General features: G+C 63.0%; 106 protein-coding genes, 4 tRNA genes, 3 pseudogenes and 1 riboswitch (2 of these 114 cut by a window edge). Of the genes and pseudogenes, 58 read left to right on the top strand and 55 right to left on the bottom strand.

Annotation, left to right across the window (positions count from 1 at the left end):
* From FE851_RS14140 to FE851_RS14120, 5 genes are all read right to left on the bottom strand, one after another.
* A protein-coding gene (locus FE851_RS14140) for a murein hydrolase activator EnvC family protein (RefSeq protein WP_145204431.1) crosses the window boundary here: on the bottom strand, nt 1-467 show its 5' end (the start). It extends 751 nt beyond the left edge of the window; the window shows 467 of its 1,218 coding nt (coding positions 1-467); it begins with the start codon at nt 465-467; the stop codon falls past the left edge of the window.
* A gap of 22 nt (nt 468-489) precedes the next feature.
* On the bottom strand, nt 490-912 hold the full coding sequence (locus FE851_RS14135; protein ID WP_145203361.1) for a 23S rRNA (pseudouridine(1915)-N(3))-methyltransferase RlmH: 423 nt from the start codon (nt 910-912) through the stop codon (nt 490-492).
* Between the two features lie 117 nt (nt 913-1,029).
* On the bottom strand, nt 1,030-1,419 hold the full coding sequence (rsfS, locus tag FE851_RS14130) for a ribosome silencing factor (protein ID WP_017183718.1): 390 nt from the start codon (nt 1,417-1,419) through the stop codon (nt 1,030-1,032).
* Nucleotides 1,420-1,431: 12 nt separating this feature from the next.
* Nucleotides 1,432-2,061 (bottom strand): nicotinate-nucleotide adenylyltransferase, encoded by a 630-nt coding sequence (locus FE851_RS14125; RefSeq protein ID WP_145203358.1) that lies wholly within the window; start codon nt 2,059-2,061, stop codon nt 1,432-1,434.
* A 51-nt stretch (nt 2,062-2,112) separates the two neighbouring features.
* The gene (locus FE851_RS14120) at nt 2,113-3,078 is read right to left on the bottom strand and encodes a PQQ-dependent catabolism-associated beta-propeller protein (RefSeq protein ID WP_145203355.1); all 966 of its coding nucleotides are present in this window, start codon (nt 3,076-3,078) and stop codon (nt 2,113-2,115) included.
* Nucleotides 3,079-3,217: 139 nt separating this feature from the next.
* Between FE851_RS14120 and pedF the strand changes: the two genes are divergently transcribed.
* From pedF to FE851_RS14100, 4 genes are all read left to right on the top strand, one after another.
* Entirely contained in the window at nt 3,218-3,643 is a 426-nt protein-coding gene (pedF, locus tag FE851_RS14115; protein WP_026002500.1) for a cytochrome c-550 PedF, read from the top strand.
* 4 nt (nt 3,644-3,647) lie between these two features.
* Complete coding sequence (locus tag FE851_RS14110) at nt 3,648-4,502, top strand: substrate-binding periplasmic protein (RefSeq protein WP_145203352.1); 855 nt, start codon at nt 3,648-3,650, stop codon at nt 4,500-4,502.
* A gap of 113 nt (nt 4,503-4,615) precedes the next feature.
* Nucleotides 4,616-6,361: a methanol/ethanol family PQQ-dependent dehydrogenase gene (locus tag FE851_RS14105; RefSeq protein ID WP_019053187.1), complete on the top strand. Its 1,746-nt coding sequence runs from the start codon at nt 4,616-4,618 to the stop codon at nt 6,359-6,361.
* A 13-nt stretch (nt 6,362-6,374) separates the two neighbouring features.
* Nucleotides 6,375-7,157, top strand: a complete 783-nt coding sequence (locus FE851_RS14100) for a response regulator (RefSeq protein WP_017183712.1) — start codon at nt 6,375-6,377, stop codon at nt 7,155-7,157.
* An 18-nt stretch (nt 7,158-7,175) separates the two neighbouring features.
* Here the strand turns inward: FE851_RS14100 and FE851_RS14095 are convergent, their stop codons facing one another.
* From FE851_RS14095 to FE851_RS14070, 6 genes are all read right to left on the bottom strand, one after another.
* Nucleotides 7,176-9,395 carry a NahK/ErcS family hybrid sensor histidine kinase/response regulator gene (locus FE851_RS14095; RefSeq protein ID WP_145203349.1) on the bottom strand — a complete coding sequence of 740 codons (2,220 nt, stop codon included), beginning with the start codon at nt 9,393-9,395 and terminating at the stop codon, nt 7,176-7,178.
* Nucleotides 9,392-10,534 (bottom strand): FIST N-terminal domain-containing protein, encoded by a 1,143-nt coding sequence (locus tag FE851_RS14090; RefSeq protein ID WP_107124995.1) that lies wholly within the window; start codon nt 10,532-10,534, stop codon nt 9,392-9,394. Before FE851_RS14090 ends, FE851_RS14095 begins: the two co-directional genes overlap by 4 nt.
* Before the next feature lie 66 nt (nt 10,535-10,600).
* The gene (locus FE851_RS14085) at nt 10,601-11,005 is read right to left on the bottom strand and encodes a DUF779 domain-containing protein (RefSeq protein ID WP_019053191.1); all 405 of its coding nucleotides are present in this window, start codon (nt 11,003-11,005) and stop codon (nt 10,601-10,603) included.
* Nucleotides 11,006-11,107: 102 nt separating this feature from the next.
* Nucleotides 11,108-12,628, bottom strand: a complete 1,521-nt coding sequence (gene adh, locus FE851_RS14080; RefSeq protein ID WP_017183708.1) for an aldehyde dehydrogenase — start codon at nt 12,626-12,628, stop codon at nt 11,108-11,110.
* A 75-nt stretch (nt 12,629-12,703) separates the two neighbouring features.
* Nucleotides 12,704-13,147, bottom strand: coding sequence for a pseudoazurin (locus tag FE851_RS14075; RefSeq protein ID WP_145203346.1), 444 nt, complete (start codon nt 13,145-13,147; stop codon nt 12,704-12,706).
* Nucleotides 13,148-13,237: 90 nt separating this feature from the next.
* Nucleotides 13,238-13,780 (bottom strand): rhodanese-like domain-containing protein, encoded by a 543-nt coding sequence (locus FE851_RS14070; RefSeq protein WP_145203343.1) that lies wholly within the window; start codon nt 13,778-13,780, stop codon nt 13,238-13,240.
* Between the two features lie 82 nt (nt 13,781-13,862).
* Between FE851_RS14070 and FE851_RS14065 the strand changes: the two genes are divergently transcribed.
* Both FE851_RS14065 and FE851_RS14060 read left to right on the top strand, forming a co-directional pair.
* The gene (locus FE851_RS14065) at nt 13,863-14,660 is read left to right on the top strand and encodes a quinoprotein dehydrogenase-associated SoxYZ-like carrier (protein WP_145203340.1); all 798 of its coding nucleotides are present in this window, start codon (nt 13,863-13,865) and stop codon (nt 14,658-14,660) included.
* The gene (locus FE851_RS14060) at nt 14,657-15,607 is read left to right on the top strand and encodes a quinoprotein relay system zinc metallohydrolase 1 (protein ID WP_145203337.1); all 951 of its coding nucleotides are present in this window, start codon (nt 14,657-14,659) and stop codon (nt 15,605-15,607) included. The genes FE851_RS14065 and FE851_RS14060 overlap by 4 nt, the downstream gene beginning before the upstream one ends.
* Before the next feature lie 10 nt (nt 15,608-15,617).
* Here the strand turns inward: FE851_RS14060 and FE851_RS14050 are convergent, their stop codons facing one another.
* The 4 genes from FE851_RS14050 to paoA all read right to left on the bottom strand — a co-directional run bounded on the left by FE851_RS14050 (nt 15,618) and on the right by paoA (nt 21,923).
* A complete protein-coding gene (locus FE851_RS14050; protein WP_261370940.1) occupies nt 15,618-18,050 on the bottom strand; it encodes a TonB-dependent receptor in 2,433 nt (810 codons plus the stop codon).
* Nucleotides 18,051-18,130: 80 nt separating this feature from the next.
* Nucleotides 18,131-20,338: an aldehyde oxidoreductase molybdenum-binding subunit PaoC gene (gene paoC / locus FE851_RS14045; protein ID WP_145203335.1), complete on the bottom strand. Its 2,208-nt coding sequence runs from the start codon at nt 20,336-20,338 to the stop codon at nt 18,131-18,133.
* A complete protein-coding gene (locus FE851_RS14040; RefSeq protein ID WP_145203333.1) occupies nt 20,335-21,291 on the bottom strand; it encodes an FAD binding domain-containing protein in 957 nt (318 codons plus the stop codon). Before FE851_RS14040 ends, paoC begins: the two co-directional genes overlap by 4 nt.
* On the bottom strand, nt 21,288-21,923 hold the full coding sequence (gene paoA, locus FE851_RS14035; protein WP_145203330.1) for an aldehyde dehydrogenase iron-sulfur subunit PaoA: 636 nt from the start codon (nt 21,921-21,923) through the stop codon (nt 21,288-21,290). Before paoA ends, FE851_RS14040 begins: the two co-directional genes overlap by 4 nt.
* 71 nt (nt 21,924-21,994) lie before the next feature.
* Here paoA and FE851_RS26175 point away from each other — a divergent pair, with 71 nt between their 5' ends.
* Both FE851_RS26175 and FE851_RS14030 read left to right on the top strand, forming a co-directional pair.
* A complete protein-coding gene (locus tag FE851_RS26175; protein WP_186378819.1) occupies nt 21,995-22,243 on the top strand; it encodes a hypothetical protein in 249 nt (82 codons plus the stop codon).
* A gap of 45 nt (nt 22,244-22,288) precedes the next feature.
* A tRNA-Gly gene (locus FE851_RS14030) sits at nt 22,289-22,363 on the top strand.
* 439 nt (nt 22,364-22,802) lie between these two features.
* On the opposite strand, the gene FE851_RS14025 is transcribed toward FE851_RS14030, so the two are convergent.
* The 8 genes from FE851_RS14025 to FE851_RS13990 form a co-directional block, all read right to left on the bottom strand.
* Nucleotides 22,803-24,050 carry an aromatic ring-hydroxylating oxygenase subunit alpha gene (locus FE851_RS14025; protein WP_145203327.1) on the bottom strand — a complete coding sequence of 416 codons (1,248 nt, stop codon included), beginning with the start codon at nt 24,048-24,050 and terminating at the stop codon, nt 22,803-22,805.
* Nucleotides 24,051-24,311: 261 nt separating this feature from the next.
* Nucleotides 24,312-24,740 carry a dihydroneopterin aldolase gene (gene folB / locus FE851_RS14020; RefSeq protein ID WP_019054020.1) on the bottom strand — a complete coding sequence of 143 codons (429 nt, stop codon included), beginning with the start codon at nt 24,738-24,740 and terminating at the stop codon, nt 24,312-24,314.
* 96 nt (nt 24,741-24,836) lie between these two features.
* Nucleotides 24,837-27,320: an FAD-dependent oxidoreductase gene (locus tag FE851_RS14015; protein WP_145203324.1), complete on the bottom strand. Its 2,484-nt coding sequence runs from the start codon at nt 27,318-27,320 to the stop codon at nt 24,837-24,839.
* A gap of 25 nt (nt 27,321-27,345) precedes the next feature.
* Nucleotides 27,346-27,537, bottom strand: a complete 192-nt coding sequence (locus FE851_RS14010) for an FAD-binding oxidoreductase (RefSeq protein WP_145203321.1) — start codon at nt 27,535-27,537, stop codon at nt 27,346-27,348.
* A 62-nt stretch (nt 27,538-27,599) separates the two neighbouring features.
* Nucleotides 27,600-28,478, bottom strand: coding sequence for a bifunctional methylenetetrahydrofolate dehydrogenase/methenyltetrahydrofolate cyclohydrolase FolD (folD, locus tag FE851_RS14005; protein ID WP_145203318.1), 879 nt, complete (start codon nt 28,476-28,478; stop codon nt 27,600-27,602).
* A gap of 50 nt (nt 28,479-28,528) precedes the next feature.
* Complete coding sequence (purU, locus tag FE851_RS14000) at nt 28,529-29,386, bottom strand: formyltetrahydrofolate deformylase (protein ID WP_130751720.1); 858 nt, start codon at nt 29,384-29,386, stop codon at nt 28,529-28,531.
* Nucleotides 29,387-29,420: 34 nt separating this feature from the next.
* Nucleotides 29,421-30,353: an electron transfer flavoprotein subunit alpha/FixB family protein gene (locus FE851_RS13995; protein ID WP_145203315.1), complete on the bottom strand. Its 933-nt coding sequence runs from the start codon at nt 30,351-30,353 to the stop codon at nt 29,421-29,423.
* 20 nt (nt 30,354-30,373) lie between these two features.
* On the bottom strand, nt 30,374-31,123 hold the full coding sequence (locus FE851_RS13990) for an electron transfer flavoprotein subunit beta/FixA family protein (protein ID WP_145203312.1): 750 nt from the start codon (nt 31,121-31,123) through the stop codon (nt 30,374-30,376).
* Between the two features lie 238 nt (nt 31,124-31,361).
* Here FE851_RS13990 and FE851_RS13985 point away from each other — a divergent pair, with 238 nt between their 5' ends.
* Nucleotides 31,362-32,513 (top strand): GlxA family transcriptional regulator, encoded by a 1,152-nt coding sequence (locus FE851_RS13985; protein WP_145203310.1) that lies wholly within the window; start codon nt 31,362-31,364, stop codon nt 32,511-32,513.
* Between the two features lie 94 nt (nt 32,514-32,607).
* Here the strand turns inward: FE851_RS13985 and FE851_RS13980 are convergent, their stop codons facing one another.
* From FE851_RS13980 to FE851_RS13945, 8 genes are all read right to left on the bottom strand, one after another.
* Nucleotides 32,608-34,599 carry a BCCT family transporter gene (locus FE851_RS13980; protein ID WP_145203307.1) on the bottom strand — a complete coding sequence of 664 codons (1,992 nt, stop codon included), beginning with the start codon at nt 34,597-34,599 and terminating at the stop codon, nt 32,608-32,610.
* A gap of 143 nt (nt 34,600-34,742) precedes the next feature.
* The gene (fdhA, locus tag FE851_RS13975; protein WP_026149432.1) at nt 34,743-35,930 is read right to left on the bottom strand and encodes a formaldehyde dehydrogenase, glutathione-independent; all 1,188 of its coding nucleotides are present in this window, start codon (nt 35,928-35,930) and stop codon (nt 34,743-34,745) included.
* 186 nt (nt 35,931-36,116) lie between these two features.
* Nucleotides 36,117-37,502 carry an L-serine ammonia-lyase gene (locus FE851_RS13970; RefSeq protein ID WP_145203304.1) on the bottom strand — a complete coding sequence of 462 codons (1,386 nt, stop codon included), beginning with the start codon at nt 37,500-37,502 and terminating at the stop codon, nt 36,117-36,119.
* 48 nt (nt 37,503-37,550) lie between these two features.
* Entirely contained in the window at nt 37,551-38,819 is a 1,269-nt protein-coding gene (gene glyA / locus FE851_RS13965; protein ID WP_026149433.1) for a serine hydroxymethyltransferase, read from the bottom strand.
* Nucleotides 38,820-38,952: 133 nt separating this feature from the next.
* Nucleotides 38,953-39,519: a sarcosine oxidase subunit gamma gene (locus FE851_RS13960; protein WP_261370939.1), complete on the bottom strand. Its 567-nt coding sequence runs from the start codon at nt 39,517-39,519 to the stop codon at nt 38,953-38,955.
* A gap of 9 nt (nt 39,520-39,528) precedes the next feature.
* Nucleotides 39,529-42,522, bottom strand: coding sequence for a sarcosine oxidase subunit alpha (locus FE851_RS13955; protein ID WP_145203301.1), 2,994 nt, complete (start codon nt 42,520-42,522; stop codon nt 39,529-39,531).
* Nucleotides 42,519-42,818: a sarcosine oxidase subunit delta gene (locus tag FE851_RS13950; protein ID WP_107126090.1), complete on the bottom strand. Its 300-nt coding sequence runs from the start codon at nt 42,816-42,818 to the stop codon at nt 42,519-42,521. The genes FE851_RS13955 and FE851_RS13950 overlap by 4 nt, the downstream gene beginning before the upstream one ends.
* A 16-nt stretch (nt 42,819-42,834) precedes the next feature.
* Nucleotides 42,835-44,088, bottom strand: coding sequence for a sarcosine oxidase subunit beta family protein (locus FE851_RS13945; protein ID WP_145203298.1), 1,254 nt, complete (start codon nt 44,086-44,088; stop codon nt 42,835-42,837).
* Between the two features lie 513 nt (nt 44,089-44,601).
* Here FE851_RS13945 and FE851_RS13940 point away from each other — a divergent pair.
* The 10 genes and pseudogenes from FE851_RS13940 (at nt 44,602) to FE851_RS13910 (ending at nt 52,959) form a co-directional block, all read left to right on the top strand.
* Nucleotides 44,602-47,184, top strand: a complete 2,583-nt coding sequence (locus FE851_RS13940; RefSeq protein ID WP_145203295.1) for a TonB-dependent receptor — start codon at nt 44,602-44,604, stop codon at nt 47,182-47,184.
* Nucleotides 47,185-47,259: 75 nt separating this feature from the next.
* Entirely contained in the window at nt 47,260-47,445 is a 186-nt protein-coding gene (locus FE851_RS13935) for a hypothetical protein (RefSeq protein ID WP_145203292.1), read from the top strand.
* 19 nt (nt 47,446-47,464) lie between these two features.
* Nucleotides 47,465-47,665 (top strand): annotated as a pseudogene (locus FE851_RS27175) (hypothetical protein); the annotation flags it as partial.
* A gap of 150 nt (nt 47,666-47,815) precedes the next feature.
* Nucleotides 47,816-49,357 (top strand): tetratricopeptide repeat-containing sulfotransferase family protein, encoded by a 1,542-nt coding sequence (locus tag FE851_RS13930; protein WP_315850612.1) that lies wholly within the window; start codon nt 47,816-47,818, stop codon nt 49,355-49,357.
* A gap of 39 nt (nt 49,358-49,396) precedes the next feature.
* Nucleotides 49,397-49,675, top strand: coding sequence for a hypothetical protein (locus FE851_RS26790; RefSeq protein WP_261370938.1), 279 nt, complete (start codon nt 49,397-49,399; stop codon nt 49,673-49,675).
* The gene (locus FE851_RS26785) at nt 49,642-49,956 is read left to right on the top strand and encodes a YbaK/EbsC family protein (protein ID WP_315850616.1); all 315 of its coding nucleotides are present in this window, start codon (nt 49,642-49,644) and stop codon (nt 49,954-49,956) included. Before FE851_RS26790 ends, FE851_RS26785 begins: the two co-directional genes overlap by 34 nt.
* 420 nt (nt 49,957-50,376) lie before the next feature.
* On the top strand, nt 50,377-51,162 hold the full coding sequence (locus FE851_RS13920; RefSeq protein WP_145203289.1) for a sulfite exporter TauE/SafE family protein: 786 nt from the start codon (nt 50,377-50,379) through the stop codon (nt 51,160-51,162).
* A 6-nt stretch (nt 51,163-51,168) separates the two neighbouring features.
* Nucleotides 51,169-51,537: a hypothetical protein gene (locus FE851_RS26780; RefSeq protein ID WP_261370937.1), complete on the top strand. Its 369-nt coding sequence runs from the start codon at nt 51,169-51,171 to the stop codon at nt 51,535-51,537.
* Between the two features lie 28 nt (nt 51,538-51,565).
* Nucleotides 51,566-52,300, top strand: a complete 735-nt coding sequence (locus FE851_RS26775) for a glycosyltransferase (protein ID WP_409994504.1) — start codon at nt 51,566-51,568, stop codon at nt 52,298-52,300.
* A gap of 176 nt (nt 52,301-52,476) precedes the next feature.
* Complete coding sequence (locus FE851_RS13910; protein WP_261370935.1) at nt 52,477-52,959, top strand: PilZ domain-containing protein; 483 nt, start codon at nt 52,477-52,479, stop codon at nt 52,957-52,959.
* A 114-nt stretch (nt 52,960-53,073) separates the two neighbouring features.
* Here FE851_RS13910 and FE851_RS13905 read toward each other — a convergent pair.
* Nucleotides 53,074-53,150, bottom strand: a tRNA-Pro gene (locus tag FE851_RS13905).
* Nucleotides 53,151-53,353: 203 nt separating this feature from the next.
* On the opposite strand from FE851_RS13905, the gene yajC reads away from it, so the two are divergent.
* The 4 genes from yajC (at nt 53,354) to FE851_RS13885 (ending at nt 56,795) form a co-directional block, all read left to right on the top strand.
* Nucleotides 53,354-53,689 (top strand): preprotein translocase subunit YajC, encoded by a 336-nt coding sequence (gene yajC, locus FE851_RS13900; protein WP_017181750.1) that lies wholly within the window; start codon nt 53,354-53,356, stop codon nt 53,687-53,689.
* Nucleotides 53,690-53,696: 7 nt separating this feature from the next.
* The gene (gene secD / locus FE851_RS13895; protein WP_145203286.1) at nt 53,697-55,295 is read left to right on the top strand and encodes a protein translocase subunit SecD; all 1,599 of its coding nucleotides are present in this window, start codon (nt 53,697-53,699) and stop codon (nt 55,293-55,295) included.
* Nucleotides 55,296-55,413: 118 nt separating this feature from the next.
* On the top strand, nt 55,414-56,397 hold the full coding sequence (secF, locus tag FE851_RS13890; RefSeq protein WP_145203283.1) for a protein translocase subunit SecF: 984 nt from the start codon (nt 55,414-55,416) through the stop codon (nt 56,395-56,397).
* Nucleotides 56,398-56,453: 56 nt separating this feature from the next.
* Nucleotides 56,454-56,795, top strand: coding sequence for an Mth938-like domain-containing protein (locus FE851_RS13885; protein WP_081490874.1), 342 nt, complete (start codon nt 56,454-56,456; stop codon nt 56,793-56,795).
* A 9-nt stretch (nt 56,796-56,804) separates the two neighbouring features.
* Here FE851_RS13885 and FE851_RS13880 read toward each other — a convergent pair whose 3' ends face one another.
* Nucleotides 56,805-57,221: a DUF1801 domain-containing protein gene (locus FE851_RS13880; protein ID WP_145203279.1), complete on the bottom strand. Its 417-nt coding sequence runs from the start codon at nt 57,219-57,221 to the stop codon at nt 56,805-56,807.
* A gap of 33 nt (nt 57,222-57,254) precedes the next feature.
* Nucleotides 57,255-57,449: riboswitch (yybP-ykoY riboswitch) on the top strand.
* A 14-nt stretch (nt 57,450-57,463) separates the two neighbouring features.
* On the opposite strand from FE851_RS13880, the gene FE851_RS13875 reads away from it, so the two are divergent.
* The 6 genes from FE851_RS13875 (at nt 57,464) to gltB (ending at nt 66,735) form a co-directional block, all read left to right on the top strand.
* Nucleotides 57,464-58,042, top strand: a complete 579-nt coding sequence (locus FE851_RS13875) for a TMEM165/GDT1 family protein (protein ID WP_145203276.1) — start codon at nt 57,464-57,466, stop codon at nt 58,040-58,042.
* A gap of 76 nt (nt 58,043-58,118) precedes the next feature.
* Complete coding sequence (locus FE851_RS13870) at nt 58,119-59,045, top strand: complex I NDUFA9 subunit family protein (protein ID WP_145203273.1); 927 nt, start codon at nt 58,119-58,121, stop codon at nt 59,043-59,045.
* Between the two features lie 126 nt (nt 59,046-59,171).
* The gene (locus tag FE851_RS13865) at nt 59,172-59,981 is read left to right on the top strand and encodes an undecaprenyl-diphosphate phosphatase (protein ID WP_017181743.1); all 810 of its coding nucleotides are present in this window, start codon (nt 59,172-59,174) and stop codon (nt 59,979-59,981) included.
* 165 nt (nt 59,982-60,146) lie between these two features.
* The gene (locus tag FE851_RS13860; RefSeq protein WP_145203270.1) at nt 60,147-61,595 is read left to right on the top strand and encodes an NAD(P)-dependent oxidoreductase; all 1,449 of its coding nucleotides are present in this window, start codon (nt 60,147-60,149) and stop codon (nt 61,593-61,595) included.
* A gap of 47 nt (nt 61,596-61,642) precedes the next feature.
* On the top strand, nt 61,643-62,206 hold the full coding sequence (locus tag FE851_RS13855; protein WP_145203267.1) for a DUF2059 domain-containing protein: 564 nt from the start codon (nt 61,643-61,645) through the stop codon (nt 62,204-62,206).
* On the top strand, nt 62,203-66,735 hold the full coding sequence (gene gltB / locus FE851_RS13850) for a glutamate synthase large subunit (RefSeq protein WP_145203264.1): 4,533 nt from the start codon (nt 62,203-62,205) through the stop codon (nt 66,733-66,735). Before FE851_RS13855 ends, gltB begins: the two co-directional genes overlap by 4 nt.
* A gap of 5 nt (nt 66,736-66,740) precedes the next feature.
* On the opposite strand, the gene FE851_RS13845 is transcribed toward gltB, so the two are convergent.
* The gene (locus tag FE851_RS13845) at nt 66,741-67,235 is read right to left on the bottom strand and encodes a hypothetical protein (protein ID WP_261370934.1); all 495 of its coding nucleotides are present in this window, start codon (nt 67,233-67,235) and stop codon (nt 66,741-66,743) included.
* Nucleotides 67,236-67,404: 169 nt separating this feature from the next.
* Between FE851_RS13845 and FE851_RS13840 the strand changes: the two genes are divergently transcribed.
* The 4 genes from FE851_RS13840 to FE851_RS13825 all read left to right on the top strand — a co-directional run bounded on the left by FE851_RS13840 (nt 67,405) and on the right by FE851_RS13825 (nt 68,879).
* Nucleotides 67,405-67,491: transfer RNA gene (locus tag FE851_RS13840), tRNA-Leu, on the top strand.
* A 164-nt stretch (nt 67,492-67,655) separates the two neighbouring features.
* Complete coding sequence (locus FE851_RS13835; protein WP_019051836.1) at nt 67,656-67,895, top strand: hypothetical protein; 240 nt, start codon at nt 67,656-67,658, stop codon at nt 67,893-67,895.
* Nucleotides 67,896-67,992: 97 nt separating this feature from the next.
* Nucleotides 67,993-68,532 (top strand): glycoside hydrolase family 108 protein, encoded by a 540-nt coding sequence (locus FE851_RS13830; protein WP_145203260.1) that lies wholly within the window; start codon nt 67,993-67,995, stop codon nt 68,530-68,532.
* A gap of 56 nt (nt 68,533-68,588) precedes the next feature.
* Nucleotides 68,589-68,879 carry a 3TM-type holin gene (locus tag FE851_RS13825; RefSeq protein ID WP_409994503.1) on the top strand — a complete coding sequence of 97 codons (291 nt, stop codon included), beginning with the start codon at nt 68,589-68,591 and terminating at the stop codon, nt 68,877-68,879.
* A gap of 6 nt (nt 68,880-68,885) precedes the next feature.
* Here FE851_RS13825 and arsB read toward each other — a convergent pair whose 3' ends face one another.
* The 4 genes from arsB to FE851_RS13805 all read right to left on the bottom strand — a co-directional run bounded on the left by arsB (nt 68,886) and on the right by FE851_RS13805 (nt 71,701).
* Nucleotides 68,886-69,917, bottom strand: coding sequence for an ACR3 family arsenite efflux transporter (arsB, locus tag FE851_RS13820; RefSeq protein ID WP_145203258.1), 1,032 nt, complete (start codon nt 69,915-69,917; stop codon nt 68,886-68,888).
* Nucleotides 69,917-70,327, bottom strand: a complete 411-nt coding sequence (arsC, locus tag FE851_RS13815; protein ID WP_145203255.1) for an arsenate reductase (glutaredoxin) — start codon at nt 70,325-70,327, stop codon at nt 69,917-69,919. The genes arsB and arsC overlap by 1 nt, the downstream gene beginning before the upstream one ends.
* Nucleotides 70,328-70,343: 16 nt before the next feature.
* Nucleotides 70,344-70,676, bottom strand: a complete 333-nt coding sequence (locus tag FE851_RS13810) for an ArsR/SmtB family transcription factor (RefSeq protein ID WP_145203251.1) — start codon at nt 70,674-70,676, stop codon at nt 70,344-70,346.
* A 470-nt stretch (nt 70,677-71,146) separates the two neighbouring features.
* A complete protein-coding gene (locus FE851_RS13805) occupies nt 71,147-71,701 on the bottom strand; it encodes a hypothetical protein (protein WP_145203247.1) in 555 nt (184 codons plus the stop codon).
* A gap of 297 nt (nt 71,702-71,998) precedes the next feature.
* On the opposite strand from FE851_RS13805, the gene rpsM reads away from it, so the two are divergent.
* The 11 genes from rpsM (at nt 71,999) to rmuC (ending at nt 83,817) form a co-directional block, all read left to right on the top strand.
* Complete coding sequence (rpsM, locus tag FE851_RS13800) at nt 71,999-72,367, top strand: 30S ribosomal protein S13 (protein WP_019051841.1); 369 nt, start codon at nt 71,999-72,001, stop codon at nt 72,365-72,367.
* Between the two features lie 73 nt (nt 72,368-72,440).
* Entirely contained in the window at nt 72,441-72,830 is a 390-nt protein-coding gene (gene rpsK / locus FE851_RS13795) for a 30S ribosomal protein S11 (RefSeq protein ID WP_004208752.1), read from the top strand.
* Nucleotides 72,831-72,949: 119 nt separating this feature from the next.
* The gene (locus FE851_RS13790) at nt 72,950-74,014 is read left to right on the top strand and encodes a DNA-directed RNA polymerase subunit alpha (protein ID WP_006967377.1); all 1,065 of its coding nucleotides are present in this window, start codon (nt 72,950-72,952) and stop codon (nt 74,012-74,014) included.
* 169 nt (nt 74,015-74,183) lie between these two features.
* Complete coding sequence (gene rplQ / locus FE851_RS13785; RefSeq protein ID WP_026002152.1) at nt 74,184-74,609, top strand: 50S ribosomal protein L17; 426 nt, start codon at nt 74,184-74,186, stop codon at nt 74,607-74,609.
* Between the two features lie 100 nt (nt 74,610-74,709).
* Nucleotides 74,710-76,881 (top strand): prolyl oligopeptidase family serine peptidase, encoded by a 2,172-nt coding sequence (locus FE851_RS13780; protein ID WP_145203243.1) that lies wholly within the window; start codon nt 74,710-74,712, stop codon nt 76,879-76,881.
* Between the two features lie 61 nt (nt 76,882-76,942).
* Complete coding sequence (locus FE851_RS13775; protein ID WP_130751744.1) at nt 76,943-77,521, top strand: hypothetical protein; 579 nt, start codon at nt 76,943-76,945, stop codon at nt 77,519-77,521.
* 9 nt (nt 77,522-77,530) lie between these two features.
* A complete protein-coding gene (locus FE851_RS13770; RefSeq protein WP_145203214.1) occupies nt 77,531-78,184 on the top strand; it encodes a YoaK family protein in 654 nt (217 codons plus the stop codon).
* A gap of 27 nt (nt 78,185-78,211) precedes the next feature.
* Nucleotides 78,212-79,444: a TCR/Tet family MFS transporter gene (locus FE851_RS13765; protein WP_145203211.1), complete on the top strand. Its 1,233-nt coding sequence runs from the start codon at nt 78,212-78,214 to the stop codon at nt 79,442-79,444.
* A gap of 80 nt (nt 79,445-79,524) precedes the next feature.
* Nucleotides 79,525-81,084, top strand: a complete 1,560-nt coding sequence (gene guaA, locus FE851_RS13760) for a glutamine-hydrolyzing GMP synthase (protein WP_017181724.1) — start codon at nt 79,525-79,527, stop codon at nt 81,082-81,084.
* A 55-nt stretch (nt 81,085-81,139) separates the two neighbouring features.
* Entirely contained in the window at nt 81,140-82,333 is a 1,194-nt protein-coding gene (locus tag FE851_RS13755) for an aminotransferase (RefSeq protein WP_145203208.1), read from the top strand.
* A 29-nt stretch (nt 82,334-82,362) separates the two neighbouring features.
* Entirely contained in the window at nt 82,363-83,817 is a 1,455-nt protein-coding gene (gene rmuC / locus FE851_RS13750) for a DNA recombination protein RmuC (RefSeq protein WP_145203205.1), read from the top strand.
* An 87-nt stretch (nt 83,818-83,904) separates the two neighbouring features.
* Here rmuC and FE851_RS13745 read toward each other — a convergent pair whose 3' ends face one another.
* From FE851_RS13745 to FE851_RS13725, 5 genes are all read right to left on the bottom strand, one after another.
* Nucleotides 83,905-84,417, bottom strand: coding sequence for a sterol desaturase family protein (locus FE851_RS13745; protein WP_186378818.1), 513 nt, complete (start codon nt 84,415-84,417; stop codon nt 83,905-83,907).
* A gap of 44 nt (nt 84,418-84,461) precedes the next feature.
* Nucleotides 84,462-85,742 carry a mechanosensitive ion channel family protein gene (locus FE851_RS13740; protein ID WP_095686965.1) on the bottom strand — a complete coding sequence of 427 codons (1,281 nt, stop codon included), beginning with the start codon at nt 85,740-85,742 and terminating at the stop codon, nt 84,462-84,464.
* A gap of 4 nt (nt 85,743-85,746) precedes the next feature.
* Complete coding sequence (gene metC, locus FE851_RS13735; RefSeq protein ID WP_145203200.1) at nt 85,747-86,979, bottom strand: cystathionine beta-lyase; 1,233 nt, start codon at nt 86,977-86,979, stop codon at nt 85,747-85,749.
* A complete protein-coding gene (locus tag FE851_RS13730) occupies nt 86,976-87,821 on the bottom strand; it encodes a sulfurtransferase (RefSeq protein WP_145203196.1) in 846 nt (281 codons plus the stop codon). Before FE851_RS13730 ends, metC begins: the two co-directional genes overlap by 4 nt.
* A gap of 74 nt (nt 87,822-87,895) precedes the next feature.
* On the bottom strand, nt 87,896-89,140 hold the full coding sequence (locus tag FE851_RS13725; protein ID WP_145203193.1) for a hypothetical protein: 1,245 nt from the start codon (nt 89,138-89,140) through the stop codon (nt 87,896-87,898).
* Between the two features lie 89 nt (nt 89,141-89,229).
* On the opposite strand from FE851_RS13725, the gene queF reads away from it, so the two are divergent.
* On the top strand, nt 89,230-89,691 hold the full coding sequence (gene queF, locus FE851_RS13720; RefSeq protein WP_145203190.1) for a preQ(1) synthase: 462 nt from the start codon (nt 89,230-89,232) through the stop codon (nt 89,689-89,691).
* A gap of 251 nt (nt 89,692-89,942) precedes the next feature.
* The gene (locus FE851_RS13715; protein ID WP_145203188.1) at nt 89,943-92,606 is read left to right on the top strand and encodes a M1 family metallopeptidase; all 2,664 of its coding nucleotides are present in this window, start codon (nt 89,943-89,945) and stop codon (nt 92,604-92,606) included.
* An 88-nt stretch (nt 92,607-92,694) separates the two neighbouring features.
* Here the strand turns inward: FE851_RS13715 and FE851_RS13710 are convergent, their stop codons facing one another.
* From FE851_RS13710 to hspQ, 6 genes are all read right to left on the bottom strand, one after another.
* Entirely contained in the window at nt 92,695-93,759 is a 1,065-nt protein-coding gene (locus FE851_RS13710; protein ID WP_145203186.1) for a phytase, read from the bottom strand.
* Entirely contained in the window at nt 93,759-96,542 is a 2,784-nt protein-coding gene (locus tag FE851_RS13705; RefSeq protein ID WP_145203183.1) for a TonB-dependent receptor, read from the bottom strand. Before FE851_RS13705 ends, FE851_RS13710 begins: the two co-directional genes overlap by 1 nt.
* Nucleotides 96,543-96,741: 199 nt before the next feature.
* Nucleotides 96,742-96,924: a DUF3606 domain-containing protein gene (locus tag FE851_RS13700; protein WP_017181681.1), complete on the bottom strand. Its 183-nt coding sequence runs from the start codon at nt 96,922-96,924 to the stop codon at nt 96,742-96,744.
* 96 nt (nt 96,925-97,020) lie between these two features.
* On the bottom strand, nt 97,021-98,982 hold the full coding sequence (locus FE851_RS13695) for an OPT family oligopeptide transporter (RefSeq protein WP_231377672.1): 1,962 nt from the start codon (nt 98,980-98,982) through the stop codon (nt 97,021-97,023).
* 94 nt (nt 98,983-99,076) lie between these two features.
* Nucleotides 99,077-99,826 carry a GDSL-type esterase/lipase family protein gene (locus FE851_RS13690; protein ID WP_145203180.1) on the bottom strand — a complete coding sequence of 250 codons (750 nt, stop codon included), beginning with the start codon at nt 99,824-99,826 and terminating at the stop codon, nt 99,077-99,079.
* Nucleotides 99,783-100,154, bottom strand: a complete 372-nt coding sequence (hspQ, locus tag FE851_RS13685) for a heat shock protein HspQ (protein ID WP_019051949.1) — start codon at nt 100,152-100,154, stop codon at nt 99,783-99,785. The genes FE851_RS13690 and hspQ overlap by 44 nt, the downstream gene beginning before the upstream one ends.
* 148 nt (nt 100,155-100,302) lie before the next feature.
* On the opposite strand from hspQ, the gene FE851_RS13680 reads away from it, so the two are divergent.
* The 5 genes from FE851_RS13680 to FE851_RS13665 all read left to right on the top strand — a co-directional run bounded on the left by FE851_RS13680 (nt 100,303) and on the right by FE851_RS13665 (nt 102,598).
* Nucleotides 100,303-100,392 (top strand) — tRNA-Ser (locus FE851_RS13680).
* A gap of 58 nt (nt 100,393-100,450) precedes the next feature.
* On the top strand, nt 100,451-101,104 hold the full coding sequence (locus FE851_RS13675; protein ID WP_145203177.1) for a glutathione S-transferase: 654 nt from the start codon (nt 100,451-100,453) through the stop codon (nt 101,102-101,104).
* Between the two features lie 189 nt (nt 101,105-101,293).
* Nucleotides 101,294-101,554, top strand: coding sequence for a hypothetical protein (locus FE851_RS13670; protein ID WP_017181675.1), 261 nt, complete (start codon nt 101,294-101,296; stop codon nt 101,552-101,554).
* 213 nt (nt 101,555-101,767) lie between these two features.
* The gene (locus FE851_RS26170) at nt 101,768-101,938 is read left to right on the top strand and encodes a hypothetical protein (RefSeq protein ID WP_186378817.1); all 171 of its coding nucleotides are present in this window, start codon (nt 101,768-101,770) and stop codon (nt 101,936-101,938) included.
* Between the two features lie 66 nt (nt 101,939-102,004).
* Nucleotides 102,005-102,598, top strand: a complete 594-nt coding sequence (locus tag FE851_RS13665) for a nitroreductase family protein (RefSeq protein WP_145203174.1) — start codon at nt 102,005-102,007, stop codon at nt 102,596-102,598.
* Between the two features lie 10 nt (nt 102,599-102,608).
* On the opposite strand, the pseudogene FE851_RS13660 reads toward FE851_RS13665, so the two are convergent.
* Nucleotides 102,609-103,568: pseudogene (locus FE851_RS13660) on the bottom strand (NAD(P)/FAD-dependent oxidoreductase); the annotation flags it as partial.
* Nucleotides 103,569-103,598: 30 nt separating this feature from the next.
* The gene (gene folE / locus FE851_RS13655) at nt 103,599-104,216 is read right to left on the bottom strand and encodes a GTP cyclohydrolase I FolE (RefSeq protein WP_145203170.1); all 618 of its coding nucleotides are present in this window, start codon (nt 104,214-104,216) and stop codon (nt 103,599-103,601) included.
* A gap of 121 nt (nt 104,217-104,337) precedes the next feature.
* On the opposite strand from folE, the gene FE851_RS13650 reads away from it, so the two are divergent.
* From FE851_RS13650 to FE851_RS13635, 4 genes are read left to right on the top strand one after another with little or no spacing between them, the layout of a single operon-like run.
* Nucleotides 104,338-104,925 carry a PAS domain-containing protein gene (locus FE851_RS13650; protein ID WP_026149477.1) on the top strand — a complete coding sequence of 196 codons (588 nt, stop codon included), beginning with the start codon at nt 104,338-104,340 and terminating at the stop codon, nt 104,923-104,925.
* A 12-nt stretch (nt 104,926-104,937) separates the two neighbouring features.
* The gene (locus FE851_RS13645; RefSeq protein WP_107123426.1) at nt 104,938-105,606 is read left to right on the top strand and encodes a DUF969 domain-containing protein; all 669 of its coding nucleotides are present in this window, start codon (nt 104,938-104,940) and stop codon (nt 105,604-105,606) included.
* Nucleotides 105,603-106,538 carry a DUF979 domain-containing protein gene (locus FE851_RS13640; protein WP_019051959.1) on the top strand — a complete coding sequence of 312 codons (936 nt, stop codon included), beginning with the start codon at nt 105,603-105,605 and terminating at the stop codon, nt 106,536-106,538. The genes FE851_RS13645 and FE851_RS13640 overlap by 4 nt, the downstream gene beginning before the upstream one ends.
* Nucleotides 106,535-107,548 (top strand): DUF2891 domain-containing protein, encoded by a 1,014-nt coding sequence (locus FE851_RS13635; RefSeq protein ID WP_145203167.1) that lies wholly within the window; start codon nt 106,535-106,537, stop codon nt 107,546-107,548. Before FE851_RS13640 ends, FE851_RS13635 begins: the two co-directional genes overlap by 4 nt.
* A gap of 7 nt (nt 107,549-107,555) precedes the next feature.
* Here the strand turns inward: FE851_RS13635 and dapD are convergent, their stop codons facing one another.
* The 4 genes from dapD to FE851_RS13615 form a co-directional block, all read right to left on the bottom strand.
* On the bottom strand, nt 107,556-108,392 hold the full coding sequence (gene dapD, locus FE851_RS13630) for a 2,3,4,5-tetrahydropyridine-2,6-dicarboxylate N-succinyltransferase (RefSeq protein ID WP_019051961.1): 837 nt from the start codon (nt 108,390-108,392) through the stop codon (nt 107,556-107,558).
* Nucleotides 108,389-109,060 (bottom strand): pyrimidine 5'-nucleotidase, encoded by a 672-nt coding sequence (locus tag FE851_RS13625; RefSeq protein ID WP_019051962.1) that lies wholly within the window; start codon nt 109,058-109,060, stop codon nt 108,389-108,391. The genes dapD and FE851_RS13625 overlap by 4 nt, the downstream gene beginning before the upstream one ends.
* 208 nt (nt 109,061-109,268) lie before the next feature.
* The gene (locus FE851_RS13620) at nt 109,269-110,144 is read right to left on the bottom strand and encodes an LOG family protein (RefSeq protein WP_017181664.1); all 876 of its coding nucleotides are present in this window, start codon (nt 110,142-110,144) and stop codon (nt 109,269-109,271) included.
* Nucleotides 110,145-110,217: 73 nt separating this feature from the next.
* Nucleotides 110,218-110,883 carry an extensin family protein gene (locus FE851_RS13615; RefSeq protein WP_019051963.1) on the bottom strand — a complete coding sequence of 222 codons (666 nt, stop codon included), beginning with the start codon at nt 110,881-110,883 and terminating at the stop codon, nt 110,218-110,220.
* Nucleotides 110,884-111,074: 191 nt separating this feature from the next.
* Between FE851_RS13615 and FE851_RS13610 the strand changes: the two genes are divergently transcribed.
* The 3 genes and pseudogenes from FE851_RS13610 to FE851_RS27170 all read left to right on the top strand — a co-directional run.
* Nucleotides 111,075-112,238, top strand: coding sequence for a phosphoserine transaminase (locus FE851_RS13610; protein ID WP_145203164.1), 1,164 nt, complete (start codon nt 111,075-111,077; stop codon nt 112,236-112,238).
* A 139-nt stretch (nt 112,239-112,377) separates the two neighbouring features.
* A complete protein-coding gene (gene serA / locus FE851_RS13605) occupies nt 112,378-113,958 on the top strand; it encodes a phosphoglycerate dehydrogenase (protein ID WP_017181661.1) in 1,581 nt (526 codons plus the stop codon).
* A 55-nt stretch (nt 113,959-114,013) separates the two neighbouring features.
* Nucleotides 114,014-114,211: pseudogene (locus FE851_RS27170) on the top strand (endonuclease domain-containing protein); it runs 185 nt beyond the window's last position.

Here is a 114,211-nt window from a genome sequence, read left to right as displayed (position 1 = left end):
ATCTGCCCCAGAACCGCGCGCATATGCACGGCGTCGGTGATCGAGCCGGGCTGGACCAGCGCCAGCGCCAGCGGGCGGCGCGCCATCATCTGGAGCGCGGCGGTCAGGCGCACGACCGGTTCCTGCTTGGCCGCCAGCCGGGCCGCCTGCGCGCGCTGCATCCGCGCGACGATGGCGATGCGCGCCTGTGCGCCCGCTATGTCGGCTTCGGCCTGCTGGATGCGCGCGGCGATCGCGGCGGCGCGGCGGCGCGCCTGCTCGGCCTCATCGCGCGCTGCGCTCGCCTGCTGGTCGAGCCGGGCGGACCGATCGCGCGCCTCGTCCGACTGGCGGCGCGCGGCCTTCAGCGCGGCCTGTTCCTGTTGCAATGTGGTGCCGGCGGTGCCGGGCAGGATGATGGCGTCGTCATCGGCGGCGGGCAGGCGCGATGCGGCCAGGACGCCAAGGCCCGCCATCATCACGATCATGATCCCGCCCCGTGTCACCCGCCTATCCTTCGCGATGATAGGGGTGGTTGGCAAGGATGGAGCAGGCCCGCCACAATTGTTCGGCCAGCATCGCGCGGGCCATCATGTGCGGCCAGGTCATATTGCCAAAGGCGATCAGCAGGTCCGCATTCGCCCGTTCGGTGTCGTCAAACCCGTCCGCCGCGCCGATCAGGAAGCGGCATTCGCGCGTTCCCGCGTCGCGCCAGCCTTCGATCCGCCGGGCAAAGTCCATGGAGGATAGCTGTTTGCCCTTTTCGTCCAGCATCACCGTGACGGTGCCGGGCGCCTGCGGGGGCAGCTTGCCGCCCCGATCGGGCATTTCGGTGATCTTGTGCGGCATGGTCAGCCGCTTGACATAGCGGTCGACCAGTTCGGCTTCGGGCGACCGCCCGATCTTCCCGCGCGCGATGATATGGAGGAGCATTCAGCCTTAATCCGTTCACCCTGAGCGAAGTCGAAGGGTTCGGCTGAGCCGCAGGCGAAACCACTTCGCTACGCTCAGTGGAAGGCTTCGACTTCGCTCAGCCCGAACGGCGTCGGGTTACGCCGTCCCCGCCACTGGCGCGTCGACGAAGCCCCACATCCGTTCCAGATTGTAGAAGCTGCGCACTTCGGGCCGGAACAGGTGGACGATCACGTCGCCCGCGTCGATCAGCACCCAGTCGGCGACCGGCAGCCCTTCGATGCGGCACGAACGGCCCGTGCCTTTCTTGACCCGCTCGGCCAGATGCTCGGCGATCGCCGCGACCTGGCGCGACGAACGACCGCTCGCAATCACCATATAATCGGCGATGCTGCTCTTGCCTTCGAGGGGGATGGAGATGGTTTCCTGGGCCTGGTCGTCGTCGAGCGACTGCATGACGAGGGCGTGCAGGGCGGCCACGCTATCGGCCGCTGCGGCCGTATCGTTGGCAATAAGGGGTCTGGTCAAAAAAGCTCCATTCTAGACGATCAGCCGACGCGTGAGCGGGTCCCGCACACGTGCATGTTCATATTCGCGATGCCAGAGGGGGTTCGCCTGCCGAAACAGGGTCGCCGATCTTGGATCAGGGCGAAAGCGCAATAGCACGAGCGCCGGCGGTCTCCAATTCGTCCAGCCTGCTTTCTGGCAAGCGGGCAGGACGAAGCGCCGCAGCCAGTTCATGGCCACAGAGCCACGAGCAGCACCATCATAGCCCGGACGGGCGATCACGGCAATGGGCATTTGACGCGCTATGCCGCGCCAGTCCCTCCACTGGCTGAACTGCGCCAGATTATCGGCCCCCATCAGCCAGATGAACCGGTTGCGCGGGTAGCGGCGGGTCAGCGCGCGCAGCGTGTCTGCCGTGTAGCGCGTGCCCAGTTGCGTCTCGATCGCGGTGGCGCGAATCGGGGCGCGCCGCGCGACCTTGCGCGCATGGGCCAGCCGGGCGGGCAGGGGCGCCATGCCTGCGCGGGGCTTCAGCGGATTGCCCGGCGACACCAGCCACCATATGTCGTCCAGTCCCAGCGCCGTTGCCGCGAACAGCGAAATCGCGCGATGCCCGCCATGGGCCGGGTTGAAGGAGCCGCCGAGCAGGCCGATGCGTGTCATAGCCCCGCCATGCCATCTGGCGCGGGTCGCTGCAATCGCGCTGCTGCCCGGTCAGGGTGCGGCGACGATCCCCCAGGGCGCGCTCCCGACGGCGATCGTCGCGCTCACCTGCGCCTTGGCCAGATCGATCACCGATACCGAATCGGACAGGCCATTGGCTGTATAGGCTTGGGTGCCATCGGCGCTGACCGCGACATGCCAGACCCGCTTGCCCACGGGCACATAGGCGCGGACTTTGCGGGTCGGGACATCGACCAGCGCGACATGATCGGCCCGGCCCAGCGCGACGATGGCGGTCTTGCCATCGGGGGTGAAACGGATGCCGCACGGCAGGATGCGATGCGCCGGGACGCCCGGTATCTCGAACCGCAGCGTCTCGCGCACCGCACGGCTTGTCGTGTCGATGATCTGGACAGTGCCGCCAATTTCGGCCGCGACCCATAATTGCGCGCCGTCGGCGGTGAATTCGACATGGCGCGGGCGCTGGTCGGTCGAGGTTTCGGCGACCATCTGGCGCGTGCCAAGGTCGATCCAGTTGACGACATTATCCTCTTCGGACGTCACCGCCACCCACTGGCCGTCCGGGCTTTGCGCCACCCCTTCCGGCTCGCCGCCGACATCGACCTGAAAGGCGACGGAGCGGCTGGCCAGGTCTATCGCCGTCAGCGCGGCATTATCCTCATTGGCGACGAACAGCGTCCTGCCGTCGCGGGAGAGGGCAAATTGCTCCGGGTCTTGCCCAGATGGCAATTCCGCGACCAGCTTGCCGGTTGCACGGTCGATCACCTGCACCGCATGGTCGGTGCTGGCGCACAGATAGAGGTAGCGGCCATCCTTCGACAGGGTGATGCCGCGCGGGCGGCCGCCCACGGCCCAGGTCGCAGTCACCTGCCCCGACGCGGTATCGACCACGGACACGCTGTCCCCGCGCTCGTTGGAGACATAGAGGGTTTCCCCCTGCGCGGCGGCGGGGAGCGCCAGCCAGACGGCCCCGACGGCAATGCCGATGCGCTTCATATCCTGATCCTCTCACCGCTTTGGCCGCCATCCTATCGGCTGGTAACGATCGACGGGATTGTACCAATGGCCAATGGGCCGCGCGCCTGCCTTAGCCGATATTCCGCTCAACGAGAATCCGCGTGAGAGGATGACGCATATGAAACTGGGACGGATCGCGCTGCTGGGCGCCATTGCCACGCTGGGCATGACCGGGGCGAGCGCGCTGCTGGCGCATGGCGACGTCACGCCGCAAGCAGTCGACACGAGCGCGCTGCCGGAGATTGGCGAAGCCTGGCTCGAAAAAAACCCCTATAGCGGCAACGCCAAGGCGATCGAGATCGGCCAGTCGGCTTATGGCCAAAATTGCGCGCGCTGCCACGGGCTGGATGCGGAATCCGGCGGTATCGCGCCGGACCTGCGTTATCTGGAGGAAGGCGAATCCGGCGATCAATGGTTCGCCGAACGCTTCCGCCACGGCTCCAGCCATGACGGCAAGGTCTATATGCCGCCCTTTGGCGACGTATTGGGGCAAAAGGCCGGCTGGGCCATCCGCGCCTGGCTTGAAACCAAACATGAGGGATAGGGCGATGCTCACCCGTCGCGCCTTGATTGGCGGGGCGGGTGTGGCGTTCGCGCTGGCTGCGGGCCGCGGCGGCGCGGCCCCGTTGGCGAAGGTCAAGGCGCTCGGTACGTTGCGCGTGATCGTCTATCAGGACAACCGGCCCTGGTCGTGGGAGGAGGGCGGCAAGATCGTCGGTCTGGACGCTGACCTGGCGCAGGCGATCGCGGGCAGGCTGGGCGTGCGCGCCGATGTGGCCCAACTGGTCGCGGACGAAAGCGCCGATGACGATCTGCGCAACGGCGTGTGGAAGGGCGGTTTGCTGGGCTTCATGCCCGGCGACCTGATGCTGCATGTCCCCTTCGACCGGACCTTCGCGGCGCGCAATGATCAGGTTGCGATCATCGCGCCCTATTATCGCGAGAGTTTCGCGCTGGCCGGTTCCGGTGGCGCGGTCGCGCTGGAAGGGATGCCGACCGAGTGGCGCGGCCGCAAGCTCGCCGCTGAACTCGACTCCATCCCCGACTTCTATCTGACAGGCTCTTTTGGCGGCGTTTTGGCCAAGGATGTCGTCCATTATCCGACCGGATCGGCGGCGGTGGCGGCGGTATTGGCCGGGCAGGCGGACGCCGTGCTGGCGAGCCGGGCGCAGATCGAACACGGACTGCACGGTGCGGGCGCTGGCCGCGTCACGCTGCGCAAGGGGCCGCTGCCCGCTTTCACCTCGCCTGGTTGGGACATCGGCATGGCGGTCAAGGAAAATAGCCGCACGCTGGGCGACGCGGTGGAGGAGATCGTTACCGCCATGGCGGCAAGCGGCGAGATGAAGGCGTTGTTCGCGCGCTACGGGGTCAACTGGACTGCGGCCAACGCCGCAGGCTGAGCGCGGACCGCCAATATCCCGACCCAAGGTCTAATTGTCGCTGATCGGGAGCGGCATAGTCTGCACAGAAATCGTGGGCGCCCAATGCGCCCGATTACACAGGGAGGATGGTTATGAAAGGACCGATCATGCGGGCGCTGTCGGGCGTCGCTGCGATGGCAATGGCGATGGGGGCCGCGCCGCTGGTGGCGCAAAGCGGGCCGACCGATGCCGATCTGATGAACGACGCCAAATCGACGGGCGACGTGCTGACATATGGCATGGGACCGCAGGCGCATCGCTTCAGTGCGCTCAACGCGATCAACAGCGGCAATGTGTCGAAAATGGTGCCTGTCTTCTCCGCCTCGCTGGGTGGTGAAAAGCAGCGCGGCCAGGAAGCGCAGCCGATCGTCTACGACGGCACCATCTATGTGACCGGCAGCTATTCGCGCCTGTTCGCCTTTGACGCGCGCACTGGCGAGGAAAAATGGCAATATGACGCCCGCCTGCCCGACGGCATCATGCCCTGCTGCGACGTGGTGAACCGCGGCGCGGCGATCTATGGCGACAAGATCATCTTCGCCACGCTCGACGCGCGCCTCGTGGCGCTCAACCGCCTGACCGGCAAGGTGATCTGGAACAAGCAGATCGCCGACTATAAGGAAGGCTATAGCGCCACCGCCGCGCCGCTGATCGTCAACGGCATGGTCATCACCGGCAATTCGGGTGGCGAATTCGGCGTGGTCGGCGCGGTCGATGCGCGCGACGTCAACACTGGCGAGCTGATCTGGCACCGCCCGGTGATTGAAGGCCATATGGGCACGCTCAATGGCAAGGATAATGGCATCACTGGCAAGCTGAACGCCAGCTGGCAGGGCGACCAGTGGAAAACCGGTGGCGGCGCGACCTGGCTGGGTGGCACCTATGATCCTGAAACCAACCTGCTCTTCTTCGGCACCGGCAACCCTGCGCCGTGGAACAGCCATCTGCGTCCCGGCGACAATCTCTACACCGCGTCCACCATTGCGATCGACCCGGCCACCGGCGTCATCAAATGGCATTTCCAGACCACGCCGCACGACGGCTGGGATTTCGACGGCGTCAACGAATTCATTCCCTTCGACGCCACCATCAACGGCAAGCCGATGAAGCTTGGCGCGAAGGCGGACCGCAACGGCTATTTCTTCGTGCTCGACCGCACCAACGGCAAGTTTGTCAGCGCCAGCAAGTTTGTGATGCAGACGACCTGGGCCGATGGCTTCAACAAGAATGGCAAGCCGAATTACATCGTGGAAGGCCGTCCGCCGGCACCGGGCGATGCAAAGGGCAAGCCGGTATTCGCTTCGCCGTCTTTCCTGGGCGGCAAGAACTGGATGCCGATGGCCTACAGCCATGACACCGGCCTTTTCTATATCCCGTCCAACGACTGGGGCATGGACATCTGGAACGAGCCCATCGCCTACAAGAAGGGGGCCGCTTATCTGGGCGCGGGCTTCACCATCAAGCCGATTGCCGAAGATCATATCGGCGTGCTGCGGGCCATGGACCCCAAGACCGGCAAGATCGTGTGGGAATATAAGAACAAGGCGCCGTTGTGGGGCGGGGTGCTGACGACCGGGGGCAATCTGGTGTTCACCGGCACGCCCGAAGGCTATCTGAAGGCCTTCGATGCCAAGACTGGCCAGGAATTGTGGAAATTCCAGACCGGGTCCGGCGTGGTCGGTTCGCCTGTCACCTGGGAACAGGATGGCGAACAATATGTGGCCGTCATGTCCGGCTGGGGCGGCGCTGTGCCTCTGTGGGGCGGCGAAGTCGCCAAATCGTTCAAGGACATCAATCAGGGCGGCGCGCTCTGGGTGTTCAAACTGCCAAAGTCATAAGGGAGAGAGTGTCATGATCGTCATGGGACGTGGCAGCTATGCAATGCAGGCTCCGGTACTGCCGCCTTGCGCTTTGCGGCTTGCCACATCCCATGACTTGGTCGATCATTCGGGCCAGGGGCAGGATATGGGCCAATATATGGGCGGCGAAGCGATCATGGAACGCGTGCTGATCGTCGATGACCATCCGCTGGTGCGCGACGGTTTGCGCAGCGTCATCGCGATCAGCTTCGACAATATCGAGATTTTCGAGGCGGCGACCCTGGACGAGGCGATCGCCACGCTGGAAAAGCAGGATAATTTCGATCTCATCCTGCTCGATCTCCACATTCCCGACGTGCGGCGGCTTGATGGCCTCAAGCTGCTGCGCGATCGCTTCCCGATCCTGCCGGTGGTGATGGTGTCGGGGGCGTTCGACCGCGCGATCGTGCAGGAGGCGCTGGCCGCCGGCGCGGCCGGGTTCATCCCCAAATCGCTCAAGCGCAGCGCCATTGTCGACGCCTTGCACCGGGTCGTGTCGGGTGAAATCTACCTGCCCGAAACCATGGGGGAAGGGGCAGCGCCGTCCGCCGACGAAGATGACATCACCCGTCGCATCGACAGCCTGACGCCGCAGCAGAAGACGGTCCTTGGCCATCTGGTCAACGGTCGCCTCAACAAGCAGATCGCCCACGACCTCAATGTGTCGATGACGACGATCAAGGCGCATGTATCGGCGATCCTGCAAAAGCTGGGCGTGCTCAGCCGCACCCAGGCAGTGATCAAGGCAAACCGGGTACATTTCCGCGCCGACTGACCCGGCACGACCTTCCATCTATTTCAGCATCGTCCGCAACAGCGCGCGCAACTGTGCAGGCTTGACCGGCTTGCTCAGCAGCGGGATGCCGCAGGCGTCCAGGCGGACCTTCAGATCCTTGCCGCGATCGGCCGAAATCATCACCGCAGGCACCGGCCCGCCGAAATGAGCGCGCAGCCGGTCGATCACATGGTCGCCCGTCTCGCCGTCATTCAGATGATAGTCGATCAGGATGATGTCAGGCTTGGCGTCATCTGTGAACAGGGCGGTCGCATCGGCAAAGCCGCCCGCCGTCCGCACACTGCATCCCCAGCCGCCGAGCAGGGTCGACATGCCGGTCTGGATAGCCCGTTCATTGTCGATGACCAGCACGTTAAGACCCCGCATCGTGCGATCGCGCCCGGATATGTTCGGCTCGCTGTCGGGATCGGTCACCGGCTCACCCGCCGGCAGGCAAATCGCAAAGGTCGATCCACGACCAGGCGTCGATTCGAGCGTGATCGGATGGCCCAGCATGTCGCTCGCCCGCTTGACGATGGCCAGGCCCAGCCCCTTGCCGCTGGTGCGGGTGTCCAGCCGGCGAAACTCCTCGAACACCAATGCCTGCTTGTCGAGCGGAATGCCGGGGCCGCTGTCGGTCACGCTGATGCGGACGCCGTCCGGCCCGCTTTTGCAATCCACCCGTACCGATCCCTGCTGGGTATAGCGCAGCGCGTTGGACAGGAAATTCTGCAGGATGCGTCGCAACAGCCGAATGTCGGATTGCACCCATGCCGGTTCGCTGGCGATCACCAGTTCCAGTCCGCCAGCGCGGGCCATAGGGGCAAATTCGACGCGCAGCGTGTCGAGCAGCCGGTCGAGCCGGAAATCGCCAACCTCCGGCTGGATCGCGCCTGCGTCCAGACGGCTGATTTCCAGCAGTGCCTCCAGCAGATCCTCGACCGAATCCAGCGCCGTCGACGTCTGGTTGACCAGCGCGCGGGTCGGCAGCGCCAGTCGCCGGTCGCCCAGCGCGGCGACAAACAGCCGCGCGGCGTTCAATGGCTGGAGCAGGTCGTGGCTGGCGGCGGCCAGAAAGCTGGTCTTGGACAGGTTGGCCTTTTCCGCCGCTGTCTTGGCGTCGCGCAACTGCGCCTCGATCGCGCGGCGTTCGGCGATCTCTGTCTCCAGTTCGGCGGTCCGCTCGGCCACCCGGCGTTCCAGCGTCTCGGCCGTTTCCTGCAAGCCCGCCTGCGCCCGCAACATCGCGGTTACGTCGGTAAAGCCGATTCCCTGCCCACCCCGTTCCAGCGCAGTGCTGCGAAGCTCGAAACTGCGCGTCCCGGCATGGACCAGCGCGTGGCGCGGATCTCCGCCGGGCTGGTCGCCCCGCCAGTCCAGGCACCCTTCATCCGCCATGCCCAGATGCTCGCGGCACCAGGCGACCAGCGCGCCATGGCTGCCGCTTTCCTGCGCCCAGCCGCCGGGCAGGTCGAGCAGATGCTGGAGCGCGTCGTTCCACGCCGCCACGCGCCCCTGCGCGTCGAACAGGCAGACGCCTTCGGACAGATTGTCGAGCGTGGATTGCAGGATCAGGTTACGCTCGGCCAGTTCCAGCGCCCGGTTGCGGGCGTCCTGCGCCTTCACCTCGGTAATGTCGGTATAAATGCCGACAATACCGCCTTCGCTCGTGCGCAACTCGTTGATCTGGACCCAGCGGCCATCCGACAGCGCCTGCACATGCCCGCCGTCCGCAATGCTGTGGCGCGCCAGCCGGTCCGATACCCAGCGGTCGGGCGCGACCAGCGATCCGAGCGCGTGATGATGCGCGGCGGCGAGCCGGACAATCTCGTCGAAAGACTGGCCTTGGCGAATCTGGTCGGCAATTTCGGGCCAGAAACTCAGATAGGCCTCGTTGAACAGGACCAGCCTGTCCTCTGCATCGAACAGGACAAAGCCCTCATTGATCGAATCGATCGCGTCGCGCAGCCGGGTCTGGGCCTCCTCGGCGGTCGCATGGGCCTGGGCCAGCTCCGCATTGGCGGTGGCCAGACGGCCCAGCGCATCCTCCAGTTCGCCCGTCCGCTCCCGCACCATGGCTTCCAGCGTGATCGCGGTCTCGAACATCGAAAAGGCATTGCCGACCATATCGCTCGACCGTTCGACCCGGTCGATCAGCGCGGCATTGATCTTGCGCAGCTTGCGATTGTCTTCCCGCAACCTGTCCAGTTCAGTGTCGGTTTCCGCCCGCTGGCTCATTTTCCGATCGCAAGTCCGCTAAAGGTCTGGTTGACGTGCAGCGCATGATATTGTTCGCCATAGGTATTGAAGCCGATGACGCGGTGACGGCCATAGAGTTCGGATACGGCCCGGCTGATCTGCCGCTGTTCGGCGTCGATCCGGTTCAGCACGCAATCGAACGCTATGATCCGGTCGACCGTGCCGACATGGGCGGCAATGTCGGTGAACATCGCCTCCATCCCCGCGATCCGGTCCACCGGCTCACCCACGGTCAGCACGATGCCTTCGTCGATCGCGCAGTAGAAGGTCAGGCTGCCGTCCGGGTTGGCGCTCTGGATCGAGCGGACATGATAGTCCCCGCCCGCCCGCACCATCGGCGGATGGGCGGCGTAGAAGGCCAGGCCCAGCGCTTCCCCGGCATGGCCCGCCAGCCGCAGATATTCCTGCGCAGCAGGCTCGGCATTGATTTCGGTGACGATCCGGTCCTGCGGCACAGCGCCCGTCACCACCATTTTGGCCGCCCCAGGGCGGTAATGCTGCCCCTTGAACACATGGATCGGCCGGGGGGTGGACAGGATGGCGATCACGGCGGCGCGATGGTGGAAACGGCCGCCGTGGAAGATCGCTGTTTCGCGGAAATCGAGCCCGTCGCCTGACGATCCGCCGATTAGCGGTACGTCGCCCAGCGCATCCTGGATCGTCATCGTCAGCAGTTCCTCGCGATGGGACAGGCCATCGACCAGAAACAGCGCGACATGATTGACCCGGTCACCCAGATGGCGGCTGTCCCGCTCCGCCACCGCTGCGAGCGATCGAATGGCTTCCCGCGCTGCGACAGGATCGAAGGCATCAATATCGTCGAAACAATGGGACACCATATGAAAGCTGGCGGCCGGAAAGCCGATGACGCTCAGACTATCCTCGTCATAGCCCTGCTCGGTCAGTTCGCCCGAACTGGTACAGCCGATCGCGACCCGTTGTTCGCCATGGCGGTTCACCGCACGGGCCAGCGCGTCGCGATCGAAACGGTGCGAACAAAATAGCAGCATGCCGGCCAATGGTGAGTCACCCATGGCATGGGCGACTTGCGCCATCGCATCAGCCGGATCAGGCATGTGGCTCGACGCAAAGACAATATCCGCCGCCTCCACACTCATTTCGCTCTCTCCCATCGCATTCCCCTTTTTCTTAGGGGTTATGCACTGTGCTGCGCATTTGTCACGTCAGGCGATGGCGTTGCCTCTTGGCGGATCGCCGGCCGCTTCCAGCAGGGCGTTTTCGTCGTCGGTAAAAATGCGCGACCGGACGATGAAGCGCATCCCTTCCGGGCTTTCCAGCGACATGCCCGCGCCGCGCCCTGGCACAATGTCGATCGTCACCTGGGTATGGCGCCAATATTCGAACTGGGCCGCGCCGATCCATACCGGCACATCGCCCCCGACATGCCCCAGCAGCACGTCCTGCGCGCCCACCTTGAATTCGCCGCGCGGAAAGCACATTGGCGCGGACCCGTCGCAACAGCCGCCCGACTGGTGAAACATCAGCGGCCCATGCCTGTCGGTCAGCTGCGCGATCAGCGCCAGCGCTGCATCTGTCGCCAATATGCGGGGAGGAAGCGGGTTCGTCACAGCCAGGCTTTCCTTTACAAAAAGGGGCGGACGTCCGTTAGGGACGCCCGCCTGGGACGAAGGCGCTTACAGGGGAAAGGCAAGCGCCTTCGTTGCGACCCTTTAGAAGAAGCCCAGCGCCTTGGGGCTGTAGCTGACCAGCAAATTCTTCGTCTGCTGATAATGGTCCAGCATCATCTTGTGGTTTTCGCGACCGATGCCCGACTGTTTGAAGCCACCAAAGGCGGCATGGGCCGGATAGGCATGATAGCAGTTGGTCCACACCCGACCGGCCTGGATGCCGCGGCCCATGCGATAGGCGCGGCTTCCATCGCGCGTCCACACGCCCGCGCCCAGACCATAGAGCGTGTCGTTGGCGATGGCGAGCGCTTCGGCCTCATCCTTGAAGGTGGTGACGGCCAGAACCGGACCGAAAATCTCCTCCTGGAATATCCGCATCCTGTTATGCCCCTTCAACACCGTCGGGGTGACATAATAGCCTTCGCTCAGTTCGCCATCCAGCTGCGCACGCGCGCCGCCGGTCAGCAGTTCCGCGCCTTCGGCCAGACCAATCTCGATATAGGAGAGGATCTTTTCCAGCTGGTCGTTTGACGCCTGCGCGCCGATCATCGTCGCCGGGTCGAGCGGGCTACCCTGCTTGATCGCCTTCACGCGCGCAATCGCGCGTTCGATGAACTTTTCGTAGATCGATTCCTGGATCAGCGCCCGGCTGGGGCAGGTGCACACTTCGCCCTGATTGAGGGCGAACATCGCAAAGCCTTCCAGGCACTTGTCGAAATAATCGTCGTCTGCATCCATCACGTCAGCAAAGAAGATGTTGGGCGACTTGCCGCCCAGTTCCAGCGTGACGGGAATCAGGTTTTCCGACGCATATTGCATGATCAGGCGGCCGGTCGTCGTTTCGCCGGTGAAGGCGATCTTGCTGATCCGCTTGTTGCTGGCCAGCGGCTTGCCCGCTTCGACGCCAAAGCCGTTGACGACGTTCAGCACGCCAGGCGGCAGCAGGTCGCCGATAATGTCCAGCAGCACCAGAACCGACATCGGCGTCTGTTCGGCGGGCTTCAGCACGATGCAATTGCCTGCCGCCAGCGCCGGGGCCAGCTTCCACACCGCCATCAGGATCGGGAAGTTCCAGGGAATGATCTGGCCGACCACGCCCAGCGGCTCGTGGAAATGGTAGGCGATGGTGTCATGATCGATCTCGCTGATCGACCCTTCCTGGGCGCGAACGCAGCCTGCAAAGTAGCGGAAATGGTCGATGGCCAGCGGAATGTCGGCATGGGTCGTTTCGCGGATCGGCTTGCCATTGTCGATCGTCTCGGCCATCGCGATCAGGTCCAGATTGGCTTCCATCCGGTCGGCAATCTTGAGCAGGATGTTCGAGCGTTCCGTCGTGGAGGTCTTGCCCCAGGCATCCTTCGCCTTGTGCGCCGCGTCGAGCGCCAGCTCGATATCCTCGGCCGTACCGCGCGCGATGGTCCCGACGACCTGGCCCGTCACGGGGGAAATATTTTCGAAATAGCCGCCCTTGACCGGGGCGACCCACTGGCCGTCGATATAATTGTCATACTGGTTGCGGATCAGCGTCTTGCCGGTGAACCGCTCCATCGCCTGCTGCAGCATCGTCCTACTCCTGTCCTGTCGAAATTGGCTGAAAACATGGCGCGGCGACCTGTGCCGGGCCATTGCACCTTGGGTCTATTTCACTTTTGCGAGCGCCACCGTCATGCGCTTGGCGGCAAAGGGGGGCAGCTTGACCGCCTTGGCCGCTGTCAGGTCGGCGGCGGACACCTTGCCCACCTGGACCAGCGCGACCATGCCCATCGAATAATGGGGCATGCATTTAATGCCGTAGAGGCCAGGCTTGGCGACGGTCAGCACCATCTCCTTGTTCATCGCGCCCTTCACCGGGGTTACGCCCGCGGGCAGCATGTTCGCCATCGTTTCGGCATTGTGGCTGGCATCGGTCGGCTTGAAATGGATGGTATCGCCCAGCGCAGCCTTCACGAAGGATGGTTCAAACACCATCGCCCCGTCCGCGCCCTGATTTTTCATATGGACCACAATATCCTTTGCCGCAGCGGGCAGCGGCGAAAGGAGCAGGGCAGCGGCAAGGCCAGCTGACAGGCGCAGATGGATCACATCACTCTCCAAAGATGCACGCGGCTAATGGCCGCCAGATTGCGCCAAGAGTGCGTCCGGAGCGCGCCTGCGCACAATGGGCCTTTGGTCCTATGTGGCCGTGCCGCCTTCGGGTTGGACTGGCGTGAGCGGCAGGCCAAGGTCGCGCCAGCCATCCGTCCCCTCCGCCAGCCACCAGACATTGGCAAAGCCCATCGATCGCAACCTTTTGGCAGCGTTCCAGCCCATCCAGCAGTCGGAGCGGCAGAACAGAATCAGCATCCTGCCGCGCGCGCGCGCCGTCAACCGGACAACGCCTGTGGCAAAAGCCCCGGCAATGGCGGGATCGGGCTGGCCACGCCCGGCATCGGGAAACCAGTGCGCGCCAGGGATGGAGTCATGCGATGACGCCAGCCGCCAGCGCCCGTCCGGTTCACGATGACCACCTTCGGCCGGCAGGACATCGATGAAGATGGCATCCCTGTCCGGCACAAGCTGCGCCGCTGCTGCGAGCGCGATTCGGCCGACGCCGGCGGGCGGCTGGCGCACTGGCGCGCGATAATGCGCGATGCGATAGCCCTCCGTGTCGAACAATGGCTCCTGCGCCAGCGCGGGCAACGCAACCAGCATCGCCGCCATGATGAAGCGCCGCATGATCCTCTCCCCGGCTTATGACCCAAGGGCCAATGGTAGCGCGTCGCGCCCTCTATTAGACCCTGTCATAAGGGAGAAGGATATGCGCAGGGCAAAGAGCCTATGGGTCGCGATCATGCTGACGCTGGCGCCGGCCGGTGTCGGGGCCACTCCGCCTGCCGATCCGCTCGGCTCACCGATGTGGATAGCCCATGCGCGCACCCTGTTCGGTGATGATCCAGTGCGGTTCGACCCCCGAGTCCATGTGTCCTTCCCGATGATCGCGGAAAACCAGCGCGCCTTTCCGGTGGTCATTGATGCGCGCGGAATAGCGGGGGTCAGGCGCATGATCCTGCTCGCGGACCTTAATCCCATTCCGGTCGCGATCGACTATCGCCCCCTGCATGCCGCGCCCTATGTCGCGACTCGGATCAAGCTGGATCAGCGCACTCCGGTACGCGGTGCGGTGCAACTGGACAGCGGGCAATGGCTGGTGTCGGGCGGCTGGGTCGATGCCGCAGGCGGCGGATGTTCCGCGCCACCCGTCAGCCGGGTCAAGGGCGACTGGGCTGACCATCTGGGCGAGATACGTGGCGAAGTCTGGCCCATCGCGCAGGGCTATAATCGGGTGCGGCTGAGCTTCCGGCATCCGATGGACACCGGCCTTGTCGAAAATATCGCCACTTATCATCTGGAGGCGCTGGCTGTGACCGACGGGGAGGGGCGTGTGCTGGGCGACATGGATATATGGGCATCGGTGGCGGAAGACCCGGCGATCACGCTGATGGTGGACGGCGGCCCGGATGCGGCGCTGCGGGTCGCGGCGCGTGACACCAACGGGCGCGACTACCGGGCCAACCTCATTTTGGCGCGTCAGTCGCCGATGCCGGGCGGACGATGAAGCTGTCGCGACGCGCCATGCTGGGCGGGATAGCGGGTCTGGCGACGATGCCCGCTCGTGCGGCCGACTATAGCATTACGGCGGTGCCGGTCGGCGATGGCATCTGGATGGTGCGCGGCGCGGACGAGCCGATCGAAGAGCATAATGGCGGGGCGATCGCCAATATCGCCATCATCGCAACGCCCGCCGGGACGGTGCTATGGGAATGCGGCCCTTCGCTTCGCTATGGCCGCGCCCTGCGCCAGGTGGCCGAGCAATTGACGGGCCAGCGCATAATACGGGTCTATGTCAGCCATCTCCATCCCGATCATGGCTTGGGGCTGGCCGCCTTCGATTCTGCCATCGTCGCCGCGCTGCCGGGCACGATCGCGGCGTTGGCGGCGCAGGGGCAGGGCTATGCCGATGGCATGTACAGGCTGCTGGGCGACTGGATGCGCGGCACGGACCTGATCCTGCCGGGCCGGACCATCATGGCGGCGCAGGAGGATTTTGGCGGGCGGGTGCTGCGCCTGCTTGCGCTTTCCGGCCATAGCAGTGCGGATCTGGCGCTGCTGGACGAAAGAAGCGGCCTGCTGTTGGCGGGTGATCTGGTTTTTCATGATCGCGCGCCCAGCACCCCGACCGCCGATCTTGCGGCCTGGCGCGCCAGTCTGGACCAGCTGAAGGCCTTGCCCCATGGCGGCGTCCTGCCTGGCCATGGGCCGCTCGACCCGACCGGGACGGCGGCCATTGCCCAGACGCGCGACTGGATCGACTGGCTGGAAGGCGCACTGACGCAGGCGGTGCGCGATGGTCTCGACATGGTGGAGGCGGGCGACCTGCCTATCCCCGCCCGCTTTGCCCGGATGGCCGCCGCCCGCTACGAAGTGCAGCGCAGCGTGTCGCATCTCTATCCTGGCATCGAAGCGGCATTGCTGCCGCGTATCGACGTCAAAAGCGCGCCCTGATCCCTGTCTCTTATACACATCTCTGCCTATCCCCGCCCGCTTTGCCCGGATGGCCGCCGCCCGCTACGAAGTGCCGCGCAGCGTGTCGCATCTCTATCCTGGCATCGAAGCGGCAGTGCTGCCGCGTATCGACGTCAAAGCGCGCCCTGATCCCCCCCTGCCAGCGGCGCGGTGCGCCCGGTCCATAGGCACGGGGATTGGATGCGCCCGGCACCTCCTCCAGTTCGATCTCATCGACTTCGCTGAACGTGCCAAAGGTCGCGTAGCGCCTGCCCAGCGCGTTGCGCACCTCGCCAAACAGGCTGACGCCGCGCACCACATCCACGCTCGCGCGCAGATTGACGATGGCGTAGCCGCCCAGCCTGGGCGTATCATTCCCTTCGTCGCCGACCAGATATTGGCCCGATCGCGCGATCACATCGCCGCCGATGCTCCAGCCCTGTCCGGCATAGTCCAGGTTCAGCGTCGCGCTATGCCGGGCTATACCGGGCAGGCGGTCGCCGCGCTCGACTGCGATCAGGCCGTCCTCGTCCGCTGTCGGATTGGCCGGGCTGGATAGGCTGAGCGGCGCGCGATAAGTGGCGTCGGTAAAGGCATAGCTGAGGCCCGCTTGCAGCCCGCCCCGATGCGCGCGGATCGTCGCTTCCACCCCCTGCCGCCTGGTACTGCCGATATTGCGGAAATAGGCCCGGCCGCGGATTTCCGACGCGACATATTGAATGTCGTTGCGATTGTCTGTCCGCCAGGCCGACAACAGCCAATCAACCGCAAAGCCGCCAAGCTGCGCCTTGCCCTTCGCACCCGCTTCCCAGCTTTTGGCGACCACCTGCTTCAACGGCGGATCGGCGATGAAGAAATTGGTCAGGCTGCATGGCGCATTTTCATCGGCGCAGGACAGTTCGGCCGGAGTCGGCACGCGGTTGCTTTCCGCATAGCCCGCCCGCAGCGCCAAAGCGTCGGACAACTCATAGTCGAACTCGATGCCGGGATTCAGCCGGGAAAAATGATGCCGGCCATTGAGCGCGGTGCCGATCTGGTCCTGCAACACCACCCGCGCCCAATTATATCGCAGTGCGATTTCGGCTGACAGGCGCGGGGTGATGGGTAACCGATCCTGGGCGAATACCCCCCAATAATCGGTATGGGCGACCAATCCCACGGGCGCGATGGCGCCGTCTGGCTGGATGATGATCGGTCCCAGCCCTTCGACGCTTCGCTCGTCGGTCATCGCGCCGAGTTCGGTCGATGTGTCGAACCGGGTGCGGCTTGTGTCGTAACTCAGCCCCAGCGCCAGATGATTGTCCCCCGCGCCCAACGCCCGCTGGTCGATCAGTTGCACCAGCGCCCCCATCGCCCGCGTCGCGGTGCGCCCGCGATTGAGGACGCCATAGCCTTCACCCCCCAGGCTATCGGCGATCGGATCGCCATTGGCGTCTGTCAGGACCGCCTGTTCCTCCTCATCTTCGGTATCCCCCACCGTTTCCAGGCACAGCAGGCCAGCCTCATCCTCTTCCTCGCAACCCTCGATATCGGCAGCGTCGCCATTGACGCTGCGCAGCGTCAGTTTTTGCGCGTAGAGCGTCCCTTCGATCCGGGTCGTATCCGATAGCGCGACCCAGGGATGCAGGCTGACCCGGCCATAGCGGCTGGCGCTATTGTCGGGCCAGGTGAATACCGCGCGCCGATCGACCGCGAGCAGTTCGACCGGCGAAACGCCATTGCCGGTCAGGTCGGTGTCCGCCCCGACCAGCTTGATGTGCAGGCCACCACCAGGCGCGTCGAAGCCCAGGTCGAGATAGCCATTATATAATGTCGAGGGCGAAAAGGCGCGCCAGCCATCGTCCCGTGTGTATTGAAACGCCGCGAAGGCGCTGAAATCGCCCCGTGCCCCGCCCGCCGCGATGCTCGCTTCGGTCATGCCGAACCGGCCCTGTGAAACGCTGGCCTCCAGTCCGGGATCGCTCAGCCCGGTCTTGGTGTCGATCAGCAACGCCCCGCCCAGAGCGTTGAGGCCATAAACCGCGCTTTTGTCGAGCAGGCTAATCCGCGCAATGGCGGCTTCGGGCAACAGGTCGAACTGCATGGTGTCGCCGAACGGCTGGTTGAAGCGCGCGCCGTCCAGATAGGTGGCGATCCCCTGCGCCTGTCCCTGAAGCGGCGAAGCGACAAAGCCGCGATAGACCAGATTGGGCTGCCACGGGTTGTTTTGCGCGTCCTGCAAGGTGACACCGGCGAAGTTACGGACCAGCGCGCCCAGCAGATCGGGACTGCCGCCTTTGGCGATGTCGGCGGCGGACAGCGACAGGCCGTCGTCGCTGTCGATGCCGCCGCCCGGCGCCGTCACGATGATGGGCTGGCGACCGGCATCTGCCTCATCCGCCCGCGCGATGCCGCCGCACAGCGCCATCGCACTGGTTGCCAACAGCGCCGTCACACCCCTCATGCCATCCTCCATTATGTCTATGGGAGGAAGGCTAGGGGGACAGGGGACGGCGCTCCATTAGACCTTGGGTCGGTCCATCGTCAGGTCATCTGCGCTTTCAACAGCTTGTCGATGGTCAGCGGATAGTCGCGCAGCCGCAGGCCAGTGGCGTTGTAGACTGCATTGGCAACCGCAGCGCCCGCGCCGCAAATGCCCAACTCGCCCACGCCCTTGGCTTTCATCGGTGAACTTTTGTCGTCCAGTTCGTCGATGAACAGCACATCTTGTTCGGGTATGTCGGCATGGACCGGCACGGCATATTCGGCCATGTCATGATTGATGAACAGGCCAAAGCGGGTGTCGACCTCCAACGCCTCCATCAATGCCGCACCGGCGCCCATGGTCATCGCGCCGATCACCTGGCTGCGCGCGGATTTGGGATTGAGAATGCGTCCGGCCGCAAATGCCCCGCCCATGCGGCGGATGCGCACTTCGGCGGTGTCGATGTCCACCCCGACTTCGCAGAAATGCGCGCCGAACGTCGCCTGGGCATAGCGTTTGTCCAGATCGCCAAATTCGATACTGTCCTGCGCCCATAGACCCTCGCGACCGGCGAGCGCAGCCAGCGTTTGCGACTGATTGCCCAATTTCACCAGACCATCTTCAAACTGCGCCTGGTCGGCCGGATAGCCCGCCTTTTCCGCAAGCTTTGCCCGCAGCGCCATGGCGGCGGCATAGACGCCGGCTGTAGAACTGTTCGCTCCCCATTGACCGCCAGACCCGGCGGATGCGGGGAAGCGGCTGTCGCCCAGCCGCACGATGACGTCATCCAGCGATACGCCCAGCATTTCCGCCGCGGTCTGGCCGATGATGGTATAGCTGCCGGTGCCGATGTCCGTCATGTCGGTTTCGACTATGACCTTGCCGGTGCCATCCACGCCGATCCGCGCGCCCGATTTGCCGACCATATTGTTACGGAATGCGGCGGCCACCCCCATGCCGACCAGCCAGCGACCATCGCGCACCTTGCCAGGTGTGGGATTGCGCTTGCTCCATCCAAACCGGACAGCCCCGGCGCGCAAACATTCGACCAGCTTGCGGCTGGAAAAGGGGCGTTGCGGCCCCGCTTCGGGATCATATTGCACATCGTTGCGGATGCGCAGTTCGACCGGATCGACGCCGCATGCTTCCGCCAGTTCGTCCATCGCGATTTCCAGCGCCAGCAGACCGACGGCTTCGCCGGGGGCGCGCATCGCATTGCCTTCGGGCAGGTCGAGCGTGGCGAGGCGATGCGCGGTCAGGCGGTTCGCGCCACCATAGAGCAGCCGCGTCTGCATCGCCGCCGTCTCCGGGCCGCCGCCGGGCAGGTCGCCCGACCATACTTCATGGCCGATGGCATCGATCACGCCATTCCTGTCGGCACCTATGCGGATGCGCTGGACCGTCGCGGGACGATGGGTGGTATTGTTGGGTATCTGGTTGCGGGCGATCATGACCTTGACCGGACGTCCGACTTCCCTCGCCCCCAATGCCGCAAGCAATGCGTCGGCGCGCAGGAACAGCTTGGCGCCAAAACCTCCGCCAATATAGGGCGAAACGAGACGGACATTGTCTTTGGGAATGCCCAGCGTCTTGGCGACTTCCCCCACGCTCCAGGCAATCATCTGATTTGCCGTCCACAGCGTCAGCTTGTCGCCGTTCCACGCGGCGGTGGTAGCGTGCGGTTCCATCATGGCATGGCTGTGGTCTGGGGTAGTGTAGCGCTCGTCGATCCTGACCGCTGCCTTGGCAAAGGCTCCGTCAAAATCGCCAACGGCAGTGTCGGCGGCCCCGCCGAAGCCGCTGTCTGGTGGTTTGACGGCATTGTCCAGTTCGGTGTTCAGATCGAACTTGCCATCCTGCGGCGTATAATCGATCCGCACCAGCTTGGCGGCTGCGCGCGCATTTTCAAATGTGTCGGCGATCACCAGCGCCACCGCCTGATCATAATGCATGATCGCCGGGCCGCCCAGCAGCGGAGCGGTATTATAATTTCCCTTGCCCAGCTTACCGGCATTGGCGTGGGTCACTATCCCCAGCACGCCGGGCGCTGCTTCAGCCGCGCGCAGGTCCATGGCCGCGATCCTTCCCTTGGCGATCGCGGACCCGACGATCCAGCCATAGACGGCGTTGGGTGCAGCATCATGCCGTTCATAGGCATAGGGCGCACTGCCGGTAACCTTGGCAGGGCCGTCGATACGGTCCTGCGCGACGCCGACGACGCGGCCCTTGTCGATGGGATTGGTGGTGGCGGGCGTATCGAATTTCACGACCGGGCCTCCTTCTGCCGATAGAGCGACGCCAGCGTCCGTTCGACCAGCGTTTTCTTGAATGCATTGTGATGGGTCGTGCGCGCGCCGCTCAGTGTCGCTTCCGCCACCGCCTTCGCCCCGGATGAGGCGGCAGCGTCTGCCGCTGGCGTTCGCCATGGTTTTGCGCCGATGCCGCCAAAGGCGAAGCGGCCTCCGCCGTCCTTGCCGAACACGGCGGCGACCGACACCAGCGCAAAGGCGTAGGACGCCCGGTCGCGCACCTTGCGATAGACATGGGTGCCGCCGATTGGCTTGGGCAAGGTCACCGATGTGATGATCTCGCCATTCTTGAGCGCGGATTCTATATGGGGTGTGTCACCGGGCAGCGTGTGGAAATCGGCGATGGGTATGGCGCGCGCCACGCCGTCCGCCCCGACCGTCTCTACCTGCGCGTCGAGCAACCGCATCGCCACTGCCATGTCGCTGGGATGCTGGGCGATACAGGCGTCGCTTACCCCCAATATGGCGAGGCTACGGCTGATCCCGCCAATCGCGCCGCAACCGCTGCCGGGCTTGCGCTTGTTGCAAGGCATGTTGGTGTCGTAAAAATAAGGGCATCGGGTGCGCTGAAGCAGGTTGCCTGCCGTTGTCGCCTTGTTGCGCAATTGTCCCGAAGCGCCCGCCAGCAGCGCGCGGCTCAGCACGCCATAGTCGCGGCGCACCGTCTTGTCGGCCGCCAAGTCGGTATTGCGGACCAGCGCGCCGATGCGCAATCCACCCTCTGGCGTCGGTTCGATCCGGTCGAGGCCCAGATGATTGACGTCGATCAGGTGAGTCGGCGTTTCGATCTGGAGCTTCATCAGGTCGAGCAGATTGGTGCCGCCGGCAATGAAGCGCGCACCCTGCATCGCAGCTGCGGTCTTGGCGGCATCCGCAACGCTGGTCGCGCGGCTATAGGTAAAAGGCTTCATGCCTTCTTCTCCCCGGCCACTTCATTCATGGCGGCTATGATGTTGGGATAGGCGGCGCAGCGGCAGATATTGCCGCTCATCCTTTCGCGCAATTCTCGGTCGGATAGCGCAACCTGATCCAGATCATCGGTCACATGGCTCGGGACTCCTGCCGCGATCTCTTCCAGCACCGCGACAGCCGAGCATATCTGTCCCGGTGTGCAATAGCCGCATTGATAACCGTCATGCGTGATGAAGGCGCGCTGCATCGGATGGAGCTTGTCGGGAGTTCCCAACCCCTCGATCGTCGTCACCGTGTCGCCATCATGCATGACCGCCAGCGTCAGGCAGCTGTTGATACGCCTGCCTTCGACGATGACGGTGCACGCACCGCACTGCCCCTGATCGCAACCCTTCTTCGTCCCGGTCAGATGCAGATGCTCACGCAGCGCGTCGAGCAGGGTGGTGCGCGGATCGAGTTGCAGATGCACCTCGCGCCCGTTCACGGTCAATTCCACGGGGATCATCCCGGTTTCTCCCTTGGCTGTGGGTCGTGCAGTGGCCGCACCGGCAGACGCCAGCGTGGGGGCCGCTGCGGCAACCGCCGCACTCCCCTGCAACAGGGAACGGCGCGTGAGATGATCGGATGGCATCGCGGGTGCTTCCTCTTGCTTGGTCTGTCATACGAAGGGACGCGACAAATGATCCGCCGCTGGACATAAATATGGAGTTTGATCCCCAGATTAACAGAATGACCACCCAGGCAAAGTTGCGAAATGCCACCCATGTTGATTTTTCGGACAGAGCGAATCAATCATGGGCAGCAATCGGCGGCCCTGGCATTGCCGCGCATGCCTTTCGCGTCGGGCGACACGGGCGCAAAGCCCTGCAAAGTCGCCCACTTTGCCAGTCGGAGCAGGAATTTCACGATCTTGGCAATTCTCCCCTTGCCCATCCCGAAAAGCGCTGCTAGTTGCCCGCCTCACCCGACGGGGACAGCGTCTCCATCAAGCGTCGAGCGGGCGTAGCTCAGGGGTAGAGCACAACCTTGCCAAGGTTGGGGTCGAGGGTTCGAATCCCTTCGCCCGCTCCAGAAATCATCGAAAAATCAATGATTTCTGGAGCGACTGCGCTGAGTGTTCCTTTACTTCTACTTGCTAACCTGTCTGAATAGCCAGGCGCGGCATGTTGCCCGTCTGTTTTTCAGCGACGGGGTCTGACGCAGCTCCGGCATCGGTATCTGGCGCGCAAAGACGCTTATCGGTCAATTTGACGCTCGGGCGCTTTCGAAGAGCGCAGGGCGATTATGGGTAAGAACGCGCGACAGCGTTTCTCGGCTGGCCGCGCATTCCCTATACCCGATGGGGCAAAACCCGCCGTCGCGGCACACCTGCCACAACGACGGGGATGCTTCAGGGAGACCGCCGCTACGAGCGTTACGGGAACCTTTCCACCGCAAAGGCTTCACGGCGAAACCGACGCCACGCTGCAGTTCTTCCCTCGGCGGGCTGAAACCGTCCGGTCCGCGCCGGTTATGCGACTTGCTTGAGGTGGTTCGGCGCAGAACCCTTCAGGCGCGGTTCGATGAAGCTGGCATACCAGTCGACAAACTGTACCACGCCGCCTTCATGCAGGGCCGAATAGGGGCCGGGCTCATAGGCGGGCGAACGGATGCCGAAGGCATTTTCCTCTACGATGCGGCGGTCCTGATCGTTGGTTTGCTTCCAGACATGGGTCAGTTCGTCCAGATCATAGTCCACGCCTTCCACCGCGTCCTTGTGAACCAGCCATTTGGTCGTGACCGCGGTTTCATTGGGCCCGATCGGAATGACGCGGAACGTCACCGCATGGTCGATCAACACATGATTCCAGGTCGACGGATAGTTGAACAGCATCAGCGCACCGATTTTTTCCGCCGTTACGGCATCGGACAGGGGGCGCTGTACCGCCCGCTTGCCCGACATGGTGTAGCTTTCCGCGTCGCGCAGCAGCGGAGCGCGGATCGCGCGGAACTGGCCACTGTCATGGATCTGGAACTGCGCGGGCAGGCCTGCGGCTTCGCACCGCGCCCAATGCCCCGCCATTTCAGGATCTTCGCCGCCCCCGCTGACGCCAGTCACATTGGGGGATTCCGAATAGGTCTTGCACAATTCTGGATGGCTGCCAGCGCAATGATAGCATTCGCGATTATTTTCCCAGACCAGCTTCCAATTGCCTTTCTCGATGATCGTCGATTCATGGGCAACCTTTGCTTCCGACAAATTGTGCGGGGTGAAATAGGGTGACATGAGATCGCGGAAGGGCTTGAAGTCGGCCGGCTCTGCCGCCAGGCAGATAAAGATATAACCGGCAACGCTTTCGCAGGCGACAGGCTTCAACGCATGGTCTGAAGGGTCGAAATCATCGCCCATCTGGCGGGCGAAGGCCAGTTTGCCGTCCAGATTGTAGGTCCACTGATGATAGGGGCAAACCAGCTTTGGCGCCGTCCCCTTGGGCTGGTTGCAGACCCGGCTGCCGCGATGGCGGCAACTGTTATGGAACGCGCGAATCCCGCCATCCTTGTCGCGCAGGACGACGATCGGATAGGCGCCGACCTGGAGTGTGAAATAGCTGCCCGTTTTGGGAAGTTCACAATCATGCCCCGCAAACAACCAGTCGCGATACCAGATGAGCTCCATGTCCAGGTCGAAAAACTGCTGATCGACATAGAAGCGCTGGGGAAGCGAGTATTGGGGCTTGCGGCCCTGGATAAGGCTGAGCATCTCGTCACGCGCGGTCATATCGCTTCCTTCCCCACTATTTCAGATCCTGCCGATTGGTGATGACATTTTCTCACACAGTACGGCAATGTTGCTTACATTCTCTGGGTTGATGGTGCTCAACCCCGATCGGAACGGCCGTTTATCCCGGCCTGTACTGATCCCCCTGACAGATTCAGGCTATCGCGCCACATCGTCCATTCCATAGGATGGATGCGACATTTTTCTACCGATCCGCGACATGGCCAGCGGCCGGTATCGAAGCGCAAATAGCCCATCCTGTCATGCGAACGGCCAACGCACTTCGACCTCCACATAATCGAGGACGCCACGGATGGGCGCATTGGGTTTCCTGATCGTCACCTGCGCCGCCTCGACCTGCGTGAAGCGGTGGCACAGCGCCTTGGCCATGTCGAGCGCCAGCGCCTCGATCAGGAAGCGGCGCTGGCCTGAGACGATCTGTTCGATAGCGGCGAACACGGCCCCATAATCTATCGTGCCGCGAATATCGTCATTTTCCAGGCTCTGGAGCGCGTTGACGTGCAACTCCACATCGACATGGAATCTTTGTCCCAGCGCCTTTTCCTCGTCGAACACGCCATGATTGGCGTAAAAGGCGCAGTTCTTCAGACGTATGACGTACAGGGTTTCAGATGCTCGAAGCCGGGGCGGATCATTCGCCTTCAGACATTGGGTCAATTCTAGCATCATGTCGTCCTTCGAAACCCTGCGCCGATGGCGCGGAGAAATGGCTGGCGCGGCCTTTGGCAACGTCGTGCCGCGCCATGCAGTGTCGAACCGACCGCGTCAGCTTTTCGGCTTCTTATTCTCCGGATCGTAGAGCGGCTTGTACCCGATTGAAGCGACCTCCACCGGATAGATTTCGCCGAAATATTCGACCTGAAGCTGGCGACCTTCCTGACAGTAAGACCATGGCAGATAGGCCAATGCGATATTCTTGCCGATTGTCGGGCCGTAGGCGATCGACGTCGTGTAGGAACGGCGGCCCAGTTCGTCGATCAGGGTCTCGCCTGTCTGCGGATCAAGTACCGGCAATATCCCGACCGGATAGCGTGCCACGCCCTTGTCATCGACATTGTCGGTCATGATGAGCGTGCAAAGCTTGGCAGGCTGATGTGCGCGTGCGCGATGTTCCAGATGCTTCGCTTTGCCCCGGAAGTCGGCTTCCTTGCATTTGGGGCGATTCAGGTCTGCCTCCAGCAGATTGTAATGGGTCAGCAGGTCCGCATTCTGGAGGCGCAGGCTCTTTTCCAGGCGGCGCGAATTGGCATAGGTTTCGACACCCACGGCAATGACCCCGGTCGACCGCAGTGCATCCCACACCGCCAGGCCATCCTCATAGGCCATGTGCAGCTCCCAGCCTTGTTCCCCGACATAGGAAATGCGGAAGGCGGCTACATCCTTGCCCGCGATGCTGATCGGCTTGATGGAGGCGAACGGGAAATTTTCCGGCAAGAGGCCATCGGGATCAGCGACCACCTTCTGCAGATTTTCGCGGGCATTGGGGCCCCAGATGCCGATGGTGATATATTTTTCCGTCACATCGGTGATCGTGACGTCAAAACCCTTATCCTGCGCGACCCGGCGCATATAATTGATGTCGCGCGGCCCGGCATCCGCGCCGTTGATCAGGCGGCCGCGGTCCGCCATGCGGATCACGGTAAAGTCGGCGCGCACATTGCCTTCGTCGTCCAGGAAGTGGGTGTAGATGCCCTTGCCAATATTATTGTCGCCGCCGATCTTCGCCGCGCAAAGCCATTCCAGCAGCGCGACATGGTCCGGCCCTTCAATGTCGGTGATATGGAAGTGCGACAGGTTGATGATGCCGCAATTTTCGCTGAGTTCCAGATGCTCGGCATTGGAAACCCGCCAGAAATGGCGATTGTCCCATTCATTTTCACGTTCGGGAATGCGATCGCCATATTTGTCGAGCAGATGTTCGTTGGCGGCATAGCCGTGCGCGCGTTCCCAGCCGCCCAGTTCCATGAAATAGCCGCCCAGTTCCTTCTCGCGTTCGTAGAAGGGCGAACGGCGGATATTGCGGCCACCTTCGAACGGCTCGCGCGGGTGGACGGGCGGGTTGTAGATTTTGGCGGCCGTTTCCAGGCAGCGCGCCCGGATGAAGGATTCTTCCAGTTGATAGGGGTTGAAGCGGGAATAATCGATGCTGGCATGGTCGATGGCGGTGCGACCGTCGGTGATCCAGTCGGCCACCAGCTTGCCCATGCCCGGCCCATCCTTGACCCAGATACCGACCGCATACCACAGGCCACGGATTTTCTGGCTTTCGCCGATCGATGGGCCGCCATCCGTCGTGGTCTGGAGCAGGCCGTTGAAGCTGTGGCTCTCATTATAGCCCAACTCGCCAAGGATAGGCGTCAGTTCGATCGCCCGTTCCAGCGGTTCCAGCACTTCCTCCATCTCCAGATCGCGCTGTGAAGGCGACAGGCGGGCGAACTCCTTTTCGAGCAGGTCGCGCGGATGGACGAGGCGCGGCGCCTTCTCCTCATAATAGCCCCATTCGATCTGGCCGCCCTCGGCCGTCCTGGGATCGCCAGTGTCGCGCATATAGGCTGAATTGCCCTGATCGCGCAGCAGGGGCCAGCCGATGTCCTTGCCGGTACCTTCGAATTCCTTGTACGGGCCGAAAAAAGTCAAAGGATGGTCAACCGGATAGACCGGCAGATCCTCGCCCGCCATTTCCGCGACCAGGCGACCCCAAAGGCCGGTGCAGACGACGACATGATCGGCGCGGATTTCGCCTCGCGTGGTCTTGACGCCCCTGATGCGCCCATCCTCGACGATCAGCGAGAGAGCCGATGTATTGGCAAAGATGTTGAGTTTGCCTGCGTCCACCGCCTGATCGACCAGCTTGCCGGCGACCGTCTGCGAACGGGGGATGACGAGGCCCGCATCAGGGTCCCACAGGCCGCCCTGGATCAGATCCTCCTCGATAAGGGGGAATTTTTCCTTGATCTCGGCTGGGCTGATCAGCCGCGCGCGGGTGCCAAAGGCCTTGCCTGAAGCCACCTTGCGCTTGATTTCGTCCATGCGCTGCTGGTCGCCGACGCGCGCGACCTCGATGCCGCCGATGCGGGCATAATGACCCATTTTTTCAAAGAAATCGACCGAATAGAGAGTGGTCCAGGTCGTCAGATAATCATGGCTGGTGGCGTAGCAGAAGTCCGAAGCGTGCGCCGTCGAACCGATGTCGGTGGGGATGCCGGACTTGTCGATGCCGACAATGTCATCCCAGCCGCGTTCGACCAGATGATGGGCTGTCTCTTATACACATCTAGATGTGTATAAGAGACAGGCAGAAGTCCGAAGCGGGCGCCGTCGAACCGATGTCGGGGGGGATGCCGGACTTGTCGCTGCCGACAATGTCATCCGAGCCGCGTTCGACCAGATGATGGGCGACCGATGCGCCCACGATACCGCCGATGCCGACGATGAGGATACGGGCCTTCTCAGGAAATGCAGACATTTTCATTCCTCTTCGTCAGGGATGGGGGGCAATGATGGATGGACGCGAATAATCGGAGCCGGTCATAGCGCCGGGTCCGCCAGCCTGTTGCGCCGATAGGCGGCCAGAAGCGTATTGTGCATCAGGGTCATGATGGTCATCGGGCCGACCCCGCCCGGCACTGGTGTAATGGCGCCCGCCGTCTTGGCGGCACTGGCGAATTCGACATCGCCGACCAGTTTCTGCTGCCCGTCGCGAATGACGCGACTGGTGCCGACGTCGATGACTGTCGCGCCCGGCTTGATCCAGTCGCCCTTGATCATGTCCGCCTGTCCCACGGCGGCGACGACGATGTCGGCCTGCGCGACCTTGGCTGCGAGGTTGGCGGTGCGGGAATGGGCAATCGTCACGGTGCAATTGCGTGCGAGCAGCAACTGCGCCATCGGCTTTCCCACCAGAATGGAACGGCCCACGACGATGGCGTCGAGGCCGGAAAGCGAACCGAGTACGGATTCCAGCAGCATCAGGCATCCCAGCGGGGTGCACGACACAAGGCCGGGCAGGCCGGAAGCGAGCAGGCCCGCGCTGACCGGATGCAGGCCGTCGACATCCTTGGCCGGGTCGATCGCCGACACCAGTTCAAGCGAATCAAGATGGCCGGGCAGGGGAAGCTGGATCAGAATGCCGTCGACGCTGTCATCGGCGTTGAGCCGTGCAACCAGCGCCAGCAATTCTTCCTGCGACACACCCTCGTCGAGTATATGCTCGAAGCTTTCCATGCCCAGTTTGCGAGCCATCCGGCCCTTGCTGCGGACATAGATTTCGCTGGCGGGGTCGGTGCCAACCAGAACGACGGCCAGACCCGGACGCCGACCCGTCTGTTCTGCAAAATGCGGGATGGATTGGGAAATCTTCGCGCCCAATCCTTCCGCGAATGCCTTTCCGTCAATGATCTTCGTCATCGATTATGTTCCCTGCTGATCAACGCTCTTGCTCGGCCCGGCGAGCATCTTCAGGGGGTGAAGACCACCGTGCGGTGGCTGTTGAGCATCACGCGCCCCTCCAGATGATATTTGACCGCCCGCGCCAGCACCCGCGATTCGATGTCGCGACCCGTGGCGACGAAATCCTCGCTGGTCAGGCTGTGGCTGACGCGCTGGGTTTCCTGTTCGATGATCGGGCCTTCATCCAGGTCCGGCGTCACATAATGTGCCGTCGCACCGATCAGCTTGACGCCACGCTCATGCGCCTGATGATAGGGCTTGGCGCCCTTGAAGCTGGGCAGGAAGCTGTGGTGGATGTTGATAATCTTGCCGAACAGCTTGCTGGACAGTTCGTTGGACAGAACCTGCATGTAGCGGGCCAGCACCACTAGTTCAGCGCCGGTTTCGGATACCAGGTTAAGCAGCTTCTCTTCCTGCTCCGCCTTGTTCTCCTTGGTCACCGGCCAGTGATAATAGGCTATGCCTTCGATTTCTGCTGCCGCCCGCGATGCTTCATGATTGGACACGATCGCAACGACCTCAGCATTGAGCCAGTTTACCTTTATCTGATAAAGCAGGTGATGCATCGCATGGTCGAATTTGGATACCATGATGATGATCTTGGGACGCTGATCGACATCCGTTACCTTAAGGTCGAGCTTGAAACGGTCGATCGAAGGCTCCAGCGCGCGCGCAACGGCTTCGCGTGTCACTTCCGCCGGCACGGTGATGGCGATGCGCAGAAAGAAATGATCTGCCTGTCGGTCCCAGAACTGATTGGATTCCAGGATGTTCGCGCCCAACGAAGCGATAATGGTGGTGACATTGGCAACGATGCCAGGCTGGTCGTCGCAGCTCAGCTGAATGATATAGGCTTTTTCACTCATGATTATTCCTTTTCGGAAAGGGTGTGGGGCCGCATCACAGCTGGCGCTCGAACTGGGGAACGAGGTCGAAAATGTCGCCGACGATGCCATAGTCGGCGACCTGAAAAATCGGCGCTTCTTCATCCTTGTTGATCGCGACGATCACCTTGGCGTCCTTCATGCCGGCCAGATGCTGGATCGCGCCGGAAATGCCGCAGGCGATATAGAGGTCGGGCGCGACGATCTTGCCGGTCTGCCCCACCTGCCAGTCATTGGACGCATAGCCTGCGTCGACGGCGGCACGCGATGCGCCGACCGCCGCGCCCAGCCTGTCGGCCAGGGGCAGGATGATTTCAGCAAATTTCTCCTCGGACCCCAGCGCACGTCCGCCGGAAACGACGATCCGCGCCGACCCCAGTTCAGGCCGTTCGCTGCGCGCGAAGCGGTTTTCGACGAACCGCGAAAGGCCCGCGTTTTCGACGCTCTCCACAATCTCGATCGGCGCGGGGGTGTCCTGCGTTCCTGTCGGCGGGAAGCTGGCGGTGCGTACGGTGATGACCGTCCTGGCATCGGTCGCCTGCACGGTCTGGATCGCGTTGCCGGCGTAGATCGGTCGCTTGAACGTGTCGGCAGCAACGACTTCCACGACTTCGGAGACTTGCATCACGTCCAGAAGCGCCGCGACGCGCGGCAGCACATTCTTGCCCGTGGTGGTCGCCGGAGCGATCACAACGTCATATTCCGCGCCCAGCGATACGAGCAGCGCGGCGGTGGGTTCTGCCAGCCGATGTTCCAGGGCGTCGCATTCCGCGAGCAGCACCCGGCGCACACCGTCAAGGCGGGCCGCTTCTTGCGCGACCGCCTCGGCGTCCTTGCCGGCCACCACTATGTCGATGTCCCCGCCGATCCGGGCCGCCGCCGTCAGCGCGCGTGCCGTCTGTTCGGACAGGCTGATATTGTCATGTTCGGCGAAAAGAAGAATGGTCATGGAGGTTGCTCCAACCCGGATTAAAGGACGCAGGCTTCGTTCTTGAGCTTTTCGACAAGCTCAGGGATGCTGCCGACTTTGATGCCGGGCGCGCGCGCGGCAGGTTCCTCGGTCCTGAGGATTTTCAGCCTCGCATCGACATTGACGCCGTAATCGGCGGGGGTCTTTTCCTCGATCGGCTTCTTCTTCGCCTTCATGATGTTGGGAAGGGAGGCATAGCGTGGATCGTTGAGGCGCAGATCGACGGTGACGATGGTCGGCAGGCTGACGTCAATCACCTGAAGGCCGCCATCGACTTCACGGGTCACCTGCGCATGGTCGCCGTTCAGCGCCACCTGCGAAGCGAAGGTTGCCTGGGACCAGCCAAGCAGCGCCGAAAGCATCTGTCCTGTTTGATTGGCATCATCGTCGATCGCCTGCTTGCCGAGCAATACCAGGCGGGGCGCTTCGGCCACGACCACCCCTTTCAGCAATTTTGCGACATCGAGTGGCTCTACCGGCCCATCACTCTTGATGAGGATGGCGCGATCGGCCCCCATGGCGAGCGCCGTGCGCAATACGTCCTGCGCCTGAGCGGAGCCGACGGTCACCGCAATGATTTCATCTACCGCGCCCGGCTCTTTCAGGCGCACGGCTTCCTCGACAGCGATCTCGTCGAAGGGGTTCATGGACATTTTTACATTGGACAGGTCGACGCCGGAGCCGTCGGTTCTGACGCGAATCTTGACGTTGTGATCAACCACACGCTTGACGGGTACCACCACTTTCATTCGGCAATCCTCTCCAACATCCATATGGATCAAGGCGTTGCGACCTCCCATTCGGTTGATCCGGGACCGGGAAGCCGCTCCCGTGACAGAGCGGCCGGACAGTCTGCGGATCGCTCAGGAATGCCGTCAGTAAGGAGTAGTTTTGCGACGCAAGTCTGGTGGGGAAAAGAACATTTGCGTCAGTTTCTTGCTATCTCTACGACATGTCAGATAAAGTTCATAAAAAGGGAGGCCGGCGATGATTCTGTCGTCGAGAGAAGCGGAAACCCGTTCTCCGGCAGCGCTGAACGCCGCGATGCGGCGTCAGGCGAACGGCACGCGCCTGTCTGTGGGCTTCATCCTGACGCGGCGCTTCACCCTGTGCGCATTTGCGAATTTTATCGATGTCCTGCGACTGGCTGCTGACGAAGGGGACCGCAGCAGGCAGATATTGTGCGACTGGAAGATATTGTCGAACACGATGGAGGCGGTGTCCTCCAGTTCTGGTGTCACCGTTCAACCCAATGAGCGATTGGGCGATCCCGCCAAGTTCGACTATATCGTGGTCGTCGGCGGCCTGGTGGATGAGATAGGCAATGTCGGCAGCGACTATCTGGAATATCTGAGGAAGGCTGCGGCCGCGGGGATACCTTTGGTGGGTATTTGCACCGGCGCCTTCATCCTGCACGAGGCAGGTGTCCTCAAGGGCTATAAATGCTGCGTCAGCTGGTTCCATCACCGCGATTTTCTGGAACAGTTCGATGGTCTTGAACCGGTTGCCGATCAGATATTCATCGTCGACAGGGACAGGCTGACCTGTTCGGGCGGGGCCAGTTCCGCGCATCTCGCGGCCTATCTTGTCGAAAAGCATATCGGCCGTGCGCAGGCCAGCAAAAGCCTGCACATCATGATCATCGACGATGCGCTTAATGCTGAAAAGCCCCAGCCGGGCATTCCCCTCCAGTTCAAGCCACAGGATCCGATCGTTCGCCGCGCCCTGCTGATTACGCAGCAGAATATCGATGCGCCGCTGTCTGTGGCGGAAATCGCCCGCAGGATGGGCAAGAGCAAAAGACAGCTGGAACGCCGGTTCCAGACAAGTCTGGGCATGTCTCCCCAAGTCGCCTTCATGGACGTGCGGCTGTCGATCGCCCGCCATTTCCTTGAAAAAACGGATAAATCCATCACCATGATTGCGGTGGAATGCGGCTTTTGCGACTCGTCGCATATGAGCCGGATGTTCCGTCGCAGGTTCGGCCACTCTCCGTTCGAGAGCCGGGTGTCATCGCCGGGCCGGGCTGGCACGATGCCGCTGGAATTGGACTGTGCTGCGGTAGAGGATATGGGCGAAGCGTTTATTCCGGACACCGACTGGATCACGATCGGCAAAGATCACTCCGCCATGATCTGACTGTGCATGGCGGCGGCCAAGCGCTGCGACCGGGCTTCCCTAACCTGGCTTAGCTGTGTCGAAGGCAGGGAGCGACCCCCCTGCCTCCGATCGATCAGGCGGTGGCGATGCCGCCATGTGCGGGCGCCTTGGCCAGCAGACTGGCATCGGGCGAGCAGGACACCGCCAGATAGCGTTCGAACTGGGCCAATATGTCCGCAATGACCTGTTCCTGCGACATGCCCATAATGTCATATCCCCGGCTTCCGTCCGAAAAGAAGGTCCGCGCCTCATGGCGTTCGCTGATGTTCGCCGCCTCAATGGGTGAGAATATCGGCAGCTTGTGAGACCCCGGCCGGACCCCATACAGGAAGCCGCGGCAGTCGGGCGTGGCCGAATTCAGGCAAATTGCGCCATCCTCCCTGGAAACGAAGGCGGTGCGACCGCTACGGGTGAGCTCCGCTGCCACCGCTTCCAGCGCAGGAAGCACGGTTTTGCCGATGAAGTCGGCCACATCCGCCTGTTTGGGTGTATGGAGCGCCAGCGCGAGCCGGGCCTGCCAAGTGGGTTCGGGCGCGAAAGAGGGGGCGCCGCGCGACCGGCCGTTGCCGACTTCATATTGCGCGACATCCGCCTTCATGCCCTTGAACAGACCAAAGATCAGGACGAGCATCACGAGCGCAAAGGGCAGGGCGGCAATGATGGTCGCCGCCTTCAGCGCGGCCAGGCCGCCCGCGATCAGCAGAATGATCGTGACCAATGCTTCCAGCACGCACCAGAACAGCCGCTGCAAGGTCGTGGTCTGCGTCTTGCCGCCCGATCCGATGATGTCCATCACCAGCGAGCCGGAGCTTTGGGACGAGATGAAGAAGATGCCCACCATGAACACGGCCAGCGCGGACGTCGCCGTGGCCCAGGGCAAATATTCGAAGAATTTGAACAGGGCGATCGAAACATTGCCCGATACGGCCTTCGATATCGCGCCTGCGGCCACGCCTTGATCCAGAATTAGGGCCGTGTTGCCGAACACGGTCATCCAGATGAAGGTGAAGGCGGTGGGCAAGAGAAGGACGGCCAGAATGAATTCGCGCACTGTCCGGCCGCGCGAAATGCGCGCTATGAACATGCCGACGAAGGGTGCCCAACTGATCCACCATGCCCAATAGAACAGCGTCCATGCGTTGATCCAAGGCTTGGGCTCATAGGCGTAGATGTTGAAGGTGCGGGGCACGAAGGAGGTAAGATAGAGCCCCATATTCTGGACCAGATCGCGCATCAACTGGATGGTCGGCCCCGCAATCAGCACGAACAGCATCAGGCCCAGTGCGAGAATGATATTGATCTCGCTCAGCAATTTGATGCCCTTGGAAAGGCCCGACAGCACCGACAGCGTGGCAATGGTCGAGATGATGACGATCAGCATCACCTGAATCGGAATAGTCATCGGCAGGCCGAACAGATAATTGAGGCCACCATTGACTTGCTGCACGCCCAGACCAAGCGATGTCGCAAGTCCAAATACGGTGCAGCAGATAGCGAAAATGTCTACCGCGTCGCCGATCCGACCACGAATTCTCTCTTTAAGGAGAGGATACAGGCCCGACCTAATCGTCAGCGGCAGATTGTAGCGATAGCCGAAATAGGCGAGCGAAAGGCCGACCACGGAATAGATCGACCATGCATGAATGCCCCAATGGAAGAAGGTGATGCTCATCGCATCCTTCTGCGCGGCGATCGTCATAGGATCGGCGTCAGGCGGCGCTGCATAATGCATCATGGGTTCGGCCACGGCATAATACATGAGGCCGATGCCCTTGCCCGCCGCGAACAGCATCGCGACCCAGGACCCGAAACGGAAGTCAGGCTCGCAATCGTCCGGGCCAAGTTTCAGATTGCCATATCGGCTGATGCACAGGATCGTGACCGAGAACAGGAAAATCCCGACGGCCAGCAGATAGAACCAGCCTACTTCGGCCAGAACCCGCGCCTCTACGTCCGACAGCAGGGCCTCCGCCTGATGGGGGAAAAAGGCGCCGACCCCCAGCAGGAGCAGAATGATGCTCACCGATCCGAAAAACACCGGTGGATTTATGATAAACCGGAACATCACCACGCCCCCAATTCGTTATGCTGCCGAATGAATTCACTATGCCGGTTTCGGCCCCCGACATGTTTCGGAGGCCGACCGGATTGTCACTTTTCAACCTTCGCGCCGCAATCGGAACAGGCCGATCAGGAGCGCAGGAAAGATCATGCGGCGTTGAGCAGTCCGTGCGGATCAAGAACAAATTTGGTTGCCGCGCCGTGATCGAATGATTCATATCCTTGGGGCGCATCCTCCAGTGAGATGACGCGCGCGTTGACGATGTCGGCGATCGGCAGACGATCGTGCAGAATGGCCTGCATCAGTTGCCGGTTATATTTGAGCACGGGCGTCTGGCCGGTGTGGAAGGACTGCGCCTTTGCCCAGCCCAGCCCGAACCGCAAGGACAGGCTACCCTGCTTTGCCGCATTGTCGACAGCGCCGGGATCTTCCGTCACATAGAGGCCCGGAATGCCGATCGATCCGGCCGCGCGGGTGATTTCCATCATTTGGTTTAGGACGATGGCGGGCTGTTCTCCGCCCGTATGGCCGCGTGCCTCGAAACCAACGGCGTCGATTGCGCTGTCCACTTCGTCGGTGCCGATAACCTCCGCCACCAGATCGCCAAGCCGGTCGCTCTGCGACAGGTCGATGGGCGTGAAGCCGACCTTGGCGGCGTGGTCCAGGCGATCCTTGTTGAAATCGCCGATCATCACGACCGCCGCGCCCAAGATCTGCGCCGATGCAGCGGCGGCAAGACCCACCGGACCCGCGCCCGCGATATAAACGGTGGAGCCGACCCCGACGCCCGCACGCAACGCGCCATGGAAGCCGGTCGGCAGAATGTCGGACAGCATCGTCAGGTCGCGAATCTTTGCCATCGCCCGATCGCGATCGGGGAATTTCAGCAGGTTGAAGTCGGCATAGGGCACCATGACGTAGCGCGCCTGTCCGCCGATCCATCCGCCCATATCGACATAGCCATAGGCACCACCCGCCCGTGCAGGATTGACCGTCAGGCAGACGCCCGTGTCCTGCGATTTGCAGGTGCGGCAGCGACCGCACGCCACGTTGAACGGCACGGATACGATGTCGCCGATTTCCAGCATTTCGACATCGCTGCCCTTTTCGATCACTTCGCCGGTAATCTCATGACCCAGCACCAGCCCCTGCTGGGCCGTCGTGCGGCCTCTCACCATATGCTGGTCGGAACCGCAGATATTCGTCGACAAGACCTTCAGAATGACGCCATGGTCGATACGGCGGCCATCCGGCGCCTCGAGTTTCGGATCAGCAATGTCCTGTACCGCGACCTTGCCCGGTTCCAGATACACCACACCTCGGTTCTTGCTCATATCCTTATCCTCTCTGCTTCGTACTTTTGGTCGCGACGAGATGTTCGAATTTCCGGCTGGCTCCTTCCGTCGTGGATCGACTCGTCGGCTTGCTGCAAAGAGGAGCATTCTGGTTCGCCGGGGGCCATCATGACTGCGACGCAGGCAATTACAAATGCGCCATGTCGCGGGGCTAACCGGCTTTAGTCAGCATTCGGGCAGATTGACGGCAAGGCCGCCCAGGCTCGTTTCCTTGAATTTCGTGCTCATTTCCTCGCCGGTCTGCCGCATGGCCTCGATGCAATTGTCGAGCGGCATGAAATGCGAACCATCGCCGCGCAGCGCCAGGGAAGCCGCCGCGACGGCTTTTGTCGCGCCGATGCCGTTGCGTTCGATGCAGGGCACCTGAACCAGTCCGCCAACCGGATCGCAGGTCATGCCCAGATGATGTTCCAGCGCGATCTCCGCGGCATTTTCAACCTGTTGCGGCGTACCGCCCAATACGGCGCACAGCCCCGCAGCCGCCATGGCCGCTGCTGATCCAACCTCTCCCTGACAGCCTGCTTCCGCGCCGGAAATAGAGGCGTTATGCTTGATCAGCCCACCAATCGCCGCGGCGGTCAGCAGGAAGTCGGAGACTTTCGACGGGTCCGTTCCCAGGCAATGATCCAGATAATAGCGCAGCACCGATGGCACCACGCCCGCCGCGCCGTTGGTCGGCGACGTCACGACCTTGCCGCCCGCCGCATTTTCCTCGTTCACGGCCATGGCATAGACGCTGAGCCAGTCGGACGAGGCATGAGGCTGGATGGAGTTGGACTTGCGCTCTTCCATCAATTGGCGGTGAATATGGGCGGCGCGACGCTTGACGCGCAGGCCGCCAGGCAGCTCACCGTCCTGCCTCAACCCGCGCTCGATGCATCCGTTCATGACCGACCAGATGCGCGCCACGCCCGCCTCGACATCGGCCTCGTCGCGAGACACCGCTTCGTTACGGCGCTTCATTTCGGCGATGGACAGGCCGCTGGCATCCGCCATCCGCAACATGGCGGCGGCATTTTCGAACGGAAACGGCCAGTCCGCCACTTCGTCGGCGGCCGTCTGCCGTGGTGCGTTGCGTTCCGCTGCGCTGACGACGAAACCGCCACCGATGGAATAATAAGTTTCGCTCAATACCGGATCGCCGGTTTCGTCCATGGCGGACAGGATCATGCCGTTGGCATGGCCGGGCAGGGGAGGGCCATAGTCGAAGATGACGTCCTTCGCTGGGTCGAAGGCCAGAATGGGCAGGCCGGGCAGGCGCAATGTGGTGGTTTCCCTGAGGTCCGCCAGTTCCGCTTCGGCCCGTTCCATGTCGAGATCGGCCGGCAGCCATCCCAGCAGGCCGAGCGTGACGGCCCGGTCTGTGGCATGGCCCTTGCCCGTGAAGGCGAGCGAACCATAAAGCGTTGCCCGAATCCGAACCGCCCTCTGCGATGCCGCGGATTGCCGCAGCAGGTCGAGAAAGGCGACCGCCGCCGTCATCGGCCCCATCGTATGAGAGGATGAGGGACCGATGCCGATCTTGAACACATCGAAGACGCTTAGAAACATGGCAGGCCTCGTCGATGTCAGGTCAGGTGTAGCTTGCCTGCTTCCCGGTCATTGGTAAATGGGGAAGCGGCGGCATAGATCCTGCACATCGGCCAGAACCTCCGCCTCCACCACCGGGTCGCCTTCCGCACCGTTGCGGGCCAGCGCGTCGATCACGCGCAGCGCAAGCGCGCCGACCTGACGGAATTCCGCCTCCCCAAACCCGCGCGTCGTGCCCGCTGACGTGCCCAGACGGACACCGGAGGTGACTGCCGGTTTTTCAGGATCGAAGGGGATCGCATTCTTGTTGCAGGTGAGGCCAGCCCGTTCCAGCGCATGTTCCGCGTCGCGGCCCTTGACGCCCTTGGGGCGCAGGTCGACCAGCACGACATGACTGTCGGTGCCGCCCGAAACGATGTTCAGGCCGCCTTCGATCAACGTGTCGCTGAGCGCGCGGGCATTGTTCAGGACATTGCGGGCATAGAGCTTGAATTCGGGCTGCAAGGCTTCACCGAACGCCACCGCTTTCGCCGCGATGACATGCATCAGTGGGCCGCCCTGATTGCCGGGGAAAACCGCTGAATTGATCTTCTTGCCAAGCGCTTCGTCATTGGTGAGGATGATGCCGCCGCGTGGCCCCCGCAGCGTCTTGTGCGTGGTTGAAGTGACGATATGCGCATGGGGGATCGGGTCGGGGTAGACGCCGCCTGCCACCAGACCAGCCACATGGGCCATGTCGACCATCAGATAGGCGCCAATTTCGTCAGCGACGCTGCGGAAGGCCGCGAAGTCGATCTCGCGCGGATAGGCGGAGCCGCCCGCGACGATCAGCTTGGGCCGGGTTTCGAGCGCCTTGGCGCGCAGATCGTCATAGTCGATCCGCTGGTCGGACTCGCGCACTTCATAACTGACGACGTCGAACCATTTGCCCGACATGGTCACCGGCGAACCATGGGTAAGATGGCCGCCATGGGCAAGCGAGAGGCCCATGATACGATCGCCGGGCTGAAGCAGGGCGAAAAACACGGCCTGGTTGGCCTGAGCGCCTGAATGCGGCTGAACATTCGCATAGGCTGCGCCGAAAAGCTGTTTTACCCGCTCAATGGCGAGCGTTTCGATTTCATCCACATATTCGCAGCCGCCATAATAGCGTTTGCCAGGATAGCCTTCGGCATATTTATTCGTCAGGACCGATCCCTGTGCCCGCATGACGTCCTCGGAAACGATATTTTCCGATGCAATCAGTTCGATCTGGTCCTTCTGGCGACCCAGTTCGCGTTCGATGGCTTCCGCAACGGCACGATCTTTCATGCCTGCATGGGACGTGCTCTGCGTCATATCGACATCTCCGAAAATAGCATGGTCAGGAGCGATTTCAGCCAATGGGGTACCGGCTCGGAAATCGCGCGAATGAAAAAGTGCAGTCTGTCCTACTGGTCCGATCGACAGGGCCAAGGGCTAGACCCAGGGCCTAGATGTCGAGTTCGATTTCGCGGACCACGACCTGCAGGAAATGCCACACATGCTCCGAAAAGGAATGCCAGACGTCGATCTGGAACCGATCCTTCGCATCGCGGAGCAAAATGATCTGCGCCTTGCCATCGAATATCGTTCGGCAACCGCTGCCAGGCGCCATCGCGTCCACATCAAAGGCGATCGCTGATTGCAGCACGAGCGCGGCATCGCGGCCTTCGATCCCGATGCTCACTTCCCGATGGCTGACATCGACCAGACTGTGGGGCTGCTGCGCATAAAGCGCGGCGAAGCCGCCCTCGATTTCCGCCTGGTCCGCAACCGGAACCGTCACATACCATTCGTCGGGACCAAGGCACACGGCCGTCTTTTCGCCGGCATATGCTACGTCGCCGATATTGCCGGGCAGATTGAGGCCCAGAACGGTAGAGGCTGCGATCCGCTGATCCGGGTCGATGCGCAGGCTGAAGCGTGCTTTGTCCGCAAGCGGCCGGATGGTGAGCGGAAAGGGCTTGTGGAGCGTAATGCCTTCGCCGCTCAAAGGGTGATGAGGATGCATCGTCATGGCGCTTCCTTATGCGTTGAGGCGGGAGTTTTCGGGGTCGACAAAGACCATCCCGGTGATTTTCGCGGACAATGTTCGGTCGGGCATAGGGATGTAAATGGTTTCGCCCATGCGCGAATGTCCGCCCTCTACGACCCCGAAGGCGATCGAGCGATTGAGGCTGGCGCTCCAATAAGCGGACGTTACGTGGCCAACCATCTTCATCGGAATGGGCTGGTTCGGATCAAACACGATCTGCGCGCCTTCCTCCAGCACCATCATGGGATCGTCAGTCAGCAGCCCGACCAGCTGTTTACGGTCCTTCTTCAGCATATCGGGGCGGGTGAGGGATCGCTTGCCGACGAAGTCAGGCTTGGCTTTGCCGATCGCCCAACCGAGCGCGGCGTCGTCGGGGGTCAGCGTGCCGTCCGTATCCTGGCCGACAATGATATAGCCCTTCTCCGCGCGCAGGACGTGCATGGTCTCTGTGCCATAGGGTGTGATTCCATAGGCCTGACCGTCGGCAAACAGCTTTTCCCAAATGGCGCGGCCATAGCGGGCGGGGACGTTCACCTCATAGCCCCGCTCGCCGGTGAAGCTCACCCGGAACAGGCGGGTCGGCACGCCGCAGATGTGCCCTTCGGCCACCGCCATATGCGGGAAGGCATCGTCCGACAGGTCGATGCCCTCGACCAGTGGTTCCAGCAGGCGGCGGGCGTTCGGACCCTGAAGCGCGATGACGGCCCATTGTTCGGTCGTGGAGGTGAGCCAGACCTTAAGATCGGGCCATTCGGTCTGGAGATAATCCTCCATCATGTTGAGCACGCGCGCTGCGCCGCCAGTCGTCGTGGTGACGTGGAACCGGTCCGGCGCCATACGGCCAATCACGCCGTCGTCGCGGATGAACCCGTCCTCGCCCAGAAGCAGGCCGTAACGGCAGCGGCCGGGGGCGAGCTTGGTCCAGGGGTTGGTGTACATGCGGTTCATGAATTCCGCAGCATCCGGGCCGACAATTTCGATCTTGCCCAGGGTCGATGCGTCGAAAATCCCCACCGACGCGCGCACCGCTGCGCATTCCCGCGCTACCGCGGCATGCATATCCTCGCCAGCCTGGGGGAAATACCATGCGCGGCGCCACAGCGACACAGGTTCAAAGGCAGCCCCCTTCGCCTCGGCCCAGTCGTCGATCGGCGTCTTGCGGGTCACTTCGAACAGGCGGCCCCGGTTATAGCCGGCAAAGGCGCCGAAGGTCGTCGGCGTATATGGCGGACGGAATGTCGTCAGGCCGACCGCCGGAACCGGCGCACCCACAGCGTCCGCGGCGATGGCCAGGCCGTTGATGTTCGACGTTTTGCCCTGGTCGGTTGCCATGCCGTTGGTAGTGTAGCGCTTGACATGCTCGATCGACTTGAAGCCCTCGCGCACCGCCAGACGGATGTCCTTGGCGGTCACGTCGTTCTGGAAGTCGACAAACGCCTTGGCCTTGCCCGGATTCTGGTCGGTCGGCAGCTCGCGGACGCGAATGCCGGTCAGCTCGGTTTCGTCCGTCACCATATATTGGGCGGAACGGCCATTATAGCCCGCGTCGGAGGCTGCGTCGGCACCGGCCTCGGTCCCTTCTGCCAGCGCCTTGGCCAGGCCGAAGCTGCCATTGCCTGCGCCGACGGTGCGGCTGGCTTCGGCATGTTCGCCCGGCAGGAAAGCCTGCTCTTCCTCATGCCAGTTGAGCTTGCCCTTGGTGTGCGAGAAAAGATGGACGCTGGGCGTCCAGCCACCGCTCATCATCAGCACGTCGCATGCGATGGTACGCGCGCCGCCGACTGTCGGGTCGGCAGGGCGCACCCGTGCCGACTTGATCCGCAGCCGGCCGCTGGTGCCGGTAACGGTCCAGCCCGCCAGCACCTCGATCCCCAGCGAGTCCGCCTTTGCGCGCAGATGGGAGGAGATGTCGGGGCGCAGGTCCACGATGGCGACAACCTTGCCCCCCGCCTTCGCCAGATCGAAAGCGGCCAGCCAGGCGCTGTCATGCGTGGTCACGACCAGGGCGCTTTGCCCCACCTTAACCCCGTAGCGATTGAGATATGTGCGGGCTGCACCCGCCAGCATCACGCCTGGCCGGTCGTTGCCGTGGAAAACCAGCGGACGCTCGATCGCGCCCTGCGCCAGTACCAACTGCGCTGCACGAACCTTCCACATGCGTTCGCGCGGCGTACCCTGCGCAACATCGGCCAGATGGTCGGTCAGGCGCTGGCACAGGCCGACGAAATTCTGGTGATAATAGCCAATGGCGGTCGTGCGTGGGAGCAGGGTTACATTGTCCAGTGCGGCAAGCTCGGTCATCGCCATGGTCAGCCAGTCCCAGCCCGAACGCCCGTCAATGTTCGCGTCGGTTTCAGACAGCAGCGAACCACCAAATTCCGCCTGTTCGTCGAGCAGGATGACCTTTGCGCCGCTGCGACCGGCGGAAAGGGCGGCAGCGATCCCCGCTGGCCCTGCACCGACCACAAGCACGTCGCAATGGACATGGCGGCTGGCATAGGTGTCGGGATCCGGCTGCGTCGGCGACACGCCAAGGCCCGCCGCACCGCGGATGAACGGCTCGTAAACCTTGTTCCAGAAGGACTTAGGCCACATGAAGGTCTTGTAGTAGAAGCCCGCCGAAAACAGCATATAGGCCGCGTCGTTGACTGCGCCTATGTCGCGCTTGAGCGAAGGCCAGTGATTCTGGCTATTGGTCGACAGCCCCTGCGAGATTTCCAGCACCGTGGCGCGGGTGTTGGGTTCGAATCGGCCGGGGCCGTGCGTGACGCCGACCAGCGCGTTCGGCTCCTCCGACCCTGCCGCCAATATGCCGCGTGGACGGTGATATTTGAACGACCGACCCACCAGATGAACGCCGTTGGCCAGCAGGGCGGAAGCGAGCGTATCGCCCTGAAACCCTTCATAGCGGGTGCCGTTGAAGGTGAAATGGACCGGCCGGCCATGGTCTACCCGGCCCTTGCCTGCGATGCGATGGTTGGTCACGGGGTATCCTCGCTTTGCACGATCTGCGGACGGGGCAAACCGGCCTTGTATGTCGTTACGAACTTGTCGCTGAGGGTGTCGCGGGCCGCGTTGAAGAAGCGCCCGCAGCCATGGATATGGCGCCAGCGTTCATAATGCAGGCCGCGCGGGTTTGAGCGTATGTAAAGATGGTCGCGCCATTGATCGTCGTCGAGCTGCGAAGGATCGGTCGGGCGCGCGATATGCGCCTCGCCCGCATAGGCAAACTCCACTTCGGGACGTTCGGCATTGCAATAGGGGCAATGGATGAGAAGCATCTGCTGCGCTCCGTCTTTAGTGCGCGACCGCGGCGGCCGCCGCTTCGTCGATCAGTCGGCCGGTCTTGAAGCGCTCCAGCGTGAAAGGCGCGTTGATCGGGTGCGGCTCGTCGCGAGCGATAGTGTGGGCAAAGACGTTGGCCGAACCCGGCGTCGCCTTGAACCCGCCGGTGCCCCAACCGCAATTGACGTAGAGGCCCGGCACCGGGGTCTTGCCGATAATCGGCGAACGGTCCGGCGTCACATCGACGATGCCGCCCCATTTGCGCAGCATCCGCATGCGATTGAAGATCGGAAACACTTCGCAGATGGCCGCGACCGTATGCTCGATCAGCGGCAAGCCGCCGCGCTGGCTGTAGGACACATATTGATCGGTGCCCGATCCAATCACCAGTTCGCCCTTGTCGGATTGCGAGATATAGGCGTGGACTGTGTTGGACATGACGACGCACGGGAAAATCGGCTTGACCGGCTCCGATACCAGCGCCTGGAGCGGATAGCTTTCAAGCGGCAGGCGGACATTGGCCGAATCCATCACGACTGACGTATTGCCAGCCGCCGACACCGCCACCTTCTTCGCCCGTATGAAACCGCGCGCGGTTTCCACGCCGATGACCTTGCCGGTGGCGTCGCGGCGGATCGCCGTGACCGGGCAGTTCTGGATGATGTCGACGCCGCGCGCAGCTGCACCGCGTGCATAGCCCCAGGCGACCGCGTCATGGCGGGCGACACCGCCGCGCCGTTGAAGCGCGGCGCCCACCACCGGATAACGCGCATCGGGCGAAATGTTGAGCGGAGGGCAGAATGCCTTTGCCTGCTCAGCCGTCAGCCATTCATTGTCGATGCCGTTCAGTCGGTTCGAATGAATGTGCCGCTTGAAGCTGTGCACGTCATGGACGTTGTGCGCCAGCATCATCACGCCCCGCTGCGAGAACATGACGTTGTAATTCAGTTCCTGGGACAGCCCTTCCCACAGCTTCATGGCATGTTCGTAGAGCGCGGCGCTTTCGTCGTAGAGATAATTGGACCGGATGATGGTCGTATTGCGGCCCGTATTGCCGCCGCCAAGCCAACCCTTGTCGATCACCGCGACGTTGTTGACGCCATGTTCCTTGGCAAGATAATAGGCGGCGCCCAGCCCATGCCCGCCCGCACCCACGATAACGACGTCATATTCAGCCTTCGGTTCTGAGTCCGGCCATTGCTGGTCCCAGTTCTTGTGGCCGGTCAGCGCGTTGGTGAGCAGCGATGTCCAAGAAAAGCGCGTCACGCCATCCCTCCAATGTTGATTGCGCATCATCATGCGGTGGTGACGAATGAGACAGTATGTTTGCGTCATCCGCGTCGCAGCTAAACGACATGGCTAAACCGGATCGCCGTCCGCTATGGGATGTAAGGTGCCGTTTGACGAATCGACATAGTGAAGAGCCCGGCTGTGGCCGGCCGGATGTCAAGAATGACGCAAATCTTCAAGAGCGATGGCGCATCCATTCACGCAGTTACCCTGTCAGGGGATCATGCTTCGAGACACTCCAAATATCCGATGATCTTCCTGGGATAGGCAGATCAAATGCGAAATGATTTGAATCTTTAATTTGTTCCAAAATTTATAAGATTTATTCGTGCATATCGTTAAATTTGCACAGTTAAGCGACAGTAAAATGACAGATTGTCCGGACTTTATTTCGGGCAAATACTCGTCGTCGAATATTCTGTGATAATTTGCGAATTTAAGGTCGAAAAAATTCATAAAATAATATTCTATCCTTAGATGGGGGATTGTATGAAGACGCTATTCGGGGCTACCTCTTTCATCGCGATCATCGCTTCACATATGGTTGCGATGCCCGCCTTTGCTCAGGACGAAGGGGGTGACGACGCGTCCCCCAGATCCGGCGTTGCGGAAATCGTCGTTACCGCCACCAAGCGCAGCGAAAGCATGCAGAAGGTCGCCGTCGCCGTCCAGGCGATGGGCAACGAAACGTTGGCCCAACTAGGGGTCGCCAACACGGCCGACATCATCGCGCAGATGCCCAACGTAACGGCGGGCGGCGGCGGTCCGGGCCAGAATACGATTTACATTCGCGGTCTCGCCTCGACAACGCCGAACCTGACGACCGCTGGTGTATCGGGCCTTGCACCCAACGTCGCCACCTATCTGGACGAACAACCCTTGTCCCAACCGGGTCGCAACCTTGACGTCTATGCAGCCGATCTTGCCCGCGTCGAAGTGCTTGCAGGTCCGCAGGGCACCCTGTTCGGCGCGAGTAGCCAGGCCGGCGTCGTTCGCTTCATCACCAACGAGCCCAAAATCGGGGAGTTTGAAGGCCGCGCTCAGGCCGGTGTATCCTTCACCAAGGGCGGTGACATGAGCAACAATGCCCAGGTCGTCGTCAATATTCCCGTTGCCGATAATTTCGCGGTACGTGCGGTCGCCTATCTCGATCATCAGGGCGGCTATATCGACAACGTCCGCGGCACGCGCAGCGTTGCCCAGAGCGGACGGTTCCGCAGGGCTACCGATCTTCGTCAGAACGGCACGTTGGTCGGCAATCAGGCGACCGGCCAGGGCGGCGCCAACCTGTCTGGCGTCACCTTCCTGCAGGCGGACAATAGCGGTCTGGTGGAGGATAATTTCAACGACGCCGACTATCGCGGTTTCCGCGTGACGGCCTTGTGGAAATTCGCACCCGACTGGTCGCTCAAGGTCGCGCATAGCCGCCAGGGTCTTGATACGGATGGCGTATTTTCCGAGGATCCGACCCTTGGCGAATACAAGATCGAGCGCTTTGAGCAGGACAAGACCAAGGATAATTTCAGCAATACGGCGTGGACTGTCGAAGGCCGTCTCGGCGCGCTCGAAATGGTATATTCCGGCGCCTATACGGAACGTGAAACCAACCAGCGGGTCGACTATACCGACTATTTGTTCGTTGGTCCCTACATTCCCTATTATGTATGCGACACCACGGTCTATTATGGTGGCATGAACCCGACCGGCACCTGCCAGCCGCCAAATCTCTTCGTGACGTCCAAGTCGAAACTGAAGAGCTTCACGCAGGAATTGCGGTTCAATACCCCGGCTGAAAATCGCTTCCGGGTCACAGCGGGCGGCTTCTTCAGCAACCAGATTCTCAAGGAACGTAACGACTTCAACTATCAGGGATCGATCCGTGCCCTGGGCGCCGACGGGGTCACGCCGGGCTTCCTGCCAAACTACCCGCTGACCAATACATCGGTCACGGGTCTGATCGGCAATGCCGGACCGGGTTATTTCAGCGATCCGGGGCCGTTCCCGGCAGGCGTCATTTTCCGTAACGATGTGAAGCGCAGCGACAGGCAGTTTGGCATTTTCGGCGAAGCCAGCTTCGATGTCGTGCCGGACCTTCTGACCGCGACCTTCGGCGCGCGCTATTATAATGTGACCAACGATCTGGAAGGCAGCGCAAACTCCTCTTTCAACAACAGGATTTCGCCCACTTTCGGTTCGGGTTCGGTCGATCGCCAGCTTTACGGCACCAATCTGAGCGTCAAATATTCCGGCGATATTGCCGGCATTCCGGACCAGGCCAAGGCCACCGGCGTCATCTTCAAGGGGACGGTGAAGCTGACCCCGGTCGAAAATGTCATGTTCTACGCCACCTATTCCGAAGGCTTCCGTCCGGGGCTCCTCAACCGGCCCGGCGGCACGACCCGCAACGGGTACACCGTGCCTTATGCGGTCGGTACGGACGACGTCCGGAACTATGAAATCGGCTGGAAAACCAAGCTGTTCGATAATCAGTTGCTGTTCAACGGCAGCGCTTTCTTCGTCGATATCAAGGGGCTGCAGACCAGCATTCTCGATCCCAGCATTTCCAACCTGTTCTTTTCGGACAATGCGGCCAATGCCTGGACCAAAGGCGTGGAGGGCGAGGTCACATTCGCACCGGCTGCGGTTGACGGTCTGACGGTGTCGGGCGGCTTCTCGATCATCGATACGAAGATCACGAAAGTCCTGCTCCAGACCAGCTATGTGCAGGTCGGTCAGAAACTGGCCTATGCTCCATCCTTCCAGGGCAATCTGCGCGCCCGTTATGAATGGCAGTTGGGTGACACAGGGATGCGGGCCCATATCATGCCGCAGATGGTGCATTCGTCATCGAAATATACCGACGTCATCCTTCCCAACCGGACGAAGCTGAACAGCTATACGACCTTCGGCCTGTCGGCGGGTGTGGAGAAGGACAACTGGTCGGTCGAACTGTTCGGCGACAATCTGACGGACAAGGCGGCGCAGACCAGCGGCGATGCGGTCTACAGCGTATCGCGGGTAGTCGTGGCCCGTCCGCTGACGGTCGGCATGCGCCTCTCGTTCAACTATTGAACCGACGCCTTGTTGCTACGATAGAGGGAAGGGGCCTTTCCGGGCCGCTTCCCACCTTGGGGCGATGGAACTGATATGAACGGTGCGGCGACCGACGAAAGCAAGGACGACGTGCTGACTGAGGCAAGGCAGGCGCTGCAGCAGCAAGCGCATGACCGCGCCATCCACCTGTGCGAAGGGCTGCTTCGCGACGACCCGGCCAATGGCGACGCGCTCTACATCGCCGCCGTAGCCGCGCGCCTGTCTCTTATACACATCTAGATGTGTATAAGAGACAGCCATCCACCTGTGCGAAGGGCTGCTGCGCGACGACCCGGCCAATGGCGACGCGCTCTACAGCGCCGCCGTAGCCGCGCGCTATGCGCGAAAATTCGATAGCGCGCGTGATTTTGTACGGCGTCTGCGCCAGTCCCATCCTGAACATGGCCGTGGTTGGCAGGAGGCGGGACATCTGGCGCGCGATACCGGCGATCCGGAGGGCGCCATCGTCGCCTATCGCCGGGCTTGCGAATTCAACCCATCGCTGGAGGCGAGCTGGACGCACCAGGCCAATTTGCTCGCCCAACGCGGCAGGGAAGGCGAGGCGCGCAATTGCATGGCGCAGGCGGAGCGGCTTGCCGGATTGCCGCGCATGTTGCTTGCCGTCCTCAACCATATCCATGAAGGACGCATCCTCAAGGCGGAGGAATTGTGCCGCCACTTCCTTCGCGAAAATCCGCATAATGTCGAAGCGATGCGCCTGCTCGCCGATATCGGCGTACGGCTGGGCATATTCCACGATCCGGAATTTTTGCTGGAAAGCGCGGTCGCTTTCGAACCGGACAATATCCAGCTTCGGCTCGACTATATGCAGGTTCTGCGCAGACGGCAGAAATTCTCGGCGGCGGAAGCGCAGGCGCAGCATCTGGTCGACCTCCAGCCCGACAATCCGCTGTTTCAGTCGCATCTCGCGATCGAAAATATGCAGACGGGCAAATATGACAAGGCGCTTGGCCTGTTCGAGTCCGTGTTGGCCCGCATGCCGGATGATCCGGCCACGCTGACGTCGCGGGGGCATGCGCTCAAAACCTGTGGGCAGCAGCAGGAAGCCATAGCTTCCTATCGTGCCGCCATCGCGGCGCGCCCTGACCTGGGCGATCCCTGGTACGCGCTGGCCAATCTTAAAACTTTCCGGTTCGAGGACGGGGAGGTGGCGGCGATGCATGCCCAACTTGCCCGCGACGACCTGCGACTGATGGACCGTGTCCACCTGAGTTTCGCACTTGGCAAAGCGCATGAGGACCGGGGGGAATATGCGGATTCCTTCCGCTTCTACGACGCTGGCAACAGGCTGAAGCGCGAACAATTGCGCTACAGCGCCGACCAGATGACAGCGGAACTGCGGGCGCAGGCCGAAGCGTGCACAGCCGATCTGTTCGACAAAAATGCGGGCAATGGCTGCTCTGCGCCAGACCCGATCTTCATCCTGGGCCTTCCGCGCGCTGGTTCGACGCTGCTGGAGCAGATATTGGCCTCACACAGCCAAATCGACGGCACGCTGGAATTGCCCGATATTTTGGCGCTGGCGCAGCAGTTAAGGGGGCGGGGGCGCGATGCCTATCCGGCGATCCTGCATGATCTGCCCGCCGATCAACTGCGGCAGATGGGTGAAGCCTATATTGAAAATACCCGCATCCATCGCAAGGGTGCGCCCTTTTTCATCGACAAGATGCCCAATAATTTCCGGCATATCGGCCTTATCCACCTGATCCTGCCCAACGCAAAGATCATCGACGCCCGGCGCGCGCCGATGGATTGCTGCTTTTCGGGCTTCAAACAACTCTTCGCCGATGGCCAGCAATTCACCTATGGGCTGACCGAGATCGGGCAATATTATAGCGACTATGTCGATCTGATGGCTCATTGGGAAAGTGCGCTTCCACCCGGCCGTATCCTGCGCGTCCAGCATGAAGATGTGCTGGCGGATCTAGAAGCGGAGGTGCGACGAATAGTTGATTATGTGGGGGTTCCGTTCGAACAGTCCTGCCTCGATTTCCACAAGACAGACCGGGCGGTCCGCACCGCCAGTTCCGAGCAGGTTCGCCGTCCCATCAACCGGGAAGGCGTGGACAATTGGAAACCTTTCGAGCCCTGGCTGGGCGATCTGAGGAAGGCGCTTGGCGATCTGGCATAGGGGTCCGCTGGCTCATGCCCACGCTGCGGCTGGGAGAGGATGTGTCGCAAATGTCCGGAAAGCGTGACGCCTTTGTCCGCGCGGCTGCCATTCGGCCTCGTCATCCTGCCGCCGATGAACGAAGATGACATTTATGCCGATTTCGCCGCGCGCGGCGTCCCTGTGCAGAAGCACGAACATGCGGCTGTCTATACGGTCGACGAAAGCGCTGCCATCCATGAGGCGCTGCCGGCCGCACATACCAAGAATCTGTTTCTGAAGGACAAAAGGGGCATTTCTGGCTCATCACACTGCCGCATGATCGCCGTGCCGATCTGAAAGCCTTTGCCGAACTGCTGGGCGCGGGAAAATTTTCGTTCGGAAAGCCGGACGATATGGAGCGCCTGCTCCACATCACACCCGGCGCGGTTTCACCCCTCGCTGCGCCCAATGCGTCGGCCGAAGAATTGACCGTGGTGTTCGATGCAAGCTTCGACGATCAGCCGCTGATCGCCGTCCATCCCCTGCGCAATACGGCGACGATCGCGATACCGTTCGACGCCCTGATAGGCTGGCTGGGTGACAAGGGGCATGAACCCCGTATCGCCAAGCTACCCTGACGATGTCGTCTTTGCGGCCAAGCTTATGCGCCTAGCACGCGCCGGTCATCAATCCATAATGTATGGGAACAGGATGACACACCCTGGGTGAGCGAGCCTGGTTCGCCGCTTGCTCTCAACGCTCTCGCCGCACACTACATTTGTATGATGCCGCCAAAAACGGCAAAGGCCCGCCTCCCTTAAACCCGAATCACTCGTTAGGTTTAACGGCGGAAAACCACGAATTTGCTTCGCAAGACGCCCGTGCCCGGCTTCATGGTCATATATTGAATGGATATTGGCCAAATTGATTGGCCAACGAAGGGAGCAGAGATCCATTTACAAGTGCGTCAAGGCCAAGTTGCGCCTTCCCAAGCACAAGCCAATCGTGCATTTCCGACCAGTCGTCCGTCACTGAGCGGGCAAGGGGGACGCGTATTGATGATCGATTGGGTGCACAGCTTGGCTGGCCTGCTCGTGGGCTTGCTCGTTGGAATAACCGGCGTGGGCGGTGGGTCGCTGATGGCACCCATCCTCATCCTGCTGGTTGGAATCGTGCCAGTCACTGCCGTCGGGACCGACCTGTGGTTCGCGGCGATCACCAAGACCGTCGGGGGCGTCGTCCATCATCATTTCGGGAAGCCCGACTGGACCGTGGTGCGCCGCCTGTTGATGGGCAGCCTTCCGGCATCCGTCCTGACGATCGCACTATTGTCCAAACTGCCCCGCAGTTCCTTCCAGAGTGATCTTATCCTTTCGGCGCTCGGCGTATTGCTGATCATGACGGCGATCGCCACGCTTTCGCGTCGGCAAATCCATGATTATGCCCGCGATATGCAGGAGGACACGGCGCAACGCTTCCGGCGTATGCAATTGCCGCTGACGGTGCTGGCCGGATTCATCCTGGGCGTGCTCGTCACGCTGACGTCGGTGGGGGCGGGCGCACTGGGGGCGACCATGCTGATCGCGCTCTATCCCATGCGGATGACGGCGGCGCGCCTCGTGGGCACTGATATCATCCACGCTGTGCCGCTGACGGCTGTGGCCGGAATTGGCCACTTGTGGATCGGCAATGTCGACTTTGCCTTGCTGGGGTCGCTGCTGGTCGGATCGATACCGGGCATCATCGTCGGATCGCTGCTGTCGTCCAAACTGCCCGACCGTCTGGTCCGGTCGGTGCTGGCGCTGGTGCTGATGCTGGTCGGTATAAAACTGCTGGTGGGCTAGTCACTTATGCACGTCGCGACATTTCTTCAGGACCTTGCCGGCGGCGGGGCGGAGCGCGTGGCCGTCCTGCTGATGAACGGACTGGTGGTGCGCGGCGAACGGGTTACGCTGATCCTAGCGCGGCGGGAAGGCCCTTGTCTCGACGATCTCGATCCGGCGATCGAACTGGTCGATCTTGGCAATCGCCGTTCCATTTCCAGCATTCGCCCGCTTGCCCGCTTGCCCGCTTGCTGCGTTCGGTGCGACCCGATATTCTCGTCAGCCATCTCACCCATGTTAATGTCGCCGCTGCGATGGCCAACCGGATCGCACGGGCGGGCACCCCGCATGTGGCGGTCGAACACAATCAGATGGGGCAGAATTATGCGCTGTTAACCAACCGCTCGGTCAGGCGGCCTATCGTCTGGCGCGATTCGTCTATCCGGGCATTTCGCGGGTCGTCAGCGTCTCTCAGGGCGTCGAATCGGCTGTCCTGGCCTTTACGCGCGGTCACCCGCACAATCATCAGGTCATCCACAATCCTGTCGTCACTGACGGGCTGGTGGCGCTTTCGGGCGAAGCGCCGGAACATCGCTGGTTGACCGACGGGGCGGGCATACCCGTTCTGTTGGGTTGCGGGCGACTGCATCACCAGAAGGGCTTCGATGTCCTGATCAGCGCTGTGCGCAAGGTGCTGGATGAACGCCCCGTCCGGTTGGTCATTCTGGGCGAAGGCCCGCTGCGTCCGCAATTGGAGGCGCAGCTCAAATCCTTGAACCTGGACGATCACGTCGATCTGGCGGGTTTCAGCCGCAACCCATTCGCGATGATGCGCGCTGCCGATGCCTTCATATTGTCGTCGCGTTGGGAAGGTTTGCCGACCGTATTGATCGAAGCACTTGCCTGCGGGGCCAATATCGTTGCGACCGATTGCCCCAGCGGCCCGCTCGAAGTGCTGGAAGGCGGCAGGTTCGGACGGCTCGTTCCTGTCGATGACAGCGACGCCTTGGCCAAGGCCATAGGCGCTTCGCTGGATATGCCGCTCGACAGGGTATCGGCCAAAGCGCGCGCAGCCGATTTCACGCTGGATCGCGCGGTCGACAATTATATGGCGCTGTTTGCCCATTTGCGGTCACGAGGCGGAACGTCAGCGCTCTGAAGGGGTGAATACCGGCGGGGCTGCGCGTCGCTGCCCAGGTCGATCGCCATTCCACCATGCTTGCCGACCGACAGTCGGCCTGCTTTCTGCGGCTTGTCGTTCAATCCTCAACGGTATCTTTACGATTTCTTAGGCGAATGCGTCCAAATTGCCGTCCCCGGCTATGGAGCCTGCCAATGTCAGTTCGAGCGACCCTGTACAGCGATAATCGTGGCGCGCAGCGAATGCAGCTGGACCGCGCTTCGACCTTGCGCGATGGTGAGGATACGCCGTTCGACGTGCAGATCGAGGATATCTCGCTCACCGGCTTTCGCATGCAATTGCCTTTCGAGATTTTGCCCGATCAGGCGACGACCATCGGCGTGCCGGGCGTCGGTATCAGGGCGGTGCGGATCGTCCGTGTCGAAGGAACGATCGCTGGCTGCGCCTTCGTGCAGCCACTCAATCGCGCTGAGCTAGACACGATTCTCCGCTTCGACAGTTCCGTCGTCCAGGAAAACTTCAAATATCAGGCTGCTCCCGCGAATATCGCGGAAAAGGATGGTTCTGAACTGTCCGAAGAAACAGCGGGTCTCAGCCCACCGCAAAAACTGGCGATAGTCGCTGGTGCAGCCTTGACCATCTGGCTGCTGATTCTGGCAGCCATGTTTCTCATTTAGGGCCGCGTCCGCCACCCAACACGATCATCGCTGCTAAACATGGGCTCCCGCGCGATAGCGCCTGGGAGATTTTCGTGCGCCCTTCCGCCGAACGGCCGCACTTTTTCAAAAATTTGGTCGGGACGAGAGGATTCGAACCTCCGACCCCCACACCCCCAGTGTGATGCGCTACCAGGCTGCGCTACGTCCCGACCGGAGGGCGGCTCTTAGAAGCACATTCGCCAAGTTGCAAGGGATTCCGATGCTGCTCTTTTGCGGCTGCTGCGTATCGGCCTAATCATATTGCCTCCCCGCCTGCATCTGTGGTAGCCGCCGCGGCTTGATCCGTGGGCGCTATGTGCGTCCTGCGGCCGACAGAAACCAAGGCGCGACCTGCTTCAGGAAAGTCCCACCCATGTTCATATCGACAGCCTTTGCCCAGACTGCGGGCGGGCCAGCATCCGGCAGCGGCATATTGGTGCAGATGGCGCCGCTGGTCCTGATCTTCGTGGTATTCTATTTCCTGCTGATCCGTCCGCAGCAAAAGCGGATGAAGGCGCACAAGGCGAAGATCGACGCAGTGAAAAAAGGCGATCAGGTGATCACCGGTGGCGGCCTGCTGGGCAAGGTCACGCGCGTGGACGAGATTTACGCCGAAGTCGAAATCGCGCCGGGCATGAAGGTGAAGGCGGTCAAGTCCACCCTGACCGACGTGCTCGATCCGACCACTGCCAAGCCAGCGAACGACTGATCTCACGATGCTGAACTTTTCGCGCTGGGCGGTCTTTGCGATCATCCTGCCGCTGGCGATCGGCGTGCTGTGCGCCGTACCCAGCTTCCTGCCGGATTCGGTCGTCACCCGGCTGCCCGGTTTCATGCAGACGCGGGTCAATCTGGGTCTCGACCTGTCCGGCGGCAGCCATTTGCTGCTCGAAGCCAGCACGCAGGATGTCGCCAAGCAGCGGCTCACCAATATGGAGGAGCAGGTTCGCACCGAATTGCGCCGGGGCGACCCCCGGATCGCGATCGGCGACATCTCCAGCCGCGACGGGAAGCTCCGCTTCATGGTGCGCGATCCGTCGCAGGTGGACGCCGCGGTCGAGCGTATTCGTCCGCTGACGCAGGGCGCGGGCCTTACCGGACAGCGCGATTTCAATGTCGAGGTGGTCAACAGCTCCACCATCGTCATCACCCCGACCGAAGCGGGGATCAACAATGCGGTCAAGAGCGCGATGGAAGTCGCGACCGAAGTGATCCGCAAGCGCATCGACGAGATGGGCACGCGCGAACCCACGATCCAGCAGCAGGGCGACAACCGCATCGTCGTACAGGTGCCCGGCCTGCAAGATCCCAAGGCGCTGAAGGATCTGTTGGGCCAGACCGCGAAGCTGGAATTCAAGCTGGTCGATTTCACCGCCAACCCCGCCGAAGTGGCGCAGGGTCGCGCGCCGGTGGGCAGCGAAGTGCTGCCCTATCCCGACAATCCATCGGGCGTGCCGCTGATCGCGGTCAAGCGGCAGGTGATGGTGTCGGGCGAGGATCTGACCGACGCGACGCAGGGCTATGACCAGAATAACCAGGCGATCGTCAACATCCGCTTCAATGGCTCTGGCGGGCGCAAATTCGGGCAGGTGACGTCGCAGAACGTCAACCGCCCCTTTGCCATCATCCTGGACGGCAAGGTGCTGTCCGCCCCCAATATCAACGAACCGATCCTGGGCGGCAGCGCGCAAATCAGCGGCAATTTCACCGTCGAAAGCGCCAACCAGCTGGCGATCGCGCTGCGGTCGGGCAAGCTGCCGGTGGCGTTGACGGTGGTGGAGGAACGCACCGTCGGGCCGGGGCTGGGCGCCGATTCGATCCGCGCGGGGCTGATCGCGTCGGTCATCGCGGTGGTCGCGGTCGCGCTCTTCATGTTCGTGAGCTATGGCCGCTTTGGCATGTATGCCAATCTGGCGGTTGCCATCAACGTGGCGGTCATATTGGGCGTGATGGGCATGTTGGGCGCGACGCTGACGCTGCCGGGCATTGCGGGCTTCGTGCTGACCATCGGCACGGCGGTGGACGCCAACGTGCTGATTTACGAACGTATCCGCGAAGAAAGGCGGCGCGGGCGCAATGTCGTCCAGTCGATCGAACATGGCTATAAGGAAGCGAGCCGCACGATTTTCGAGGCGAACGTGACCCACGCCATCGCCGGCGGCATCATGCTCGCGCTCGGCTCCGGCCCGGTCAAGGGCTTCGCCATCGTGCTGCTGATCGGTATCGCGACCAGCGTGTTCACGGCCGTCACCTTCACCCGCATGATCGTCGCCAACTGGGTGCGCCGCACCCGGCCGACGGACATCACGATATGATCGCGCCATTCCCCCTCCCTGCCCGTCATCCTGACGAAAGTCAGGATCCAGAGCGCCAAGCGCAGCGCTCCGGGCACTGGATCCCGGATCAAGTCCGGGATGACGAAGGAAGCCTGCCATGAAACTTCTGAAACTCGTCCCTGACAATACCAATATCGGTTTCGTCGCGATGCGGAAATGGGCGTTCGCGCTCACCGCCTTGCTGACCGTGCTGGCCCTTGGCGCGACGGCCTATAAGGGGTTGAACATGGGCGTCGACTTTGTCGGCGGCCTGATGATCGAGGCGAAATTTCTGCAGAATGTGGAAACCGACAAGGTCCGCGCAACGATAGGATCGCTGGGTGTAGGCGAAAGCTCGCTCCAGCAGTTTGGCGATCCCAAGACGGTGCAGATCCGCCTGCCCCTGCCTGAACAGGGCGGCGCTGGCGCGGCCAACGCTGTGGTCGAAAAGACGCGCAAGGCGATGACCGCGCAATTCCCCGGCGTCACTTTCTCCCGTTATGACACGGTATCGGGCAAGGTATCGGGCGAACTGATCCAGAATGGCGTACTGGCCGTGGTGCTGGCGATCCTGGGCATCGCGGTGTTCAGCTGGTTCCGCTACGAATGGCAGTTCGGCGTCTCCACCTTCGTCGCGATCGTCCATGACGTGTTGATGACGCTGGGCTTTTTCGCCGTGACGCAGCTGGAATTCGACCTCAACATCGTCGCGGCCGTGCTGACGATCGTCGGCTATTCGATCAACGACAAGATGGTGATCGACGACCGTATCCGCGAAAATATGCGCAAATATCGCAAGATGGACATGAAGGCGCTGATTGACCTGTCCGTCAACGAAACCTTGCCGCGTACGGTGATGACGTCGGTGACGATCATGCTGGCGCTGGGTGCGCTGCTGCTGTTTGGCGGTCATGTGCTGCGTGGCTTTACCGCGGCCATGATGCTGGGCATTGTCGTTGGCACCTATTCGTCGGTCTATGTCTCCTCTTCGTTGCTGATCTCGCTGGGGCTGACCCCGATGTCGTCGGAAAAGAAAGCGAGCAAGGCCAACATCGCCGCGCAGGCCGAACGGGTCGGCCCACGGGACGGAGCGCAGCCCTGAGCGGCGAGAAGCGCATCGGCATCGAACTGCGCCGCGACGATAGCGGCCAGGGGCCTATCGTCACTGGTTTCCAGGGGCGCGGCTTTCGGGTGCGGGATGATGTGTTTCCAACCGGGCTGTTGCTCAGCCCGGTGCGGGCGATGGCCTGGGACGATGCCCCGCCGATCGACGCGCTGACACTTGCCGCGCTGGGCGACCTGTTTGACGGCGATCCGCGCCCCGAATTTCTGTTGCTGGGCACCGGCGCGGGATTGCGCCAGCCGCCCCGGCCCTTTGTCCGCGCGGTCGAGGCGCTGGGGATCGGCGTAGAGGCAATGGACAGCCGCGCTGCCGCCCGCGCGTGGGGCGTGCTGCGTGCCGAAGAACGTTGGATCGTCGCAGCGCTGCTGCCGCTCTGACCTGTTCGTTCAGGCCGGATGCTTGTCCGCCATATAGGACCAGCTCTGCCGGATCAGCGCTTCCAGAACATCCATGTCGATGCCCGACAGGCGCTTGATGTAGAGACATCCCTTGCCGCGCCGATGCTTGCCCAGCGGCTCGCAATCCTCGTCCGATATGCCCGAAAGATAGAGGACCAGTTCGGCCTTGCGCGGGGAAAAGGCGATACGCGACGCATCCCCCTCGCGCCCGCTGTCATAGCGATAATGATAGCGGCCAAAACCGATGATCGACGATCCCCACAGGCGCGGCGGCTCGCCGGACACGGCCTGCATCAGCATGGCGAGCCTTTCCCCATCCTCGCGCCGTTCGGGCGGTTCGACCGCGGCGAGAAACGCTGCCGCGTCGCTATCGGTCTCGATCGTCTTGTTGCTGTCCCAACCCATGACTTGTCATCCCCGGCTTCAACGCGTAGAGGCTAGCCTGTCATCTGGGGAGTAGCCAGCCGTTCCAGCGCAAATGGAGCGGGCCTTATGTCAACATATTTGGCCGAGAGGTCATGGCATGGGGGACGCGGAACAATCTGCGTAAGGCGAGACCAATGGCATCGGCGCTTTTCTGTCCGGCCGGGCGGGAGGCGACGGTGGCATTGCGTCTATCACTTCCGCCCGGCCCCGGATATTGTCTGATGGAAGCTCTGTTTACCTCCACCGCACTCGTCGCCCTTGCCGAAATGGGCGACAAGACGCAATTGCTGGCGATGTTGCTGGCGACGCGCTTTCGCAAGCCCGTGCCGATCATCTTCGGAATTTTGATCGCGACGATCGCCAATCATTTCCTCGCCGCCCTTCTGGGCCACTCCATTGCGGGCGTGCTGACGCAGGACTGGTTCCGCTATGCCGTGGCATTGAGCTTCATCGCCATGGCCGCATGGACGCTGGTGCCCGACAAGATTGACGAAGATGCGCCGCTCAAGGCGCCGTCGAAGGCGGGCGTGTTCCTGACCACATTGGTCGCCTTCTTCCTGGTGGAAATGGGCGACAAGACGCAGGTGGCGACCATCGCGCTGGGCGCGCGATTCGATAATCTGATCGCGGTGACGACGGGGACGACGCTCGGCATGATGATCGCCAATGTTCCCGCCGTGCTGTTTGGCGAGGCGCTGGCCAGGAAAGTGCCGATGCGCGCGTTGCAGGTTGGCGCCGCGTTGCTGTTCCTGCTGCTGGGCCTGTGGATGATCGCCGATTTGGTCGGCTGGGTCGGGTAAAGCGGTTGTCAGCGCGGCGCGGCTGGGGCAAGGGAATGGGCAGCATATTCCCTCTCGGACGAACGTGGGTCAGGTGATGAAAGACTATCTGGTTACGATATTCGGCGGCGGCGGCTTTGTCGGTCGTCAGGTGGCGCAGGTGCTGCTGGCGCGCGGCGCGCGGGTGCGGATTGCCCAGCGTGATCCCGCCACTGCGCTGCGGGTCAAGCCCTTGGGCGGGCTGGGCCAGGTGCAGTTCATCGCCGCCGACATCCGCAACCCCGCCAGCGTGGCGCGGGCCGTGGCCGGCAGCGACATCGTCATCAACCTGGTGGGCATATTGAAGGGCGATTTCGACGCCTTTCACCATCGCGGCGCGGCCAATGTCGCCAAGGCGGCGGCAGACGCCGGTGTCAGTGCGCTGGTCCATATGTCGGCGATCGGTGCCGACGCCGATAGCCCGTCTGCCTATGGCCGGTCGAAGGCGGCAGGTGAAGCGGCGGTAAAGGCTGCTTTCCCCAACGCCACCATCATCCGTCCGTCGATCATCTTCGGCGCGGAGGACCAGTTCCTCAACCGCTTCGCGCAGATCGTCGCCATGCTGCCAGTGGTCCCCGTGATCGGCGGCGCGACCAGGTTCCAGCCCGTCTATGTCGCCGATGTCGCGCAGGCTATCGCCAATGCGGCGGAACAGCCCGGTGTCCATGGCGGTCAGACCTACGAACTGGGCGGGCCGCAGGTGTTGAGCATGAAGGACATCAACCAGTGGATCGCCAGGGCGACTGGCCGGGACAAGGCGCTGGTCGATGTGCCGCATGCGGCTGCGAAGCTGCTTGCGATGCTGCCGGGCGGGCCGATCACCAGCGATCAACTGGCGATGCTGGGGCGTGACAATGTCGTGGCGCCGGGGGCCAAGGGGCTGGACGCACTGGGCATCGTCGCAACGCCGATGGCGGGGGTCGCGGACAAATGGATGGTCCGTTACCGCAAGCATGGTCGCTTCGCCGGTCGGGTGAGCGCCTAAGGGCATTGCTCCGCCGTGACGCGGGGCTATCAGCTGCAAGACAATCTTCTCCCTCATCGTCATGCTGAAGCATGTTCAGCATGACGTTCGGGGTGACGGGATGATTATCGGAGGACGATCCCAATCATGGACCTGCACTATCTGACCGTCATCCTGCTGGGTATTGTCGAAGGGCTGACCGAATTTCTGCCGGTATCCTCGACCGGGCACCTCATATTGGCCAGCGAATTGCTGGGCTATGATGCGTCGACCTGGGCGATGTTCAACGTCGTCATCCAGCTTGGCGCCATTCTGGCGGTCGTCGTGCTCTACTGGCGCACTTTCTGGGCGGTCGGCATGGGTCTTTTGCGGCGTGAGCCGGTAAGCTGGCGGTTCCTGCGCAATCTGCTGATCGCCTTCATGCCCTCGGCCGTTATCGGCCTTGCCCTGCACGATTATATCGAAATTCTGCTTGGCGCGCCGCAGGTGGTTGCCTGGGCCTTGATTGCCGGTGGCATCGCGATCCTGCTGATCGAACGGGCGGTCAAGGATCAGCGATTTCATGGCATCGCCGATATTCCGACGGTGCGCGTATTGGCGATCGGCTTCATCCAGTGTCTGGCCATGGTGCCGGGGGTCAGCCGGTCCGGCGCGACGATCATGGGCGCGCTGATGCTCGGGGTCGAACGGCGCACGGCGGCGGAGTTCAGCTTCTTTCTCGCCATTCCGACCATGCTTGGCGCGACCGCGCTGGAATTGATCAAGAAGGGCGATCAGATCACCAGCGCAGCGGTAGGCTGGGGCAGTATAGCCTTGGGCTTTGTCGTATCCTTCATTGTCGCGTTGCTGGTCATTCGCTGGTTCGTCGGGCTTGTGTCCAAACATGGCTTCGCGCCCTTTGCCTGGTACCGAATCGTCGCTGGCGTGGCCGCTCTGATATGGCTGGGGATGAGATAGGGCCGAAACGGTCTATTTATGCGATAAGTTCCTGCGATCATTTCGCAACTAGAGTGGAAACAGGGTGTAATTTAGACAGCATTATTGACCTAAAATGCAGAATCCGCGTGACTCCGCGGGTTTTTCTGGTATGCGCGCCCTTGTAACTGGAGTCAGGGGCGTATCATGGCCGACAATCCAATGCTGAAATTCGTAGGCAAGGGACAAGCCTACCCCGACAAGCGCGATGCCGATGCCCGCGCCGACGACTTTCTGGAAATCAGCCGCAGCTTCATTCTCGACAAGGCGGAAGAACAGGCGTCGCGCTGCTCGCAATGTGGCGTGCCATATTGTTCAACTCACTGTCCGTTGCACAATCACATCCCCGACTGGCTGCGCCTGACCGCCGAAGGCCGCCTGCGTGAAGCCTATGAATTGTCCAACCTGACCAGCACCATGCCCGAAATCTGCGGCCGCATCTGCCCGCAGGACCGGCTGTGCGAGGGCAATTGCGTCATCGAATTTTCCGGCCATGGCGCCGTGACGATCGGCAGTGTCGAAAAATTCATCACCGACACCGCCTGGAAGGAAGGCTGGGTAGAACCGCTGGTCCCCGGCAAGCCCACCGGCCAGTCGATCGGTGTGATCGGCGCGGGGCCGGCTGGCCTCACCACGGCGGAATATCTGCGCGCGGCGGGGCATGAGGTGCATGTCTATGACCGGCATGATCGCGCTGGCGGATTGCTGACCTACGGCATCCCCGGCTTCAAGTTGGAAAAGGACGTGGTCATGCGCCGGGTCCAGCGGTTGCGCGATGGCGGCATCGTGTTTCACGAGAATTTCGAGGTTGGCCGCGACGCGACATTGGAAGCGCTGCGCGAGAAGCATGATGCGATCCTGATCGCCACCGGCGTGTACAAGCCCCGCGACATCCGCGCGCCGGGCGTTGGCGCACCGGGCGTGGTCAAGGCGCTCGATTATCTCACCGCCTCCAACAAGGCCGGTTTTGGCGACGACGTCCCCGAACATGCGGACGGCAGCCTGCTCGCGACCGGCAAGAATGTCGTCGTCATCGGCGGCGGGGACACCGCCATGGACTGCGTCCGCACCGCGATCCGCCAAGGCGCGAAATCGGTCAAATGCCTCTATCGCCGCGACCGGGAAAATATGCCCGGATCGCAGCGCGAAGTCGCCAATGCCGAGGAAGAAGGCGTCGAATTCGTCTGGCTGACCGCACCGATCGCCTTTGAAGGCACCGAGCATGTCACCGGCGTGAAGGTCACGAAAATGCGGCTGGGCGCGCCCGACGCCTCAGGCCGTCGCGCACCCGAACCCGATCCGGGCAGCGAACATACGCTGGAGGCCGATCTGGTCATCAAGGCGCTGGGCTATGACCCCGAAGAATTGCCCAAGCTGTTCGGCGCGGACGACCTGTCGGTCACCCGCTGGGGCACGCTGCGCGTCGATCACAAGACGATGATGACCAGCGTGGACGGCGTGTTCGCAGCAGGCGACATCGTGCGCGGTGCATCACTGGTGGTGTGGGCGATCCGTGATGGGCGCGATGTGACGGAGCATATGCACCGCTATTTGAAGGCGAAGGCAAAGGCGGCGGGCGAGAGGGTTGCGGCGTGAGGCTGTCTGCCCTTCTCCTTTTGACCGTCGGATCGGTAGCGACGTTGATGCCGCAGTCTGTTCATGCTGAAGCGGCAAAAACGCCGATCATCGTTGCTCAAAAGATTGCCGAAATTACTGCACCGCCCGGCCTTTTCAAAAAAGCGTATGATGCGCTCGTTCCACAAATGATCGAAGCCATGTTTCGTGGCCAATTGGGAAATGCCGATTTCGATGCTCGCAAGAATGATGAAGATTTCAAAGAGCGGCTTCGTCGATCATCTGAAATTGTTTCAACTGAACTGGGCATCATCGTCAGCCCATTTGAGCAGAAATTACGCGATGCCTATGCTACCGCATATTCCCGGCAGTTCGACGAAGCGGCGTTAAAGCAAGTCTTGACCTTCTACGAAACGCCGGTCGGAAGAGAGTTTGCTCAACGCGCAATTTCGCTTGTGACCGATCCAGCCGTGATTGCTCTGCAACGCGAAATCGCGCCTGCCGTTACTGACGCAATGCCAGCAGTAATGGAGAAGGTGAAGGCAGCAACTGCCGATCTTCCTCCTGCGCGCCCAGCTTCGTCCGCAGATGCCACGCCTACCAGCGACAAGACCGAGGGGAAAACCCAATGAGCAACTTCACCGCAAGCCCCGAAGAACGCGCGCGGATCGCCGCTGAGGGTATGTATCACCCGGACATGGAAGGCGACGCCTGTGGCGTCGGCCTCGTCGCCGCCACCGATGGCCGCCCGTCGCGTCGCGTCGTCGCCTCCGCGATCGATGCGCTGAAAGCTGTGTGGCATCGGGGCGCGGTCGATGCCGATGGCAAGACCGGCGATGGCGCGGGTATCCATGTCGACCTGCCGGTACGCTTCTTTGACGATGCGATCGCGGACTCCGGTCACAAGCCGCTGCCCAATCGCCTGGCTGTCGGCATGATCTTCCTGCCGCGTACGGACCTCAGTGCGCAGGAAACCTGCCGCACCATCGTTGAGAGCGAGATCATCGACGCGGGCTATACCATCTATGGCTGGCGGCAGGTGCCGGTGGACGTGTCGGTCATCGGTGAAAAGGCGCAGCGCACGCGCCCCGAAATCGAGCAGATCATGATCGCCGGGCCGATGCCCGAAGTGCGCGATCAGGCCGAGTTCGAAAAGGACCTCTATCTGATCCGTCGCCGGATCGAAAAGCAGGTGATCGCGGCGCAGATCAATGATTTCTATGTCTGTAGTCTGTCGTGTCGGTCCATCATCTACAAGGGGCTGTTCCTCGCCGAATCGCTGTCGGTATTCTATCCCGATTTGCAGGACGAGCGGTTCGAGAGCCGGGTGGCGATCTTCCACCAGCGCTATTCGACCAACACTTTCCCGCAATGGTGGCTGGCCCAGCCGTTCCGCACGCTTGCCCATAATGGTGAGATCAACACCATCCGCGGCAACAAGAACTGGATGAAGAGCCACGAGATCAAGATGGCCAGCCTCGCGTTCGGCGAGCAGTCGGAGGATATCAAGCCGGTCATTCCGGCGGGCGCGTCCGATACCGCTGCGCTGGACGCGGTGTTCGAGGCGATCTGCCGGTCGGGCCGCGATGCGCCCACCGCCAAGCTGATGCTCGTGCCCGAAGCCTGGCAGGCCGACAATGGCGAACTGCCCAAGGCGCATCGCGACATGTATGATTATCTCGCCTCCGTCATGGAGCCGTGGGATGGCCCTGCCGCGCTGGCGATGACCGACGGGCGCTGGGTCGTGGCCGGGGTGGATCGCAACGCGCTGCGCCCGCTGCGCTACACGCTGACTGGCGACAATCTGCTGATCGTCGGGTCGGAAACCGGCATGGTCGTGGTTCCCGAAACCACCATCGTGCGCAAGGGGCGCATGGGTCCGGGCCAGATGATCGCCATTGATCTGGCTGAAGGCGAAATCTACGACGATGCCGCGATCAAGGATCGGATCGCGGGCGAGCGCCCCTATGGCGACCTGATCAAGGACTTCATGGCGATCGGCGACCTGACCGATGCACCGACCGCGCTGCCCGACTGGGACAAGGCGGAACTGACGCGGCGGCAGGTTGCGGCCAACCTGACGCTGGAGGATCTGGAACTGATCCTGGCGCCGATGGTGGAGGATGCCAAGGAAGCCATCGGATCGATGGGCGACGACACGCCGCTTGCCGTCATTTCCGACAAGCCGCGGACGATCAGCCATTTCTTCCGCCAGAATTTCAGCCAAGTCACCAACCCGCCGATCGATCCGTTGCGCGAACGGCATGTGATGAGCCTGAAAACGCGCTTTTCCAATCTGCACAACATCCTGGAGCAGGATGCGCAGAACAGCCATGTGCTCGTGCTGGAATCGCCGGTTCTGACCAGCGCGGAATGGGCGCGGCTGAAGGCGCATTTCGGTCCGGCGGTCGCGGAAATCGACTGCACCTTCCCGGCAAATGGCGGGCAGGAGCAGCTCCGCGCGGCAATCGCACGCATCCGGGAGGAAGCCGAGCAGGCGGTACGGGAAGGGCGGACGGAAATCTTCCTGACCGACGAGGGTGTCAGCGAGACGCGCATCGCCATTGCGGGCGTGCTGGCGGCGGCCGCGGTGCATACGCATCTGGTGCGCAAGGGGCTTCGTTCCTATGCGTCCATCAACGTGCGCTGCGCCGAGGCGCTCGATACCCATTATTTCGCGGTGCTGATCGGCGTGGGCGCGACCACGGTGAACGCCTATCTGGCCGAAGCCAGCATCGCCGACCGCCATGCGCGCGGGCTGTTCGGGTCTCTCGATCTTGACGCCTGTTTCGAGCGCTATCGCGTCGCGGTCAACGAAGGCCTGCTCAAGATCATGTCCAAAATGGGCATTGCGGTCATCAGCAGCTATCGCGGCGGCTATAATTTCGAAGCGGTCGGCCTGTCGCGCGCTCTGGTCAACGATCTGTTCCCCGGCATGCCGGCGAAGATTTCGGGCGAAGGCTATGCCTCGCTCCACTATAGCGCGATCCTGCGCCATCAGCAGGCATATGACGCATCGGTCGTGCGGTTGCCGATCGGCGGCTTCTATCGCCAGCGCAACGGTGGGGAGGCGCATGCCTATTCCGCGCAATTGATGCATCTGTTGCAGACGGCGGTCGCGACCGACAGCTATTCGACCTATCTGCAATTCTCGCGCGGGGTGCGCGATCTGCCGCCAGTCTATCTGCGTGACCTGATGGAGTTTAATTTCGCGCGCGAAGCCGTGCCGATCGACGAGGTGGAGGCCACCACGGAAATCCGCAAGCGTTTCGTGACGCCGGGCATGTCGCTTGGGGCGCTCTCACCTGAGGCGCATGAGACGCTGGCGATCGCGATGAACCGGATCGGTGCGAAGGCGGTGTCGGGCGAGGGCGGCGAGGACGCCGCGCGCTTCAAACCCTATGAAAATGGCGACAATGCCAATAGCGTGATCAAGCAGATCGCGTCGGGCCGCTTTGGCGTTCATGCCGAATATCTGGCGTCGGCCGAAGAGATAGAGATCAAGGTCGCACAGGGGGCCAAGCCGGGCGAGGGCGGGCAGCTGCCCGGCTTCAAGGTCACCGAATTCATCGCCAGGCTGCGCCATTCGACGCCCGGCGTGACGTTGATTTCGCCGCCGCCCCATCATGACATCTATTCGATCGAGGATCTGGCGCAGCTCATCTACGACTGCAAGCAGATCAACCCGCGCGCACGCGTCTGCGTCAAGCTGGTGAGCCAGGCGGGCATCGGCACAGTCGCGGCGGGCGTGGCGAAGGCGCATGCCGACGTCATCCTGATCGCGGGCCATGTCGGCGGAACCGGGGCATCGCCACAAACATCGATCAAATATGCCGGGACGCCATGGGAAATGGGTCTGTCCGAAGCCAATCAGGTGCTGACCCTCAACGGGTTGCGGCATCGGGTGAAGCTGCGCACCGACGGTGGCCTCAAAACCGGGCGCGATATCGTGATCGCCGCGATATTGGGCGCGGAAGAATATGGCATCGGCACTTTGTCGCTGGTCGCCATGGGCTGCATCATGGTGCGTCAGTGCCACAGCAACACCTGCCCCGTGGGCGTGTGCGTGCAGGATGAAAAGCTGCGCGCCAAATTCACCGGCACGCCGGAAAAGGTCATCAACCTGATGACCTTCATCGCTGAGGAAGTCCGCGAAGTGCTGGCCCGGCTCGGCTTCCGCAGCCTGGACGAGGTGATCGGGCGGACCGAACTGTTGAAGCAGGTCAATCGTGGTGCCGAGCATCTGGACGATCTGGATCTCAACCCGATCCTGGCCAAGGTGGACGCCCCCGACGACCAGCGCCGTTTCAGCCTGAAGCAATGGCGCAACGACGTGCCCGACAGTCTGGACGCGCAGATGATGCGCGACGCCAAGGCAGTGTTCGAGCGAGGCGAGAAGATGCAGCTGACCTATACGGTGCGCAACACGCACCGCGCGGTCGGCACGCGCCTGTCGTCGGCGGTGACTGACAAGTTCGGCATGTCGGCGCTGGCCGATGGACATCTGACCGTGCGCCTGCGCGGGTCCGCGGGCCAGTCGCTGGGCGCGTTCCTGTGCAAGGGGATCACGCTGGAAATTTTCGGCGACGCCAATGACTATGTCGGCAAGGGCCTGTCAGGCGGCATCATCACGGTGCGCACGACCGTCTCCAGCCCCCTGTCGTCGAAGGATAATACGATCATCGGCAACACCGTCCTTTATGGCGCGACCAGTGGCAAGCTGTTCGCGGCAGGGCAGGCGGGCGAACGCTTCGCGGTCCGCAATTCGGGCGCGCAGGTCGTGGTCGAGGGCTGCGGCGCCAATGGGTGCGAATATATGACCGGCGGCATTGCCGTGATCCTGGGCAAGACCGGCGCCAATTTCGGCGCGGGCATGACCGGCGGGATGGCATTCATCCTGGACGAGGATGGCAGCTTCCCGTCGCGGGCCAACCCGGAAGGGATCGTCTGGCAGCGGCTGGAAAGCGCGCATTGGGAGGCGCAGGTCAAGGATCTGATCGCCCAGCACGCCAAGGCGACCGACAGCAAATGGTCCAGCACCATATTGGAGGATTGGGACCGTTGGCGGCGCTATATCTGGCAAGTGTGCCCCAAGGAGATGATCAGCCGCCTCGCTCATCCGCTGAGCGATGCGCCGGCGGAGGTCGTCGCTGCCGAATAGGCGTTCTAAGGGAAGGAACTGCCTGCTGCCGTCGCCATGACGGCAGGAGGGGCTTTCCCTTGGGCAGGTTGCAGAGTCGGTGGAGGCGTGGCCGCCTCCCCAGCGGCGAAGCGCGCAATTGGCGGTGGCAGCTGATGAATCGGTGATGGCGGTGGGACGGGATAGACCGCTTCCGCCGCCTCTCCTTGCGCCAGATAGTCATGCACGACCGGATCGCTGGTGCCGTTAATCATGCCGTCTGCGTCCAGCCCCGCCATGTCCGAGGCCATTTGCCGTTCCGCCAGCGTTGGTCCGCAACCGGTACAGCGGATTATGGCGGGACCGCGACCGGCCGGGTCGGCGACCTCATCGGACAGGCTGCTATCGCTGGGCCCGGTATAGGCGACATCTTTCTGTGTCCTTGGAGCAGAGGATTGCGGACTGGTGACATAGGCGCCCAAACCCAGTCCCATGACCGTCGCTGCGGCCACTGTCACGCCTGACAGTATCCAATGCTGCATGGTCCTGCTTTCCATCCTTTTGCTTGCGGGCACTGGCCTTTCGGCGTGCCGCATCCTGCACGACAATCAATCATAACGCAGATGCAGATCGGTTGTTGCATGGCGCAAAAGCCTTTGCTAATGGCCAGCGCCTACCAGATGCCGGTCCTGCCGGTTTCCCTTTGAATGTGCGGCCATGGCGGAATTGGTAGACGCGCAACGTTGAGGTCGTTGTGGGCGAAAGCCCGTGGAAGTTCGAGTCTTCTTGGCCGCACCATTCACTTGCCTGATGCTCAGGATCAGCCGGAATTGACAGTCCCCGCCCCGCAAGGGCAGGGGCATTGCGCTTGATCGCACGGACCTTGCAGGGGCGTGGTTCGACCGCTTATCTGACGCGAGCGCGCGGGACAGACCCGGATGACGAGATGAAAGGAAGCTGCCATGTCCGCCATAGACTGGGATCAGCCGGCCACCATGATTGATCTGGATGGCAAGGCGCCCTTGATCGGCACGATCCGCCAATGCGCGCAGCATTTCGCAATCTTCAAGGCAGAGGCCAAGGCGCAGGCGCGTGTGTTGCTGACCCAACCGGTTCATCGAGAGGGCCGCCGGACGCGCACCTGGCTGCTGGAGCCGGATGAAATCGCCCAACTGGCGGAAAAACTGCGCGCAGAAAGCTGACAGGTTCGGTTTCCGTTCTTCGACCGGAATTTCCCCTGTCCTACAACAAACCATATGGGATAAATGATCCGCCTCGTTCGAAACAGAGAGGCGCAGCATGGACATCCTTACGCTCATTGACGATGTTATCGCCCGCGAAGGCGGTTATTCCAACCATCCGGCGGATCGGGGCGGGCCGCCCAATTGGGGGATTACCCAGGCGGTGGCGCGGGACAATGGCTTTGTCGGCGACATGCGAGCGTTGCCGCGCGCGACGGCGGTGGCGATTTACCGGCGGATTTACTGGGATCAGCCCGGTTACGCCTTTGTCGCGGAAATGGCGCCCTCCGTTGCTGCCGAATTGTTCGATACGGCGGTCAATATGGGCGTGGGAACCGCGACCGGCTTTCTCCAGCGCGCCCTTAATGCGCTCAACCGCAACCAGCGCGATTATCCGGATCTGACGCTGGATCGGGCGATCGGCGCAAGGACGCTGGGGGCATTGCGCGCCTTTCGTGCGTTGCGGGGCAAGGCGGGGGAGGCGGTACTGCTGAAGGCGATCGAAGCGATGCAGGGTGAACGCTATATCGCGCTCGCGGAAAACCGCCCCGCCAATGAAGCCTTTCTTTACGGCTGGCTGGCCAACCGAATCGGTTAGCTCTCATGGGCACTCGTGCGTTTTGCGCCAAGCTATAGCGCGAACGTCGCCCGGAACTGCCTTTTCAATCAGGATATGAAGCCATGGTTTCCGAGTCCATTGATCCCGATCCCTGGGCTACGCGCGCGCGGCCCACTTTCCTCTATGTCATGTACGCGCTGCTGCTCTGGTCGCTGCCGATGGGCGTCATCGCGGGGTGGCGACCCGCTATGGCGGCGGCGATCACGGCGGGAATGCGCGACTATCTCAACGCCCTGCCTGAACCGCTCTACGCTTTGTTTGGCACAGGTTATCTGGGCTACACCGCCGCGCGCGCATGGGGCAAGGCGAAGGGGGCGGAGCGGTAGCGCCCTCTACGCCGCCGCGCGCCCTTCATACCAGCCGCGCGAACGCTTCACGAGAGCGACGATAGAGAGCATCACCGGCACCTCCACCAGCACGCCGACCACGGTGGCCAGCGCGGCGCCAGAGTGGAGGCCGAACAGGCTGATCGCTGCGGCGACCGCCAGTTCGAAGAAATTGGATGCACCGATCAATGCAGCCGGTCCCGCAACGCACCAGTCGACGCGCATGCTGCGGCTGAGCCAATAGGCCAGGCCAGCGTTCAGATAGACCTGAAGCAGGATCGGCACTGCGATCAGCGCGATGACCAGCGGCTGGGCGACGATCTGCTCCCCCTGAAAGGCGAAGAGCAGCACGAGCGTAGCGAGCAGGCTTAGCAGGCTAAATGGGCCGAGCCTTGTCAGCAGCCGTTCCAGAGCCGCCTGTCCGCCTACCCGCAACTGCGCCCGGCGCAGCCATTGGGCGACGATCACGGGCACGACGATATAGAGGCCGACCGACAGCAGCAGCGTATCCCATGGCACGCTGATCGAGGCGACGCCCAGCAGCAGTCCGACGATCGGCGCAAAGGCGAACAGCATGATCAGGTCGTTGAGCGCCACCTGACCGAGCGTATAGCCAGGATCGCCATCCAGCAGGTTGGACCAGACGAACACCATCGCGGTGCAGGGGGCGGCGGCCAGCAGGATCAGGCCCGCAATATAGGACGGCCCCTGTCCGTCAGGCAGGTAGGGCGCGAACAGATGGCCGATGAACAATGTACCCAGCAGCGCCATGGAGAAAGGCTTGACCGCCCAATTGATGAACAGCGTCACCCCGACACCGCGCCAGTGCCGCCTTACGCTGCCCAGCGCAGCAAAGTCGATCCGCAGCAGCATGGGTATGATCATCAGCCAGATCAGCGCCGCTACCGGCAGGTTGATGTTGGCGATCTCGGCTCCAGCGATCAGCGCGAAGGCCGACGGGAACAGATGCCCCAGTCCAATCCCCAAGACGATGCACAGCGAGACCCAGAGGCTGAGATAGCGTTCGAACAATGACATCAGGCGGCTCCCACCACATCGCCATCTTCCTTGACGAAGGGTGTGGGCAGCGGATGGGGCAACAACTCCAGCACCGCCTCGGACGGGCGGCATAGTCGCACTCCTTTGGGCGATACGACCAGCGGGCGGTTGATCAATACGGGGTGCGCCATCATCGCGTCGATCAGCGCCGCGTCGGGCAGCGTCTGATCGTCCAGCCCCAGATCGGCAAAAGGCGTGCCCTTCTGCCGCAACAGGGCGCGCGGCGCGATGCCGGCACGGGCGATCAATTGCTCCAGCAAAGCTCGCGATGGCGGCGTCTTGAGATATTCGATGACATGCGGTTCGATTCCGGCATGGCGGATCATCGCCAGCGTGTTGCGCGACGTGCCGCAAGCTGGGTTGTGATAGATGATGATGTCGGTGGCCAAGGGGATGTCCTTTGGATCAGCAGCAAGGGGTCAGTTCAGCAATGATCGGGGCGCACAAAGCCGCGTTCCCGCCGCAACAATCCTTGAGCAGGAACAATGTCAGTGCGCCCAACGCCTCCAGATCTGCGCGATAATGAATGGATCGGCTCTGCCGCTCCGCCCGGACCAGTCCAGCGCGGGACAGGATCGCCAGATGGGACGACATGGTATTTTGCGGGACCCGGACCAGCCGGGCGATTTCCCCGGCGGGCAGGCCATCGGGCTCATGGCGGACGAGCAACCTGAAACTGTCGAGCCGCGTGGACTGGGCGAGGGCGGCTAAAGCCGCGATGGCGGATTCGTTTTCCATATATCCAGATTAATGGATATATGGGGCATGGCAAGTCGATTGTGAGGAAAGAAAGGAATCGCGGCGGTGAGAAACGCAAATGAGAGGGGCCGCCGGGTCAAAGCCCGACGGCCCATCATGTGCATGGTCAGCGGCCGGAAGTGCCGCCCAGGGGAAACGAAGGTCGCGCTATCTTCTCCACCGGGAGACGGCCTGTATATCGGCGCGCTTTATCTCGCGATGTGGAGGGAGATCGACGGCATGGCGTCGCTCAGCGGCGCGTTCCCCGAATGGACTTGACCGACCCCATTGCTGAACCATGAGACATCGGATCACCTCCTTTCGCTATGTTGAAGCCCGTTATGGCCGACTTCGACTGCGCTTCTTGCGGCCACGGGATGGAATGTGAATCAGACCGAAGGCATGATCAAGACTTGTATTATTCTTTTTTCGAATCATACTTTCGCGTCCCCTATGCCGGCGTCGCGTCGCTATCCCCTGCAATCCTCGATCACACGCGACACTTCCGGCCATGCCGGTACGATAAGCGGCTCCAGTCCCATCACCTCGATCGCGAATTTGCCCCGGCTGTAGGCCATCTGATCCAGCGCAGTATCGGCAGCGGCCCGCACCGTCACGGTTTGTGGCACGGGGGCTGTGGTGGCTGTCGCGGGCCAGCTGGTCGCACCATAGCTGGTTCGCAGCGTCATCGTCCCTTGCCCCGCGCCTGCGCGAATAATGCTGATTCGCCGCGCCGCCCGATCGCAGCGGATAGTAAGGCGGGGGGCGGCCGCGGTCGGACCGAAACGGGCGATCGACATGGCTGCGTCGGATTGCCAGCGCCAATCCCCCGGCGCGGTGGGGCGATATTGCCAGTCGCTGGCTAATGGCGCGGCGGGGGCGACGGGTCGGACCGGCGCGGACGCCTGGGCCGGTCGCGGGGCGGGCGCGGGGGCAGGACTGGCCGGGCGCGTTGCAGGGCCGACGCACGAGCCGAGCAGGATGAGGAAGGGTGCGGCGAGGGCAAGGTGGGTGGTAAAGCGCATCGCCCTCCCATGCCCGCCCGGCGCAGGCGGCTCAACTGGAAAAGGATGAGCGGAAGAGCCGCGGGGGCAGGCCGGGCCGACGCGTTTGCTTGCCGCGCCGATATTGACACCGTCCGGCCGAATCGCTAGGGCGCGCACATCCCGACACGCTGGTGAGCGGCAGTGCTTCGCGCACTGGCCGTCTTTTTTGCGTCCGGGGCTATACATTGGTTGCGGTCCCACGCCATGGGGTCGCGGCCCTGACGCTTTGAGATGGGGTGACGCCAATCGCCCCGTGGAGCAGGAGATTAATTGACCATGGCACGTATTGCGGGTGTTAACATCCCGACCAACAAGCGCGTAATCATCGCGCTCACCTACATTCACGGCATCGGCCGTAAGACCGCCGTAGACATCGCCGACAAGCTGGGCATCGACCACAGCCGTCGCGTGCAGGACCTGTCGGACGCCGAAGTGCTCCAGATCCGTGAAACGATCGACGCTGACCTGACCGTCGAGGGCGATCTTCGCCGCAACACCGCGATGAACATCAAGCGCCTGATGGACCTGGCCTGCTATCGCGGCCTGCGTCATCGTAAGGGGCTGCCGGTTCGCGGCCAGCGCACGCACACCAACGCCCGCACCCGCAAGGGCAAGGCCAAGGCGATCGCCGGTAAGAAGAAGTAAGCGCCAGAGGGCGGGCCTTGCGGCCGTGCCCTCCCGACTTCTTTTGTCAGTATTTCGAGTAGGATAGAGCAAAATGGCACGCGAACCCCAGCGCATTAAGCGCCGTGAGCGCAAGAACATCTCGGCCGGCGTGGCACATGTCAACGCCAGCTTCAACAACACCATGGTGACCATCACCGATGCCCAGGGTAACGCGATTTCGTGGTCCTCGGCTGGCATGATGGGCTTCAAGGGCAGCCGCAAATCGACCCCCTACGCCGCTCAGGTGTGCGCGGAAGATGCCGGTCGCAAGGCCGCCGAACATGGCGTCCGCACGCTGGAAGTCGAAGTCAAGGGTCCCGGTTCAGGTCGTGAATCGGCCCTGCGCGCCCTTCAGGCCGTCGGTTTCCACATCACCTCGATCCGCGACGTAACGCCGATCCCGCACAACGGTGTGCGTCCGTCCAAGCGCCGCCGCGTCTAAATTCGGCTGAGCGATATGGCGGGCGGCGGACGCGCCGCCCGTTACCCGTCTGCATCGGCCGCAACGTCCTGTCGGGTCCAGGATCATAAGCGTTTCGGCCACATCCCCAGGGGAAGTACATGACTGTCAACATGAAGAACTGGCAGGAATTGAAGAAGCCCAACGCGCTGGAAATCAAGCCAACCAGCGACGGTAAGCGCAAGGCGACCTTCGTTGCCGAGCCGCTGGAGCGCGGTTTCGGCTTGACGCTTGGCAACGCGCTACGCCGGGTTCTTCTTTCCTCGCTTCAGGGCGCGGCGGTCACCTCGATCAAGATCGAGAACGTCCTGCATGAATTCTCGTCGCTCGCTGGCGTGCGTGAAGATGTCACCGACATCGTCCTCAACATCAAGCAGGTCGCCCTGCGGATGGAAGGCGATGGTCCCAAGCGGCTTCAGCTGTCGGCTACCGGTCCTGCCGTGGTCAAGGCTGGCGACATCAGCGTCGTCGGCGACATCGAAGTGATGAACCCGGACCTGGTGATCTGTCACCTCGACCAGGGCGCGACGCTGAACATGGAACTGACCGCTGATGTCGGCAAGGGCTATGTCCCAGCCGTCGCCAACCGTCCCGCAGACGCGCCGATCGGCCTCATTCCGATCGACGCGCTCTACTCGCCGGTCCGTCAGGTCGCCTACAAGGTGGACAATACCCGCGTCGGCCAGGAACTGGACTATGACAAACTGTCGCTGACCGTCGAAACCGACGGCACCGTCACGCCGGAGGATGCGGTCGCCTTTGCCGCGCGCATCCTGCAGGACCAGCTCCAGCTGTTCGTCCATTTCGAGGACGCGCTACCCACCGCCGCGCCTTCGCAGGGTGGCCATGCGGTCGCATCGGCGTCGGAAGGCGAAAGCGACACCAACCAGATCAACCGCTACCTTCTCAAGAAGGTGGACGAGCTGGAACTGTCGGTCCGCAGCGCCAACTGCCTCAAGAACGACAACATCATCTATATCGGCGATCTGGTCCAGAAGACCGAAGCCGAGATGCTGCGTACGCCCAATTTCGGTCGCAAGTCGCTGAACGAAATCAAGGAAGTGCTGTCGTCCATGGGTCTGCGCCTCGGCATGGACATCCCTGGATGGCCGCCTGAAAATATCGAGGAAATGGCCAAGAAGCTCGAGCAAGAGCTGCTGGGCTAAAAAGCTCCGTCATTCCCGCGAAGGCGGGTACCCATCTCCCGGCCTTGCGCTTGGGGATGGGGTCGGAGATGGGTGCCCGCCTTCGCGGGAATGACGAACAAATGGCGGCCACGTCACCGCCTGGTCTGGGCTACCTGAAACGGGCCCTTAACGAACGAAGGAATGAACTATGCGTCACAGAATGGGTCAACGTCGTCTTCAGCGCGCCACCGGTCACCGCGTCGCGCTGCTCCGCAACCTTGCCGCTTCGCTGATCAAGCATGAGCAGATTCTGACCACCACGCCCAAGGCGAAGGAACTGCGCCCCTATGTGGAAAAGCTGATCACGCTGGCGAAAAAGGGTGGCCTGTCCAACCGTCGCCTGGCCGATGCTCGCCTGAAGGACGATGCGCAGCTGGCCAAGCTGTTCGAGGTTCTGGCCGAACGCTATAAGGATCGTAACGGCGGTTACACCCGCGTGATCAAGGCTGGCATCCGCGCGTCGGACGCCGCGCCGATCGCGATCATCGAACTGGTCGACCGCGACGTCAGCGCCAAGGGGCAGGATAGCGGCCCGGTGCAGACCGCCGACGAAGATGAATATGAAGCTGCCTGATTGAGTGCGGTCCTCCCTGGGAGGACTGGATGCTTTACCGACAGGCCGTGGCTCTTTAGGAGCCACGGCCTGTTCTGGTTAAAAAGAGACGAAAAAGAGGATGCGCGCAACGGCCCGCCTGTTCCTGCTGCCGCTGCTGCTGGCGGCCAGCCCGGTCGTTGCGGGGCCGGAAACGGTCGCCATCGACGCGGCTGGGCATGGCTTGCGCTACCCCATCGCCAGGCGTCTTGATCTGGTCGAGGATCATTTCGGGGTAAAGGTCGCCGATCCCTATCGCTGGCTGGAAAATGATCTGCGTGCGGACCCGGCCGTACGCGACTGGGTGGCGCAGGAAAATGCGCTGACCCGCCGCTATATCGACGGCCTGCCGGGCCGGGCGGCGCTGAAGGCGCGGATGCAGGCGTTGCTGTCGCATGGCCGCTACACGGTCCCGCGCAAGGCCGGCGGGCGCTATTTCTACGGTTATAACAAGGGGCTGCAAAACCAGACCCCGCTCTACGTACGTGAAGGGCTGGACGGCCCGCAGCGGTTACTGATCGATCCCAATGATTGGGCCAGGGATGGTGCGAGCGCATTGGCCGAATGGGCTCCCTCGCCGGACGGCCGGACCCTGGCCTTTGCCGTGCAGGAAGCGGGCAGCGATTGGCGGACCCTGCGTTTGCTGGATGTCGATACGGGGAAGGTGCTGGAAGACCGGATAGACTGGGTCAAATTTTCGACCCTGGCCTGGGACGGACGTGGCGAGGGTTTCTTCTATTCCCGCTACCCTGCGCCGCAGGGAGATACGGCTTTCAGGGCCGCCAATGAAGATCAGCAGCTTTTCTATCATCGCGTCGGCACCGCGCAGGCGCAGGATCAACTGATCTACGCCACGCCAGACCGGCCGAAACTGAGCCATACCGCGCAGGTCACCAACGACGGGCGCTGGCTGGTGATCAGTTCGTTTCAGGGGATCGACCCGCGCCGTGAAATCCATGTCGCGGCGCTCGACGGCGGGCTGGTTAAGCCTCGGCGTCTGGTGAAGGGGCCGGTACAGGATTGGCGGCTGATTGGGAGTCGGGGGTCGACCCTTTATTTCATCACCGACGATCATGCGCCCCATCTGAAAGTCGTGACGCTCGATGCGGCGCAGCCCCGGCGCAGGCCGCAACAGGTCGTGGCCGAACGCGCCGATACGCTGGCGGGCGGCTCGCTCGTCGGCAGCCGACTGATCCTCGCCTATATGACGCAGGCCGAAACGATTGCGGAACTGGTCGAACTGGATGGGCGCAAGGTAGGCGACGTGCCCTTGCCCGGCATGGGGACTGCGGCGGGTTTTGGTGGGCGCGATGGCGACCCGGAGACGTTTTTCAGCTTTTCGGGCTTCACCACCCCGTCCAGCATCTATCGCTTCGACACATCCACCCTGCAAAGCCAGTTGTTCGCCCAGCCCGACCTGCCCTTCAATCCGGATGAATTCGGGGTGGAACAGATTAGCTATCTGTCAAAGGACGGCACCCGCGTGCCCATGACCGTGATCCGCAAAAAGGCGCTGGCGGACCGGGCGATTGCGGCACCGACGATCCTTTATGGCTATGGCGGCTTCAACATCAGCCTGACGCCGGGCTATTCGGCGACGCGGCTGGCCTGGCTGGAACAGGGCGGGGTTTATGCCATCGCCAATCTGCGCGGCGGCGGTGAATTCGGCAAGGCATGGCATGAGGCTGGCCGTGGCCCGAACAAGCAGAATGTGTTCGACGATTTCATCGCCGCGGCCGAATATCTGAAGGCCAATGGCTATACCACGCCGGATGGCCTGGCGATCGAGGGGCGATCCAATGGCGGCCTGCTGGTCGGCGCAGTAGTCAACCAGCGTCCCGACCTGTTCGCTGCCGCCCTGCCAGCCGTGGGCGTGATGGACATGCTGCGCTTTGACCGCTTCACGGCCGGGCGTTACTGGGTGGACGATTATGGATCGCCGGCACGGGCGGAGGATTTTCCGCTGCTCTACGGCTATTCGCCCTATCACAATATCCTGTCGGGTAAGGACTATCCCGCGATCCTCGTCACCACGGCCGATACTGACGACCGGGTCGTGCCCGCCCACAGTTTCAAATATGCCGCCGCCTTGCAGGCTGCCGATGTGGGCAGCAAGCCCCACCTGTTACGGGTAGAAAGCCGCGCCGGCCATGGCGCTGGCAAGCCGATCGACAAGCTGATCGACGAATATGCCGACAGCTATGCCTTTCTGGCCTCATTCACGGGTTTGCAGATCAGGGATGATCCGCAATAATCGTTCAGCCGCGCGACAGCCGGACGCGGATAGATACCGTTTGACCGCAGGAGACACAGGCATGGGCAAGACGCGCTGGATGACAGGATCGCTGGTTGGACTGGCGCTGCTGGTTGGCAGCATAGGTCCGGCGCAGGCGCGTCCGCGTTATGACCGCAATTGGGGCCATCATCACCATCGCGATCGCGGCAATGGCTTCGGCTTCGGCGATGCCGTCGGGGTTGCAGCGCTGATCGGTGCGGTGGCGATCGTCGCCTCTTCCATGTCGAAGGACAAGAAGGCAGCGCGCAATAGTGACGCCGCGGCTCCCCCGCCGGTCGATGGCACGGATTATGGCGCGGATGTCCGGCGCGACGATGATTTCTCCGATGTCGCCGCCGCCTATGGCGATCAGGATCAGATGACGGACGCCTGCGCCGTCGCCGCGCGCGATGAAGCGCAGGGCCAGAATGGCGGCTATGCCGAGGTGCGGCGCATCGACGAGCCGCGCGCCGCCCAAGGCGGGTATAATATCGACGGAGAGGTCGAATCGCGCGCCAACTATCGCGCTCCAACCGGCACGACCCGCCGCTTCACCTGCACGATCAAGGATGGCCGCGTCGCGGAGGTCTATCTGAGCCGCGATGTCGTGATGCGCTAGGCCGCGGCCGTGCGTCGTCACCCTCCGTCGCGCCATGTCCTGGCCTTTGGCCTGGCGGCGCTTGCGGGGATGGTCGATGCGTTGGGTCTGCTCAAACTGGGCGGGCTCTTCGTGTCGTTCATGAGCGGCAATTCGACCCGAATGGCAGTGGGCATCGCGACAGAGCCGACGCTGGCATGGGCGGCCGCCGGGCTGATCGGCGCTTTTGTCGGCGGGGTATTTGTCGGCGCGCTCCTGGCGCGGATGGCCGGACGGTGGCGCAAGCAAGCTGTGCTGGCACTGGTGCTGGCGTTGTTGACCATCGCGGCATCGCTGGCCGGATCAGTCGGGGATGGTCTGACCTTGCTGATGGCGGCGGCTATGGGCGCTGTGAACAATATGTTCCAGCGTGATGGCGAGGTAAGCATTGGCGTCACCTATATGACCGGCGCACTGGTGAAGCTCGGACAGGCGTTGGCCAGCGCCGTGACCGGTGGCCCGGCGTTTGGCTGGCTGCCCCATCTGTTGCTCTGGCTGGGTCTTGTCGCAGGCGCAGTGGCCGGGGCTGTGCTGTTTGGGCGGATGGACCTTGGCGCTTTGTGGGTGGCTTGTAGCTGGTGCCTGCTGTTGCTGGCGTGGAGCCTCTGGCTGGGGCCGTTGCCGCGCACCGACCGCTTGGCATGACTGTCCATCCGCTCTAGGCGGTTGCCCATGCCCGCTCCTTTCCTTCCCCGCCGCAATGCGGCCATCGCCTTCATCCTGGTGACGGCGCTGCTCGACGTCATGTCGATGGGAATCGTCATCCCGGTGCTGCCGCAACTGATCGAATCCCTGTCCGGCTCCAGCAGCGCGGCTGGCCTGTGGAATGGCCTGTTTGTAGCGCTATGGGCGGGGATGCAGTTCATCTGCTCGCCGATTATCGGGTCCTTGTCCGACCGTTTCGGGCGGCGGCCCGTCATTCTGCTGTCGGTGTGCGGTCTGGCGCTCGATTATGTGCTGATGGCCGTCGCGCCCAATCTATGGTGGCTGGCTCTGGGGCGCATATTGGCGGGGGTCACCTCGTCCAGCTTCACCTCCGTGTTTGCCTATATGGCCGACATCACCCGACCTGAAGATCGCGCGCGCGGCTATGGGTTGATCGGGGCGGCATTCAGCGGCGGCTTTGTTGCCGGGCCGCTGCTGGGCGGCATATTGGGCGAGATTTCGCTGCGCGCGCCCTTTTGGGCGGCGGCTGGTCTGTCGGGACTGGCATTCCTTTATGGTCTGGTCGTCCTGCCCGAATCGCTCCCGCAAGAAAAGCGGATGGCCTTTTCATGGGCCCGCGCCAACCCATTCGGCGCGCTCACCCTTTTGCGGTCTCACCCGGAACTGTCGAGCCTGGCGATCGTCAATTTCCTGCTCTATTTCGCCCACCATCTCTTCTCCGCCGTGTTCGTCCTCTATGCCGGGGATCGTTATGGCTGGGGCGCGTGGCAGGTCGGCAGCCTGCTCGCCTTGGTCGGCTTGCTCGACATGGGCGTGCAGGGCTTGCTGGTCGGTCCCGTGGTCAAGCGGCTGGGCGACCGGACGACTATGGTGACGGGCCTGGCCTTCGGTGCGGTCGGCATCGCCTGCATGGGGCTCGCGCCGACCGGCTGGCTGTTTGTCGCCGCGATGCTGCCCAATGCGCTGTGGGGGCTGGCAATGCCGACGATCCAGTCGCTGATGACGCAGCGCGTGTCCGAATCCGAACAGGGCCAGTTGCAGGGCGCGAACAACAGTGTGGGCAGTATTGCAGGTATCGTATCGCCCCTCTTCTTCGGCGGCATTTACGCGCTGTCGGTTGGCGGCAATCCGACCCTGCCCTTCATCGGCAGCGCATTCCTGATTGCGGCGGCGGTGCTGGGCAGCGCGGCATTGCTGGGCTGGGCGGCAGGCCGTGGACTGGATGCCGATACCGCATAGGTCGCGAAAACTGGACATATCGGGGCGGGACGACTAACCGGGCGCGAATCCCTTCCACCGCTCGATATAAAGGCGATTCGATGACGCTGCCCCTTCAGGATTCCATCCTTATCGTGGACTTCGGCAGCCAGGTGACCCAGCTCATCGCCCGGCGCGTGCGCGAAGCCGGGGTCTATTCCGAAATCGCCCCCTTCAACAGCGCCGAACAAGCCTTCGCCCGGATGCAGCCCAAGGGCGTCATCCTGTCGGGCGGCCCTTCTTCGGTCATGTGGGATGACAGTCCCCGCGCACCGCAGGCGATATTCGACGCGGGCGTTCCGGTGCTGGGCATCTGCTATGGTCAGCAGACGATGATGCAGCAGCTGGGCGGCAATGTCGAAGGCGGGGAGAGCGGCGAGTTTGGCCGTGCCTTCATCGAGGTGAAAAAGCCCTGCGCTTTGTTCGACGGTCTTTGGGCGCCGGGCGAGAAGCATCAGGTGTGGATGAGCCATGGCGACAAGGTGACTCAATTGGCCGACGGCTTTGAGGTCGTCGCCACCAGCGAGGGTGCGCCCTTCGCCGTCACCGCCAACGAAGCCCGGCGCTTTTATGCGACCCAATTCCATCCCGAAGTCGTCCATACCCCCGATGGCGGCAAGCTGCTCGCCAACTTCGTCCGTCATGTCTGCGGCTTGGCAGGCGACTGGACCATGGCGGAGTTTCGCGCGACCAAGATCGCCGATATTCGCGCGCAGGTTGGCTCTGGCCGGGTGATTTGCGGCCTGTCCGGCGGTGTCGACAGTGCCGTCGCGGCGGTGTTGATCCACGAAGCGATCGGCGACCAGCTGACATGCGTGTTCGTCGACCATGGCCTGATGCGGCTGGGCGAGGCCGAACAGGTCGTTACCCTGTTCCGCGAACATTATGGCATCAAACTGGTCCATGTGAATGCGGAGGATCGCTTTCTGGGCGGCCTGGCTGGCCTCACCGACCCTGAAAAGAAGCGCAAGTTCATCGGTGGCGAATTCATCGCCGTGTTCGAGGAAGAGGCCGCAAAGATCGGCGGGGCCGATTTCCTGGCGCAGGGCACGCTCTATCCCGATGTGATCGAAAGCGTCAGCTTCACCGGCGGCCCCAGCGTGACGATCAAGTCGCACCATAATGTCGGCGGCCTGCCCGAACGCATGAACATGAAGCTGGTCGAGCCGTTGCGCGAACTGTTCAAGGATGAAGTGCGCGTGCTGGGCCGGGAACTGGGCCTGCCCGAAATTTTCGTGGGTCGCCATCCGTTCCCCGGCCCTGGCCTCGCCATCCGCATCCCCGGCGAAGTGACCAAGGAACGCTGCGACATATTGCGCAAGGCGGACGCGGTCTATCTGGAGGAGATCCGCAACGCGGGGCTCTATGACGCGATCTGGCAGGCCTTCGCCGTGCTGCTGCCCGTCCGCACCGTTGGCGTGATGGGCGACCTGCGCACCTATGACAGCGTCTGCGCCCTGCGCGCCGTCACCTCGACCGATGGCATGACGGCGGATATCTATCCGTTCGATGCAGCTTTCCTCAGCCGCGTGGCGACCCGGATCATCAATGAGGTCAAGGGCATCAACCGCGTGGTCTATGACTATACGTCGAAGCCGCCGGGCACGATCGAGTGGGAATAATCGGACGGCACCGATTTACCCGTTGGCGCAAGCTGCCGCAGCGGTGGAGACTGACATGACCGGCGCCGCTCTTGGCCATCCCGTCTATCGGGACATGCCGACCACCATTTTCGAACAGATGTCGGCGCTCGCGCGTGAAACCGGGGCGATCAATCTGGGACAGGGTTTTCCCGACACGCCGGGACCGGCGGATATTCTGAACGTCGCGGCCGACGCGCTGCTCAGCCGGTCCAACCAATATCCGCCCATGGCTGGTCTGCCGGAACTGCGCGCTGCGGTGGCGAGCCATTATGCGGCCCATCAAGGTCTGGCGCTGACCCCGCAGGACGTCATCGTGACGTCCGGTGCGACCGAGGCGATTGCCGCGACCCTGCTGGCGCTGGTGCAGCCGGGCGACGAGGTGCTGGTGCTGGCCCCGCTTTACGACGCCTATCTGCCCCTGATCGAGCGGGCTGGCGGTGTGGCGAAGGTCGTGCGGCTTACCCCGCCGGAGTGGCGCATCACGCAGGCGGCGCTGGAGGCGGCGGCGTCGCCCCGCACCCGCTTCCTGTTGATGAACAATCCGGTCAATCCGACCGGCATCGTCCTGCGCGACGGCGAATTGGCGCTGCTGGCGCGATTCTGTGTCGATCGCGACCTGATCGCCATATGCGACGAGGTGTGGGAGCATCTGACCTTTGACGGCTTGCGCCACCACCCGCTGATGGCGCAGCCGGGCATGGGCGAGCGGACGGTGAAAATCGGATCGGCGGGCAAGATTTTCTCCCTGACCGGCTGGAAAGTCGGATGGATGTGCGCCGCGCCGCCGATTGTCACGCTGCTGGCGCGGGCGCACCAATTCCTCACCTTCACCACCCCGCCGAACCTGCAATGGGCGGTTGCCAAGGGGCTGGCCAAGCCGGTCGAATGGTTCGGCGCGATGCGCGCAGACTATCAGGCGTCGCGTGACCGGCTGGTAACGGGACTGCGGGCGGCAGGGTTTGTCCTGTTGCCCAGCCAGGCGACATGGTTCGTCTGCGTCGATCTGCCCGCCAGCAGCATCGCCATGGACGATCGCGCCTTTTGCGAGCGCATCGTCCGCGACGCCGGGGTCGCGGCGATCCCGATCTCCGCCTTCTATCCCGATGAACCCGTCACCCATCTGGTCCGTCTGTGCTTTTCCAAGGCGGACGCTGTGCTGGATGAGGCGGTTGCGCGACTGGCCGACTTTCGCCGACGGGTGGTTGCAGGGTCTGGCGAAGGGCGCTAAGTTCCCTTTTCGTTCCAAAAGGGCTGCTCATGGAAATCCTGCCAATCCTGTTGATTGTCGTTGCGTTGCTCATCGGGTTGGCGGTTGGCTGGCTGCTGCGCGGGAAGACGCTTGGCCCGCTGATGGCGGAGAAAACCGACCTTGCGGGCCGACTGGAGATGGCGGTCAGTCAGCGCAACGCAGCGATCAGCGAACTGGCGGTGGAGAAGGAGCGGGTGGCGCAGGCGGCGGCATCGGCGCAGCGGCTGGAAGCGGCGCAGGCCGCGCTTGCCCAGCGGCTCGACACCACGCAGGCCGAGCGCGAGGCGGCCTTGCGCGACCTGGCGGCGCTCCAGTCGGATACGCAGGCGCGGGCGGAAGCGTTCGAAGCGCAGATCGTGGCGCTTCGCGACGCCAAGGAGCAATTGTCGGCCCAGTTCAGCGAAATTGGCGGCAAGCTGCTGGGGGAAGCGCAAAAGACCTTCCTCGATCGCGCTGACCAGCGGTTTGCCCAGGCGAACGAGAAGAGCGAGGCGCAGCTCAAGACGCTGTTGTCCCCGGTCGAAACGACGCTCAAACGCTATGAGGAAGGCCTCCAGCGGGTCGAGAAGGATCGCGTCGGCAGCTATGCCGAGCTGCGCGAGGCGGTAAACCAGGTGCAGCTGGGGCAGGGGCAGGTCCGCGAAGAGACCGCCAAGCTGGTCAATGCGCTGCGCGCCGCGCCCAAGACGCGGGGTCGCTGGGGCGAACAGCAGTTCAAGAATCTGATCGAAACGGCGGGCCTGTCTCCCTTCGTCGATTTCAGCGAGGAAGTATCGGTGACGGTCGAGGATGGCCGTTTGCGCCCCGACTTCATCATCCGCCTGCCCGGCGACCAGCAGATGGTGGTCGATGTCAAATGTTCGCTCGTCGCCTATCTCAATGCCGTCGATCAGGTCGATCCCGCGCTTCGCGACGCGCATATGGCCGACCATGCCCGCGCAATGCGGACCCATGCCGACGCGCTGGGACGCAAGGCCTACTGGGAGCAGTTCGACAAGGCGCCCGATTTCGTCATCATGTATGTGCCGGGCGACAATTTTGTCACCGCCGCGCTGGAGGCGGACATGGACCTGTGGGAACGGGCGGCGAAGAACCGGGTCATCATCTGCGGCCCTGCGACCTTCCTGCCGCTAGCGCGCACGCTGGCGGGGCATTGGCGGCAGGCCAAGTTGCAGGATCAGGCGCGTCAGGTCGGGCAGTTGGGCAAGGAATTATATGAGCGGCTGGCGGCGGCGGCAGCATCGCTCAAGAAGCTTGGCAACCGGCTGCACGGCGCGGTGGGCGACTATAACGCCTTTGTCGGCAGCTTCGAAAGCCGGGTGCTGGTGACCGGGCGCAAGCTGCGCGACCTCAATATCGAGACGGGTGGCAAGGAATTGGAGGAACTGGCGCCGGTCGATGCGCTGGTGCGTGATCCAGCTTCGGCCGAGGCGCTGCGGGCGTTGCCGGACGCGGCGGAGTAAATAGACATTGTTCCGTTCGTTTCGAGCGTAGTCGAGAAACGTTCAGCGCAAGTTTCTCGACTACGCTCGAAACGAACGGATGTTGTGTTAGCTGCCTTTCGCCGCGCCACTCGCTGTCCGCACGCCCGCCCGATTGCGGCTGGCAAGTTCGCGTTTCAGATCCTCCGGGCGCGGGGCCACGAGAAACCCGAAGCTGACCGTGCCTTCCTTGGTCTCGACCACATGATGCAGCCGGTGCGCCTGCACGATGCGCTTCATATAGGGAGAACGGGCGACATAACGGTTCTTCACCCGCTGGTGGACGATGATGTCGTGGAAGCCCAGGTAAATCGCGCCATAGGCCGCGATCCCGGCACCGCAGGCGGTGGCCAGATTGCCCCAGCCCCATTGCACCCCGCCCAGCAGCAGGATGATGGAGGGCAGGGCAAAGATCACGAAATAGAGATCATTGGCCTCCCACATTCCCAAACGCGGGCGATGGTGGCTGGCATGCAGGAACCAGCCCGGCCCGTGCATCACCCAGCGGTGCATGACATAGGCAAAGCCCTCCATCGCAATAACGGTCGCTAGAAGGACGAGGGCTGGCAGCAGGATCGACATGGCATCCATATAGGCGGGCGGGCGCGCTGGCGCGACCCGTAAAGCTACGAGGTGGACGAAAGGTCGGGGCCGGGCGAGGCCGGGCGCACCGGGGCGGCGTGTATTACGCGCTGGGGGTAGGGAATGATGATCCCATTATCCTTGAACAGGTGCCACAGCCGGTTGAGGACGTCCGACTTCACATTGCTGACGCCACCTTCCGGGTCGCTGATCCACACCAGAATCTCATGATCGACGCGACTGTCGCCAAAGCCGATCAGCCAGACATTGGGTTCGGGTTCGCGCAGCACGCGCCGGCAATCGAGCGCGGCCTGCCGCATCAGGCTTTGCGCCAGCGCAAGATCGCAATCATAGCTGATCCCCACGGGAATGCGGACGCGCACATTCCGGTTGGAATAGGACCAGTTCTCCACCTCCTGCGTCATCAGATTTTCGTTGGGGATCAGATGTTCCTTGCCGTCGCGGGTGATGACGCTGACGGCGCGGACGCCGATCTTGTTCACCCAGCCGAAACTGTCGCCGACAACGATGACGTCGCCCGGCTTGATCGAGCGATCCATCAACAGGATGATCCCCGCGATCAGGTTGCCGAACGTCTTTTGCAGGCCAAAGCCCACGGCCAGGCCCAGCGCGCCGGAAAAGACGGCAAAGGCCGTGAGGTCTATGCCCAGCAGGTCGACGCCGATGAAGAAGGCGGCAACGATGACGGCGATCGCGGCAAGCTTTTGCGCCAGCAGCTTCTGGGTCGGGTCGAAGCCCTGCGTATGGTCGATCGATCGCCCGATCAGCCGGTTGGCGAGGCGGACGAGCGCAAAAAGCGCGACGCAGGTGGCGGCGATGGAGAGCAGGCCAAGCAGGGTGATGCGCCGCTTGCCAAGGCTGATGCCGACCGTGTCGAGCATTGCGCCAACCGGGGCAAGGCCGCCACTGGTGCCCGACACGATGCTGAGGAACAGCAGGAGCGCCAGCGGCAATACCGCCCAGCGGGGAATGGCCAGGGTCCGCAGCGCATAGACGGCGAGCAGCGCGACCGAGAGGCCAAGGCCGATGCCCAGGACCAGGTGGCCGACCGAATCATGGGGCCAGAAGGCGGCGGCGATGCCGATCATCAGGGCGGAAATGGCATAGCGCAGCATCGCCCGGAGCCGCAGGGCGAAGGCTGGTCCCATGACCTGCGCGCGCGGCTGGAGGCGGGGGCCGATGAAGCGGGCGCACCCGGCGGCGGCCAGGTGGAGCAGCAGCGCGAACGCCAATGCGATCAGCGGATGGATGATGCCGCTGTCGTCGGGGACATGGGCCAACAGCCAGTCTATGCCCGATAGCATCGCCCTACGACCCGTCGCGGACGGCGCGGAAACGGGCAAGGCCGGCGGCGAGATCGGCGATCAGGTCGGCTGGATCTTCCAGTCCGATATGAAGGCGGATGGCCGGTCCCTGCGCCTGCCAGACGGTCGCGCTGCGGTAGCGGGCGGGATCGATCGGCAGGGCCAGGCTTTCAAAGCCGCCCCAGCTATAGCCGATCCCGAAATGGGCCAGGCCGTCGATCAGGGCGGCGCGGGCCGCATCGTCCCCGCCGTTCAGGATGAAGCTGAACAGGCCGGTCGATCCGCTGAAATCGCGCTGCCACAGGGCATGGCCGGGGCAGTCGGGCAGCGCGGGGTGAAGGACGCGGGCGACCTCCGGCTGATCCTTCAGCCAGCGGGCAACGGCAAGCGCGCTGTCCTGATGCTGTTTGAGGCGTACGCCGAGCGTCCGCAGCCCGCGCGACGCGAGCCAGGCGTCGTCGGGGCTGACCATCTGTCCCAGCAGATAGGCGGTCTGCCGGACTTTGGCGAACCATTGGTCGTTGGCGGTGATGCTGCCCATCATGACGTCGCTATGGCCGACAATATATTTGGTGCAGGCGAGGATCGAGATGTCGACGCCATGGGACAGGGCGGGGAAATAGAGCGGCGTCGCCCAGGTATTGTCGGCCAGCGTGGTGACGCCATGCTGGCGCGCAAGCGCGGTGATGGCGGGCACGTCCTGCACCTCGAAGGTCAGGCTGCCGGGGCTTTCCAGGAAGAGGGCGCGGACCCTCTCATCGGCTAAGGCGACACTAAGCTGAACATGATCGAGCGGATCGTAAAATATAGTTTCGATACCGTAACTATCAAGCATTTGGGTGCAGAAGTTGCGGGTCGGGTCATAGGCGCTGTCGACCATCAACAGCCGGTCGCCCGGCTTGAGCACCGCCATCAGCGCGCAGGCGATCGCCGCGACGCCCGACGGAAACAGCATCGTGCCCGCCGCGCCCGGTTCCATTTCGGTGAGCGCGTCGGCGAGGCTCCAGGCCGTCGGTGTCCCCTTGCGCCCGTAGAACAGCCGCTCATGCGTGCTGCTGCCTGCCGCGCGGCGCAGATGGGCGACATCATCATAAAGGATGGTCGATGCGCGCCAGACCGGCGGGCTGACGATCGCTCCGGGCTGGCCGGGCATGCCGGTCCATTCGGGCTTGCGCCCCGCCTGCGCCAGCTTGGTCAGCGGCTTGCGCGCGTCCTTGTCCGATCCCCCCTTGCTCATGCCGGGCCGGTCGCCTTGGGCGTGGCGGGATCATAGCCCCATTCGGACCAGCTGCCGTCATAAAGGGTGACGTCGCGATTCCCCAGCATTTCGAGGCCCGCCAGCAGGATCGCCGCGGTCACGCCGCTGCCGCAGGTGGTGATGACCGGGCGGTCCAGGTCGATTCCCGCGTCGTGCAACAACTGGCGCAGATCGTCCCCCGTCTTCATGCTGTTGTCGGGATTGAATAACGCGGCGGAGGGCAGGTTGCGCGATCCGGGGATATGGCCAGACGCCATGCCGGGGCGCGGTTCGGTCTCTTCCCCCGTGAAGCGACCCGCGCCGCGCGCGTCCAGCACTTGCGCGTCATGGCTTGCCAGATTGGCGATCAGGTCGGCCTTGGTGCGGACCTGACCGGGGGCGCGGCGGGCGATGGCGTTGCCGATTGCGGGGGTGACGGGGCCGCTCTGTGTCGCGCGGCCCTCGGCCACCCATTTGGGCAGGCCGCCGTCCAGAATCGCGGCCGATGCGCCCAGGCCATAGAGCCGCACCATCCACCAGCCGCGCGCCGCGCTGCGGGTGGGGCTGTTGTCATAGACGATGACGCGGCTGTCGGCGTTGATGCCCAGCGCCTGCGCGCGCTGCGTCATCAGCGCATCGGGCGGCAGCATGCCGGGGGTCGGATCGTCGGGGTCGTTGAGGGTCGGCAGGTCCATAAAGGCCGCGCCGGGGATATGGGCGGCCTCGAACTCGGCGCGCGGGTCACGCGGCGTGCCGGGCAGGAACAGGCTGGCATCGAGGATGCAAAGGTCCGGCTTGCCCAGTTCTGCGGCCAGCCAGTCGGTCGAAACGAGAATGTCCATGCAATGCCCTTTGGCCTGATTTCGTGGCGCTACACCCTATTAGTAGGGCGCGCAGGCTGGGCTGGAAAGGGGGATCAGGACGGGACCAGTTCCCCTGCGGCGCGGGTGGCGGGGCGGCGATATTGGCGTGGTCCCTGATCAAGGCGGAACGGGGCAAGCCGGTCGGCGGGCGGCTCCTGCTCCTGACCCAATATGAAGGCGCGGGCGGTGCGGCCATGCCCTTGCGGTTCGCCCCCATCCGGTCCCCAGTGATAGCTGGCGTCGAAGGCGGCGAGCGGGATCAGCAGGCTGCGCTGGCCCATCGTCACCGGCACGATCTCGTCGGGCATCAGTCGCAACTCGCCGGTCAGTCGCCGGGTTTCGCCCGGCATGATCGCCATGGCGGAATGGAGCGGCAGGCCGCTTTGCTGGGCGAAGAAGGACTGGAGCAGCGCCTGCTGCTCCGCCCCTGCATTGCCGATGATCCCGCGCACCAGCACATCCTGCGCGGGCGTATCGCCCCGATTGTGAAGCAATAGCGTATAGCCCACGGTCATGCCGACCAGCGAATAGCGCGCGAGGCTGAGGTCCAGCGCCATGTCCAGCCATGGGCGATCGGGTGCGTCAGGTGTCGCGGCGGCGGGTGTAGGTTCGGGTGCGGGTTCGGACGTCGGCGTGGGCTTTGGCGCAGCCGCGGCTTTGGGCGGGGCGGGAGCCGGAACAGGCGCGGGCGGCGCGATCTCCACCTCTGCCGCATCCGGTGCAGTCGGGCGACGGCGGCGCAGCAGGATGAAGGCGGCGAGCGCCAGCAGCAAGAGCGCACCGCCGATGATCCACGGCCAGGGCGTGGTGTTCGCGTTCGCGGGTGGCGGCGGTGTTTCTTCTGGCGCACTGGCGGCGGGCGTCGGGGCAGGCTGCGGCGCGGGCGTTGATTCCGGCGCTGGGTCTTGGGTTCGTTCCGGCGCTGGAGTGGCGGCGGACCTGCTTTCAGCTTCAGGCGTTGCGCGTTCCGCTGCCGCACGGGGCGCTGTCTGTTCCGGGGTAGCGCGGGACGGGCGGGCAGGCGGTGGCGCGGCCCGTTGAGCGGGGACTTGTGGCGCGGGCTGGGCGGGTGCGGGCGTCGGCGTGATCGTCGGCGCTATGACCGGCGGCGGGGCCGATGTTGTCGCGGGTGCGCGGAACACGTCGAGTTCCGGTCCCTGCCGGTTGGGATTGGCCGGTTGCGGCGCGCTGGCGGGGGGCAGGGTAAAGACCGGCGCGGCGTCCTCCGCCTGCTGGGCATGAACAGGCAGCGCAAGCAGCAACGGCGCGGCGAACAGGAACGAACGATGATACCCCATGGGCCGAGCCAAGGCACAAGCGCGGCTGAACCGCAAGTGAACAATGAGAAGCCGATGACACCAGCCGTGCGATCGCGTAGGGCAGCGCCATGACCGCCCCTGCCTTGACCCCGCTCCATCTGGGCCAGACCAGCGCCCTGCCCGCCCGCCCGGAAGAGGCGGTGCTGGATTATGTCCCCAATCCGCGCCCCGGCCGCAATTATCTGGTCCGCTTTGCCGCGCCGGAATTCACATCGCTCTGCCCGGTGACGGGCCAGCCCGATTTCGCGCATCTGGTGATCGATTATGCGCCCGGCGACACGATCGTCGAATCCAAATCGCTCAAACTGTTTCTGGGCTCATTCCGCAATCATGCCGCCTTTCACGAGGATTGCACGGTGGGCATCGGCGAACGGCTGTTTACGGAGATGAAGCCGGTCTGGCTGCGTATCGGCGGATATTGGTATCCGCGCGGGGGCATCCCCATCGATGTGTTCTGGCAATCGGGCGCGCCGCCGCAGGATTTATGGCTGCCCGCGCAGGATGTGCCCGGCTATCGCGGGCGGGGATGAAGAACCAAATCGTTTGGGTTGAACCTGTCGAAGCCTCGTCGCTCTGCGGCCCTTGGCCAGGCTCAGGGCGAACCGAGGGCGGCGCTGTGCGCCTCCCACTGTTTGACGAACGCACAACAATGTTCGACCAGCGACATCGCGACGCCATGTCATCGCGTGACCGATGCAGCGAAACGGGCTATCCCGCGTTTCATCACGGTGCCGGTCCGATCGGACCCAAGCCTGTCTGACGTGTCGGAGTCTGAAATCCTATGTCGCTTGCCAAAATCCTGCCGCTGCTGATCGCGGCCGCACCCATCGCCCTTGCCACGCCCGCGCTGGCGCAATCTGGTTCGTCGGCCGGTACCGCCGCCGGTCCCGCTGCCGGAATCACCACCCAATTGCCGCGTGGCGCTGCGCCGACTCATTATGCCATTGAAGTGACGCCCGATGCGGCGAACCTCTCCTTCACCGGCAAGGTGATGATCGACGTCACAGTCAGCAAGGCGATGCCCACCCTGGTGCTGAACGCCGCTGACCTCAGCATTGGCGACGTCATGCTGACCCCGGCAAAGGGCAAGGCGATGAAGGGCAGCGCCAAGGTGGATGCCGAGGCGCAGACCGTGACGCTGGATTTCGGCAAGCCGCTGACGCCGGGCCAGTATAAGCTTGCGATCACCTATGCCGGTGTCATCAACACGCAGGCGAACGGGCTGTTCGCACTCGACTATACCAATAATGAAGGCCAGGCGAAGCGCGCGCTGTTCACCCAGTTCGAGGCGCCCGATGCGCGTCGTTTCGTGCCGAGCTGGGACGAGCCAAGCTATAAGGCGACGTTCGATCTGAGCGCGATCATTCCGACCGGCGAACTGGCGGTCGGCAACATGCCGGTGAAAACGACCAAGGATCTTGGCGGCGGCAAGACCCAGGTGACGTTCGGCACCAGCCCCAAAATGTCCTCCTATCTGCTCTTCTTCGGCCTTGGCGAACTGGAGCGCGCGACTAAGATGTCGGGCGCGACCGAAGTGGGCGTGATCACGGGCAAGGGCAATAGCGGCAAGGCGACGCTGGCACTGGACGCGTCGGTCAATATCCTGCCCTATTTCAACGATTATTTCGGCGTGCCCTATCCGCTGCCCAAGCTCGACAATGTTGCCGGGCCGGGCCAGAGCCAGTTTTTCAGCGCGATGGAAAATTGGGGCGCCATCTTCACCTTCGAACGCGCGCTGCTGGTCGATCCGCGCTTCACATCCGAAGCGACCAAGCGGCGTATCTACGAAACCGTCGCGCATGAAATGGCGCATCAATGGTTCGGCGATCTGGTCACCATGGCCTGGTGGGACGATCTCTGGCTGAACGAGGGTTTCGCCAGCTGGATGGCGACCAAGGTGACCGACAAGCTGCAACCCGACTGGGAAATGCTGCTGACCCGCGTGGACGGGCGGGAGGCAGCGATGAGCCTCGATTCGCTCGCGACCACCCATCCGGTCGTGCAGAAAATCACCACGGTCGATCAGGTCAATCAGGCGTTCGACGCCATCACCTACCAGAAGGGTGAGGCGGTCATCACCATGCTGGAGGGCTTTGCCGGCGAGGATGTGTGGAAGAATGGCATCCGCAGCTATATGAAGGCGCACGCTTATGGCAACACCGTGACCGATGACCTGTGGAAGGCAGTCGAAGGTGCAGGCGCCAAGGGTCTGGTCGCGATCGCCCATGATTTCACCAGCCAGCCGGGCATCCCGCTGGTGACGGTCGAAAGCGCGCAATGCCAGGGCGGGCAGACGGTGCTGAGCCTGAGCCAGGGCGAATATAGCCGCGATGCCAAGGGCAAGGCGCCGCTGAAATGGAATGTGCCGGTGATGGCGCAGACGATCGGCGGCGCGCCGCAGCGGTTGATTTTGCAGGGCAAGGGACAGATGACGCTGCCCGGTTGCGGCGCCTATGTCGTCAATGCGGGGCAGACGGGCTATTATCGCTCGCTCTATCCCGCCGCCAATGTGCAGGCGCTGGCCAAGGATTTCACCAGGCTGGCCTCGATCGACCAGACCGGATTGCTGGCGGATAATTTCCAGCTGGGGCTGGCCGGCTATCAGCCGATCGGGCTTGCGCTGGACCTGATCGACGCGGTGCCGATGGCCGCCAGCCCCGCCGTGCTGGCGGAGGTGCCGGGCTATCTCGACAGTGCCTATGCCATGCTGGAAAGCGACAAGGCGGCGCAGGGGCGGGTCGCGGCCTATACGTCGGCCAAGCTGACCCCGGCGCTCACGGCCATCGGCTATGATGCGAAGGCGGGCGAAGGCGCGCAGGTGCCGGTGCTGCGATCGGCACTAGTATCCACGCTGGGCGATATGGGTGACAAGGCGGTGGTCGCCGAAGCCAACCGTCGCTTTGCCGCGCTGGCGAGCGATCCCGCCGCGCTCGACGGGCCGCTGCGCAATGTGTGGCTGGCGATCATCGCGAAGAATGCGGACCAGGCAACCTGGGACAAGCTGCGCGCAATGGCCAAGGGTGCCAAGACCGATCTGGACAAGAGCAGCCTGTTCGCGCTTTTGGGCGCGGCCAAGGATGAGAAGCTGGGTCAGCAGGCGCTCGATCTGGCGCTGACCGATGAGCCGGGCAAGACGACCAGTGCGGCGATCATCGCGCAGGTCGGCGCTGAACATCCGATGCTGGCGGTCGATTATGTGCTGGCGCACCGGGCGCAATATGAGGCGCTGATCGACGTGTCGGCGCGCAGCCAAGCCCTCGCACGACTCGGCGGCGGATCGGCGGACCCGGCGATGGCGACCAAGCTGGACGCCTATGCGACCCAATATCTGACGCCCGAATCGCGCAAGGTGGTGGATCGGTCCATCGCCGCGATCAAGACGCGGATCGAAACGCGCAATCGGCTGAAGGCGCCGCTGGCGGCCTGGTTCGCCGGGCAAAAGTAAAAGTTGATCGCTCCCCTCCCGCTTGCGGGAGGGGTCGGGGGAGGGCGTGTACAGCCCCGCCCCTAACCCCTCCCTGAAGGGAGGGGCATTACAGCCCCAGCGCCTTCGCGATATCGTCCCACGCCACCAGTTTGAAATTCTGCGCCGCCGCCGCGTTGTGGCCGTCCTGCGCCACGAACAGCCCGCCGGGGAATTGCGGGCCGAAATCGCCCAGCATCAGCTCGATGCCGTCGGTTTCTTCCGACCCGCCAATCGCGCCATCGACCACGCGGAAACGGCCGACATAGGCGTCGTCGGACAGGCGATAGGCGACATAGGCATTGTCGCCCTGGCTGGAAACGAGGACATAGCCGTCCTTCTCACCCATGGGCGCGATGGCGACGCCTTCGGCATCCATAACCAGATTCTTGCCATCCGCCGCCGCGATCAGCACGGGCGTGGCCGGGCCGGTCGCGCGCGCATCGAAACGCCACAGGCCGACATCTTCCTCCGCGACATAAAGGCGTGCCGTGCGGTCATCGACGGCGCAGCCTTCCGATTGCGTACCCAGTTTGAGCGTGCGGACGATGCGACCCATGGGCGCTGCGCCGGACATGTCGAGCGCGACCTGATTGATCGTCCCGTCCTTCAGCACGATGAAGGCGTAAAGCCCGTCAGCGTCGGACCCCATGCAGATGCCATAGGCTTCGCCAGCGCCGCCATCGACCTTGCCCAACGCGGTCAGCTTGGCGGTGGCGGGATCGAGCCGGAAGAGCGCGATCTTGGCATCGGTGACGACGTTGCGGTCGCTGGCGGCGACCAGAATGCCGCGCTTGCCATTGATCGTCACCCCATCCTTCAGATCGACATTGTTGACCCGGCCCGCATCCAGAAAGTCGCGCACCTTGCCGTCCAGACCATAGACATAAAGGCCCGCCTTCTTGTCCGTGCCCACGATCAGGCTGGCGGCAGGATCAGCGGCATTGCGCCAGATCGCGGGATCGTCCGCCGCATCGGCATTGGTCGTGCCGACCGGCGCAGTCTCGCCGCGTGCAGTCACGGAGACGGCGGGCGTGGCATTGGCGATACGAACCGACACCGGGACTTCCCGTTCGCCCGTCGTCGCGCAGGCGGCGAGGGCGAGGAAGGGCAGGGCGGAGACGATCGCTTTCATCAGAAATTCACCGCCATGCCGAACTTCACGGTCCAGTTATATTCTTCAAATTGCAGCAGACGCTTGTTGCCGTTGAAGTTTTGATAGGCAAAATATTTGGCGTTGTTGACGTTCACCCAGTCTGCGAACAGGCGCACGCCCGGCAGAACCTTATATTTGGCTGACAGGTCGAGCTGGAAATGATTGTCGACGATCCGGTCCGTGTCGGGCGCGTCGCCAACCTCGTCCAGATATTTGCTGCGATAGGTGCCGGCTGCGCGCAGCGAGAGGGGACCCTTTTCATAGCCCAGCACGGCGTTGGCGGTGTGCTTCGATGCGTTGGGCAGGCCGATGGTGCGCAGATAGGCATTATCGTCACCATCATAGCTGGTGATCTTCGCCTTGGCGTCGGTATAGCTGTAATTGAGGTTCACCAGCAGGCCGTCAAGCGGCGAAGGAAGGAAGTTCAACACCTGGCTGAAGGACAGTTCGACGCCCTTCACCTTGGCGGTGTCGCCATTCACGAAGTAGGACGCTTCGCTATAGGCAACGCCGTTATAGCTGCCATTGTCAAAGTCGCGGATCTGCGCGGTATAGTTTTTGATCGATTTCCAGAACAGGCCAGCGGTCAGCGCACCATTGCGGCTGAAATACCATTCAGCCGACGCATCCAGGTTCCACGCGCGGAATGGCTTGAGATCCGGGTTGCCGAATTCGGCCGCGCCATCCTCGTCCCGCAGGAAACGCGGCGCGAGTTGCGACAGCTTCGGACGGACCAGGCTCTTATAGCCCGCGGCACGGAAAACGAGCCCCTGCGACGGTTCCAGGCGCGCAGTCAGGCTGGGCAGCCAGTCGGTATAATGTTTGGTGAAGATGTTGGGCGTTATGCTGTTTTCATCGCCATCGGTATCGACCAGATTCCCACGCAGGACATTGCGGGTCTGTTCCATGCGTATGCCGCCGATCAGACGCAGCGTCTCACTGTCCCAACGCCCCATCAGATATGTGGCCAGCACATCTTCCTTCGCGTCATAGTCGGCAGCGGCGGACTCATATTCGCTGGCGACGGGGTCCAGCCGGAACGCGCTCTGATTAGCATAGAAATAATCGCTCGCTGCGCCCTTGGCCGGGACCGGACCGATATTGGCCAGACGATAGGTCTGGTCACCCAATACATCCGCCAGATCGAGATTGGATTTGTCATAATAGTTCATGTTGAAGTCATAGCTTTTCTTGCGCCAGCGCGCCTTCATGCCTGCCTGGACGGTGAAGGTGCCGCTATCCGTTGCGAAGGCGCGGGCAATATCGCCCTTGATCGCATATTCGCGGTCGCGAGAATCGGACAGGATTGTCTGCTCGACGCGGTTGAATGCATATTCCGACGGGTCGTTGAACAGATCAGCGCCGCTGGTCACGTCGAATGTCGGGATGCGCGGGTCGGCATAGTTGAAATTCACGTCCACGCCATCACCGTCGAAACGGGCGCGCCAGCGGATCGGATCGATCGATCCTGCTTCCTTTTCGCTCGATTCCGACCAGCTGCCCGAATAGATCAGCTTCCACGGCCCGGTTTCCGTGGTGCCGCCCAAAACCAGCGACTTGATGCGTTGCCGTTCGAACCGGTCTTTAAGATCCCGGCGCACTTCGATGCGACCGTCCTCATCGGTGAAGTTTGCGCTGTCGGCATCACCTGATGCAGGCTGCTCGTCCAGAACGAAGGTCAGGCGGCGGCGATATTCATGGTCGTCAAACTGATTGTAGATACCGCGCGCGTACAATTTCGTGGTGTCGCTGGGCATCCAGTCCATGTTGAGCGTGGCGCCGATCCGCTTGCGGGCCACGTCATAGTCGCGATATTCCAGCGTTTCGGCATAGTCGATGCCATCGTCGCTGCTGGTCCAGTCTGACGCCTCGATATTATCGGTTTCAAACCGGCGCTTATAATAGCTCAGGCCACCTGAAATGCCGAACCGATCGGTCAGTCGGGTCGAAAAGTCGACGCTGCCCTTTGGCGTGACGGTGTTGGCATAATCGTTGTAACTGCCCTCCACCTTTGCGGAATAGAGATCCTTCTTCCGGTCGAAGGCGCTGGTGGTGTTGATTTCGATCGACGCGCCGATCGTGTCGGCGTCCATATCGGGCGTCAGCGATTTCTTGACCTCGATCGATTCGATCAGTTCGGATGGGACGACATCCAGCGCGACCGATCGAACGTCGCTTTCGGGCGCCGGCAGGCGGGCGCCATTGACCGATGCGGCGTTGAGTTCGGGGTCAAGGCCACGGACCGATACGAAGCGGCCTTCGCCCTGGTCGTTCAGGATGTTGACGCCAGGCAGGCGGCGCAGCGATTCAGCGACATTCTGGTCAGGAAACTGGCCGATGGCGTCGCGGGTCAGAACGCTTTCGACGCCGTCGGCTGCACGTTGACGCGACAGGGCGGACGCCTGGTTGGCCAGCTGACCCACAACGATGATGGATGAATCGATGTCCGACCCGATGCGAATGTCGGCGTCGACATCGCCGCTGGCAGGCACGACTACCGTGGTGCGGACCGGATCGGCACCGGTATAGCGCGCTTCGATGGTATAGGTGCCGGGCGCCATGTCGGGGAAGCGGTAGCTGCCGTCGCGTCCGGCTTCAGCAATGTGGCCGGTTTCGACAATGCGCAATTGGGTCGATTGCAGGGCGCGGGTGCCGGTGCCGTCGGACACGGTGCCCGTGATTGTGCCGGCAATTGCTGCAGCGGGGCTGGCGAGCGCAAGCATGATGGCAAAGCGGCTCACGCCGCGAAGGCGGTGGTTCATCGTTAGGACTCCCTGTTGTGCGCGGCAATGCGGTATTGGTCCGCCCGCCTGTCGTTGGGGCGCGCATTGGGAGATTGATGTTACAGCGTCATTCCAGAACCGTGACAAATTCGTGAAGGCTGCATTTATGACGTAGCGGCGCGCGCAAGCCGACTGGTGCAGCCCATTTCGTGCGAGAGGGGGTTAATCCCGGCCCACGTCAGGGCGCGACGTTCAGATAGGCCGCGACGGCGTCGACGCTTTCGCCCACCGTATCGACCGCTTCCTCCAGTTCCTCGCGCGATACGCCGAAACGGCGGGTCCAATAGTCGACCGCCTCGGCATCATCCAGACTGACCTGGTTTACGTCCGGCGGCCCTGCCTGGTTATGGTCGTTGATCATCGCTGCGCCCGTCTAGTGAGTCTTCCCAAAGCATCAGCAATGCACAAATAGCGATCCGTTTCCGCTTCCCTTTAGGACAGGGCTTGACGGAGGCCGTCAGGCCAGGGGCGCGGAAGCCCAGCGCCTCAACTTGGCGTACAGGCCGCCGATCACCGACGCGAAGATCAGGATCGACAGGGGAATGGCCCAGTGGCTTTCGCCGACCAGCGCGAGGGGCGTGTCGCTGTCCGTCGCCGCGACGATCCCGGCGAAGGCGACGCCGAACAGGCTTTCGCCCACGATGAAACCCGTGGCCATCAGCACGCCCATCCGCTCGGCAAATTCCGGGTGCGACTGGCGCAACGCCCAGCGATTATAGAGATGGCCGATCACCGCGCCGACCGGGATCAGCAGGGTGAGCGCCATCGGCAGATAGATGCCCATGCCGACCGCCAGCGGAGGCAGGCGCAGCTTGCCTGCCTTGCCCAGCAATTCATCCACCAGCACCACGACCGCGCCGATCCCCGCGCCGATGCCGATCAATCCCCAGTCGAGATCGCCGCCGAGCACGCCCTTGGCCAGGGCCGAAATGAGCGCGGCCTGCGGGGCGGGCAGGGCATTGGGGCCGGCCCCCGGCGCCCCGGCGAAACCGAAGGCGCTGTTGAGCAGGTCGAGCACCGGCGGGATGACGAGCGCGCCGAACAGCACGCCCAGGATGAGTGCGATCTGCTGCTTCCACGGGGTCGCACCGACCAGCTGGCCAGTTTTCAGATCCTGCAGATTGTCGTTCGAAATGGTGGCGATGCCGAACACGATCGCGGTGGTGAACAGCGCATAGGCGACCAGCGCCTGCGCGCGATCGGGATCGCCGCCGGAGCCGTAGATCGCCGCCAGCATCAGTGACGCGCCCAGCACGGCCAGGATGCCGACGCCCGAAATCGGGCTGTTGGACGCGCCGATCAGGCCGGCCATATAGCCGCAGACCGATGCGATGACGATGCCCGCGACCAGCACATAGGCCAAGGTCAGCGCGATCACCGGAATGGGATTGGCCGCGATCGGCCCGCCCTGGGCGAAAATCCACAGCAGCACGCCGATGGGCAGCATTGACGCAATGATGGTGCCGCCGACAATGCCGATCGGCAGGTCGCGCTCGGTCAGTTCCAGCAGGCCGGCATTGCCCGCCTTGCGCGTGGCGTTGGCGACCATGGCGGACCGGATGCCGCTGACGATGGGGCCAAGGATTTTGAGCAGGGTCCAGATCGCGGCGACGCCGATCGTCCCTGCGCCGATGAAGCGCGCCTTCATGCGGAAGGTGGTGCCGACCAGATCAGCTAGGTCCGCGCCGGCGGGCAAGGGCGCTGTCAGGTAGGGGACGATGCCGACCCAGCTGATCAGCAGGCCCACGAACATGGCGACGCCGACCGACAGGCCGACCAGATGCCCAACGCCGATCAGCGCCATGGAAAAGCTGGTCGACATGGATGTCGCGCCTGCACCGAATTTGAAGAAGGTTGCGGCTTCCTCAGCCAGCAGCCGGGTCTTGGCGACGATGGAAAAGGCAGCGGCAGCCAGCGCGCTCAGCAGGATCGCGGACAGGCCGCGCTTGTTTTCTTCCTCGCCCAGCCGCGATCCGGCGCCAACCTTCAGCACTTCGGCGGCGGCGACGCCTTCGGGATAGGGGAGGGGCGATCCGGTGACGAGCGCGCGGCGCAGCGGCACGGAATACATGACGCCCAATATGCCGCCCAAGGCGATGGTGCAGGCCGAAAGCCAGTAGGGAAAGCCCTGCCACCAGCCGATGATGACCAGCCCCGGCAGCACGAAGATGATGGCGGACAAGGTGCCTGCGGCCGACGCGATGGTCTGGACGATATTATTTTCCAGGATCGTGCCGGTTGCGAACAGGCGGAGCACCGCCATCGAGATGACGGCGGCGGGGATCGATGTGGCGAAGGTCAGCCCGATCTTGAGCCCAAGATAGACGTTGGCGGCAGTGAAGATGAGCGTGATGAGCGCGCCGAGGATCACCCCGCGCAGCGTCAGTTCGGCCATCGCGCTGGCCTGTGCCTTCTCCATTGTCACCCTTTATCCCCTTGGCTTGGCGCTTGTCGCCCGGACTTGTAATAATGTTGCTTGGCTATGGATCAATCGGAAAGTGCAATCGGGTGGCTCAGGAGGCCTTTCTTGTCGCATTTGGCGTCTGGGTGGCGTGATCGAGCCAATTGTCGACCAGTCGCGTCCAGCGCTGGTAGCCGCGCGGGTTCATATGCAGTCCGTCCGGGCGAAAGAGCGAGGCGTCGGGCAGGCCGTCACGCGCCAATAACAGGCTGCCGACGTCTAGGAAGGTGAAGCGCTCCTTTGCGGCGCGATGGGCGATCGCCTGATTCACCGCCGCCATTTTGGACCATAAGGTCCAGCGGATCGGGCTGGGTTTCAGGGAAAGGAAGGCGATCTCCGCGCGCGGATAGTCGCTGCGCAGCCGCTTGAGCAGGGTCAATATGTCGGTGGTGACCCGGTCGGGGCTGGCGCCCGCAGCCAGGTCATTCTCGCCGACATAGACGACGATCGTGCGCGGTTCGATCGGCGGGAGAAGGCGGCGATAATAGCGCAACACGTCGGGGGTGCTGGCCCCGCCAAAGCCGCGATTGACGGTCGGAATGTCGGTAAAGCTTGCCGCTATGTCCCACAGTCGGATGCTGGAACTGCCCAGGAACAGGGTCGCGCCATCGACCGGAGGGCTTTTGGCATTGGCCTTGGCAAAAGCCTCGATCTCCCGCGCGAACGGAAAGGCGGGGTCGGGATTGGGCGGCCGATCCTGCGCCTGCGCACCAGCCGCGCCGGGCACGGCGAGCGCCAGCAGCAGCGCGGCGGTCGCCCTAGTGGCGATGGAGGTGGCGCAGGCGATATTTGCCGTCCGCATAGGCACCGAACATACCTGTAATGGCAGGGTGATCGACCGGCTCGTCACTGTCGTCGGCGATCAGATTCTGCTGGCTGACATAGGCCACATAGCTGGATTCGCCATTTTCGGCGAGCAGATGGTAGAATGGCTGCTGCTTGTCTGGCCGCGCATGTTCGGGGATGGCGTCATACCATTCCTCGCTATTGGCGAACACCGGGTCAATGTCGAACACGACGCCGCGAAAGCCAAACATGCGATGCTTGACGACGTCGCCAATGCTGAAGCGGGCATGGACAATCGGCGGCGCGCTGACGCCCGTGCCGAAAATCTGAATCGTGTTTCTCATATGTCCAATTTAGGAGCCTTCGCCCGCCACACAAGAAAAATACCGACAAGCCAGCTTGGCAAGGCGGGATTCATTCGCTAATGGCCGCGCTCGACCCGGTTGGGACGGGCTTTTCCTGTGCGAAAAGCCGCATGTCCCGGCCTTCTGCGGAGAGGTGGCAGAGTGGTCGAATGCACCGCACTCGAAATGCGGCGTGCCGGTGACGGTACCCAGGGTTCGAATCCCTGCCTCTCCGCCAGTTTTCTGTCGATCCATTGCTGTCGTGGTGCTTTTGCGCGATAAGGGCGGTGTTTCCCATGTCGTCGCTTCCCATTCTCTACAGCTTCCGCCGCTGCCCTTATGCGATGCGCGCCCGGCTGGCTTTGCTGGTCAGCGGGCAGGTGGTTGCGCTGCGCGAAGTGGTGTTGCGCGACAAGCCGGATGCATTGCGGCAGGCATCGCCTAAGGCGACCGTGCCGGTGCTGGTGCTGCCCGATGGGCAGGTGATCGACCAGAGTATCGACATCATGCGCTGGGCGCTGGGGCGGGCCGATCCGGAAGGATGGCTGATGCGGGACGATGCTGGCCTGATCGCCGCCAATGACGGCCCGTTCAAGATGCATCTGGACCGGACCAAATATCCCGATCGCCATGGCAGCGATCCGGTGGTCCACCGCGGCGCGGCGCTGGACTGGCTGCATGTGCTCGACCGTCGATTGCACATGAGTGCGCAGCTATGCGGCGCGGCGCGCGGATTGGCCGACATGGCGATCTTCCCCTTCGTCCGCCAGTTCGCGGCAATCGACCCGGCCTGGTTCGAGGCGCAGCCGCTGCCCCATCTGCGTCGCTGGCTCGACATCCATCTGCATAGCCCCCTGTTCGCCGCCGCAATGCTGCGCGTCCCGCCCTGGCGCGAGGGTGACGCGCCGATGATTTTTCCGCCTGTAGGGGCCGAGGAAAATATTGTCTGAATCAGTCGCGAAAAAATGACGGACAGTTCGGAAATATTGCCAACCAATGGCAAAAAATTCACGCCATGTTCAGAAGCTGGATCGAAAAGTCACGGTTTTCCGGGGTTTTTTCAAACTGGCACGCCTCCTGCAATGTTGTTGGCATGATCCAATACGGATCGCCAACCATCATTCAGGGAGACATTCATCATGAAGACCATCGCTTTCGCCGCCGCCGTTGTTGCCGCCACGCTCGCCGTTTCGGCCGCCAGCACCCCCGCTTTTGCCGAGGCACGGGGCAGCTTTGGAAAAGCCAAGGTGACCTATGACGCCAAGACCGACCGTTATTGCTTCCGCGAAACCGTGACCGGTTCGCTGATCCCCGTCACCCAGTGCCAGTCGAAGGGCGAATGGGCCCGCAACGGCCTGACCATCAGCCGCAAGTCGAGCGTCCAGCTGGCCCAGCGCTGACACTGTTGCAGGCACCCGCGTCAGGGTGCCCCCCAATCTTCAGGGTGGCCGGTCCTGCCAGACCGGCCTGACCCGATTCCGGCTGCCGTGCCGGACCCCGCGCGCCACGCTGCCGCCCACCCCAAAGCATTTCTGTCTCGCTGCTCAGCATTGCTTGCGCGATTTTTGTCTATAGGATCGATAGATAAGCTGCGTGAGTCGGCAGGGGGATGCATGATCGAACGATATGGGCAGGACGGGCGCTTTGCCCGATTGCGGGCGCGGTTGGCGCGGGCGCTCTTGCGCGAACCCACGGTGATTTTGCTGGAGCGGGACGCCGATACCTGCATGCGGGCGCATGATCCGGGCAATCGGCCTGGCCAGCCCTGCGAAGCGATCCGCTGACCCCTTCGCAACTGCAATATCCACCCTATATGGAGGCGGTCTTTCACCTGCACGCAAGGAACCTCCATGGCCACCACTCCCCGTACCGTGACCCGCGCGGTCGATCCGTTATTTGTGGAACGCTGGTCGCCCCGCGCCTTTGACAGGTCGTCCATCCCGCAGGGGGATCTTGATACGCTGTTCGATGCGGCCCGCTGGGCGCCGTCGGCGTTCAATTACCAGCCATGGCGTTTTCTCTATGCCCATCGCGACAGCGCCGACTGGAGCCGGTTCCTTGGCCTCCTGCTGCCCTTCAACCAAAGCTGGGTGCAGCATGCCGGCGCGCTGGTCTATATCCTGTCCGACACGCTGACTGCCGCGCCCGGATCGGACGATTTCAAGCCGTCGCACAGCCACAGTTTCGATGCGGGCGCGGCCTGGGCCTTGCTGGCGCTGCAGGCGACGCGGCTGGGCTATCACACCCATGCGATGAGCGGCGTGGATTTCGATGCCGCCCGCGCCGAACTGGCGGTGCCGGACCGTTTCCGTATCGAGGCCGCGGTGGCGATCGGGCGGATGGGCGACAAGTCGGCCCTGCCCGAAGCCTTGCAAGCGCGCGAGGTGCCAAGCGATCGCAAGGATATCGCGACGTTCGCCCGACCGGGCAATTTCGTGGATTAAGGCGGCAGCCCGACCGGGCAACCGGCAGCGTCAAATCCTGCGCACCCCGCGCGCCGAGCATCCGGCCAGACAGCCAGGCCAGTTCGACGCGCGGCCCCAGTAGCCAGTCGCCGCACGCGCCCAGCCGGATATGATCGTTCCACAGCGCGCCATTGTCGGTGCCGCGCGTCATGGCGAAGCGCCAGCGGTGCGCGGTAAGGTACGCCACGGGCGGCAACGCGGCCCCGCCGGTCATCTGCCCCAGCGCATCGAGCAACAGGGGGGCGATGGTGTCGGGGCTTTCTTCCAGATGGGTGGCCGACCAGGCGCCATTGGCCTGCACGACCCAGGCTTCCGGTCCGTCGCGTCCCGGCTTGGCGCTGTTGCGCGCCGCCCATGACAGGATGCCGCCGCCGGTCAGATGATCGACCGGCAGGTCGACGGGTTCGGTAAAGGCGATCATCGCGGTCCAGCAGGGTTGCGATCGCGCCGTCATCGCCACCCGCGCCATCGCCAGATCGTGCAGACCCAATATGGTGGCGGCCTGTTCGGAAGGCAGCGCGACGATGGCCGCGTCAAACGGCCCCTCCATGCCTGCGTCCAGCCGCACCCACCAACCGGCCGCGTCGCGTTGCAGGCCATGGACATGATGCAGGAAATCCACCCGATGGGCGGCCGCCATATGGCGGATCGGCGCGTTCATCGCCGGGTTGCCGATCCAGGCGTCGGCCCCGGCTTCAGGCCAGGGAACAGCGACCCCGGCTGCGGCCCAGCCATCGACCTGAAGGCGGAACAGCGGGTCGCGCACGGTAAAATATTGGGCGCCATGATCGAAACTGGCGGTGCCGATCGCGGTTTCCACCCGGCGGGTAGACATGCGCCCGCCCGGCCCGCGCCCCTTGTCGAACAGGCGCACGGCGATGCCATCTTCCGCCAGCCGGTCGGCGCAGGCCAGCCCGGCCATGCCTGCGCCTATGATTGCCAGCGTCACCCTGTGATGTCCTGTTTCAATAGCCCACCGTCAATAGCCCATCAGCGCAAGCAGTTCGCGGCGGCTGGCGCGATCGTCGAGGAAGCAGCCGAGCAGGCGGCTGGTGACCATTCCGACGCCGGGCGTGCGTACGCCCCGGCCCGTCATGCAGCCATGCTGCGCCTCTATCACCACCGCGACGCCATGGGGCTGGAGATGGTCCTGAATGCTCTGCGCCACTTCGGCGGTCAGCCGTTCCTGCACCTGCAACCGCCGGGCAAAGCCGTGCAGCACGCGGGCAAGCTTCGATATGCCCACCACCCGGTTGCGCGGCAGATAGGCGATCGAAGCCTTGCCGGTGATCGGCGCCATATGATGTTCGCAATGCGACTGGAACGGAATGTCCTTCAGCAGGACGATCTCGTCATAGCCGCCGACTTCCTCGAACGTGCGGGACAAATGGCGGCCGGGATCTTCCTCATAGCCGGTGCAATAATCGCGCCATGCCCGTCCGACCCGTGCCGGCGTATCGCGCAAACCTTCGCGGTCCGGATCGTCCCCGGCCCAGCGAATCAGCGTTCGCACCGCGTCCTGCACGGCTTCAGGCACGATCGGGCGGCCATCATCGTCGAAAGCATAGCCGCCAAGGCCAGTGGGGATAAAATTCATGGCCTTTCCCTTTCGTTCATCAGGGGCCTGGTGCAGCCTGCTTGCGGCAGGCGGGGCATTTGGGGCAACATGCCCAAAGGGGCACCGCATCCGCCGATCGCCCGCCAGTCTGTGAGTGTCCATGTCTCTGTCTGAAATGATCGCCAACAGCGCGATCGCCGCCGTGATCAGCAACCCCCGCCTGCCCGACAATCCGATTGTCGAATGCAATGAAGCCTTCATTGCGCTGACCGGCTATACGCGGGATGAAATTGTCGGGCGCAATTGCCGCTTCCTGTCCGGGCCGGATACCGAACCTTGGCTCAGCGAGACGATCCGCGCTGGCGTGCGCGAACGGCGGCCAGTGCTGGTGGAGATATTGAATTACCGCAAGGACGGCACGCCGTTCCGCAACGCCGTGATGGTCGCGCCCATCTTTGGCGTCGATGGCGAACTGGACTATTTTCTGGGCTCGCAAATGGCGGTGGAAAGCCCGGACGCGGCGGGCGCGGAACGATCGTCGGGCGCGCGTGAGCGGATCGCTGCATTGACGTCGCGCCAGCGTGACGTGCTGATCGCGATGGCGGCGGGCAAGCTCAACAAGCAGATCGCCTGGGATCTGGGCCTGACCGAACGCACGGTAAAGATGCACCGCGCCGCGATGCTCAAGGCGCTGGGCGTCAGGACCGGGGCGGAAGGGATCAGGCTGGCGATAGAGGCTGGCTATTAGGGCGCCCGACTGATGTGGGTGCTGCTCGGCATCGCGGTGATCGTTGCGGGTTTCGTGCTGCGCTTCAACCCGCTGCTCGTCATCCTGGCGTCGGCGGTCGTGACGGGGATCGCTGCCGGGCTTGATCCGCTCGCCATCCTCGCCGCCTTTGGCAAGGCGTTCAACGAAGCGCGCTATGTCAGCATCATCTGGATCGTGCTGCCGGTGGTCGGGCTGCTGGAGGCGCATGGGTTGCAGGAACGCGCGCGCGGGTTGATCGGGCGGATGCGCGGGGCGACGGTCGGTCGTTTCCTGACCTTCTATCTGCTGGCGCGGCAGGGATTGGCGGCGGTGGGGCTGACATCGGTGGCGGGCCATGCGCAGACCGTGCGCCCGCTGGTCGCGCCGATCGCGGAGGCCGCCGCAGAACGCCAGTCGGGCGATCTGGACGATGCGGAGCGGGAGCAGGTCAAGGCGATGGCGGCGGCAACCGACAATGTAGGGCTGTTCTTTGGCGAGGATATATTTCTGGCGATCGGGTCGATCCTGCTGATCAAGGGACTGCTGGAACAATATGGCATCAACCTTGAGCCGCTCCAGCTGTCGGTCTGGGCCATCCCGACCGCGATCGCCGCGTTGCTGATCCACGGGTTCAGACTGTGGCGGCTCGACCGTCGCCTGAACCGGGCGGAACGGCCATGATCACGCTGCACTGGGTCTATGCGCTGGCAGGCGCGATCTTCGCCGCCTTTGCGCTGCTGGGCGTCAACGACACCAGCAATCCGCGCGCCCGGCGGACGGCCGCTTTCTGGGCGCTGCTGGCGCTGTCGATGTGGGCCGGGGATTCGCTGGGCGATCTGGGCAATGGCGTGCTGGTGCTGGGGCTGGTGGCGCTGGCGGCGTCCGGGCTGGGCCGGGGCGGCGGCATGGTGCCGGACAGGGTGCGGCAGGAACGGGCGGGGCGTTTTGGCAACGGGCTGTTCGCCATTGCGCTGGTCATACCGGCCACCGCTTTGGTCGGCACCTTGCTCTTCAAGGGCGTGCCAACCTGGGTCGATGGCAAGCAGGCGACGCTTATTGCGCTGGCGCTGGGCGTGGTGATCGCCCTGATGGCTGGCTGCCTGTGGCTGCGCGCCGGGCCGATCGTCCCGATGCAGCAGGGGCGGCGGCTGATGGATCAGGTCGGCTGGGCCGCGATCCTGCCGCAGATGCTCGCCAGCCTGGGCGCGGTCTTTGCGCTGGCCGGGGTCGGTGACGCGGTCGGCGGGCTTGTGAGCCAGGCGATTCCGCAGGGCAGTTTGCTTGGGGCGGTGATCGCCTATGGCCTTGGCATGGCGCTCTTCACCATCGTCATGGGCAACGCCTTTGCCGCTTTCCCGGTGATGACCGCCGCTATCGGCATCCCCCTGCTGATCCGCACCTATCATGGCGATCCCGCGATCGTCTGCGCCATCGGGATGCTGGCGGGTTTCTGCGGAACGCTGCTGACGCCGATGGCGGCCAATTTCAACCTCGTCCCTGCCGCCCTGCTGGAACTTAAAGACAAGCATGGCGTCATCAGGCAACAGGTCGGCACGGCTTTGCCGCTGCTGGCCGTCAACATCGCGCTCATTTATTGTCTGGCTTTCCCATGACGCACCTGACCCCCGACATGGCCAATGGCTTTGCCACGCTGACCCTGTCCCATCTGGGACGGCGCTACCCTTACAAGATGGATCTGGTGCTGGCCGGGCCGCAGGATGCGCGCGAACCGGCCGACCATCATCCGATCTTCCACGGCAGTTTCGACTGGCATAGCTGCGTCCATGGCTGGTGGCAGGTGATGCGGCTGCTGCGGCTCTACCCGGACATGCCGCAGGCCAGCGCGATCCGGGCGCAGGCCGACGCAATGCTGATCCCCCAAAAGGTTGCGGGCGAACTCGCCTTCCTCGCGCGGCCCACCGCCACGGGTTTTGAACGGCCCTATGGCTGGGCGTGGGCGCTGGCCCTGCATGGCGAACTGGCGCGGCATGAAGCGCCCTGGGCGGCGGCGTTGGAACCATTGGCGCTCGCCTTCGCCGCGCGCTTCCACGACTTCCTGCCAAAGCTTACCTATCCGCTGCGCGTCGGCACCCATTTCAACATCGCCTTTGCCCTGACGCTGGCGCTGGAATGGGCCGAAGGGCGCGATCCCGCGCTGGTGGCGCTGATCCGCGATCGGGCGCTGCACTGGTTCGGCGATGATCGCGCCTGCCAGGCATGGGAGCCGGGCGGCGACGAATTTCTCTCGCCTGCTCTGTGTGAGGCGCTGTTGATGAGCCGCCTGCTGGCGCGGGCCGATTTTGCCGACTGGTTCCACGCCTTCCTGCCGCATCTGGCGCAGGGTGAACCGGCGACCTTATTCACCCCCGCGACCGTGTCGGACCGCAGCGATGGCAAGATCGCCCATCTCGATGGCCTGAACCTCAGCCGCGGCTGGTGCTGGCGTGCGATTGCCGCTGCGCTGGGACCGGGCGATCCGGTCGCGGCATCGGCGCTGGATGCAGCGGAACGGCATATCGCCGCCAGCCTGCCCCATGTCGCTGGCGACTATATGGGGGAACATTGGCTGGCGACGTTCGCGCTGCTGGCGCTGGAACGACCCTCCCCGGCACGGGGAGGGTGAATTTGGATCAATCCCGCAGCAGGTCGTTGATCCCGGTCTTGGACCGGGTCTGCGCGTCCACCCGCTTGACGATCACGGCGCAATAGAGGCTGGGGCCGGGCGTGCCGTCGGGCAGCGGCTTGCCGGGCAGCGATCCCGGCACGATCACCGAATAGGGCGGCACTTCGCCCATGAACACTTCGCCGGTCGCGCGGTCGATGATCTTGGTCGACTGGCCGATGAACACGCCCATCGACAGGACCGATCCCTTGCCGATACGCACGCCTTCGACCACTTCGGACCGCGCGCCGATGAAGCAGTCATCCTCAATGATGACCGGGTCGGCCTGCAACGGTTCCAGCACGCCGCCAATGCCGACGCCGCCGGACAGATGGACATTCTTGCCGATCTGCGCGCAGCTGCCCACCGTCACCCAGGCGTCGACCATCGTGCCTTCATCCACGAACGCGCCGATATTGACGAAGCTGGGCATCAGGATCGCGTTCTTGGCGATATGCGCGCCCGCGCGGGCAAGTGCGCCCGGCACCGCGCGGAAACCGGCGGCGCGAAATTCCGCCTCGCCCCAGCCTGCGAATTTGCTCGGCACCTTGTCCCACCAATAACCGCCACCGGGACCGTTTTCGATCAGCACATTGTCATTCAGGCGGAAGGAAAGCAGCACGGCTTTCTTGAGCCACTGGTTGACCTGCCAGCCATCGGCGGTCGGCTCGGCGACGCGCGCCTTGCCGCTGTCCAGCAGGGCCAGCGCCGCGTTCACAGCATCGCGCACCGCCCCTTGCGTGGTCAGGCTCACATTGGCCCGGTCCTCCCAGGCGGCGTCGATTATGCTTTGCAGATCGGTCATGCGCTTTCCCCAAAAATGCCGGCCAGAAACGGCCTCAGATGATCAGTCTCGAAATCGATAAAATCGGGATGATGGTCATGATTGCCCGCTTCGGAGCCATTATTGACCCAGATGGTCGCCATGCCGATCGCCTTGGCGGGCCGCAAATTGCGCGCCATATCCTCGAAAAAGGCGGCGCGGGTCGGGTCGACATCATGGACGCGGCACAATTCGGCATAGCCCGACGGATCGGGCTTGGGCACATATTGGCAGGCATGAATGTCGTGGATCTGCTCGAACAGGCCGGACAGACCCAGCTTGTCGAGCACGCGGCCAGCATAGTCCGCATCGCCATTGGTGAAGATCAGGCGGCGGCCCGGCAGCGCGGCGATATGGGCATTCAGCTCGGCATCGACCTCCAGCCGGTCCATCGATATGTCATGGACATAGTCGAGAAAGTCGCGCGGCTCGATGCCATGATGGTGCATCAGCCCCGACAGGGTCGTGCCATGCTCCATGAAATAGCGCTTTTGCGTCTGCCGCGCGATGACCGGGTCACAGCCCAGCAACCCCTGGATGAATTCGCCCATCTTCACGTCGATCAGCGCAAACAGGTCCGCCTTCGCCGGATAGAGCGTGTTGTCCAGATCGAAGATCCAGGTGTCGACATGGGCCAGATCGGCAAGCATGGCCGCGCCCTAGTCCCGTGCGCCGGGAAGGGCAAGCCACTAACCCTTCTCCCCGTGGGGAGAAGGATACATAGCCTTGGCCCGAAAGGCCTAGGCGAAGTTGGAAGAGGGGGATGGGCATGGCGTGCGACGCACCGCCTCTCCGGCTGCGACTAGGCGGCAAAGCCGCCAAGTCTCGCTTCCCTCTCCCCCATGGGGAGAGGGGTGTTCAACATCCCAGCGGTTCGCTGTCCTCATAAAAGGCCTGCACCGCCTGCCATGCTTCGTCGGCGCTTTCGACCCAGGTGATGAGGTTAAGGTCAGCCGGCGCAATCACGCCTTCATCGGCCAGCGCCTCGAAATCGACCACCCGGTTCCAGAATTCCTTGCCGAACAGCAGGATGGGAATGGGCTTCATCTTGCCGGTCTGAATGAGGGTGAGCAGTTCGAACATCTCGTCGAACGTGCCAAAACCGCCGGGGAACACCGCCAGCGCCCGCGCCCGCAACAGGAAATGCATCTTGCGCAGCGCGAAATAGTGGAACTGGAAACTCAGTTCCGGCGTGACGAAGCGATTGGGCGCCTGTTCGTGGGGCAGGACGATGTTCATGCCGATCGTGGTCTGGCCGACATCGGCCGCGCCGCGATTGGCCGCTTCCATGATGGAAGGGCCGCCGCCTGAACAGACGACGAAGTGGCGGCATCCCGCCGCGTTCACCGGATATTGCGCTGCGATGCTCGCCAGCTTGCGGGCTTCATCATAATAATGCGCCTTCTTGCCCAGATTTTCGGCAATGCGCTTTTGTTCCGGCGTGGTCGCAGCGTCGATCCGGGCCTGTACCTGATCGGGTTCGGGAATGCGGGCGGAACCATAGAAAACGAAGGTCGATTCGATTCGCGCTTCGTCCATCAATAATTGCGGCTTCAGCAATTCCAGCTGGAACCGGACCGGGCGCAGATCCTCGCGCAGCAGAAATTCGGTGTCCTGAAAGGCCAGCCTGTAGGCGCTGCTGCTGGTCTGGGGCGTATCGATCGCCTTGCGGGCGTCGGCCGCCTCCTGACTGGCGGGGCGGAATTTGCGTTCTTCAATGTCTTTTTTTGTCATCCCCACGACTTAAGGGGCGCAGATGACATTGCCAAGGCGGATTACCTGCAAAACCCGCCCTCCTGTTTGGCGCTCAACGGCAAAACCCGCCGCGCCCGCCCATGTCGAAATGAAAATGGTCGCGATGGGCCGCGTTATAATCGGGGCTGAGGACGGTGTTGAACCGCTTGCAGGCGCTGGCGTGGATGACCTTAAGGAACTGGCGCGTCTCCCGATCGCCGTTCCATCCCTGTTCGACACTGATCTTGCGCCCGTCGGCCATCACGAACGCGGCGACGTCGATCGCGTTGCTATGGGCATGTTCGGACAATTTACCAAGGCCTGCGATGGGCCGACAATTATAGGTGCCGAATGTCTCGATCCGCACGATCTCCGTCCCCAATATGGCGCGCGCGGCGGGCTGCACGCCATAGCGCGCCCAGGCGGCGAAATTGGCGGCCAGCTGGCAAGTCATCGCGCCCAGATTGGTCGCGGGTACGCCAAAGTCGATCAGCTTGACGCTGCTCAGCGCGCTGCACCCGCCGCCGAACGTCCGGTCGGGCAGGGGGGTATAGGCGATCGCCTGCGCATTGAGTTTGGCCAGACACTGGCGAAACGCCATCGGCTGCGGCGCTGCCGGACGCGCGGGCTTGGAGACGCGCGCCACACGGCCGCGCGGCACCAGATCGCCGCCGCACGCGCTCAGCATCATCGCCATCGTCACGGCCAGCGCCGCGCCGCGAAACATCGTCATCGTCATCGCCCGCTCTATCAGGAGCCAGCCATGGTAGCAGGACAAGTCTTGCTGATGGTTAACGGCGGGCACGGCTCGTCCCGTTTTTAGCACTGGGTCATTTTCGCAACCGGCTTGACAGGTCCGCCGAAATCTCTAGGGCGGCCGACGGGCCACGCGGTCCCAACGCCGCGCTGCTCTCTGTAAGGAGAAGCTACATGACTGAAGTTACCGAAGCCGGCGCCCGTATTGCGCCTGCCGCCAAGCCGACGACTCTGCCGGCTCGCCCCTTTTTCTCTTCCGGTCCCTGTGCCAAGCCTCCGGGCTGGAGCGCCGCTGCGCTCGCCACCGACTCGCTGGGCCGCTCGCACCGTAGCAAGATCGGCAAGAACCGCCTCGCTTACTGCATCGACCTGATGCGCGAATTGCTGAACCTGCCCGACACCCACCGCATCGGCATCGTCCCCGGTTCCGATACTGGCGCCTTTGAAATGGCGATGTGGACGATGCTGGGCGCGCGCCCGGTCACGACCATCGCCTGGGAAAGCTTCGGCGAAGGCTGGGTGACCGATGCCGCCAAGCAGTTGAAGCTCGACCCCACCGTCATTCGCGCCGACTATGGTCAGCTGCCTGATCTGTCGGCGGTCGATTTCAGCACCGACGTGCTGTTCACCTGGAATGGCACCACGTCGGGCGTCCGCGTCCCCAATGCCGATTTCATCCCGGCGGATCGCGAAGGGCTGACCTTCGCCGACGCGACCAGCGCGGTGTTCGCCTATGACATCGACTGGGCGAAGATCGACGTCGCCACCTTCTCCTGGCAGAAGGTGCTGGGCGGCGAGGGCGGTCATGGCGTGCTGATCCTCGGCCCTCGCGCGGTCGAGCGCCTCGAAAGCTACACCCCCGCCTGGCCACTGCCCAAGGTGTTCCGGCTGGTGTCAAAGGGCAAGCTGGCCGAAGGCGTATTCAAAGGCGAAACGATCAACACCCCGTCCATGCTGGCGGTCGAGGATGCGATCTTCGCGCTGGAATGGGGCAAGTCGATCGGCGGCGCCGCTGGCCTGATCGCCCGCAGCGACGCCAATGCGGCGGCTCTGGACAAAATCGTGGCGGAGCGCGACTGGCTCGGCCATCTCGCGGTCGATGAAGCCTCGCGCTCGAAAACCAGCGTCTGCCTGACCGTCGCGGGTGCTGACGAAGCCTTTATCAAGGCCTTCGCCGCATCGCTCGAAAAGGAAGGCGCAGCGTTCGACGTAGCGGGCTATCGCGATGCCCCCGCCGGGCTCCGCATCTGGTGTGGCGCGACCGTCGATACTGCCGACATCGAAGCGCTCGGTCCCTGGCTCGACTGGGCCTATGCGACCGTAAAGGCTGCCGCTTAACATATTGCCTGTTCCCGTTCGCCCTGAGCGAAGTCGAAGGGCTCGGCCGACCGGAAGGGAGGCCACTTCGCTTCGCTCAGTGGAGGGCTTCGACTTCGCTCAGCCCGAACGGCTATCTTATTCCAGAAGGATCACATCCATGCCCAAGGTACTTATCAGCGACCAGATGGACCCCCGCGCCGCCGCCATTTTCCGTGAGCGCGGCGTCGAAGTCGACGTCATCACCGGCAAGACCCCCGAAGAGTTGAAGGCCATGATCGGCCAGTATGACGGCCTTGCCATCCGGTCCTCGACCAAGGTGACCAAGGACATTCTCGACGCCGCCACCAACCTCAAGGTCATTGGCCGCGCTGGCATCGGCGTCGACAATGTCGACATCCCCTACGCCTCGGCCAAGGGCGTGATCGTCATGAACACACCGTTCGGCAACTCGATCACCACCGCTGAACATGCCATCGCGCTCATCTTCGCGCTGGCGCGCCAGATTCCCGAAGCCAACACCCAGACCCAGCAGGGCCTGTGGCCGAAAAACGGCTTCATGGGCGTGGAAGTCACCGGCAAGACGCTGGGCCTGATCGGCGCGGGCAATATCGGCTCGATCGTCGCCAGCCGCGCGCTGGGCCTGAAAATGAAGGTCGTCGCCTTCGATCCGTTCCTGACGCCGGAACGCGCCATCGAAATGGGCGTGGAAAAGGCCGATCTCGACACGCTGCTGGCGAAGGCCGACTTCATCACGCTGCACACGCCGCTGACCGACCAGACCCGCAACATATTGAGCCGCGAAAATCTGGCCAAGACCAAGCAGGGCGTGCGTATCGTCAACTGCGCGCGCGGCGGGCTGATCGACGAGGCCGCGCTCAAGGACGCGCTCGATTCGGGCCATGTCGCGGGCGCCGCGCTGGACGTGTTCCAGACCGAACCGGCCAAGGAATCGCCCCTGTTCGGCACGCCCAACTTCATCTGCACCCCGCATCTGGGTGCGTCGACCGATGAAGCGCAGGTCAATGTGGCGTTGCAGGTCGCCGAACAGCTGTCCGACTATCTGCTCGACGGCGGCATCACCAATGCGCTCAACGTGCCCAGCCTGTCGGCGGAGGAAGCGCCCAAGCTCAAGCCCTATATGGCGATCGCCGAGAAGCTGGGCAGCCTGGTCGGCCAGCTCGAAGGCGACCAGATCACCGGCGTTGCGGTAGAGGTGGAAGGCCATGCCGCCGAACTGAACCAGAAGCCCATCACCGCCGCCGTGCTGGCGGGCCTGATGCGCGTCTATTCGGACACGGTGAACATGGTCAACGCGCCCTTCCTGGCCAAGGAACGCGGCCTTGACGTGCGCGAAGTGCGCCATGACCGCGAAGGCGATTATCAGACGCTGGTACGCGTCACCGTCACCACCGAAAGCGGCGAGCGTTCGGTCGCGGGCACCTTGTTCGGCCATGCCAGCCCGCGCCTGGTCGAACTGTTCGGCATCAAGGTGGAGGCCGATCTCGACGGCACCATGCTCTACATCGTCAACCAGGACGCGCCCGGTTTCATCGGCCGCCTGGGGTCGACGCTGGGCGCAGCCGACGTCAATATCGGCACCTTCCACTTGGGCCGTCGCAACCAGGGCGGCGAAGCGGTGCTGCTGCTGTCGGTCGACGGCACCGTCACGGAACCGCTGCGCTGGGAAATCTGCAACCTGACCGGCGTGAAGCAGGTGAAGGTGCTGCGCTTCGCCTAAGCTGCCCTAAAAGCCCTCTCCCCTTGGGGAGAGGGTTGGGAGAGGGGGAGCAACGATGCGGCTGGACCCAACGCTCAAACAGCGCGCCAAGGATATGCGCGCCAACCCCACGCCCGCCGAACAGAAACTCTGGCTGGCTCTGCGCGCCAACCGTTTTGAAAACCGGCAATTCACGCGCCAGACCATCATCGCGCCCTATATCGTCGATTTCGCGTCAAAGGCTGCGCGCCTCATCATCGAAGTCGATGGGGAT

It is taken from the genome of Sphingobium sp. B2 (assembly GCF_007693735.1).
Lineage (GTDB): Bacteria > Pseudomonadota > Alphaproteobacteria > Sphingomonadales > Sphingomonadaceae > Sphingobium > Sphingobium xenophagum.
Note: the sequence above shows the minus strand (reverse complement) of the source record. Positions and strands in the feature narration are given on the sequence as shown.

Excerpts from the sequence above, each read along its gene's own strand:
- FE851_RS13985 (WP_145203310.1), top strand. The coding sequence starts at position 31,362 with ATGATTCTGTCGTCGAGAGAAGCGGAAACCCGTTCTCCGGCAGCGCTG.
- FE851_RS13745 (WP_186378818.1), bottom strand. The coding sequence starts at position 84,417 with ATGTCGATCCTGCTGCCAGCCCTCGTCCTTCTAGCGACCGTTATTGCG.
- FE851_RS13980 (WP_145203307.1), bottom strand. The coding sequence starts at position 34,599 with ATGTTCCGGTTTATCATAAATCCACCGGTGTTTTTCGGATCGGTGAGC.
- FE851_RS14050 (WP_261370940.1), bottom strand. The coding sequence starts at position 18,050 with ATGAGGGGTGTGACGGCGCTGTTGGCAACCAGTGCGATGGCGCTGTGC.
- FE851_RS13970 (WP_145203304.1), bottom strand. The coding sequence starts at position 37,502 with ATGTTTCTAAGCGTCTTCGATGTGTTCAAGATCGGCATCGGTCCCTCA.
- yajC (WP_017181750.1), top strand. The coding sequence starts at position 53,354 with ATGTTCATATCGACAGCCTTTGCCCAGACTGCGGGCGGGCCAGCATCC.
- FE851_RS13875 (WP_145203276.1), top strand. The coding sequence starts at position 57,464 with ATGGAAGCTCTGTTTACCTCCACCGCACTCGTCGCCCTTGCCGAAATG.
- FE851_RS13780 (WP_145203243.1), top strand. The coding sequence starts at position 74,710 with ATGCGCGCAACGGCCCGCCTGTTCCTGCTGCCGCTGCTGCTGGCGGCC.
- FE851_RS14105 (WP_019053187.1), top strand. The coding sequence starts at position 4,616 with ATGAAAGGACCGATCATGCGGGCGCTGTCGGGCGTCGCTGCGATGGCA.
- FE851_RS14065 (WP_145203340.1), top strand. The coding sequence starts at position 13,863 with ATGCGCAGGGCAAAGAGCCTATGGGTCGCGATCATGCTGACGCTGGCG.
- FE851_RS14135 (WP_145203361.1), bottom strand. The coding sequence starts at position 912 with ATGCTCCTCCATATCATCGCGCGCGGGAAGATCGGGCGGTCGCCCGAA.
- FE851_RS14010 (WP_145203321.1), bottom strand. The coding sequence starts at position 27,537 with ATGTCTGCATTTCCTGAGAAGGCCCGTATCCTCATCGTCGGCATCGGC.
- secF (WP_145203283.1), top strand. The coding sequence starts at position 55,414 with ATGAAACTTCTGAAACTCGTCCCTGACAATACCAATATCGGTTTCGTC.
- FE851_RS13610 (WP_145203164.1), top strand. The coding sequence starts at position 111,075 with ATGACTGAAGTTACCGAAGCCGGCGCCCGTATTGCGCCTGCCGCCAAG.
- FE851_RS13835 (WP_019051836.1), top strand. The coding sequence starts at position 67,656 with ATGTCCGCCATAGACTGGGATCAGCCGGCCACCATGATTGATCTGGAT.
- FE851_RS13645 (WP_107123426.1), top strand. The coding sequence starts at position 104,938 with ATGTGGGTGCTGCTCGGCATCGCGGTGATCGTTGCGGGTTTCGTGCTG.
- secD (WP_145203286.1), top strand. The coding sequence starts at position 53,697 with ATGCTGAACTTTTCGCGCTGGGCGGTCTTTGCGATCATCCTGCCGCTG.
- FE851_RS13870 (WP_145203273.1), top strand. The coding sequence starts at position 58,119 with ATGAAAGACTATCTGGTTACGATATTCGGCGGCGGCGGCTTTGTCGGT.
- FE851_RS13805 (WP_145203247.1), bottom strand. The coding sequence starts at position 71,701 with ATGCGCTTTACCACCCACCTTGCCCTCGCCGCACCCTTCCTCATCCTG.
- purU (WP_130751720.1), bottom strand. The coding sequence starts at position 29,386 with ATGAGTGAAAAAGCCTATATCATTCAGCTGAGCTGCGACGACCAGCCT.
- FE851_RS14110 (WP_145203352.1), top strand. The coding sequence starts at position 3,648 with ATGCTCACCCGTCGCGCCTTGATTGGCGGGGCGGGTGTGGCGTTCGCG.
- FE851_RS13940 (WP_145203295.1), top strand. The coding sequence starts at position 44,602 with ATGAAGACGCTATTCGGGGCTACCTCTTTCATCGCGATCATCGCTTCA.
- FE851_RS13990 (WP_145203312.1), bottom strand. The coding sequence starts at position 31,123 with ATGAAAGTGGTGGTACCCGTCAAGCGTGTGGTTGATCACAACGTCAAG.
- FE851_RS14070 (WP_145203343.1), bottom strand. The coding sequence starts at position 13,780 with ATGCGGCGCTTCATCATGGCGGCGATGCTGGTTGCGTTGCCCGCGCTG.
- FE851_RS14095 (WP_145203349.1), bottom strand. The coding sequence starts at position 9,395 with ATGAGCCAGCGGGCGGAAACCGACACTGAACTGGACAGGTTGCGGGAA.
- queF (WP_145203190.1), top strand. The coding sequence starts at position 89,230 with ATGACCGCCCCTGCCTTGACCCCGCTCCATCTGGGCCAGACCAGCGCC.
- dapD (WP_019051961.1), bottom strand. The coding sequence starts at position 108,392 with ATGACCGATCTGCAAAGCATAATCGACGCCGCCTGGGAGGACCGGGCC.
- FE851_RS13690 (WP_145203180.1), bottom strand. The coding sequence starts at position 99,826 with ATGCGGACGGCAAATATCGCCTGCGCCACCTCCATCGCCACTAGGGCG.
- FE851_RS13765 (WP_145203211.1), top strand. The coding sequence starts at position 78,212 with ATGCCCGCTCCTTTCCTTCCCCGCCGCAATGCGGCCATCGCCTTCATC.
- rpsM (WP_019051841.1), top strand. The coding sequence starts at position 71,999 with ATGGCACGTATTGCGGGTGTTAACATCCCGACCAACAAGCGCGTAATC.
- FE851_RS13880 (WP_145203279.1), bottom strand. The coding sequence starts at position 57,221 with ATGGGTTGGGACAGCAACAAGACGATCGAGACCGATAGCGACGCGGCA.
- FE851_RS14090 (WP_107124995.1), bottom strand. The coding sequence starts at position 10,534 with ATGAGTGTGGAGGCGGCGGATATTGTCTTTGCGTCGAGCCACATGCCT.
- FE851_RS13755 (WP_145203208.1), top strand. The coding sequence starts at position 81,140 with ATGACCGGCGCCGCTCTTGGCCATCCCGTCTATCGGGACATGCCGACC.
- rplQ (WP_026002152.1), top strand. The coding sequence starts at position 74,184 with ATGCGTCACAGAATGGGTCAACGTCGTCTTCAGCGCGCCACCGGTCAC.
- FE851_RS13935 (WP_145203292.1), top strand. The coding sequence starts at position 47,260 with ATGAACGGTGCGGCGACCGACGAAAGCAAGGACGACGTGCTGACTGAG.
- FE851_RS13650 (WP_026149477.1), top strand. The coding sequence starts at position 104,338 with ATGTCTCTGTCTGAAATGATCGCCAACAGCGCGATCGCCGCCGTGATC.
- FE851_RS13730 (WP_145203196.1), bottom strand. The coding sequence starts at position 87,821 with ATGGACATTCTCGTTTCGACCGACTGGCTGGCCGCAGAACTGGGCAAG.
- FE851_RS13615 (WP_019051963.1), bottom strand. The coding sequence starts at position 110,883 with ATGACGATGACGATGTTTCGCGGCGCGGCGCTGGCCGTGACGATGGCG.
- gltB (WP_145203264.1), top strand. The coding sequence starts at position 62,203 with ATGAGCAACTTCACCGCAAGCCCCGAAGAACGCGCGCGGATCGCCGCT.
- FE851_RS13950 (WP_107126090.1), bottom strand. The coding sequence starts at position 42,818 with ATGCTTCTCATCCATTGCCCCTATTGCAATGCCGAACGTCCCGAAGTG.
- FE851_RS13725 (WP_145203193.1), bottom strand. The coding sequence starts at position 89,140 with ATGGGGTATCATCGTTCGTTCCTGTTCGCCGCGCCGTTGCTGCTTGCG.
- FE851_RS13865 (WP_017181743.1), top strand. The coding sequence starts at position 59,172 with ATGGACCTGCACTATCTGACCGTCATCCTGCTGGGTATTGTCGAAGGG.
- FE851_RS13665 (WP_145203174.1), top strand. The coding sequence starts at position 102,005 with ATGGCCACCACTCCCCGTACCGTGACCCGCGCGGTCGATCCGTTATTT.
- FE851_RS13635 (WP_145203167.1), top strand. The coding sequence starts at position 106,535 with ATGACGCACCTGACCCCCGACATGGCCAATGGCTTTGCCACGCTGACC.
- metC (WP_145203200.1), bottom strand. The coding sequence starts at position 86,979 with ATGAGCAAGGGGGGATCGGACAAGGACGCGCGCAAGCCGCTGACCAAG.
- FE851_RS13620 (WP_017181664.1), bottom strand. The coding sequence starts at position 110,144 with ATGACAAAAAAAGACATTGAAGAACGCAAATTCCGCCCCGCCAGTCAG.
- FE851_RS13740 (WP_095686965.1), bottom strand. The coding sequence starts at position 85,742 with ATGCTATCGGGCATAGACTGGCTGTTGGCCCATGTCCCCGACGACAGC.
- FE851_RS26175 (WP_186378819.1), top strand. The coding sequence starts at position 21,995 with ATGGAGTTTGATCCCCAGATTAACAGAATGACCACCCAGGCAAAGTTG.
- FE851_RS13695 (WP_231377672.1), bottom strand. The coding sequence starts at position 98,982 with ATGGAGAAGGCACAGGCCAGCGCGATGGCCGAACTGACGCTGCGCGGG.
- FE851_RS13705 (WP_145203183.1), bottom strand. The coding sequence starts at position 96,542 with ATGAACCACCGCCTTCGCGGCGTGAGCCGCTTTGCCATCATGCTTGCG.
- pedF (WP_026002500.1), top strand. The coding sequence starts at position 3,218 with ATGAAACTGGGACGGATCGCGCTGCTGGGCGCCATTGCCACGCTGGGC.
- folE (WP_145203170.1), bottom strand. The coding sequence starts at position 104,216 with ATGAATTTTATCCCCACTGGCCTTGGCGGCTATGCTTTCGACGATGAT.
- serA (WP_017181661.1), top strand. The coding sequence starts at position 112,378 with ATGCCCAAGGTACTTATCAGCGACCAGATGGACCCCCGCGCCGCCGCC.
- FE851_RS14060 (WP_145203337.1), top strand. The coding sequence starts at position 14,657 with ATGAAGCTGTCGCGACGCGCCATGCTGGGCGGGATAGCGGGTCTGGCG.
- FE851_RS13920 (WP_145203289.1), top strand. The coding sequence starts at position 50,377 with ATGATCGATTGGGTGCACAGCTTGGCTGGCCTGCTCGTGGGCTTGCTC.
- FE851_RS14100 (WP_017183712.1), top strand. The coding sequence starts at position 6,375 with ATGATCGTCATGGGACGTGGCAGCTATGCAATGCAGGCTCCGGTACTG.
- FE851_RS13625 (WP_019051962.1), bottom strand. The coding sequence starts at position 109,060 with ATGCTTGCCGATCTGGCCCATGTCGACACCTGGATCTTCGATCTGGAC.
- FE851_RS13675 (WP_145203177.1), top strand. The coding sequence starts at position 100,451 with ATGTCGTCGCTTCCCATTCTCTACAGCTTCCGCCGCTGCCCTTATGCG.
- FE851_RS13670 (WP_017181675.1), top strand. The coding sequence starts at position 101,294 with ATGAAGACCATCGCTTTCGCCGCCGCCGTTGTTGCCGCCACGCTCGCC.
- FE851_RS13855 (WP_145203267.1), top strand. The coding sequence starts at position 61,643 with ATGCCGCAGTCTGTTCATGCTGAAGCGGCAAAAACGCCGATCATCGTT.
- paoA (WP_145203330.1), bottom strand. The coding sequence starts at position 21,923 with ATGCCATCCGATCATCTCACGCGCCGTTCCCTGTTGCAGGGGAGTGCG.
- FE851_RS13910 (WP_261370935.1), top strand. The coding sequence starts at position 52,477 with ATGTCAGTTCGAGCGACCCTGTACAGCGATAATCGTGGCGCGCAGCGA.
- FE851_RS26170 (WP_186378817.1), top strand. The coding sequence starts at position 101,768 with ATGATCGAACGATATGGGCAGGACGGGCGCTTTGCCCGATTGCGGGCG.
- FE851_RS13700 (WP_017181681.1), bottom strand. The coding sequence starts at position 96,924 with ATGATCAACGACCATAACCAGGCAGGGCCGCCGGACGTAAACCAGGTC.
- FE851_RS14040 (WP_145203333.1), bottom strand. The coding sequence starts at position 21,291 with ATGAAGCCTTTTACCTATAGCCGCGCGACCAGCGTTGCGGATGCCGCC.
- folD (WP_145203318.1), bottom strand. The coding sequence starts at position 28,478 with ATGACGAAGATCATTGACGGAAAGGCATTCGCGGAAGGATTGGGCGCG.
- FE851_RS26790 (WP_261370938.1), top strand. The coding sequence starts at position 49,397 with ATGTGTCGCAAATGTCCGGAAAGCGTGACGCCTTTGTCCGCGCGGCTG.
- fdhA (WP_026149432.1), bottom strand. The coding sequence starts at position 35,930 with ATGAGCAAGAACCGAGGTGTGGTGTATCTGGAACCGGGCAAGGTCGCG.
- adh (WP_017183708.1), bottom strand. The coding sequence starts at position 12,628 with ATGCTGCAGCAGGCGATGGAGCGGTTCACCGGCAAGACGCTGATCCGC.
- FE851_RS13845 (WP_261370934.1), bottom strand. The coding sequence starts at position 67,235 with ATGCAGCATTGGATACTGTCAGGCGTGACAGTGGCCGCAGCGACGGTC.
- FE851_RS13810 (WP_145203251.1), bottom strand. The coding sequence starts at position 70,676 with ATGGAAAACGAATCCGCCATCGCGGCTTTAGCCGCCCTCGCCCAGTCC.
- FE851_RS13775 (WP_130751744.1), top strand. The coding sequence starts at position 76,943 with ATGGGCAAGACGCGCTGGATGACAGGATCGCTGGTTGGACTGGCGCTG.
- FE851_RS13830 (WP_145203260.1), top strand. The coding sequence starts at position 67,993 with ATGGACATCCTTACGCTCATTGACGATGTTATCGCCCGCGAAGGCGGT.
- FE851_RS13995 (WP_145203315.1), bottom strand. The coding sequence starts at position 30,353 with ATGACCATTCTTCTTTTCGCCGAACATGACAATATCAGCCTGTCCGAA.
- FE851_RS13790 (WP_006967377.1), top strand. The coding sequence starts at position 72,950 with ATGACTGTCAACATGAAGAACTGGCAGGAATTGAAGAAGCCCAACGCG.
- rmuC (WP_145203205.1), top strand. The coding sequence starts at position 82,363 with ATGGAAATCCTGCCAATCCTGTTGATTGTCGTTGCGTTGCTCATCGGG.
- FE851_RS13930 (WP_315850612.1), top strand. The coding sequence starts at position 47,816 with ATGTTGCTTGCCGTCCTCAACCATATCCATGAAGGACGCATCCTCAAG.
- FE851_RS14120 (WP_145203355.1), bottom strand. The coding sequence starts at position 3,078 with ATGAAGCGCATCGGCATTGCCGTCGGGGCCGTCTGGCTGGCGCTCCCC.
- guaA (WP_017181724.1), top strand. The coding sequence starts at position 79,525 with ATGACGCTGCCCCTTCAGGATTCCATCCTTATCGTGGACTTCGGCAGC.
- glyA (WP_026149433.1), bottom strand. The coding sequence starts at position 38,819 with ATGACGCAGAGCACGTCCCATGCAGGCATGAAAGATCGTGCCGTTGCG.
- FE851_RS13960 (WP_261370939.1), bottom strand. The coding sequence starts at position 39,519 with ATGACGATGCATCCTCATCACCCTTTGAGCGGCGAAGGCATTACGCTC.
- arsB (WP_145203258.1), bottom strand. The coding sequence starts at position 69,917 with ATGTCATTGTTCGAACGCTATCTCAGCCTCTGGGTCTCGCTGTGCATC.
- FE851_RS13860 (WP_145203270.1), top strand. The coding sequence starts at position 60,147 with ATGGCCGACAATCCAATGCTGAAATTCGTAGGCAAGGGACAAGCCTAC.
- FE851_RS13710 (WP_145203186.1), bottom strand. The coding sequence starts at position 93,759 with ATGAAAGCGATCGTCTCCGCCCTGCCCTTCCTCGCCCTCGCCGCCTGC.
- FE851_RS13640 (WP_019051959.1), top strand. The coding sequence starts at position 105,603 with ATGATCACGCTGCACTGGGTCTATGCGCTGGCAGGCGCGATCTTCGCC.
- folB (WP_019054020.1), bottom strand. The coding sequence starts at position 24,740 with ATGATGCTAGAATTGACCCAATGTCTGAAGGCGAATGATCCGCCCCGG.
- FE851_RS14025 (WP_145203327.1), bottom strand. The coding sequence starts at position 24,050 with ATGACCGCGCGTGACGAGATGCTCAGCCTTATCCAGGGCCGCAAGCCC.
- FE851_RS26780 (WP_261370937.1), top strand. The coding sequence starts at position 51,169 with ATGCACGTCGCGACATTTCTTCAGGACCTTGCCGGCGGCGGGGCGGAG.
- hspQ (WP_019051949.1), bottom strand. The coding sequence starts at position 100,154 with ATGAGAAACACGATTCAGATTTTCGGCACGGGCGTCAGCGCGCCGCCG.
- FE851_RS13715 (WP_145203188.1), top strand. The coding sequence starts at position 89,943 with ATGTCGCTTGCCAAAATCCTGCCGCTGCTGATCGCGGCCGCACCCATC.
- rpsK (WP_004208752.1), top strand. The coding sequence starts at position 72,441 with ATGGCACGCGAACCCCAGCGCATTAAGCGCCGTGAGCGCAAGAACATC.
- FE851_RS14125 (WP_145203358.1), bottom strand. The coding sequence starts at position 2,061 with ATGACACGCATCGGCCTGCTCGGCGGCTCCTTCAACCCGGCCCATGGC.